Consider the following 115,343-nt stretch of genomic DNA (forward strand, 5'->3'; position numbering starts at 1 on the left):
TATTGAATGATTTAAGATAACAAACTGTAGTTATCATAGAAACCGAACATAAAAACAAGAGGAGTTGAGAGATTTTGAAATTGAAACGTAAGGCTTTGCCGATGTTGGCGGTAACCGTGCTAGCCACAGCAGCGTTATCTGCACAAGGTTTTAACAACGGCTTCAAAACACCTACGGTGGAAGCAAAATCTACCAAGAACATTTCTTGGCTCGCAGGCGATCACCATGTTCATAGTGAATGGAGTGTAGGATGGGATAATTCTACGAATCCTCCAACCGCTATCAAAGGCGGAGATGCCATTTACCCGATTACTAAAAATGCTCAAATGGCAGAGTCATACGGACTGGATTGGATGGTCTCTACTGACCACGGCGGCCCGAACCATTCGAAAGTAAATTTAGAGCAGGCATATCCCGAGGTGCTTAAAGCACGTGAAGCTGTACCCGGCCTAACTTTATTCTATGGCATGGAATTTGATACTCCGCAGGCCGATCACAGTTCATTAATCATTCCAAAAAACGATCAAGAATCACAAATCCTTTATGATATCGAAAGTAAATTTAATAAGCGCGATCCGTTTCCTACTGATCCGAGCCGGGATACAGAATCTAATATGATCGCTGCCTTAAACTACATGAAAAATTTAGCTGAGCCTCCCGTTCTTTTTGCAAACCACCCTGCCCGCTCAGCCAGCGGTGCTAGCGTTTGGGGCCAAGATACTCCGCAAGAGTTCCGCAATTGGAACGATGCAGCACCAAATGTATCCGTTGGTATGGAAGGGGCACCCGGTCATCAAGCTGGTGCGATCAATTCAGACGGTTCCATTGATCCGAATGGCAGCCGAGGCGGATATGGCAACTTCGCAACCATGGGCGGTTTTGATCAAATGAGCGCTAAAGTGGGCGGTCTTTGGGATTCCATGCTCGGAGAGGGAAGACACTGGTGGATTACGTCTACATCGGATTCCCATGTAAACTGGCGTGATGGCGGCAGTGATTTCTGGCCAGGGGAGTATTCCAAAACCTATGTGAAGGCAGAGAATACTCACGCGGATATCCTGGATGGATTAAGAAACGGCCGCGTGTTCGTAATGACGGGCGGATTAATCACTGAATTGGATGTAGATGTGAAATCTAATGATAACCGCGCGAGCATCGGTGAAACATTAGAGATCAAGAAGAGCGGTAAAAGCGATGTGACGGTTACCATTACCTTCAAAGACCCGAACGCAAATAACAGCCATGGCGATAATCCGAAAGTGAACCGCGTGGATCTTATCATGGGCGACGTAACCGGAATAGCGGAAGACCGTTCAACGGCCGTAAACCCAACTACAAAAGTTGTAGCTAGGTTCGACAAGAGCGATTGGAAGCAAAAAGGCGAGTATGTGACAATCACCTATAAATTGAAAGACGTGGACAAGGATAGCTACCTTCGAGTTCGAGGAACGAATACCAGTGAGCTTGAACCAAGCCTTGATCCTAAAGGTGAAGACCCGTGGACTGATCTTTGGTTCTATTCCAATCCGATCTTCATGAATGTGAAATAATATTAAACGCACTCTATTGGTCAAAGACGGGGAGTTCTGTTCATTCGCTCCTCGTCCTTTCATTATGATCGTACAAAAAGGATGTGTCTCAGCATTGAAGTTTACATGGTTATTCTTATTATTAGGCCTTGTTCTCGTAAACGCGTCGCCTGATGTGAGCGCACACAGCAATAACAGTGAGGGCTATTCTACGATAAATGTTCATGATCAAAGGATTAGTTATCGGCTTCAACTCGATTTTATTGAACTAAGCCATGCCATTGGTTTCGAGGTGGATGAACAGAAAATTGACAACCTTGAGGAATTAAATAAAATCATCTCTCAAAACAAGGTTCCACTCGAACAATATTTGGATACTCATTTACTCGTATACGCAGATAACCATCCCGTTGAAGGAACACTCAACCAAGCGGATGTTACATTGGTCAATGAACGGCCATTTATTGATATCATGCAATCCTACTCTGTTAGCAAAGAACCCGAAATTTTAATTGTTGATTACAACGTTTTTTTTGAAGATAGTGATCCGAGCCATGCGAACATGGCAAAGGTTCAAATGGGAGGAAAACAACAGGAGTTTATTTTCACCTACGAAGTTAGAGAGTTGAACGTTGGAGAGATGAGTTTTATAACCCAAGCGAAACAATTTCTTTCGTTAGGATTAAAACATATCTTCACGGGTTATGACCATATCTTATTCGTTATCAGTTTACTTATTGGTGCCAAAACGATTCGACATATCTTTTACCTCGTTACATCCTTTACGATTGCTCACAGCATCACGCTAGCCCTAGCAACCTTAAATATCGTTCAATTGCCTGGGGGACTGGTTGAATCTGCAATCGCGTTAAGTATTGTTTATGTCGCACTCAAAAATATCTTCCAACCCGAATCCAAACACGCTCCTTGGATTGCCTTCGCCTTTGGATTAATTCATGGCTTTGGGTTTGCTGGAATCTTGTCAGAACTAAATTTAGGCGGAAGCCATTTAGCGGTCTCACTACTGTTTTTTAACCTTGGGATTGAAGTTGGGCAGATTCTCATTGTATCTTTGGTTTTCCCGCTTTTTCTTTTCTTAAGTAAACGCTTGGTTAACATAAATAAGTGGTTTATGCCGAGTGTATCCATTGTAGTGCTACTCTTTGGATTCATATGGTTTGTTCAAAGAGCGTTCTAATCAGGCGATATCACCTTGCAGCCCACAACATTCCCCTTTGCATAAGCGTCAACACTTCCGGCAGCTTGACGATATCTGCCGTATGGCCGATTGCATTGTAAAAAACGCGTCCCTTGCCATAGTTTTTAACCCATACGACCGGCATCATGACAGGCCGCCATACTTCCGGGGAAATACATTTGTAATAAGAAGTCGCAAGCACGCAAATAGAAGGATCGATCAGCATAAAATAATGCTCGGTCGTCAGAGTGAAATCGGGCAGCTTTTTGGTTATAAAATGATTTCGATCCATGATCCTGACCGTAAAATGATAATTGGGATGTGCAGCAAAAACGCCCCCAACCATTAATTGATAGCGCTGCTCGCATGGAAAGGCATAGCCCATTCCTCCATGCAGACCAGCGACGCCCGTGCCATTAGAGACCGCATGCAAGAAGTTATCAAGCTGATTTTTTGTAATCGTCCCTTCCGTATAGTTCGGGATGATAAGGTCAAGCCGATCAATCTTTTCTTTATCGTCCATTACATCCCAGCTTGAATGCTGTTCCACCTCGAAGCCTTCGGATAGCAATAATCCCGTCAGCAGCGCCCCTACCTCCTGAGGCTGATGCGGCTCAAAGCCGCCCGAGACAATGAGCGCTTTTTTCTTTGTCATGGATAGCCCCCCTTACCTTAGCGGCAGACTTGAGCTTTGTATAATATAATCCGCCGTACGTATAGCCAGCGCTACAGTGGTTAGCGTAGGATTTGCGGTTCCGCTCGTCGGAATAACACTATTATCGGCAACAAACAAACCGGAGACTCCATGCACCTCACCATAGGGATTTGTCACAGAAACAGCGGGATCAACCCCCATCCTGCAGGTTCCCCCGTCATGAATCGCCTCGATAAGAGGCCCTTCTGTTTGATCGACCTTATTTGCATGCATAGCTGTGAACAGCTGCCTGACCCCTAGCCTCATTTGCCGGATAATGTCTCTATCCCTCTCGCTGTATGAAAAGTCCACCCGAATGTCAGGTACGCCGTACTCGTCCGTTTTCGCCCTATCCAGCGTGACCTGATTATCATAACGTGATTCCACTTCGCCAAAAGCGCCTGCAACTACTCTTAATTCCTCCTGCAGCGGTTTTACGAGATACTGTTGATAGGCGTTGAATTCCTCCGGCGGACCGCCAATCATCACTTGATAAGGACGACCCGGTTGACCTGGCAGCAAAATACCGAGTGCGCCGAGCACCTCGGGAAATTGTCTCCGGTCGAAATAACCCGTCAATCCAAGCAGGGAATGCGTAGTCAGGTAATGGCCAATGGCTTGCCCTGGTATGCCGGAGGCTAACAAAAGGCGCGGACTTTGAAATGTACTCGCCGATAAGATGACCTTTTTCGCTTTTAACGTATATGATTTCTTATCGGGTGACATTACTCTTACGCCTGCGACCTGTTTTCCTTCGGTTAAAATTTCCACAGCATTCGCATGAACCGCCAGATCATACGGCCTGCTGTTTAACGCCTCGGCAAGATGGATAATGGTGCTGAAAGCGGCATTGGAGTATAGCTGCCCGTACTTGGTTGATTCTCGGTCAACCGCAATGGGCATAGAAACGGCTTCCGGAAACCCGTATGCATGAAGACGGTCCAATAAAATAGAAGTATAGTAAGAGCCTGATTGGTAGGATGAGGAGACCCTCATTGCCCTCTCGGCGACGGAATAATAGTAAGCCAGCTCCTTAGCTGGCACAGGCCAGTCAACCGTTTCTGATGCAGGCATTCGCGGTGACACCAGCTGCCATGCGAGCGTTCTGCCTCCTAAGGCGAACAGCTCTCTAAAGAGAGTTTGATTTACGGGAGACGAGACCTGATCAAAGTATCGTTTAAAGCGCGGGAGAGAATAAGTAGAGATATTGTAAAAATGAGTGGGAAGCAGCAATCCACCCTTTTCGACCATGCCGATTTTTTTTCCGTTTAACCCCCAGCTCCGGCATAAACGGGAGAGAACTGCCCCGCCTCCCGCTCCCGAACCGACAATAAGGACATCATATTCGGTTTGTTCCATTTGCTCCAAAGGAATGAGCGGAATCCATTCATTGTTTAGTTCCGTGTCGTTCCGCTGTGAATTGTTCGTTACCATGCTCCATCCCCCTTTCAGCCTAAAACCCGCCTTCAACAAGATAATGGGCTAATAACCTAAACAAACCATATGCTTAGCGAAAAGAATATATGCTTTACTTTTCGTTTCTAAGCTCTTCCTGAATGTGAAAATCGACCGTCGCTGTTCCTCCACCCCCTCACCTCTCACGCGTATTCTAGCTAATAGATATTACTTCTTTTACACAGACTAAAATTCACAAATCCTTCCGAAGGATATAGGTAGATGTAAATGCGCAGCCAGCCAGAGGTGATCAATCTTAGGAGGGGAATGCATGAATATCATGGTAAACATTCGATATCTATGGCATGATTGCTGGTTTAATTATTACCTAAATCTATTCAACTCTTGTTTGTGTGAAAGACATAAGTCCTATCTGCTGAGAAAATCAGAATATCATCACTCTAGAAAAAGCCATCCTGTTTAAGGATGGCTTTTTCAAATTACTCGGGCTGATTTTCCCCGTCAGGATAAATTTATCTCTTGGGGCTCGATATACTCAACAAGAATCCTTATGATAAGTAATTTATTAACGATGGGATGATCGTCACGTATGCATATCAGTCTTTGTTTTCCCAATCTCCTATCTAATATGGATAATGCTCTTATGATTGGATTCGTTGATGCTAAGGCTTCATTTATGGAAAGGTTAAGATACTCTTCCACAGCATAATAAAATTCAAATTGACTATGGATACCTTGCCTTACCATTTCTTTATCTGCAATACGAGAAGCACGATAGTAGTTTTCTCTTTGTGCAGGTTCCGAATCATTCGTTGAATGGCTTTGCTTACTTAATTCTGAAGCAAGAGTATTACGTTTATATTCTCTATTTATAGTACAAAAATCATGAATCATTTCATTATCAAAAGTAATCCACGCTTTTCCTACCTGATCATGTGTCCCTCTATATCTGGTACTGTGAAATACAATCCGCCTTCTCAAGGCGCTGCATACTCTAGAATCAAGTTGTTTTTTTAATTTACTCCACTGCAAGTATTTTCACCCCACTCCAAGCCTATAGACCTTGCCATTTAATTAGAGCTAATTCATACAGCCAAATTAGTGATACTTCGTTCTTAGTTGTTCATCATCATGTCATCAAATATTTTTCTATAGTGTTGCAGCTCAAATTGATCCTCTAGCAAAGCCATTCTACTCCAAAAACTCCCCTCATCGAATTCTTCGAAATCATTAATGGAGTACTCCGCTAGATTATGAAATGCATGCGCTATTCGGAAATTCATATTAAAGTTGTCTTCACTGAAATTACCGCTGATTTTTATATCTAGGAAAGCTTGATAAATTAGCGTTCTGTAAGCTTTCTTCTTTAATTCATTCATTTGATCAACTCCTTAATCCTACTAATAGGCGCGAATGTTTATAAGTCACCAAGCATTACAGGAAGCTGCTCATCATTTTCAGCTAGCCAAGTCATTTCCTCAGCAAACCTGGCCTGAACCCTATTATGGTGTTCCATACTTGCGTTAATCCACCAAACAGACTCCAAATACCATAACATCCTTAAGGAGCTAACTATCTTTCCGGCGGGAAATTCATTTACGGTACGATAACCCTGGAGAAAAGCCGAAGCGAGTTCGGTTCGGAAGTTCCCATTATGTAATGACCAAGACAAGATAGCTCTGGCAACATCTAATTCCGGATAGTCATAATTTAACCGATCAAAGTCGAGCACGGCGGAAACCTGATCCTTGTCAAACAATAAGTTATCCACCCATAGGTCACGATGACTCCATCCCGGTATGGATTTTCCAAAAGATTCAATGTCTATCGTCTTGGATAAATTCATTTGCAGCTCGATATGGCTAATTAAATTCATGTTATTCTTACTTTTTAATTCCTCGATCACGTTGCTCCAGTGGCTGATTCTCTCTTGGCGATTTTGTGGTATAAATTGCGTGTTTCCTTCTTCGCGGAGAGAACCATCATTCAATATCCGATGCATCCTGCCTGTGACCCGGCCGAGATCATACATTTTGTCTATGTTCATGTCTTTTGGTTTCACGATTTCCCCGGTACAAAATTGCATAATAACAAACTTTTCATCCGAAAAGGTATGTAGAATAGTCCCATTTATAGCTAGCAATTGTGGACAAGGCATACCCGACTCAAACAATCTTTGCTGCTGTTCCAGCGCCCGAATCAAAACATTCTCATTCTTATATCTTTTGGAATGGTATTGCTTAAGCAATACATCACCTTGATCTGTTTCCAGCTTCCATTTTAAGTTCAGCCAGCCGAGCGAAATCGGCGCCCATGAGACGATTTTAAAACCAAATAATTGCTCTGATTTCTCTTGCAATGTTAATAATAACGGATGAATGACGGCTTGCTGGTCCATGTTTGTTCACCTAGCTTCAGATTATTTTTTAAGACAAACATTTCTGCAGGAAGCTCTCCACTATTTCAAGAGTTTCATCCGACCAGAAGGCAGGTCCGCCATGATCAGCCCCTTGTATCTGGTAAAATTCCGCATCTTTCGCGTTCTCCTTTAGGCAGTTGTATAGCAAAATGCTTTGCTCAAAAGGAACCAATCGATCCTTGTTGCCATGAATGATTAAGATGGGAGGAATGGAAACCTGTTCCGACACATAATTCATGCAAATCGTGGGCGCTGCTTTGTCCAGGTTTTCCAGTACATTTAATCCGCCGATCAACATGCCTTCCGGGCTTCCCGGCCCAATATGATCCATGGTGGAATGAGCCCTATTCATTTGACTAATGTCTGTAGGTGCATAATAATCAATAACGCCATTCACCCGGCAAGAATATTCTCCGAGCAATTCCGTATCCAGTTCCTGCTCCTGCCAAGTAAGCCCCGTCATCACGGCCGTGTGTCCTCCGGAGGAATCCCCCCATACAGCAACTTGGTCGGGATTGATTTTGTATTGGGCTGCATTTTTACGCAAAAAGCGAATCGCGGTTTTGGCGTCCTGTATCTGTGCAGGAAAAGGTGCCACCTCCGATGGCCGATATTCGGCAATGGCCACTGCGTAGCCTTTTCTAGCTATCCACGATAGCGACGCCAAATTGGCTTCCAGTGTTTGCTTTCTCCATGCTGATCCCTGAATAAAGACGATCAACGGCCATGTTTTCTCCGGTCGTTCGTGCTGAGACGGCAGTAAGAGATGCATATGCAAAGGGTATCCTTCCCGTACGCAATATTCCTGGTTGTACACCACGCTGCAATAAATAGCCTCTTCATCGAAAGATAAAATTTTCATCCCGTCCGCAGTTGCACGAGAAGCTGGGAAATCCTTATAGCCTAATTTTCGCGGTTCGATCATCATCCTGTATTTCCCCCTTGTCATGATTCATTCCCATCATAGTACCATCTATTTCTTCCATTTACTTCAATAAAAAAGATAGAAAAATAATACTTCCTCAGCCTTGTATTTCGTAGCTCACACTAATTATATGCTTAACAAAACAAACAAAAAGAGTAAGATGTTTGTACATAATTTCATATTTTCCACTCAACAGCCATGAGAAATGGCAGCCGATCCCAGTTGGGCCGGCTGCCTTTCTTTTCATATTAATAGATCATAGTTCATCAATAGTAAAACCATGTCCATCGTAATCGACATCAAAGCTCCATAGACGTACATCCCGTTAACAAAATGAAAATAATCATCACAATAATCCTCATGAAAAACTCCTTAATGTTCTCCCGGCTAGTATATAACCATTTCCTCTTACATCATTGATCCTATAGGCTTCCAGCTATTTAGTCATGTTAAACCTATAAATCCTCAAATCCAGCCACTATAAAAATAAAAGCGCTGATAGCCAAAATATGAATGATAGAGAAAACAATATGTATAGAAATGACCTTCCAATCTTTCCTCGTAAAATTTGAGCTTCCCCGCATTTTATAAATGCAAAAACTGAATAGATAAGTAACGAACAGCGATTGAATTAACCATTTTGAAACGGTGATCATTGCTGGCGTGTTATTGACATTCGGTATCAAAAACCAATGGAATGGCTCAAATACCAAGGAACTTAATAGAATAACCCATGCCATAAAATGAATCGGCAAAGCGATTACGATATTTTTCAAAATTGGAACCATCCCTCTTTCTTAAACGGTATATCATCCTAAACGTCAGAAATTAGAAAAATGTTACTTATTTTACAGCGAGCATCAAGCTGCTATCACTCTTCGTGCACCTTCGGGTAAATTAACGGGAAAAACCCCTGTTATATTTGCTGAGACGGTTTGATCGCCACAGTTAACAGGATTTTCTCCTGCTAATTCAGTTGATTATCCCTGCAAGGGGATGAAAAAGCGAAATTAAAGGGATTATTTCCAGTTAATATGGTAACTATGCCTGCTGCTGACGAATTAACAGGAGGTTTTCCCGTTAATGTGAATTTTCAGCAGCCAAGCTTCTCGGAAGAAAGCTTTTTTTTCCAGCATCCAGCAGTCCGCACGCACCTCGTCACTCTATCACTTGTTGATCAACTTTTATCTCCATAGCAGCTTTACAGACTTGTTCAGATCTTATAACAGACAATATTTCCCTCTCCTCCTACAGACGGAGTCCAAAAGCATGCTCAGGACCGTACTCTCATAAAATGGATACGGTTAAAATAACGGTAACCGAACAATTAACCGGATTCCCCTGTCTTTCGAAGCAAGGTTTGCTTCACAAAACTTAAGCTTATGCTTTCGATGCGAGTTTTGCTTCACAAAACTTAAGCTTATGCTTTCGATGCGAGTTTTGCTTCACAAAGCTTAAGCCTATGCTTTCGAAGTGAGTTTTACTTCACAAAACTTAAGCCTATGCTTTCGAAGTGAGTTTTGCTTCACAAAACTTAAGCCTATGCTTTCGATGCGAGTTTTGCTTCACAAAACTTAAGCTTATGCTTTCGAAGTGAGTTTTGCTTCACAAAACTTTGAGGAGGTTACATAATGCCCGTGTTAGAGGTGCGGAATTTAAAAAAAAGCTTCGGAGCCGTCAGCGCCGTTGCCGACATTAGCTTCACGGTAGAGGCCGGCGAGGTGTTTACGATTATCGGTCCGAACGGTGCAGGCAAGACGACTACGCTCGAGATGATCGAAGGGCTTCAGGTCCCTGACGCAGGCCAGATCGAGTTCGGCGCATTAAATTGGGCCAAAAACAGCGAGCAAATTAAAACATCCATCGGCGTCCAGCCACAATCCAGCGCTTTATTCGACCTACTCACGGTAGAAGAAAATTTAGATTTGTTCGCTACCTTTTATCCGAAATGCAAGCCAGCAGCGGAAGTCCTTGAGATGATTAATCTCACCGATCAACGAAACAAGCAGGTCAAGAAGCTCTCCGGCGGCCAAAAGCAGCGGCTCGCCATCGGACTCGCGATCATTAATGACCCAATTATTATATTCCTCGATGAACCGACCACAGGGCTGGATCCGCAGGCCAGACGAAATATTTGGGACATTGTGCTCAAGCTTAAAGCACTCGGCAAAACGACTATTTTGACGACGCATTACATGGAAGAAGCCGAGAAGCTGAGCGACCGCGTCTGTATCGTTGACCAAGGCAAGATCGTTACGCTGGACACACCGGCTGCCCTAATTGACCGTCTTACGAAGGAACGCGAGGTCAGACTCACCTTTCTCGACGGAGCGGAGGCCGCCATGGAGACTGAAAAGATTGCACAGCTCCAGCCCGCAGTCGTCAGAACGAGCCGCGAGGGCGACGCGCTCCAGCTGTGGACGACACAGCCAGAGGAAACCCTTTATGAGCTGTTCGGCTTTACAAAGGACCGCGGTTACCGCGTCGAGCAAATTTCCATTCGTGAAATGAGCCTGGAGGACGTATTTATCGCCTTCACCGGAAAGGAGTGGAGGGATTAGATGAGCAGCGCAAAGCAATTTTCCAAAATGTTCGCTGCACAAATGAAAATGATGTTTCGCGAGAAACAGGTATGGTTCTGGAATATCTTTTTCCCGATTATTTTAATGGTCTTATTCATGATTATTTTCGGGGGCGGCTCGAGTGACAGCTTTAAAGCCAAAATCGCTATTGTCGATTCGCAGCCAAATGCAGCCTCGGCGATGCTGCTGGAGCAGCTGCAGCAAATCCCGGTGCTTGAATTCACGGAAGAGCAGCCCGTTACCAAGGAAGCCGGCAATGAGCTTGTTGAAAACCAAGATATCGCCGCTCTCATCATTCTTCCCGAATCGGACAGCTCCACGACGATACAGCTAATCGTAAACAAAGCCGATGAGCAGGGCGCAACGACGCAAGTCGTCGCCGGCATATTGGATCAACTCATTCAACAGACGAATTGGAAGGTTGCCAATGCAACACCTATGTACAGCTTAACGAGAACTGCGATTTCCTCCGGCGCTGATGATTTAAGTTACGCGGACTTCCTGCTTACAGGAATGATTGGTCTGTCCGTGGCACAGGGCGGCCTGTTCGGCATGGTTGGCCTTGTTGAGATGCGCAGGAATGGCTTGATGAAGAGGCTGCGAATGACGCCGGCCAAAATGGGGCTTTACGGACTATCGGGCATGCTCGTTAAGCTCATTCTCGGAATTTTTCAAATCATTATCCTAACGTTGATCGGCGTTTTCGGCTTTGGCGCCAATCTCCATATCAACGTTCTCACTTTAGTCATTGCCTTCATTGCTGGCGGATTGGTGTTTAACGCCATGGGTTATCTCTTTTCCTCGTTCAGTAAAACCATTGAGGCCTATATGGGGTATGCCAACATTGCCAGCATGCTGATGATGTTTCTAAGCGGCGTTTTTTTCCCGCTCGAAACTTTGCCGACCTGGCTGCAGCCGGTCACGCAAATGCTTCCGCTCACCTATTTCGTCGAAGGTATGCGTGACGGCCTTATCTATAATTCCGGAGCAGCTTCAAGCACATTCTGGATAGGCATTGGCATCATGGTGCTCTGGGGCGTCGTGTCTTTCTTGGTAGGCTCGCAGGTGTATAAAACGAAAGCTGCTTCTGATGTCCAGTAAACGAATGATATCAAGCGTAAACGGCTGTCGCCGTCCTCTGTGGCAAAAGCAGTCGTTTCGCGGAGATATATAAGCCCATTTATAAGTGAAAACTTATAAATTCTTATATATGAAAAAACAGCAGGTCGATGTGCTTATCCCTATAAGCATCAGCGGCCTGCTGTTCTAGTTATAGCTTTAATTAAAATCTCTTCGCCTCTACACTTTTAATTCAGGATGCAGCAGCAGCGACTTCTCGATTTGAATCGTCGTATGCTCGATTTGAAACTCCTCTGCAATTTGCCCAATCGCTTCCTGCAGCACGATTTGGCAATCGACGGTATCCTCTACGACAAGGTGGCAGCTCAAGGAATCGAGCCCGGAGGTAATCGTCCATATATGGAGATCATGCACCGCTTTTACTCCTTGAATTTGAAGCAGCGTCGCCTCAACCTGATCAGCATCCACATTCGCTGGCGTTCCTTCCATCAGAATATGAACGGTCGATTTGATGATTCCCCATGCGCTTTTCAAAATAAGCAGCGCAACGATAACACTGATGATAGGATCCGCAATGTACCATGAAAATAATGACATCAGTATGCCGGCTATAATAGCTCCTACCGATCCGATTGCATCGCCAATGACATGGAGATATGCGCTTCGAACATTTAAATTGTCCTTCACATCCGCTTTCCTCATGAGAAACCATGCGCTTGCAAGATTGGCGAGCAGGCCAACGCCGGCTATAATCATCATAGTCCCGCTTGCTACGGCAGGCGGTTCTCCGAATCGCTTGAATGCTTCTACAATGATAAAGGCAGCAATAACAAACAGCGTAATGCCGTTCAGCAGCGCGGCCAAAATTTCAAAACGATGAAAGCCGTAGGTTCGGCTTGAAGATCTCGGGCGCACGGCAAACCACATGGCCGCCAGGCTTAACGCGAGCGCCGCAGTGTCGCTAAGCATGTGTCCGGAATCAGATAATAGCGCAAGTGAGTTAGTTACTAACCCTCCAACAAACTCTAGAACCATGATGCCCGCAGTTATGACCAATGCGATCAGCAGKCCGGCTTTATTATTAGGCGCATGCGAGTGTCCATGATGGCCATGCGAATGACCATGATGGTGTCCGTGGTGATGACCGCCGTGCGAGTGGCCACCATGGCTGTGCTTGTCATCTTTTGACACTGCTTTCTTTATGGCCTCATGCTTATGGTCATGTCCGTGGTGTTCATGGGATTGTCCTTGCTCATGAGAATGGCTGCATGACTCGCCGCCGTGATTGTGAGTTTGCCCATGCTGTTCTTTTTCCCCATTGCCAGCAGCCCGTAAGCTTGGTTCATGTTTGCCATCATGTGATTTGCTCATACCGTTTTCCCCCGCTCCGTTGCGCCAGACCTTATTAGTCTGCTTCTCAACTGTCCGTTTCATAACCGATTTCGTTTATAAAATAACATATGAACATGTGCTCATATGTATTATATGTAAAATATCCTATTGTTGCAACCCATTTTGATGCACAAAAAAAGAGGCGCATTTCTGCGCCTCACTCAGCTTTTTATCAAATAGTAGTACAACCCCAATTAATCATTCGGTTAGCTGCGCAGCGGCTCAACGGCTTCTACCAGCTTTTCCTCAAGCTCCGCTGTATAAACAGCTCGCTGCTCCCCGCTCCAGCCGAGACGATCCGCCATTGCAGCAATAACCGCTTCCTTCCACTGCTTCACGTATCCGATTCTGAAGAACAAATCGCCAGTACGGCGAATGAAGAAATCTACGGGCTTCACAGTCATTTCCGCTTCTAGAGAATAGCGCAGCTGAACCGCCAGCACTAGCGGTAGTTCAAAAGCAGCAGCCCATTCCGCCGTGCTCTGCGACATCGCGAAGAGTTGGTCGACATTTGAACCGTAGCGTCCAACAAGATAAGCCGACTCTTCCTTCGTAAATCCATATTGGGCGCCTTCGGCTGTTTTCTTCTGCACAAAAGGCTCAAAACCGTTTGATCCGCCTAAGTCTCCGCCTGACATCGGAATCGCTTTGGTTTTGCTTTTGGCAAAATGAACAGTGCTGCCTTCCTGAGCTAGCAGCTCGACGACCTTATCGACGACCGTCTCCGCCATTTTGCGATAGCCTGTCAGTTTGCCTCCTGCAATTGAAATCAAGCCGGATTCTGATACGAAGATTTCATCCCGGCGGGATATTTCCGAAGGCGACTTTCCTTCCTGCTGGATAAGGGGACGAAGACCTGCCCAGCTTGATTCCACGTCGGCTTCGACCAGCTTCAGCTCGGGAAACATAAAGTTTACTGCCTTAAGCAGATAAGTGCGATCTTCCAGCGTCATGACGGGATTAACCGCATTTCCTTTATAGTTGGTATCCGTTGTACCGAAATAAGTTTTCCCTGCGCGTGGAATTGCGAACACCATGCGGCCATCCGGCGTATCAAAGTAAACCGCTTGCCGCAAAGGAAATCTGCTTTTATCAAATACAAGATGAACGCCCTTGGTTAGGCGAAGTGTTTTCCCTTTCTTGGAGCCGTCCATTTCACGGATATCATCTACCCAAGGGCCGGTTGCATTTATAATCTTAGACGCCGTAAGCTCATATGATTTACCGCTAACGGTGTCTTTAACCAACGCGCCCGTTATTTTATTATCCTTGCCGTAACGCAGCGTCTCCACCTTCGCATAATTGACCGACAAAGCGCCTGTTTCCACTGCCTTTTTCATGACTTCAATCGTCAGCCGCGCATCATCCGTACGATATTCCACATAATAGCCGCCGCCCTTCAAGCCATCGCGCTTCAAAAGAGGCTCCTTCGACAGCGTATCAGCTGCACTCAGCATCATGCGGCGCTCTTTTCTTTTTACTCCTGCCAAAAAGTCATATACCCGCAAGCCGATCGATGTCGAGAATTTACCAAAGGTACCGCCTTTATAAAGCGGCAGCAGCATCCATTCCGGCGTCGTCACATGCGGTCCGTTCTCGTATACGATAGCCCGCTCCTTGCCGACCTCTGCCACTACGCCAATTTCCAGCTGCTTCAAATAACGCAAACCGCCGTGAACAAGCTTCGTCGAACGGCTCGAAGTCCCCGCTGCAAAATCCTGCATTTCCACCAGCGCAACCTTCATTCCACGTGCCGCGGCGTCAAGCGCGATGCCCGCTCCCGTAATACCGCCGCCTATCACTAATACATCTATCTGAGAATGCTGCATTTCCGCCAGCACTTGCTCCCGGCTTTGCGCAGCAAAGCTTGTTTTTTTCTGATTGTTCTTCATTCTTGTTTCCTCCCGGTCCTAATATTGATAGTGTTCTGCCAGATGCCGCCGGCTACTCGCGAATAACCCAAAATATAAACAAAAAAACCACTCAAACCGCTTCCGAGGCCCCCTAAAGGGGTTTGGAAGCGGTCATCGTGGTTTCTCCTGGTCTCCAACCGTTATTAACTTGGATACATTATAGCATAATTATTGCGCAAAAGCCATGGCCGCTTTGACCGCACGATGCCAGCCAGCGTATAGAGCATCACGTTTCTCTTCCTCCATCGCCGGGACAAATACTTTATCGACCTGCCTTAGCTCCGCAAGCTCCTGACGGTTTTTCCAGAATCCAACCGCAAGCCCCGCCAAATACGCAGCGCCAAGCGCAGTGGATTCATTGATAACCGGACGCTCTACCGGCACGCCGAGAAGATCACTTTGGAATTGCATGAGCAAATTATTATTCACCGCTCCGCCGTCCACTGACAGCGATTGCAGCGGCAAGCCTGATTCCTGCTCCATAACGGATAATACATCCTTGGTCTGATAAGCCAAGGATTCCAAAACCGCGCGAACAAAATGTGCCTTCGATGTTCCCCGCGTCAAACCGAAAACGGCTCCTCGGACATCGCTGTTCCAATAAGGCGTTCCTAACCCAACGAAAGCAGGAACGACGTAAACACCGTCCGCAGATTCGACCTGCTCTGCAAGCCCTTCCGTCTCAGAGGCCGATTCGATGAGCTCTAAACCGTCACGAAGCCACTGAATGGCAGCTCCGGCGACAAACACACTGCCTTCAAGCGCATACTCGAGCTTGCCGTCTACCTCCCAAGCAATCGTCGTTAGCAGTCCTTTCTCGGATACAATCGCTTTTGTGCCTGTATTCATAAGCATAAAACAGCCGGTGCCGTATGTGTTTTTCGTGCTTCCTTCTTCATATGCATTTTGGCCGAACAATGCTGCCTGCTGATCGCCAGCCGCTCCGGCTACAGGAATGCAGCAGCCAAACAGCTTCTCATCCAACTGGCCATAAATTTCTGAAGATGAACGAACTTCCGGCAGCATCGCTTTTGGAACCTGCAAAATTCGAAGCAGCTCGTCATCCCAGCAGCGCTCATGAATGTTAAACATTAGCGTTCGAGCCGCATTGGATACATCCGTTACATGCACCGCCCGGCCCGTTAGATTCCATATGAGCCAAGTATCGATCGTACCGAATAACAGCTCACCATTCTCGGCGCGCTCCCGCGATCCCTCGACCTGCTCCAGCAGCCAGTTCACCTTCGTACCTGAAAAATAAGCATCAATAAGCAGACCGGTCTTCTCATGGAAGACTTGCTCATAGCCATCTTGCTTAAGCCTGTCGCTGATGCCTGCCGTTTGACGGGATTGCCATACGATGGCATTATACACCGGCTGACCCGTTGCTTTATCCCACACAACCGTCGTTTCCCGTTGATTCGTTATTCCGATTCCTGCTATTTGGTCAGCGGTAATGCCTGTTTTAGCCATAACCTCGGCGATTACCTTCTTCGTCGATTCCCATATAAACAACGCGTCCGCCTCGACCCACCCCGGATGCGGGTAGTGGAGCGGAAGCTCCTCGCGAGCCATATTAACGATAGCACCGCTTCGATCGACGAGCAGCGCCCTCGTGCTTGTTGTCCCTTGATCAAGCGAAAGCATATAAGTTTCCATTCCTATTCCTCCTTCATCCATTCATTCTTGCTTTACTCCGCAGGCTTCCACAGCTCCTTCCGCGATGTCGTTATCGCTGAGGCACCCGCTTCAATCGCCTGCTTGACATGCTCTTGCGTTCGGATAAGGCCGCCCGCAATAATTGGGATACCGCTCCGCTGCTTAACCTCGCTTATAATATCCGGTATAACGCCCGGAAGCACCTCTATGAAATCGGGGCGATTCTTGTCCAGCACCGTGTAGCTTCGCTCTAACGCATCCGAATCGATTAGAAAGAGCCTTTGTATCGCAATAAGTCCATTCTGCTTCGTACGTCCGATCACGCTTGAGCGTGTAGAGATAATGCCTGCTGGTCGTATGGATTGGCAAAGAAATTCAGCCGCATATTCATCGTTTTTCAAGCCGTCGATCAGGTCGGCGTGCAGCAGTACCTTTTTCCCATGCTGATTTGCTAAGTCAACGATATTTTTCAGTTGTCCCAAATGCCCGCCCAGCAGCACCATATATGAAAAAGGGGAGGCAAGAACAGCCTCCACATCTTTCAGCTTATGAACCGCAGGCAGTACATTTTGTCCGTTCAGCAACAATGACAAAGCCTGCCACCTCCGCTCAAATTCGACTGCCATTCATCCTATATGACACCGCTTATTACCGATTACAGCTGCGTCGGTTTGCCGCTGCTCTCGCGCTCTTGAAGCCTCGTCGGCAATACAATCTTCTTCGCTATTTCCCGCTTCGCAGCCAATCGATCCGCCAGAAGCTCGACCGCCGTCTCGCCCATATGCTCCATATGGACCTTTACTGTCGTAAGAGGCGGCTGCAAAAATGCCGAAATCGCAATATCGTTGTAGCCCACCATTGAAATATCTTGCGGCACCCGCAGTTTCGCTTCATGGAGCGCCCTAAGCGCACCGACTGCCATCGAATCATTTTCGATAAAAAAAGCCGTTGGCAGCTTTTCTTCGGCTATCGCCTGCTTCATCAGCTTATAGCCTTCCTCGGAATATAAATGTTCGCCCGTAAAAATCAGCTCGGCATCGAACAGCCCTTCAGCGGAAAGCCGCTCCATGAATACAAGCTCGCGCTCATCGCGCACGCGTTTATTGTTCACGAAGTTATGCCCGCCTATATAGCCGATCGACGTATGTCCAAGCCCAATTAAATAATCGATGACTTCTGAAACCGACTTCCGCAAATCGATCACGACCGAGTCGAACCGGTTATCATCAGGAGACGAATCCACAAATATAATATTTTCCAGACCCTCTGGAAAACGATCCAAGTCTTCCTTCTCGAAACGGCCGATCGCGATCATGCCGTCAAACGATTCCCCAGGCCACTCTTTCCCTGCAGGTTCTCCCCGCAAAAACAATTTAACCAGATCCATTTGCCGCTGAAAGCATTCCCGCTCGATCCCAAGCCGAATAGCCAAATAATACGGATCAAGCATTTCTTCCTGGTCGGAGTACCAGTTCACAAGTCCAACCCGGTAACGATCTTTGACCGCCAAGCCATTGCGCTGGCGCAGTGTCTTGTAATTTAAATGCTGCGCAGCTTCAAATATCCGTTTGCGCGTCTCGTCCGCTACCGAAATGCCGGGATCATAATTAAGCACCCGCGATACGGTTGCGATTGAAACCTTTGCTTTTTGTGCGATATCCTTAATCGTAGCCATACTCCGTTCCTTCCTGCAGGCCGCAGCCGCGCTATGCAAGAGCCAAAGCGCAGCCTCAATGCCCTCGTTACTTTCAATATGCCAGATTTCTTGATCCATGACAATAGAACGGATGAGATAAGTAAAATTATACTGTTTTTTTACTAAAAATAAATAACATTTTGTCCCTACACTAAATGGACGACTGTTTTCCTCAAAAAAAGGCTGCCCAACAGGTAATTAACCTGAAGAGCAGCCTTTCCAAAATCTATTATTCATGCTTTAAATGCTGAAGCGTCAGTAAAAAGATTTGTTCCACATGATCGTCATCAAGCGAGTAGAAAACCGTTTTGCCGACCTTTCTCCGCTTTACGATACGCATATTCCTCAGCAGCCTCAGCTGATGGGAAACCGCTGATTGACCCATCGAGAGCACTTCGGTCAGGTCATGAACGCAGAGCTCTGATTGGACGAGTGCATGGATCATCTTCACCCGCGTTGGATCGCCCAGCGCCTTGAACAGATCTGCCAGCTGGGCAGCGGTTGTCTCCGGAATCAATTTGCTTTTTACATTCTCTATGTTTACCTCAGAGCCTGCGCATGTATCATCGCATGCCGCGGCAACTTGATTATCCATTTTTCATCCCACCAACCCTATTTGTCCTGAAGCACATTATACCATGTTTTAGAGTAAGGGGGTGAGCCTGATCCGCTGCCTGCTGCCTATGCCGTGCATGAATTCCCTACCACGCAAACTGGTAGCTGCCTGATCCAGCCGTGATTGTAAGGCCATCCGCTGCCGCATGTACCGCATTTATTCCCGCAGCTTCGCTGAGTGAGGCCCCGCTCTCGGTAACCTTGGATTCCGCCGATGTGTCCGGCAGCCGAATATTTGCCGTCGTATTCGGCGGTATGGTCACGTCCAGCGTATAGGCTCCATTCTCTGATTTGTTCCATTTAGAGCTGACGGTTCCGTAAAGAGTTTCCAAGCTTCCTTCCGCCCAGGTCAGCCCCTCGCCAGGCTGCGGTGCAATGATTATCTGTTTGTAGCCGGGAGCCTCCTCTACCGTTTGAATGCCTGCTGCCGTCCGGTACATCCAATCGCCAATGGCGCCGTACGCATAGTGGTTGAAAGAGTTCATATCCTTGCTCCAGAAGCTTCCGTCCTCCTTGATTCCGTCCCAATGCTCCCAAATGGTCGTTGCGCCCTTCGTCACCGGGTAAAGCCAGGATGGATAGGTCTGTTGAAGCAGCAGCTTATAGGCAATCTCGTTCTGGCCGTAAGCGCTGAGCACATGGTTTAAATATGGCGTGCCCACGAAGCCGGTCGTCAGATGGAAATCACTTTGCTTCAGCAGCTCGGACAGCTTCTCGACGGCCCGTTTCTCGGCAGTCTCGTCAAGCAAGCCAAACATCAGGGCAAGCACTTGAGCCGTTTGCGTCGGAACGGCGAGCCTCCCCGATGCCGTTACGAATTCCTCCCGGAATGCGGATACGATTCGGTCATATAGCTCCTGATATTCCGCCTCTGCCTCAGATTTATTCAGGATCGCGGCCGTCTTCCGAACCAGCGATACCGAGTACGCATAAAAGGCCGTCGCGATGAAATCACGATCCGTTGCGCCTATGTAATCGCCGGATTTGGCATCGAGCCCGAGCCAGTCGCCAAAGTGAAAGCCCGTATTCCACAAAAACTCGTTTTCGCCCTGTCTCCGAATATACGAAACCCATGCCGCCATACTGTCAAATTGCTGTTCCAAAATTCGTTTGTCGCCGTAACAAACATAAAGGATCCATGGACAAATAACAGCCGCGTCACCCCAAGCCGCCGAGGATTGATCCTGCTCTTTCAGCACATGTGGAATAACGAATGGAACGCCGCCATCCTCGCCTTGTTCGGACTTCAAATCGCGCAGCCACTTGGTGAAGAAAGGAGCAACGTTCGTTAAATAGGAAGCCGTCTGAATGAACATTTGTGCGTCACCAGTCCAGCCTAGCCGTTCATCGCGCTGCGGACAATCGGTCGGCACGTCAAGAAAGTTACCCTTTAAGCCCCATTTGATGTTGTGCTGAAGCTGATTGACGAGCGGCTCCGAGCATGCGAAATGCCCCGTTTCCTCCATATMCGAATGCAGAACAACGCCTGTAAAATCATCCAGATCCAACTCCTCCGGAAATCCGAGCAGCTGCACGTAACGGAAACCTTGGAAGGTAAACCGCGGTTCGAAGGATTCACGCTCTCCGCCTTTTAGTACGTAGCGAATGCTCTGCTTGGCCGCCCGCAAATTTTCGGTGTAGAAATTGCCCTCATTATCCAGAACCTCGGCGTGCAGCAGCGTTACCTCCGTTCCTGCCGTTCCCTCTACCTCAAATTGAACCCAGCCGACCATGTTTTGGCCAAAATCAAGCACCCGCTCTCCCTTCGGAGTCGTAAATAGGGCAATCGGCTTTAATCTCTCCTGCTTGCGCACGGGCTCATTTATTTGCGGCTTCAGCATATCCAGCCCATGCTCGATCACAACGGCGGGTTGCCAGCCTTCTCCGTTTTCTTCATAGGCAGCTGTGCTCCAGCCCTTCCGTTCAAGGTGCGCATCGTAGGTTTCACCGTGATAAATCTCCGACAGCTGGATCGGACCGACAGCAGCCTTCCAGCTGTCATCCGAAACGATCAGCTCCTCCGTTCCGTCGGTATACACGACCCGCAGCTGCAGCAGCAGCGCCAATTGATCGCCATACAGGCAGCGCTGATTGCCCCATGCCAAATTCCCTTTATACCATCCATTGCCAAGCCATGCGCCTATCGCATTTTCTCCTGACTCTAGCAGCGCTGTCACATCATACGTCTGCGTTTGCAAAGTATGGTTGTAGCTCGTCCAGCCGGGTGTAAAATAGCTGTCGCCCACCCGCCGTCCATTAAGCTCCAGCTCATAAAGCCCCAGTGCCGTCGCATACAGCCGCGCTTCTTTCACCGTGCCTGCAAGCTTGAAGCTCTTTCTTAGCAGCGGTGAGGGCTCGGCTTCGACAGGCAGCAGCGCAAGCGGCGCGGCAATCCATTCCGCTGACCATTCTTCCGGGCTGAGCAACCCCATCTCCCAGAAGGCCGTCTCTGACCACGGTGACTGCTCCCCCAATTGATTCCATGCCCGAACGCGGTAGTAATAGCGCTTGCATGATTCCGCTTGAAAGGCTTGCAGCTCCACAAGCACCGATTGATCAGAATCCATTCGCCCCGACTTCCAAATGACAGAAGCAAATTCCGCATCGCCGGCTATCTCGATTTCATAGGCAATCTGTCTCACCCCGCGCTCATCCGATTGCAGCTTCCAGCTCAGCCGAGGCCTTGCCACACCAATTCCAATCGGGTTTTCCTGATACTCACAGCGCAGTCCTCTCGTCTCGAACATGCTTTATTCCTCCTAAAGTTCGTTTATACTGTTGCACTTTGCTAGTTTCCCGTCCGTGCCCGCGTCATTTTTCGAGTGTTCGCCTTCCTTGCCACGTTGCTTTCCTCTATAATTATATGAAAGCAGTTTTAAATATTTACAGGTGAAAAGGACAAAAGCATGGGGTAATCCGGACATTTCCGCAAGAGGCTGAAAAATTTTCCTAGGGGAGAGCGCTGCATGAACCATCCCGTAGAAACGTACCGTGGCGAGCACTTTTTTCAGAAGAACCTGCTGCTCTACGTCAATCGCGCCGTCGAAAGCATTATGAGCCCTTATCATGATCATGATTTTCTTGAATGCGTATATATTGCTGAAGGAACGGGCTACCATCACATCGGGGATCAAGTACATAAGGTGAGCAAAGGGCAGGTTTTTTTCATTCCCATCGGTATTTCGCATGTGTTTCGACCGCTTTCCACAAACAAAAAGAGCAGCCCTTTGGGCGTATTCAACTGCGTCTTTTCTCCGCTGCTGCTGCATAAGCTTAGTCCATTCGCTTCGGATTACCGCATCGCGCAGCTTTTGAATGATATGGAGAACGGGCATTGTCCCTATTATTCCTGCATGGATAATAATGACGAATTCGAGAAGCTGTTTCGATCGATGCACCGTGAATATGAGCTTCCTCGGACCGGCTCATCGGATTACTTGCATTCCCTTCTGCTGCAGCTGCTCGTTACGCTGCAGCGCTCGATGGAGCATGACAACCCGGCACAGGTGGCGCAGCAAACGTCTTTTCATATGCTGTTGAATGAGCTGGATCAGCATTATAATCAGGAGCTGACGCTTGCTAAGCTTGCGGAGGCAAGCGGCTGGAGCGAGCGGCATCTGCAGCGGCTTTTTCTGCAGCATACGAAGCAGAGCTTCTACCGCTACCTGCAAAATTTACGCATCCAAAAAAGCCAAGAGCTGCTTCGCGGCTCTACGTTCAAAATCAGCGCCATCGCCGAGATGGTCGGCTACAGGGACATTCATTCCTTTAATGCGTTATTCAAAAGATGCACGGGCATGACGCCAAGCGTTTACCGCAAGGAAACAACGATTACCGGCAAGCTGACTAGATAGGAGGTTCTAGGCCAACATGTTTACGCTGAAAGAAAAGATTTATCTGCTTCAATTGCTCAAGCAGCAAAAACGGAAGCGGATATTCGGATTCGGCAAAAAAGACCCGTCACATGACCGGCTCGTAGAAAAGCTGGAGCAAATGGCACGCAACGAACAGGTTAACCGCGAACAACTAAAATAGACTGCAATTTCGCAACTACACATCGTCAGTCACAGGAGGATTTATGACAGGAAAGACCCATTTGGCCATTGGAGCCGCTGTTGGCGCCGCCGCTTCCGTTTATTTTCCCTTTACCTTGGAGAATGCCGCTATTTACATTGCAGTAGCGGGCTTCTCTGCTTTAAGCGCCGATCTTGACGGCCCCAGCATGCTAAGCGCCAAGCTCAGCAAAATATCCAAGCTTATTCGCGAGTTTACACTGTGGTCAGGCTTCCTGCTTGCAGGCATCATCTGCTATTATTTCTTCACTGACCGCACGCCGTCCCCCTTGTACATCGGGGTTGCCGGCGCTGTCTTCCTGCTTGGCCTGGTCGCTAAACAAGGCGTCATTCGAAATGTGCTTGCCAGCGCCGTCGGCATTATCGTCATGTATGCCGGTTATTACTATCAGATGAACTGGCTTATCGGCTTTGGGCTGTTTGCCGCTTGGGTGCCATGGCTGAAGCATCGCGGCATGACGCATACGGTATGGGCTGTCCCGATTTGGGGAGCTATCGGCTGGGGACTGGAAAACCAGCTTCAGCTCGAAGGGATCGCAATCGTTGCGATGCTCGGTTATTTATCCCATCTCGTAGCGGATACCCTTACGCCGAGCGGCGTGAAATGGCTTTATCCGTTAACGAAAAAATCGTTTAAAATCCGGCTGTAGGCGCTGCTAACAGACCAAACAGCAAATAGGCGCAAGCATGAGACCTCAGAGTCTCTGCTTGCGCCTATTTTATTGGCCTATGGCCGTTAGTTAAATGCTGAAGGCGGATACCGGTGCTTCGTCGCCTGCTCGTATCCGTACGCAAGCTTAATGAGCGTCGGCTCGCTGAAGGCGGTGCCGATAAAGGAAATGCCCTGCGGCCCCTTGGTCACATAGCCGCCCGGCGCTATGATTCCTTGCTCGGCATCGCCACCGGGTACTGTTATGACAGGATAACCCGCCCTTGCGGCAAGGTCGTCGCCGCCCTCGTTGCCGAGGAACAGAAGCGCATCCAACCGATATTTCTCCAAAGCAGCGTCAATGCCTTGCTTCCCGGCCAGCTCTTTATTTCTGCGCAGGCTTTCCATATACTCCGGCTCCGTCAGCGTTCCGCTCGTCTCCTCTGACCAGATCAAAGTGCCTTGACCGTATTTCAATGCGATTTCGGCAAACCTTTCATTGTAGGCAATCAGCTCCTGCAGCGAATGGACGGGTACCGATTCATCCAGCTTTGCCAAATAATCATTCAGGTATTTTTTGAACTCGTACCGCAGTACATGCCAGTCCCAATCAACCTGCTCGCATGGCAGCTCCACGGGATCAATGATGGCGGCGCCTGATTCCTTTAAAGCCTCGATGGCTCGCTCTATGACCGCTAACCTGTCTTCGTCTAAATCTTTATAATAAAAGCGCGGAACGCCGATCCGGGCTTGCTTCAAATAGCTGGCATCCAAGAAGGATGTGTAGTCTTGCTGCGCGTGCCTCGCTCCCGCCGCGGTTGCCTGGTCCCGCTCATCCGCCCCTGCTATCGCTCCGAGGAGAATAGCCGCGTCGGTTACCGTTCTCGCCATGGGTCCGGCTGTATCTTGGCTGTTCGTAATCGGAATGATGCCTGCTCGGCTGACTAATCCAATCGTAGGCTTAATGCCGACCAATGCTGTCTGGCATGCCGGGCTGATAATCGAGCCGGAGGTTTCCGTTCCGATTGCAGCCGCTCCCAGATTGGCGGCAACCGCGGCAGCTGACCCGGAGCTCGAACCGCCGATAAACAGCTCCCCCGGGCCATAAGGATTAAGCGTCTGCCCGCCTCTGGAGCTGTAGCCTGCCCACATCGACCCTGACATAAAGTTAGCCCACTCGGTCATATTTGTTTTTCCCAGTATTACAGCACCCTCGGCACGCAGTCTCGCAGCTACGGCAGAATCCTCGGCGGCGTTAGAGTTTGCCAGCGCCACTGAGCCTGCGCTCGTGTGCAGCCGATCCCGCGTATCGATATTATCCTTCAGCAAAATCGGAATGCCATGCAAGCTCCCCCGGCTTCCGGTCTCGCCCCGTTCCTTATCCAAAGCCTTTGCGATGTCAATCGCATCCGGGTTGATTTCCAGTAGGGACCGAAGCAGCGGATCATGTGTCCCGATCCGCTCCAGGTACAGCGTGACCAGCTCTTCCGAGCTCAGCCAGCCCTCTTCCATTGCGGCTTGCATCCTAAAAATGTCCGCTTCAATGATCCATTTTTGCTTATTTATTTTCACTTGCTTATCCCCCCCGTCCAGCCACGTTCTCTTCCCATTCTTCTATCATCCTAACCAACATGGGGAGTCCTGTCACCGTAATGAATAAGTATAGCCAAACTTTCCAAGCTGACTCTTTCGGCGCTTTGCTTGTTTATCCGTTAGTTCAATTAACGGGAAAAATTCCACAGCATCATCCAATCAAAAACAGCTTTCAAATTCGAGGCATTTTAGGCAAGAAAATAGCAGGTTTAGCACATCTCCTCCGCCTCGCATGCTACACTATTCGAAATGCACTAAAACGGAACCGATAGAGAGGAGCTTGCACGTGTACATCTACTTAAAGCTCATGAGCCAGCTGGAGGAGCTGCTCTCAAAGCAGCCTTATCGGGACGGACAAAAGCTGCCTTCAATTCGCACGCTCTCCAAGCATTTTGGCTGCAGCATAAGCACGATTGTCAAAGCATTAGAGGAGCTTGAGAAAAGGCATCTGGTCTATGCAATGCCGAAGAGCGGCTATTATGTGGTGAAAGGAAGCCAGATTGCGCCAAGCGAAGCGAATGGCGTTTTGAATTTTGCCGCTGCAGCTCCCGATCCCGCACTGTTTCCTTACTTGGACTTTCAGCACTGCATCAATAAAGCCATCGATACCTATCAAAAGGATTTATTCATGTACGGCACGGCCAAAGGAATGGATTCCCTTGTGGACATCGTGTGCAAGCAATTAGCAAGCTATCAGGTTTTCACGCCGGAGAGGAACGTGTTTATCGTATCCGGAATCCAGCAGGCGCTGTCGCTGCTTGCGGTTATGCCTTTTCCAAATGGAAAAAACAAAGTGCTGATTGAGCAGCCTGGCTACCATCTCTTTATTGAATATTTGGAAACGCGCCGCGTGCCGGTTATCGGCATTGAGCGTCATGCGGACGGGATTGATTTTGACAGGCTGGAGGAGCTATTTCGTACGGAGGATATTAAGTTTTTTTATACGATGCCGCGCTTTCACAATCCGCTTGGCTGCTCTTATTCGCGAGAGGACAAGAAGCTGCTCGCCAAGCTGGCCTCCAAATACGATGTGTATATTATTGAAGATGACTACTTGGCTGACTTTGAGCAGGACAGCAAGGCCGATCCGGTATTTGCCTACGACGGCTCGTCCCATGTCATTTACCTGAAAAGCTACTCGAAAATTATATTTCCAGGCCTGCGCATCGGTGTCGCGGTTATCCCTGACAGCCTTGCCGAACTCTTTCGATTGTTCAAAAAACAAAATGACATCGACAGCTCCATGCTCTCGCAAGCCGCGCTTGAAATCTATTTGCGCAGCGGCATGTTCGATCGTCACCGCAGCAATATTCGCGATCGCTACGCGGTAAGAGCCAAGCTTCTCGATTCGTCTCTCGTGCAGGCAGCTTCTCAAAGCAGCGGCGCTTTCTCATATGAACGCTCCAAACAGCCGATTACCCATACTCATATTGTGCTGGATCGAACGATTTCAGTCCCGCAGCTTATCAGACATTTACGCAAGGAATCGATTCTCGTTGACACCGTGGATCGTGACTACTTGTCTGATTTTCAGCGAACTAATCTATTGAAGCTAAACGTGACGAACGTGAACGAAGAGAACATAACGAGAGGAATCGAGCGGATTGGCGATTTGATGGCCCTATCCGCTCGAAAGTAACCGTTAGAACCTCTCTGACACAACCTTCGCCTGCGTGAAGAGCAGCAAGTAATCGCGTCCGCCTGCTTTCGAATCCGTACCCGACATATTAAAGCCGCCAAAGGGATGGACGCCGACTAAAGCGCCCGTGCACTTCCGATTCAAATAAAGATTACCTACATGGAACTGCTCGCGTGCCTGCTCCAAGCGGCTGCGGTTCCGCGAGATAACCGCGCCCGTTAAGCCATATTCGGTATTGTTCGCAATATCAAGCGCCGCATCGAAGTTATCGGCTTTGATAAAGGCTAAGACGGGCCCGAATATTTCCTCCTGGGAAATACGTGCGTAAGGGGCCACATCCCTGACAATCGTCGGCTCAATGAAATAACCGCTGCTGTCTCCAATTGTCCCTCCTTGCACGATAACGCCTTCGCTGCGACCAACCTCGATATATTTTAATATACTCATATAAGCTCGTTCATCAATGACAGGTCCCACATCGGTGCTCTGCTCGTTGGCCTTCCCAAGCTTAAGCTGCTTCGTTCTTTCCACAACCTTCTCAATAACCTCTTCATAGACCAGCTCATGCACGACCGCCCGCGAGCAGGCGGAGCATTTCTGGCCGGCATAACCAAAGGCGGAGGCGGTAATCGCATCCGCGGCTAGATCAAGATCCGCATCCTCATCCACGATAATCGTATCCTTGCCGCCCATCTCCGCCACGATCCGTTTGATCCATCTTTGATCCTGCTGGTTAATAGACGCCTTTTCGTTGATACGCAAACCGATCTCCCTGGAGCCCGTAAAGCAGATAAAGCGGGTTAATGGATGCTCCACCAGAAAATCACCCACCTCGCTGCCCGCTCCCGGCAGGAAGTTCACCACGCCGTCCGGCAGTCCCGCAGCCTCCAGCAGCTCGATAAACTTGGCGGCAATGACGGCGGTAGCGCTGGCTGGCTTCAGAACCACGGTATTGCCGGCAACGACTGCCGCCATCGTCATGCCCGCAAGTATGGCAAGCGGAAAGTTCCAGGGCGGGATAATGATGCCCACGCCAAGCGGAATGTAGACAAGCTCGTTATCCTCGCCTGTTAAAGGCACCAGCGGCTGGCGCTCGGCCAGTCTCTCCATTTCTCGACCGTAAAATTCCAGAAAATCAATCGCTTCAGCCGTATCTCCATCGGCCTCAGCCCAGCTTTTGCCCGCTTCGTACACAAGCCATGCAGAAAATTCATGCTTGCGCCGTCTCAGCAAGGCTGCCGCCTTGTAAAGCACTCTTGCTCTGGCGGGAGGCGTCACTTTCTTCCAATCCTCAAACGCAGCAGCAGCCGCGAGAACGGCCTTATGCGCAAAATTCGTGTCTGCTTGAGATACAATGCCCACAATCTGCTTCACATTCGAAGGGTTAATCGATTTCCGCTTTTGTATCGTTTCGATACGGTCAGGCCCAATCTTCAGCATATATTCCCGGCCGAGCTCCAGCTCTACCTTGCGCAGCGCCTCCTGGAAATCGTTGATATGGTCGGTTACATTAAAATCGGTAAAAGGTTCGTTCTGAAATGGCTCCCGCATAGGCGTATCCCTCCTATCCATTCGAATCGATTCATCCTTTACAAAATCTGCTCGCCAAGCAGCGAGCCGATCAGCTCCACCGCTAGCTTAGCCGTCTGATCATTATGGTCGAGGCTTGGGTTGACTTCTACGAACTCCGCCGAAGTTACGATATCCGACTGGAACAGGAGCTCCAGCGCAAGATGCGCCTCCCGATAGCTGAGGCCTCCCCGGACAGGCGTCCCTGTACCGGGTGCCTCAATGGGATCAAGGCTGTCGATATCGAAGCTGACATGCACGCCGTCCGTCGTTTGCTTCATCTGTCCAATGACTTTCTCCATCACCCGCGCAATGCCCAGCCGGTCGATGTCATGCATCGTATAACAAGCGATGCCTAACGAGCGAATATATGCCTTTTCTCCAGCGTCGAGCGACCTGGCGCCAACAATCGCGACATGCTCCGGCTTTATTTTGGGCAAAATCCCCCTCAAGCTCGTCAACAGCGGGATCCCTCGCCCAAGGCTGATGCCAAGCGACATGCCATGGATATTGCCGGAGGGGCTTGTGTCCTCCGTGTTCAAATCCGAATGGGCATCAAACCAAATGACGCCAAGGTTCGCATAATGCTCCGCCAGTCCCGCGACCGTCCCGATCGAGATGCTGTGATCACCGCCAAGAACGAGCGGGAATGCGCCCTCGTCTACGATGTCCGATACGCGGTCTGACAGCCTGCTGCTTATGTCATGCACTTCAGATAAATGCTTGGCATTCGCCGACTTCAGCGGCGGCAAAGGCGAGACCAGGCTGATTTCCCCGGCTAATCGGAAAGCAATATTCAGCTCCGTCAGCTTATCGGCAAGCGCTGCTGCATGCAAAATATGTGCCGGACCAAGCTCCGCTCCGGGGGTACCGGCCCCTTTTCCAAAAGGAACCGCAACGATTGCAACCTCTTGAATGGTCATAGCCGTCACTCCCCTGCCAAAGCGTTGTTATGGAAGACCTCCTGAATCCGCTCAAATGCCCAATCAATCTCATCCGTCGTTATGGTGAGCGGAGGCGCCAGCCGGATGACGAATTCATGCGTTTCCTTGCAGAGCAGACCTGCCAGCATCAGCTTCTCGCAATAGGACCTAGCAGGTACGGACAGCTCGATGGCAATGAATAGGCCGCGGCCTCTAATTTCAATGATGTCCGGATGCTGCAGCGTTGCAAGCTTAATTATGAAATAGCTCCCAAGCGTAAGCGAACGGTCCGCCAGCTCTTCCTCCTCGATAACTTGGAGTGAAGCAATGGCAACGGCGCAGCTCAGCGGATTGCCTCCAAACGTCGAGCCGTGCGAGCCTGGATCAAACACGTCCATGATGCCCGCATTCGCCGCAATCGCCGATACGGGCATGACTCCTCCGCCAAGCGCTTTGCCCATAATGTAAATATCGGGAATGATTCCCTCCCAATCGCAAGCGAATTTGCGTCCTGTGCGCCCAAAGCCCGTTTGAATCTCATCTGCCACAAGCAGCAGCTGCTGCTCCTCGCACAGCTTAGCTGCCGCTGCAAGGAATCCATTCGGCGGAATCCGTATGCCTGCCTCGCCTTGAATCGGCTCAATCAGCACCGCAGCCGTATTCGGCTGAATTGCCGTTTTTAGCGCCTCGATATCTCCATAGGGCACGATCCGAAATCCTGGCGTGAAGGGTCCGAACCCCTGCCGGTAAGCCTCGCTTGAGGAGAATGAGGTAATCGTCAGCGTCCTTCCGTGAAAATTGCCTTCAAAAACAATGATCTCCGCTTGATTTTCGGGTATATGCTTGACGCTGTAAGCCCAGCGCCTTACCGCTTTTATCGCCGTCTCGACCGCCTCAGCCCCTGTATTCATAGGAAGAATGCGTTCCTTTCCGGTATAAGCGGCAAGCTTCTCGCAGAAAACGCCCAAAGCTTCATTATGAAAGGCGCGTGACGTAAGGGTAACCTTATCCGCTTGCTCCTTTAACGCTTCAATAATGCGGGGATGACGATGTCCTTGATTCAAAGCCGAGTAAGCGCTCAGCATATCCATATAGCGCGCGCCTTCCGGATCCTGCACCCAAACACCCTCTGCACTGCTAATGACAATCGGCAGGGGATGATAATTATGGGCGCCGTATTGCTCTGCCAGTTCAATATCCTTCTGTGCCCTGTTCATCACCTGCTCCTTTCTGCAAGCCTTGCAAAAAATAGCCTTTTTTGAATTTTATGCGGTTAAGGGGTGACAAATAACAAAGGGGAGAAAGGGAGTGCCAGAAAGTAACATTTCTCTTGTGCAAAAACAAATGCTTGCTTTAATATAAAGCGGGGGGATTTTATAATATGAAAAATAAAAAAGTTTTTTTAACGATGCTAATTAGCCAGATTTTTTTCGGGCTCTTTACGTTGGTTTGGTTATTTGTTGCGTTAATGTCCGTGATGATGTTCGATAACCCCGGCACCGAAAATGTGTTTTGGCCTGTTTTACTCTTTATTGTCAATTGGCTTTATCCTGTGGCGCTCATTTTGTCCATTATCATAAGCTGGGTGCTGTACCGCTACAATAAAATGAAAACAGCGGTAACCATCGCAATGATTCCGCTGATTTGGGTGCTGGCTCTAGGCGTTCTCCTCCTCGTTGCCAACTTTAGTTAAGCCATGGTTTTTTCCAAGCTGTAACGGCTGTCTAAAAACCTATAAGCTTTTGGATTCCAAAAAACGCTTCCAGCCCTGCTCCATATTATCCTGCACCCACCGTAAGTGATTCTGATCCTCATACTGCCTGAACGGACACTCTATGCATAGAATAAGATCCAAATAAAGATCGTAGAGTGCTCTGCGGCTTTGCTGCTCCGGTGAAAGTTTCCCTATGCCGTAGCCCTCGAGAAAGGATGCAGACTGATTGAAATGGCTAAAATAGTTCTCCATCAGCGGATCGCCCCAAAGCGCCCGCTCAAAATCAATAATGCCAGAAATGGTCCCGTCCTTTATAAATACATTGCCGTCCCATAAATCCCAGTGCAGCAGCCTCGGTTCTGTGACCTCATCCAGCACGCCTATTCTAAGCGCAGTCTCGTTACGAATCGTATCGTAGTCCGCCGGCAAGCGAACCCCTTCGCTTTCACCGTCAGCGAGAACGCCGAGCAGTAATTTATGGAACGTTTCTCTCCAGGAGGAGTTCCCCTCCAGGGCTGCCGCATATAAACCGAACCGTTCCCCGCGTATCTCGTTTAATTGGCGGTTATACACGCCAAGCTGATAATCAATTTTATTTCGCTGATCTTCAGTAAGACCATCCTTCACCTTATTGTAAGGCTCGCCCTCCAGCATCTCCATAATGAAATACTCGCAATCAACAAGCGATTCGGTAGCATCATGTGCATAAACAGCAGGAACGGGCAACACGCCGGCTTCCTTCACAAGACGCAGAACGCCCACCTCCGCTTGCATAAGCCCTTGCTCGTAGCTCATCATCTTCGTATTCGAAGACGGAGCCGCTTTCACGATGACCGATTTCCCATCCTCCAGCGTTACTAGATATGCCGCGTTAGCCCAGCCATCCGTCAGCTCCTTCACAGCTGCTGCAGCTTTACCTAAATTTTTAATTGTAATCGCTGTCATTTCCTGATCCGTGAGCTTCCTCTTAATCGCGCTTTCCATGGTTATTCATCTCCCGTTATCGATCTTATTGCTGCAACGGCAAGCTATGCGAATAGAGCCGACCAGGGGCTCTATTCGCGAAGCTTTGTTCATCGTTATGTATGTCCATGCATCATGCGAGTTCCTTTATTCTTGGGGCTTCTCAAAATGCTCCTTGCAGAACGAAAGCACCATTTTCTCTTCTTCCTCTTCCAGTTCAAAATCAATGTATTTATTCGTGGAAGTCGTCAAAAACTCATATTTGGCAATCTTGGTCGTATCCCCGTCTATGACATAAATGACGCGTAGCGTGACGCCCTCTTCCTGATAAAGCTCATCATCCTCTTCCACAGCCAGATCGAGTATGAATTCATACCTCGTTCCGCTCAAAATGCCAAAAGGATCCTTCATTAATTCAGCGCTGTACTCGGTTATATTAAACATTTGATCCGCTCCTTCTTGATCTAGTATAACAAAACAAAAGCAGCCTGAAACTTGAAAACCAAGCTTCAGACTGCTGTTTTTTTATGTGATGAACGGCATCAGCCGCTCCGCTTCTTACAGGCTGCTTAACGTTTCTGTAAGAACAGGTACGATTTGCGATTTACGGGATACAACGCCCTTCAATAACGCTTTGTTATCGGACAAAGTTACGTTGTAAGCTTTCTCTACAGCCGATGCTTGCGCGCCGAGTGCAAGCGCTACGGAATCATTGTTAAGAATATCCGTAACGACAAGCAGGAACAGGTCAAGTCCTTTTGTTGCGATAATATCGTTAAGAGCCGCTTCCAGTTCTGCTTGACGGGAAATAACATCGTTTGTATCTACCGCGTTTACTTGTGCGATTTCAACTTTGTAGCTGCCCATCGAGAATTCTTTCGCATCAAGGGAGATCAGCTGTGCAATCGTTTTGTCGCTTAGGTCTGCGCCTGCTTTAAGCATGTCCAGTCCGTAGGTTTCTGCGTTAACGCCAGCAATTTCAGCAAGCTCGCGAGCAGCTGCAACGTCTTGATCCGTGCAAGTCGGCGATTTGAAGAGCAAGGAATCGGAAATGATTGCAGACAGCATAAGGCCGGCAATTTCTTTACGGATTTCTACGCCGTTTTCTTTGTACAATTTATTCAAAATTGTCGCTGTGCAGCCTACAGGCTCAGCGCGGAAGTAAAGCGGCGCGCTTGTCTCGAAATTAGCAATGCGGTGGTGGTCGATAACCTCTAGCACTTGTACTCTATCGATATCGTTCGCGCTTTGTTGGCGCTCATTATGATCAACCAAAATAACAGTATCCGTCTCGTCAGCAACGTTCTCGATCAAACGAGGTGCCGCGATTCCGAAGTAATCAAGTGCGTACTGGGTTTCACCGTTTACGTCTCCAAGACGAATCGCCTCAACGTCAGCACCTAGCTTTGTTTTCAGCTCAGCGTAAGCAATAGCTGATGTAATTGTGTCGGTATCCGGGTTTTTGTGCCCGAAAATAAGCGTTTTAGTCATTTCGAGTACTCCTTAAAGGTTATTTGTCGGATGAGCCTAACAGTCGTTAGCAGCCCGTATCCTTTTATTGATTATATACTAAAAACCATTATAACTTTAAGTGTTCCTTATTCCTATACCTTTACACCGGATTAAATTATAAAATTTGTGAATTATGATCCGCTAGACTATAAAACGCTTATTCAGCGATGTCAGCTCATCAGTCATTAAACGGATCAGCTCAGCCGAAGAGCTAACCTCATCCATAGAAACGATCTGCGCACCGGAGTTAATCGCGATTCCTTCGAAATGCTGAGCTGCCTGCCGTGAAATCCGCTCCATCTCCTCGACCGATGCCGCCACTTCCTCTGATTCGGCGGATACCTCTTCCGAGGCCGCAGACACCTCCTGCAGTTGAACGTTCACTTGCTCCAGCCCCGTCACGATCGACTGGAAAGCCGCTCCCGCATCCTTCACAAGATGAAGCCCTGACTCCACCTTCTGCGTATTCGTCTCCATATCGGAAGACAGCTGCGTGGTTTGCTCCAAAATCGCCGAGATCAGCTCGCCAATCTGAGTTGCCGAAACTTGGGATTGGGCAGCCAGCTTGCGCACCTCCTCCGCTACGACAGCAAATCCTCTGCCGTTCTCTCCCGCATGCGAAGCTTCGATAGCCGCGTTTAAGGCAAGCAAGTTCGTTTGCTTCGCAATGCCCGCCATCACATTCGTAATTTCCCCGATCTCGCCTGAACGACTCTCCAAGCGCTTCGTTGCTGCCAGCATTTGTGCAGCCGTGTAGTGGATAGACTCCATTTCCGCCATCGCATGAACGATTAACTCATTGCCGCGCTCGGTTTGCTCCATCGTCTCCTGCGCGACATCCGACACAATCGCAGCCGATTCCGTAATCCGCAGCATGCTGTGCGTCATACCTTCTACCGCTTTGGTCATATCAGCCGCTCTAATGACTTGTATGTTCGCACCGCCCGAAGCATCCTGAATGCTCGAGGCTATCAATCGGCTCGCTTCTGTTGTGCTTCGCGCATGGCTTGAGACACCCTCCGAGGTTTGGAGCAGACGCTCCGAATTGTCCCTCATGCTTCTAATGACAGTTCGTGTATTCGATACGAGCTGCTCGAAGGTTTTGGCCAGGTGTCCGATTTCATCCTTTCGGCTTGTCTTTATGGCAACGGTCATGTCGCCCTCTCTAACCCTGGCAACCTGCGAGGTTAGCTGAAGCAGCGGTCTCGTCAAATAGCTTGCCAGCAAAAAGACGAGTACGATGCCTGCTGCAATAATGGCGCTTGTCACATATAGGGCCGCCTTGCGGTTCTCATCCATTAGCGCATAGACCTTGGTTGCGTCAAAATCAGCGCCCACCACGCCAAGCAGCTCGCCAGCCTCGTTCTTTAAGGGCACATACGCGGTAATCGTTGCCCCGTATTCGGCATCGTTCGTTAATTCTCCAATTTGCGGCTTGCCTTCAGCAAAGGCTTTGACCATGCCTGGATATTCATTTTCCTCGGGATCGCCAAGCGCCGAGAAATCCTCCGGATCTACGTCCTCTGAAGCACCGTCAACGACATAATAATAAACGGGCTTGCCTTCCTTCTCGGCCTTAGCCAGCGTATATAAATATTTCAATCCGTTCATTTCTCGCAGTTCATTAAGCTGTCCTCGCAGCTTCGTGTAATATTCGGTCTCCACAGCAGCTGCGCTGAGCTCGGAATAAGCCTTCAAATCCACCAGCTTCGCCGCATTCTCGGCGACAAGCTGCGCTTGTGCACCCAATGACGTTTCAACCAACCCCGTCGACGATCGATAAATAGTCATACCGAGTATGACTCCTGCAAGCAAAATTAAAGTGGAGAAAAATAATACCATTCTCGTTAACAAGCGATTCAACTAAAATTCCCCTTCCCGATTGAAAAACAGACTTTGACACTATTTTACAAGATTCGACTGTATATGTTCTACTGCTAGTTTGTAAAAATAGTAAATTATGCTCTGTCAAAACGATAAACGGGATAAAAACTTTTATATTATGGCTCGTTCATTTCTATGAAATCAATATTGGACAACCTTAGCCTTGGCGCACCGTACATTTCCCTCTCGCTTAGCTTCTCACCCAAACTTCGCGTCTCCGTCTCAGCTTTGAACGCTGCATGCTGCTTCCCCTCAAGGTACTACAGTGCAGTTTATACAGCGTATTTTCTTTCGCAAGTCCACATTTCGAACTGCATTGTAGTTTCTGCAATAGAAACCCCATATCGGAATCCTTTTACCGTTAATACGGCTATTTCTGCTGCATTTCTGCAACGTAGAATCTCAAGCTGGTTGTCCTGAAGGATTCTAATGTACTTTCTGCAATGTTAGTCATTTGAGGCTTGTGGAATTTTCTAAGGATGATCAGGATTGGTACGAACCAGAATACGTATATTGAACAGTACGCTTCCAAGCTCTGCTGGTGCAGGTATTGGTTCTGAAGGTTAAGCCTCGGCAAACAAAAAAAGCTGTCTTGACTAGGCACAACGCCTCCCAAGACAACTTCCCTTGCAATATGTTTCTAATAGATCTGCTCAAGCTCCCATTCGCCGGCAAGCAAGCTGGCACTCGGCAGTGGCAGCTTCAAAGCCTGAATGGCTTCTTCCAAATAATCCGAATTGTATTTTATTTCATCGTTGTGAACAAACAGTCCGCCTTCCAGCCGGGCATTCTCTTGCTTTAACAACTTTAGCGTGCTGATATCCTTCTCGTACAAGGCGGAGTCCCATCTCACCTTCTTCACGACGCGAGTGATCAGGTCAGCTGGAATGCCTTTCATTTGCGCGATAATTCTAGCCGCACGGGAAGGCTCCTTGCGCAGAAGCTCATGAACGCGAAGATGTGCTTTTAGGTAGGCAATTACAACCTCCCGGTTCTCGCCTACCCAGCTCTCATCCGCTACAATACCGGTCAAATAGTCATCTTCAAGCTCTTCTTGAAACAATACCTGCCCCGTACCGTGATACTGCACCAAGCTGAGGTAAGGCTCCACCAAAACGCTGCACTCCACTTGACTATGGACGATGCCCGCCATCGTCGAACCCATATCCTGATGCATGATTTGATTAGGACTGCCTCCGACTGCGTTCAGGAGCTTCGATAAGCGATAGCCTGAGCTGGACTGGGCAACGGTGCGCATCTTGAGCTTGGATATATCGGATACCTCCCGAATGTGGATGCCTTTGCGCACGACTAACGAAATGCCATGCCCGCGGGATGACTTTCCGTCAAAGGCGAGCAATATGGATTGGAATGCGGGCAGCAGATGTGCAAGCGAGCTACTGAGCGCAATCGGATAATCTCCAAGCGAAGCGATTTGGACATGTCCTCCGATCATTCCCTTAACGAGCTCTGGTCCATTAGCGGCATCAACCCATCTCACGTCTCCGACTCGATCAGGCAAAATAAGGCCCAGCTCCTCTTCAAACCATCCGAGCTCCTTCATAATAGCAGCGGTCCATACATGCGCATAGCCGCTCTGGTACCCTACGGTTATCGTCCGGGACGGATGAAAATTCAAATGGGCGGCTGCCTCGGATACGGATACCGCCGGCTGCGGAATTCCAGAGGAATGCTGCTTGATCCATCGTTCTAATTCCGCTTTATCGATTAATATTTCTTTTCCTAATTTAGTGAAAGGCAGACATTTCTGCTTGCGCCATCTATCGAATGTAGATCGGCTTACGCCGAGCATGTCAATTGCCTCATGTATAGAGAGTAGATTTAATCGTTTCTCGATCATTGAAATCTCTCCTTCTTTGCCATTCCAAAGCCTTGATCGTCATTCATTGCCATTCATGGTCATTCGTCGTCATTTTATTGACAACTTGCTTGGATGGATCATATAGTCAATTATAGGAATTAAAACACAGTAAGTCTATAGGAATTTGAGGTTTTTATTAAAGGGAGGTTTATCCAATGAAAGTATCATTTAAAAAAACCATTCATCTCGTGTTCATCCTGCTCTTAGCTTCCGCTGTATTGCTTACCGCATGCGGCAAAGAAGAAGCTGCCCCGGCAAGCGCTGCCGGAGAAGGACAGCCAGAGGTATCCGAGCTGCGCTATCAAGGATGGACCGGCTCCGTTTCCTTTCCTGAGCTGGCTGAGGATCTAGGTTATTTAGCGCCCCTAAAGCTGAAATATATCGGAAATACCATTAGCGGTCCCCAGGATATTCAATCGGTCGTAACGGGAGATACCGACTTCGGCGGCGCTTTTAACGGGGCTATCGTTAAGCTGATCGCCGCTAAGGCCGAGATTACCTCTGTACTCGCTTATTACGGCTCAGACGAGAGCACCTGGACCGGCTATTACGCGCTGGACGACAGCCCTATCAAGACGGCTAGAGATTTAATCGGCAAAAAAGTAGGCATGAACACGCTGGGCGGACATCATGAGGCAGTCATTAAAGAATACCTGTATCGCGCTGGACTCACGCTGGACGAAATCAAACAAGTGACCCTCGTCGTCGTACCGCCGGTCTCAACCGAGCAGGCGCTGCGCGATAAGCAGATAGACATTGCTTCGCTCGGAGGAATACTGCGTGATAAAGCATTGGAGCGCGGAGGCATTCATCCCTTATTCAAGGACACCGATCTATTTGGCGTCTTCAGCGCAGGCAGCTATGTGCTTTCCAATAAATTCATTAAGAAAAATCCGAATGCAACGCGATTATTTGTTGAAGCGACAGCCAAAGCCATTGAATGGGCGCGCGTTACACCGACCGAAGAGGTCGTGGCACGATATGAGTCCATCATTAATAAGCGCGGCAGGAAAGAAGACGCTTCTTCCGTCAAATATTGGCGCAGCACAGGCGTTGCCGGCAAAGGCGGCCTAATATCCGATAAGGAATTCGATACATGGATTAATTGGTTCGAGGCGGAAGGCTCGCTTAAGAAGGGGCAAGTCAAAGCAGCGGATTTGTATACGAATGAATTCAGTCCTTACCTGAATGAAAACAAATAATCCATTCAAAGGGAGAGATTGCGCATGACAGCCAAAATTAGCATTCAGCATGTTCAGAAATCTTTTCGCATCAAAAGGAACCTAGGTCATCTTGCCGAAAATACGCAGCCGATCTCCGCTCTGCAGGACATTAATCTCGATGTGAAGCAGGGAGAATTCATGGTTATCGTCGGGCCAAGCGGCTGCGGCAAATCCACCCTGCTAGATCTGCTCGCCGGCTTAACGAAGCCAAACAGCGGACAGATCCTGCTCGATAACAAAGCCATTACCGGACCCAACTTAGACAGGGGGATCGTGTTCCAGCAGTATGCTTTATTCCCTTGGAAAACGACGCTCGAGAATGTCGAATTCGGCTTGGAAGCCAAAGGCGTTGCCCGCAAGGAACGCCGCGAAATCGCTCAGCAGCATATCTCATTGGTCGGCCTTGCCGGCTTTGAAAACCGGTATCCGAATGAGCTTTCAGGCGGTATGAAGCAGCGGGTCGCCATTGCTCGAAGCCTGGCCTACGATCCTGAGGTGCTGCTCATGGATGAACCATTCGCTGCGCTTGATGCCCAAACGCGGGAAACGCTCCAGAGTGAGCTGCTCCGCATCTGGGAAGCCACGAAAAAGACTATTATTTTCATAACGCATGGTATAGAAGAAGCCGTTTATTTGGGACAGCGGGTGGCAGTGATGACCTCGCGCCCCGGCCGAATCAAAAAAATAATAACGGTCCCCTTCGAGGCTCGCACTAGCGAAGAGGATTTACGAGCAAAGCCTGAATTCGTAAAGCTTCGCCATGAAATTTGGGATCTGCTTAAGGATGAGGTAAGCAGGGCTCAGGAGCAGGAAAAGACAAAAACCTTAAACAGCTTCTCTAACGGTAAATCTACTTTGAAAGAGGTGGCCGGCGATGGCTAACGGCAGCTTAGGAGAAACAGTTATTTTGCGTGAGAACAAAAATATGGAAGCCGTAGCGTGGTCCTTGGCTAAACTGCGGAAAGTGTTCAAATTCTCAATTGTGATCGTATCGCTGCTTGTCTTTTGGGAAATTGCCCCTCGAATCGGCCTTGTTAATGTCACGTTCTTTCCCCCGCTTACAGAAGTGCTTCAAGCGTGGTGGCAGCTGTTCATTTCCGGTGATCTCGCGGAGCATTTGACAGCCAGCTTGCTGAGATCCGGCGGCGGCTTCCTGCTTGCGATCGCCATTAGCATTCCGCTTGGCCTGGCGATTGGCTGGTGGAAGCCGGTTGCTGAATATTTGAACCCTTTGCTCGAGCTTATGCGGAATACAGCCGTCTTGGCGCTCCTTCCCGTCTTCATCCTGCTGCTGGGCCTTGGTGAAACCTCAAAAATTGCCATCGTCCTGTATGCGTGCTCCTTTCCGCTTCTGCTCAACACCGTCAGCGGCGTCAAAAACGTTGACCCGCTATTGATCRAATCTGCTCGTTCGATGGGCCTGACTTCGATTCGTTTATTTTATAAGGTCATCATCCCCGCTGCGCTGCCAACGATCTTTGTTGGTATACGCCAAGCAGGTGCCAGCTCCATCCTCGTACTCGTAGCGGCCGAGATGGTCGGCGCACAGTCCGGACTCGGCTATTTCATTCAATACGCGCAATTTAATTTTCAAATCCCGAGCATGTATGCAGGCATAATAACGATTTCCTTCATCGGAGTGGTCGTGAATTATTTGTTGGTTGCATTGGAGAAACGTTTAACAAGATGGAAACAAACCTATAGCGAATAGAAGGGTGCGATCAATATGAGTCAATCTAAGAGGCAGCTGCATTTGAATTTATTTATTATGAACGCGGGGCATCACGAGGCAGCATGGAGGCATCAAGGAACGGAGCCGCAAAACATTACAGATATTGAGTACTTCGCACGGCTGGCCAAAACGGCCGAGGACGCGAAATTCGATTCGCTGTTTCTGGCCGATGGTCTCGCTATTAACAATAATATCAAGCATGGCGCTTTTGTCGGGCTTGAGCCATTTACGCTATTGTCCGCGCTAGCCTCGGTGACCAAGCGTATCGGACTTATCGGTACCGTGTCGACCACCTATAACGAACCGTTTCATGTCGCGCGCAAATTCGCATCGCTCGATCATATCAGCAAAGGCAGGGCGGGCTGGAATATCGTGACCTCCGGCAGCTCGGTCGAAGCGAACAATTTCAACAAGGATTCCCATTTGGAGCACGGCAAGCGTTACGAACGAGCGAATGAGTTTCTGCAAGTAACGACCGGCTTATGGGACAGCTGGGAGGATGATGCGCTCATTATTGACCGTGAATCGGGAACCTTTGCCGACCATCATAAGGTTCGCAGCATCAACCATGTAGGCGAATCCTTCAAGGTTCGCGGACCGCTCAATATTCCGAGATCGCCGCAGGGCTATCCCGTACTCGTGCAGGCCGGCTCCTCCGAGGACGGCAAGGAGTTTGCCGCGCAATATGCGGAAGCGATCTTCACTGCGCAGCAAACGCTGGAGGAGGCGCAGCTTTTCTATTCCGATGTCAAAGCACGCTTGGCCAAATACGGACGCTCGCCGGAGCAGCTGCTGATCCTGCCCGGCATATGCCCGATCATCGGCAGCACCGAGTCGGAGGCTAAGGAAAAAGAACAGGAACTAAACGAGCTGACGGTCATTGATTATGGCTTAACCCAGCTGTCGAATATGCTGAACGTCGATTTATACACCTATCCGCTCGACGGCAAGCTCCCTGAGCTGCCGCGCCTCGAAGAAATAAACGGAAACAAAAGCCGTTTTCAGTTAGTCGTTGATTTGGCGACGCGCGAGGATTTGACGATTCGCCAGCTGCTTCACCGCCTTGCCGGCGGGCGCGGGCATCGCACCTTCGCGGGCACGGCTGTCCAAGTCGCTGACCAGCTCGAAGAATGGTTCGTAAACGGCGGCAGCGACGGCTTTAACGTTATGCCACCTTACCTTCCAGCGGGCCTTGAGGAGTTTGCGGAGCAGGTTATACCCGAGCTGCAGCGCCGCGGTTTGTTCCGGAAGGAATACGAAGGCCATACGCTTCGCGAGCATTTTGGGCTCGAGCGCCCTGTCAATTCTTTCTCGGCCGCGCCGACACCTGGATCGGCGGTTGCTGTAACCTCGTAAAGCTCGCAGCCATGCAGCGAGCCATGAGGACGACGCAGGATCGATCTGCCTGAGCGGGCTCACCTCACAGCAGGTCAGCCCGCTCAGTGCGATCTCGACAAATGTATGCCGAGAACGCAGCACATCTATGCCGCGAATATTATGCAGCGGTGTGAGCATGCCGCGAAGATTACGCATCAGCATCCGTATTCTACGCTACAGTGTAGTTTGTACAACAGAAATCCTGCCTCAGCGTCACTATCCAGCCTACAGTGTAGTTAGTACAACAGAATCCTCGGTTCCGCGTAGTTTGCTGGGTTATTGGCTACTTCTGATGTACTTTCTGCAACGTAGCTGCTCTAGTAAGGTTCCATGTAAGATTCCTGTTGCACTTTCTGCAGTGTAATCTATTGGCGTAGCTGCAAAATCAAATGTGTTTCATGTTCCGCAGCAAGTCGGGTGGGAGCATGAATAATACAAGTGAAGGCGGCAACATATCAAAGAAGGTGACTCATTAGGCACACGGCCTTGTTGGGACACCTTCTTTCTTATCGTTTGCACTTTAAATCCCCATCATCGCTTGATATGCAGCAATTAGATAAAAGACCAGAACTCCGAGAAAAACAACTATATACATAAAATTTAATAGAAATATGTAAAGAAATTTAGTTTTAACGATTAACTTCCGCTTATATTGCTTTATAGCCATTCCGGCTCCAAAACAGGATAATACAAAGCATACAAACAAGCCGATAATTAAACATACGATTAGCAGCTTCATGCCTGGCGTTATTTGATCCGTGACAATACGGTTAGATTGAAAAGCAAAAGTAAGGACAGTAAGCGATAAAACTCCCCAACTTGCTGTTCCAAACCAAGCTATCATTCGGTTTCTTCGCATTTATTCATTCCTTCGCAATTAGATATTCTGTATTTGCCTAGCTAATCAGCGTTAATCTGTTTGCTATTATTTAACGCTCAGTTCAAGACTACAACTTCCAGTATCATATCAGCTTGATCACCTAATCTTCTTTTGATTACAAAGTGCATAAGCGTTCCCTTCAATATCTATAAGCATACAAAAAACCTCCGCATTCTTCCATTAGAAGATGTGGAGGTCTTTTTGATTTACGATTTTAGCTATCGTCAAGCTTCTTATCCAATAAAGCTACCCCTTACGCCCTAAAACCCTTCAAAAACTGAACGGCCTTGCTAATATCGCCCTCCGGATTCGTGCCGACCTCGCGTTCAATCGTCAAATAACCGGTGTATCCGATTTCTTGCAGCGCCCTTAGGTAGGCTGGCCAGTCTACGCCGCCCTCGCCAAGCGGGACTTCGCGGAATGCGGAGCCTGATTCGGCCATTACGGCAATTTGCTCATGGTCCAGCGTAACCTCATACCCATAGTCTCCGTAAACGTCGCGCGGATCGACAGGTCCAAGCTTCACGCCATCCTTCGCATGCGTATGAACGATATAATCCTTCAATGTATAAACGCCTTGTACGGGATCATCGCCTGTCACCATGACCATATTAGCCGGGTCGAAGTTAACGGCGACCCCTTTGGTGCCAAGTCCGTCAAGGAATGATTTTAAATGCGCCGAGGTCTCCGGACCTGTCTCAATGGCAAAATAACCATTCATGTCATTCGCGAACCGGGCCAGCTCCTCGCATGCTGTATGCATCGTCTCGTACACACGGCCATTTTTGTCGCTTGGCACAATTCCGATATGCGTCGTAATAATGTTTGTTCCAAGCTCCATACCGAGCTCCATGATCCGCTTGGATTTGTCGATTTTTTCACGGTTTTGAGCAGGATCCTGAAAGCCGTGTCCACCCAAATCACCTACTAAGGCAGAAATATCGAGGCCGAGTCCGTTGATATATGATTTCCATTCTTTTCTTGCCGCTGCCGAAAGATTCGCAGGATCAAGCTCGCCATGAACCGCATACATTTGTACGCCATCCGCGCCGACCTGCTTTGCTTTTAGCAAGCCTTCCTTCACGCCAAGCTGAAAGCTATCCACAATGACGCCAATTTTATTCGTAATGATAGGCATAGTCATATCCGCATCGCTCCTCTGATTATAGTTCGTTCCATACTCGCTTTACGAAATCAAAGCCAAGTCTCGTTCCAAGACGGCAATCCTCTAAGCCTTCAAACTCAATGGAAATAAAATCATCGTAGCCGCTGTCCTTCACGAGGCCGAGCACTTGAGGGATCGCAATATCGCCGTGTCCGACGATTGCGCCGCGCAGCCAGTTGCCGCTCTTCGACTTAAACCAGCCTTCGCCGGGATTATCCGTAGCCGGACGGTAATAGAAGTCTTTGATATGGACCATGGAAGCCAGGCCGATATTATTTAAAACCGCAGCATAGGGATTTTCGTCAACGCATAGGAAGTTCCCTATATCAAGCGTCGTTTTAAAATTCGGACGGTCGACGACTTCAAGCAGAGCCTGTACGCGGTCGCTGTCCTGAATATAATATCCGTGATTTTCTACGCTTGTCGTAATGCCGTGCGGAGCTGCGTAGTCCGCAATGATTTGGCATGCTTTTGCCAGCCTAGGAAGCTCCGTGAGGAAGTTGGATATCGATAAGTTTTTCGACGATCCTACGTCATGGCGCATCTTCTTCACTCCAAGCGCCGCCGCGATATCGACTTCACGCTTCAAACGTTCAATTTCTTGCTCAAATTGCTCATCATCCAGGCCGGAAAAGTTTGCGCCTACTGCATAGTTAGACAGCTCGATGCCGCTTTCCTGCGCCTGCTTCTTAATTTCTTCGATCAGCTCCGGGTTTTCCGTTAGGTTAAAGCCTAAAGGCACAATTTCAGCATGTTCCGCACCAATCGAAGCGATAAACACGATAACATCCTGAATCGTCATTTCTCCGCGCGCAAGAGCGCCGTATAAACTATATGTACTAATTCCTAATTTCATAGACGCACTTCCGCCCCTTTCGCTGCCGACTCGTAAATGCCGACCAATATCTTCATGATTTCAACGCCGTCCTCAACTGGACTGATCGGCTGCTTGCCATTCGAAACACAGTCAATGAAATGATTGATTTCATTTTGGAAGGCTCCGATAAAATCAAAACCTTTGTTGTCCGTCTGCGGATATATGTTTAAAATCGTATCATTCTGCTCCGTAACAATGACGGTTTCCGGATCGATTTCAAAGCCGCCTTTTTCTCCGTAAAGCTTCACAGCCGTTTCATTCGATTTCGCATGAAGCGTGAAGCTGACATCTACAAGCAGCGAAGCGCCGTTCTCGAAACGGATTAATGCGTTAGCCATATCTTCAACCGTATTTTTCGCCGCATCGTAATCCGCCGCTTGATAGAAGCTCAAATTTTTCACATTCGAACGGTTGCCTAGCTTGTGGTACGTGTTGGCGCTAACAGATACCGGCTTTGGACGACCCATCATGTACCAGCAAAGATCGATGACATGAACGCCGATATCGATGAGCGGCCCGCCGCCCGAGCGTTCAATATCGGAAAACCAACCGCCGGGATTGCCCAGCCGTCTAAGCGTCGAAGCTTTGGCAAAATAAATCTCGCCGAATTCCCCGCGATCAGCCATCGCACGCAGCAACTGCGCATTCGTGTCATAACGGCGGACGAAGCCGACCTGCAGCAGCTTGCCCGATTTCTCTACCGCTTCTTGCACTTTTAGCGCATCCTCGACAGTTCGGCACAGCGGCTTCTCCACCAGCACATGCTTGCCCGCCTCTAGAGCGGCAATGCTGATCTCAGCATGCGTATTGTTCCATGTACAGATGCTGACCGCATCGATTACGGGATCTGCAAGCAGCTCGCGGTAATCCGTATATACCTTCTCTGCGCCGTATTTTTCAGCAGCGGCTTGAGCCCGCTCCTCATTCAAATCGCATACCGCGTACAGGCTGGCATTCGAATTTTTCTTATAAGAATCTAGATGAAATGATGAGATAGAGCCTGTTCCAATAACCGCGATTTGTATCGGTTTCATTGCTAATCTCTCCTTTAGTATCGTAGGTTTTGCGTGTCTATACTTTCGTATTATAATGGTTTCATCGTGCAACGCCATGCAAAGCTGTGCGGTTTGTTTGTACAATTGTGCTATTAACAAGGAGGAGGTCAACCAAATGGAGAAATTCGAGGAGCTCCGCGAGCCCATGGACATGCCCGATCCGCATTTCCCGATCAAGGTGCATCACAACGCCTTTGATGAGCAGGGCGTGGTCATTTTCCCGCATCACTTCCATGAGCATCTTGAGTTTCTGTATATCGTTACCGGGAAAGCCTCTATAGAGTGCGGTTCTACCACGATTACGGCATCCGCAGGAGATTTAATCGTCGTGAACAGCAATGAGCTTCATTACGGCACTAGCCTATCTCCGGATTTGTATTACTATGCGCTCATCGCTGACATTTCATTGCTCCATAGCCAATCCGTGGACGCCGCAGAGACCAAGTTTATTACACCGATAACGCAGAATCGGCTGCTGCTCCAAAATTATATAGGCGACGACAGCAAGGTATCCTCCTGTATGCTCACGATTGTTAATGAGCTGGAGCAGCGCGAGTTTGGCTATGAACTGGCCATCAAGTCGGAGCTGTACCGTTTGCTTACCCTTTTGCTGCGCGGCCATGTCGCTACCGTTCTCACCCAAGACGAATATGCCGAGCGCATGAAAAACATCGAGCGTTTTGCTCCTGTCTTTCAGCATATCGAACAGCATTACAAAGAGGAGCTGTCCGTCGATCGATTAGCGGGCATGGCTAATTTAAGCCGCTACCATTTCAGCCGATTGTTCAAGGAGCTGAGCGGCCATACCGTCACGGAATACATTACGATGACCCGCCTTGGAAAAGCTGATTATTTGCTGCGTCACAGTCCTTTAACCGTATCAGAGGTAGCGGCAGCGACCGGCTTCAACGATATTTATTACTTCAGCCGCACGTTCAAAAAACATAAAAAAGTTTCCCCGTCATCGATCCGGGGAAACTAATTTTTTACCAGCAGTTTCATTGAGGGTCTATGTAGAAAATATGGCTATTTTCGCCCGAAATCCGCCTTGATTTCGCCCCACTCCTCCGTGTTCCATTTCACGACCTTATTCGCATAGGTATTCATCTGAATCCATTTTACCGCCTCATCCGTCAACTCCCAGATCTTCGCGGTGGATGCGTCACGCTTTAAGGTAGATGCTACCTTCTTATTGCGCAGCCAGCTAAGCGCCGTTCTGGAATCCGTATAAACCGTCTGCTTGCTGCCTTTCTCCTTCAAATACCTGAGCGCATGCACGATGGCAATGAATTCGCCTAAATTATTTGTCCCGTTCTGAATCGGCCCGACATAAAATAAAATATCGCCCGTCTGCGTGTCCACTCCCTTGTACTCGACGGGACCCGGGTTTCCTCTCGTGCCTACGTCCACCGATATGCTGTCGTAGTCTATAGATGCCGCCTCTGCCTCAAGCATAACCGTCTGCTTGACGCTGCTACCTGCCTGCCCGCGCGGCTGTGCCGGCGCAGCATTCTTACCGCTCCCCCAGTGCCTTTGCCAACCATCCTTAAATGCCGATTCTGCCTGCTGCTTCGTTTCAAAGGATTTAAACTTTGAATCCTTCACCCCGCTGACCTGCGCTTGGCATTCTGCCCAAGTTGTGAATACTCCCGTTTTTTTGCCTACCCATACGACATAATATTTCACTTTAGCCATTCCGAAAAATACCACCTTTATTTACATAATAGACCGAGCGGATTAACGATCTGCCTTAAACATTAGATTCCAATTTATCGAGCCTCAACACTTGAGCCAAGTATAAGCAAGCGCTCCAGTTGAGTGTATAAATGCAGCTGCCATCGCGGTAGCGATACCCTTGCCCCGATGGATTTCATCATATGTATGAATGCCGATTTCATAATGCTCGCCGCTTGTGAATACGGAGAGGCAGGCGCCGACTGCTTCATTCTGCTTGAATATACAATAACCTATTCCCTTCGCTAGAAAAACCTCCAGCGTCCCCCAAAATTTCAATATTTCCCGCTCAATCATCTGGCTTGTATCCAGCTTAAGCGTGCTGCAGTCGATCGGCAGCTCAAACTGTATCTCTTATTTTAGCAGAAATAGCAGGAGTAATTCCTGTTATTGCGAATGGGTTCCTATGCTTTTCTATTCAAAAACAACAAAAGACAACCGCTGTTACGGCTGCCTAATTCTCATCGTTGATTTAATGGACTGATGCTAAACAAGTACCTTGCTGAAAATACCATTGAAGTAAGCTTGCAAATCCACCTTAATTGGCATGAAATAGATGCTGCTATTCGTTGCCTTCGTATAAGCCATAGCTTGCTTAGAGAATTCAATGTTCCATTCCAGAGTTGGCTTGAAATCCTTTGGAAATACTACCTGATTCCGCGTCTCCCAATACCGCTTAGAGGTTTCTGAGACAACGGGAGACACTCCCCAGAAGATATCCGCACACGCGAGCATCTCCGAATAAAGCTCCATGAGGCGCAGATCAAAGAAGGGCTGTGTAAAGAAACCGTCTACCCCCGCATCCAGCTTCCGCTGCACATATTCGTATTCCGAGCGAATGCTGCTCCGGTAAGGATCAATTGCCGAATAAATCTTCAAATGAGGATGCTCACGCTTCAGCTTGGCGACCAATTCGATACAAGTCGTCGGATACACCTGCTTGCTGCCGTTTTTGGGCTCATCACCCGTAACGATAAGCACTTCGGATATTTGATGCTCGTCCAAAAATTCAATTAACGAAAAAGGCTCCTCCGCGTCGAAATCCATAGACCTGATATGAGGGATACAGTCCTTATAATAGGGTTTGGACAAACTTGATGCTTCCCAGCTTCTAAGCTCAAACCTTGTCAAATCCGGTATATTGATCGTATTAATGGCAGGAAACTCTGATTTGACTAATTGAAGCTCGGCTTTTAATCCTTCTGAATCTCTAGGTACCAGCTCTAACGAAATTCTCACTGCATGTTCTCCTTGCTACATTTATAATAAGAACTCAAAATAAGCTCCAGCGCGCATTGAATGTATAATAATTCATGATATCGAATTTAAATTCAAATAGCCAATAAGGATATTAATAGCATGCTATCACTTTTACTTATATATGCTAGAGTCCACTCCCACGAAAACGGATAGATAAAAAGCCGCAGCTCCTTAGAGCGACCCGCGGCCTTTAGGTTTCATTATGATGTTTCTCTACATTACCATCATTAACCCGTAAAGTTGGTATGACCGATTCTAGCATTCACCTTGACCGAAAAGGAAGCTTTGGCATAGCTTTCTGCCCAATCTCCCTTCAGCTTGCGCCAAACATCAGGATGCCTGCGGTGAACCATCTCCCCGATGCCAAGCAGATCCACCTTATACTTTTGTGAAAATTGAATGTATCGCTCTACATCCTTAGCAATATGACTGTTTAATGCTTTCTCCCAATCGGCAATGGTATCAGGATTAATCTTAATGTCATCACATTGTATGCTTGTAAGATTTAAATCCGCGGATATTTCAATCTGAATCGCAGCATGAAGCTGCTGGTCGACATTCGGCTTTATTTTCGTCTTGTTGCTAATATTCTCGAAGGTGACCATTCGCTGCTTTCCGCAGGCAATCGCTTCAATCGAACCGCTCATATGGTTGGAGGCGCGAAAATATCCCTTCGTTTCCTGACCGCGCATGAATCCAACGAGGCGAGTTCCTTTGAACGCAAAGAGTCCCTTTGTCTGTAGCAATTGAAGCTTTTGGTCTACCTGATCCTTGACGATCTCTATGGACGGAATGCTAATATCCTTATAGTGGTTATTAATGTCTTCATATACATCTATCAAAGAGGTTTGCTGGGTGAGTGCTGTACTTTCTCCGCCCTCGGATAACCCTCTTAGTGCCTGGGAGGAAATCGATACGTTCGGCATCGATACCTTTAATGCTTCATACGCTTTTCCTTCCATGGCATAGAGCAAAGTTGTATTTCGGAATTGCCTTAAACGCCGGATATCCTCGATTTGCTTGTCAATGCCGTCCCTCGCTAAGTCCGTGCTAAAAATAATAGCCGCAGTATGCCCCCACAGCAGCGTTCGGTCTGACTTTGCCCTCATAAGCCGTGCAGCTTCAAACATACTGCTTCCCTCCGAGGTCAAATAAAACGTGTTCTCCTGCATGCCTTTTGGCTGCTGCCCACCAGTCGTTAGCTTCGCGATTTCTGCAGTGACTCTCACACCGCCGTTTTTCCCTTTGTCAATGGCAATAGAATGGACAATATGGATCTCATTTAGCTCCATGCTCCCCTTGCAGCCAGACGCAGCAAAGCAAAGCACAATTAACGAAGCAGTCAACCATCCTCTACCGCGCGTCATGACTTGCTCCGGAACCGTCTACGTTGAATGGACCGAAACATGCTGGGCCTTAGACTGTTCTTCACATGTGGGCGTCTCACGACAACATCCGTCAACTCATCAAGATGAAAAGGTGCGAGGGGCCCTAAATACGGGATGCCAAAGGAACGAAGCGAAGTAAGATACGTCAGCAGCATAATAATTCCGACCATTATTCCGACATAACCGAGCAGGGATCCCAGCAGCGTCATAACGAACTGTAAAATTCGAATCACATAATTAATGGCTGTAGGCGGCAGCGTAAAGGTGCAAATGCCGGTTAATGCCGCCACGATTACCATGATCGGAGATACGATTCCAGCCTCTACAGCCGCTTGTCCAAGTATAAGTGCACCAACTATGCTGACAGCTTGTCCGACCTGCTTAGGCATGCGTATGCCTGCTTCACGCATAATTTCAAAGGCGATCATCATCATAAAGCTCTCTACCACAGCTGGGAAAGGAACTGGCTCTCGCGCGGATGCTATACTCTGCAGCAGCGTTGTAGGGACCAATTCATGATGAAACGTAACCGTTGCCACATAAAAAGCAGGAAGCAGCATGCCGATCATCCCGCAGAATAACCGGATTAATCGCATGACAGACCCGATGTAAAAGTTCCATGCGTAATCCTCGCTGACTTGGAAGGCCTGCAGAAACACGAAGGGCAGGAGCAGCACGAAAGGCGTGCCTTGCACGAGAATGGCGATTCTTCCGTCCAGCAGCGCGCCAATTGCCCGATCAGGCCTCTCCGTAGATTCGATTAGCGGAAACAATGTCCCGCGGTTATCTGTTATCCATTCCTCTATATAATTGCTCTCCAGTATGGCTTCTGCCGGTATTTCATCGAGTCGTCGGTGAACCTCCCGCAGAATTTCCGGGTTTGTTATTCCACCGACAGAGAGAACGATTAAGTTAGTTTTGGTTAGATGTCCGACCTTTCGGAATTCGACCTTTAAGCTGGACGATGGAAAATGATAGCGAACCAACGCGAGATTATTTTGCAGAGACTCCGTAAATCCGCTTCTCGGACCTTTTACTACAGCCTCGCTCGACGGCTCTTCTACATTCCGCAGTTGGACATCCATCGTATCAATGACCAATCCGTAACCCGCATCGTCAAAAAGCAGCACCGACATGCCTGCGGCAAGCGCATCCGCAGCTTCCTCGATCGTATAGACGTTAGCATCTAATTGAAAATCAAGCAGCAGCTGCTTGTCCTGCTTGTAAAGACGCAAGAGCTTGTCCAGCTTTCGCGTATCGGTCATTCCCGCTATGTAGCATACCGTTACCGATTGGTTCTCATCGATGGATGAATGCACCATCACTAAGTCATCCGTTGATTGCATTCTTTCAAGAAGCAAGCGCTTGTTCTCGGATGCGCTTCTTGCGAGCAAGGTTTTATGATCATCCAAGGCATTCACCCGCTTTTTGTCATTTTCTCTTTAATCAGCGCCATGCACAGCAGCATTAAAGGGATCAGCAGCTGGAACAGGACGAAATACCAAGCATGGCTGTCATAGAACGCTGATAATTCAACAATTCCCCATACTTTGAACCGGGTGCATATAACAAAACCGGCAGCAAGCGGGATAATGAACATACGTGGCCGCTTCAGCCGCAGCAAATCTGTTAATCCGCGAAGCGAGGACCAGAAATATACCGTTATTTTGATAAATGAGCTCATGACCCAGACCACCACGAGCGCAGCGTCAAAACGTTCGATATTGCTAAAAATCCGGATGTTCTGAATGAGGCTTATACTCGGATAGGTAAACGTTGCCGTCGTTTGCCCGCCAAACAGCATCGTGCAGGAAAGCACCGACATCAACAATAGCAAGAGGGTAATGCCCACTGCTCCGTATGCGTAAGATGCGGTGCTCTTAGTCCGTCTAACATGCTGTATAATCATGGACACAAACATTAAATCACCGAACCAAGACGCGGAGAGCAACATGCCTTTAAGCGGTTTTAGTAAGCCATCCTCAAGCACAGGAAGCAAATATTCCGGATGGTATTGATTAACGAGAAGAACATAGATAGCAAAAAACGTAATGACCGTAATGATAAATACGAGCTCCGATACGCGTGAAAAAACCTCTAACCCGTGATAGACGGCATATGCACACATTACAACCCCGGCAATCAAGTACCATATCTGCGGAATGATAGGATTCAAGGAAATGATGAAAAATTGCGAAAACTCGCTCAGCACCCATGTTGTTGCGTCCAGGAAATAGAAAACAAACAGCATGGCTATCGCTCCTCCGAGCCAAGGCCCTAGCACATGCGTGGAAATGGTTATCATATTTTTGTCGGGGTACAGCTGACTCAGCTTTAAAAATACGAATACATTAAAAAGTCCTACCAAGCCCCCCGCCAGTACCAAATACCATGCGTTCCTTTCCGCATAAAGAGCCAATTTAGAAGGCACATATAAGCTAGAGGTTCCAATCGTGGAAATGACGATGAGACACATCATTTGAAAATTGCTGATTATGATCCGCCGTTCCATATCGAACCTCCCTTATCGATCCTTTCAGTATGCGCCGCAATTGGTAAACTATGCATGGCATAAAGCGATCGCAAAGGTGGCAGGATAAACGCGGAGGTACGAAAATGAAAACATATGTGATTTCGTTTCTTTTCTCAGCGATTTGGTTTTTCGTTGTATTTGTTTTTTTCTCTGACTATGGTTGGTATCGTAAAATAGTGATTGGAGACTGGGGATTTATGATTGTTAACGCAATTACCTTGTTTCCTATGTTAATTGCATTCGTCATTGCCGATAAGACAAGCAAACCTAAGCAAAGCTCTAAACATTGAAAACTGAACCCCGTTGCATCTTAGTGACGCTTGCATGGGTTTAATAATCAAACTAGCAATCGGTGGCTTAACTTCGTCTCCAAAACGATTTGTGCCAATTGGCTGCCGATTGATCCGAGCGGTGGCGCTGCTATATTGGATAATACAATGACGGTAAGATCCTCATGCTTGTAATGCTTCATCTCGGAGACAGATCCTCTCAAGTACTCGCTATGTCCGAATACCATCCTGTTACTACCACAAACCTCGTCTTCATATACACATAAGCCGTAGCCGTAATTCTCACTAAACGGCGTGGTCATTCGATCATAAGCTTGCTCATGAATGAGTCGCTGTGAATGCAAGGCAAGCCCCCATAGGTAAAGATCCTCAATGGTCGAGTACATGCCGCGTGCGCAAGAAGGCACAGCAATACCTTTATGTTCCGCATGGGTAAAGTTGCTGTTTGTTTCGCCTAATGTCTGATGTATCTCGGTTTGCTTTTCAGTGCCATAGCCGGAATTAATCATACCGAGCGGCTTCAGCAGAGTATGATGGATGTAGTCCTCGCAGGAGCGGCCTGATAGATGCTCGATTAGATAACCGAGCAGCAAATACCCGGAATCGCTGTAAGTGAACTTTGTTCCAGGCTCAAACAGCAGGGGCAAGCTTGCTAAGCCTGAAATCATATTCTGAGGTGTGGCATGCTGGCCAGCCAAAGACGCAGGTTCATCCATGCTGCACTCATTCGGAATCCCGGAGGTATGCGTAAGCAAATGATGTATCGTGATTTGATCACCATTAAGGCAGCCGGTAACATACTTTGAGATTGAATCATCCACGTTAAGCAGCTTCAGCTCATGCAGCTTGACGATCGCCATAGCCGTGAATTGTTTGGTAAGCGAGCCGATCCGAAACTTCGTTTGAGGCGTGTTCGGAATTCCCTTCTCGAAGCTAGCCATGCCGTATCCCTTGCTAAGCAGGATGCGCCCCTCGGATGAAACGAGTACGCAGCCGTTCAAATCACCGGATTGCGCAAGTGAAAGGCAATGCTCATCTAACCGCTGATGCAATAGTGGATTGAAAATCAAGCCTGCTGCATACATCTCATCAACTCCATCCTTATAAGTTTGTTTCGCCATTAATCTGTGTGAGCAGTCTTTCGTTTCCATTTTACCAAACATATGTTCTCATTGTAAACATTTCCTTTTCCATGTCCATTTCATCAAGCGTAAACGGCTGTCGCCGACCTTGGCGGCATAAGCTCGTTTCGCGGTGAAATATAAGCTTATTTATAAATGTGAAACTTATAAATTCTTATATTTAAAAAAAAGAACAGCCTCCGCTGTTCCTCCCCGCCTCGAAACGATTACTCCGTTGAATATGGATCGGGGTTCCTGTCACGAAGCCGACGCTTATGAAGCTCCATGACCAGCTTGCGCGCGCTTTGCGGGCTGTCCTCTCCCGTTTTGTTTTTTACCGGCGCAAACTCCTCCTGCCGCCTTGCCTTAAGCACGGTTAGCTGGCTAGCTAATGGGAAAAAGTCAAAAATAAAACGCTCAAGCTTGTATGCATTAGGCTCAGCAGGCTTGATTAACCTTCCTCTCTCATCCCAGACATTCATTTTTTTCGTGGCAACATGATACGGCAGCGCGGCGTCGGCATGCTCTTCTATGAAATCCAGCTTAAATAAATGAATCGAAATATGTCCCAGGTTATAAAATAATCGTCCGTCCTTCGTTCTTTTCGCCTTGATGTCATCCGGAATTTCGGTGTACTCCAATACTGCCGGACGACCGTTCTTCAAACAAAAAATACCGATTTTCTCTTCCGCATCCGTTTTCTCGATGACCTTCGTGGCAATCGGATTATTATGTAGAGCGGCCACGCCGATAAAAGCAGGATCGGCGACCTTGATAAGCGCATTATCCACATTGTAATAAAACAGCCATTCTAGCCCTCTTTCCTTCATGTCGGCGATTGCGCCAGAACGCTTCAGGGCTGCGAAACACTCCCCGTTGCCGCTTGGGGCGAGCTGGACCATTCCTTCTGCCGAAAGCAGCAGTTTACCATTAAGATCAAGCGCAGGCATCGTATTTTGCTGAAAGAAGAAACAATCCTTTGCCGAATAACCAAAATAGGCTGCCGAGCGAAAAAAGGCTTCCGTTGCCTCGTGGTTATCAGGGCTCGTCATGATATACCACGGAATAGCTTTACCGGCTTTCTCCGATAAATAAAGCAGCCGTTCCGCTTGAAGCTGGAATAACGACTTTCGAGATGGAAGACCGATATCGAGCGTACCTTTGGGACCATCATGGCCTAATCTGCTGCCTTGGCCTCCCGCAACGACAATAGCCCCGATTCGCCCGGCACGCAGAAGCTCCCAGCCTCGTTCGGTATACGCTGCCTGTTCCCGCTCCTCATAATCCTCCCAGTCCTCAAAGGAAATCGGTTTAATCGGTTCTTTTATGGATACCGGAAGCCGAGTGTATTTATCAATGGATTTAAATAAAGTCTCGAAATCGATTTGCGCAATTTGTGCAGCCAACTTTTCCTTTGCGGCTTGAGGCAATTGCCTCAAAACCGTGAGAACATGCTCCTGCTTATAGGCAAGCAGCGTTGCTTCCATTTTGTTTATTTTAGGCTCCAACACCCTTTCCCCCTTTTACATCACAGTACGAAAGCTTTCAATAAACTGCTGCGCCCTCTTAGGCAGATAGTGGTCCTTTAGCCAAAGGATGCCGACATCGGATTGAAAGTCCGCATCCTCGATATCAAGCATTTTGACGACGGTGCTTGGGAAAGATGACATGACCGATTTCGGAAAAACGGTCGCGCCGATCCCGCCTGCGATAAGCGACATGATAATCGCAACGCTCGAGCATTCGCATATAATATTGGGCTCGAAGCCATGATGTTTGCATTCATTCACGACCTGTTCGTGCATGCGCGTCGTTTTGTCCGTCTTGAGCGTGAGAAACGGAAACTGGGCAAGCTCTTTCATGCACAAAGCTCCTTTGCCTGAATATTTTGACCATGAGCTTGGAATTACGGCTACGAACGGATCAGATGGCAGCGGTAAAACCGAATATTGCTGCGGATGCTTTTGCGCCTCAAACGGCAGCCTCGCGACCACAAGATCAATCGCCCGCTTCTCAAGCTGATCGCCTAAGTAAAAATGATCGCCCTCCGATATTTTGAACGTGACCTGGGGATACTTTTCCCTAAATAGCTCAATGCGCTTCGGAAGCAAGGAAATGCAGGAAACCACCGATCCGATGGATAAGACGCCGTGAATCCCCTCCTCCATTCCCTTTACTTCACGGAGGGATTCGTCGAACTGTAAGAGCAAGGCTTCCGCTTTTTGCTTGAGCAGCTCTCCCGCATCGGTAAGCATAAGTCCTTTCCCGTTTCGCTCAAACAGCTTGACCTCCAGCTCCTCCTCCATCTGTTTAAGCTGACGGCTTAGGGGAGGCTGCTCCATATTTAGCAGCTTGGCAGCGCGCGTAACCTGTCCTTCTTGTGCTATAGTTAAGAAGTATTTCAGCTGACGCATGTCCAAATCGTTCACTCCGTTCACCTATACCCAAAAGGTATGGACATTCAATAAAATAGATATTTTAAATATATCGTATGAAGTGTTAGCATTCAATTATCGATCATTAAAGGGAGATGGGCCAATTGCTTCAATCATTGGAAATCGAGTTAACCAAAAACAAGAAACAACAGCCAGCAGCAGATCAGCTCGGATTCGGTAATCATTTTTCGGATCATATGTTTATTATGGATTATTCGACGGAAAAAGGCTGGCATAAGCCTCGTATCCAACCTTACCAACCGATCGTATTAGACCCCGCAGCAAAGGTTTTCCACTACGGGCAAACGATATTCGAAGGATTGAAAGCGTATAAAGCCGATGATGGCCGCATATTGCTGTTCAGACCTCAAAAAAACATACAGAGAATGAACCGCTCTAACGAACGCCTTAGTGTTCCTGAGCTTGATATCGATACCGTTATTGAAGCCTTGAAGCAGCTAATTGCCGTCGATAAGGATTGGATCCCAACAGCACCCAGCACGTCGCTGTACATCCGTCCCTTCATTATCGCCACTCAGCCGCAGCTTGGTGTAGCGCCATCTACCCATTACCAATTTATCATCATCATGTCGCCGGTAGGCGCTTATTATTCGGAAGGCGTCAACCCGGTTAAAATCTTCGTCGAATCGGAATACGTTCGTTCCGTAAAGGGCGGCGTCGGCGAAGCGAAAACTGCCGGCAATTATGCGGCAGGCCTAAAAGCCCAGGAGCTTGCTAAAGAGAAAGGGTATTCCCAGGTCCTTTGGCTTGATGGAGTACATCGCAAATATATCGAGGAAGTCGGCAGCATGAACGTCTTTTTCAAAATTAACGGCGTCGTTCATACGCCTGCGTTAAATGGCAGTATTTTGGATGGCGTTACCCGAAATTCTATCATTCAGCTGCTTCAGTATTGGAACGTTAACGTCGTAGAACGTCCGATTACAATTGAAGAGCTGTACGAGGCTAGCCGCAATGGCGAGCTCGAGGAGGCTTTTGGCACGGGGACCGCAGCCGTTATTTCACCGATTGGCGAGCTGAACTGGCAGGATGACGTGCTCGTCATTAACCAAGGCCAGACAGGCGAGCTGTCCAAGAAGCTTTATGATACGCTGACCGGCATTCAAATGGGCAAGCTGGAAGACCCGCTTGGCTGGATGGTCGAAGCCACTCCTGTTAACGTATAACTAAATTCTTATATATTCATAAAAGGGAATGCCCAAGCAGTGAGCTGCCTGGGCATTCCCTTTTTTCGCATAGACTTCCTCTACGCTTCGCCTTACTTGCCGTCCGTTCCGCCGAACGCGAAATGATAGCCGTCCGGATCCTCGATCACAAACTCCTTCCACGGTCCTCCGTCTGCATAAATAACCGGCTCCACAGAAATGACCGCTCCTTTGCTTGTAAACTCTTCATACAGAGCATCCAGCTGTGCCCAAGTATTCGTATAAACCTGCACATCAACCGCATATCCTCCGCCAACGGGAGGTTTATTAGGCTTTACATCTGCCGGATCGGCCGCTTGGAACAGCTTAAGCGCTACACCATGCAGTCCGCCTCGCTCTGCCCACCAATCCGTAACGTTAAATCCTAACACCTCGCGGTAAAAGGTTTGAGAGCTTGCTAAATCAGATACCATTAAGACGGTAAGTGAACTGAATTTTTCAGTCATGTTCTTCTGCTCCTTTGTTCGAATAGGGTGGATAATGGTATTCGCCCATTTATTGTAAATCCCTTTTTTCCAAGCGTCCGTCATGCGGCATTTCAGGTAAAAAACGGCTATAGCCAATATTTCCTTCTCTTTCCATTGTCGATTCGGATAGGATAAGGCTATACAAATAAACGTTCAAAAGGATGATGCAGGTATGCTGAACATTACTGCGGTGCATACGGTGTTCCATAAGGATGAGCTTTTTGAAGCTATGGCCGAGCTGTATGATATCGGGACACCGCAAAGGAGTCGATTCATCTCGAACGGCTTAAATGATACGTACGAGGTCAAGACAGATCGCGGAAAATTTATCTTGCGTATCTATAAGCATAAGTGGAGAACGGAATCCGATATCCGGTTCGAGCTTGAGCTGCTCGCTTATTTATCCAGCCGGGATCTGCCCGTCTCGCATCCTATTCCTAGGCGGGACGGTGAGCTGTTGACCGAGTTGAACGCACCGGAAGGCATTCGTTATGCAGCGTTGTTCACGTTCGCCGAGGGTTTGGGTAAAGTCGACGCGGAAACAAGCAAATCCTATGGTCATGCCGTTGCGCATCTTCATCATGCCATGGATCAATATCTACCTAAGCATAGCCGCTTTGAACTGGACACCCATCATCTTATTGATGAACCGCTGGAGCAGCTGCTCCCTTTTCTAAAGCATCGTCCCGGGGACAGCAAGCAAGTCATTGAAATCGCAGAAAGACTGAAAGAGCAGCTCATTACAGCCTCAAGCGGTACTTATGACTGGGGGATATGCCATGGCGATCTGCATGGATGGAATGTCTATCATTCTGATGACGGATCCCTAACCCACTTCGACTTCGACTGCTGCGGCATGGGCTGGCGCTCGTATGACCTGTCTGTCTTTCTATGGGATCGTGTGCATGGCAAGCAAGACAGCAGCAGCTTTGAGGACGAGTGCTGGGATATATTCCTCCATGCTTACATGAAGGAGCGTCCCTTGAGTGAGCAGGATCTTGCTATGATTCCATTATTTGTAGCTGTCAGGCAGCTATGGCTGATTGGTCTGCATACCGGAAGAAGCGATGTTTGGGGAGCTTGGCAGGATGACGGTTATTTTGACGGCAAGTTGAAGTTTTTAACCAATTGGGTTGATGCACATAAGCTATAGCATCGCTTGAGCAAGAGCAGCCTAAGCATCTCTGAGCCTCTTGCTCCTGCAGGCCCTTTTTTTACGATCCCCCTGTTTACATTCCAAAAAAGGTATGCTATCTTATTTCTACGCATATAGAAATAACAACTGTAGAAAAGGTGAAGCCACAATGACTGAAGATCATGCGGACGTACGAGAAGCTGTCAAAGTATATAAAGCGCTAGGCGAACCTACACGGCTCAAAATAGCTCTGCTGCTCACCGAGGAGAAAAATTTGTGCTGCTCTGATATTGGTACAAAGCTTGAATCCGTTGCAGGTTCCACGCTGTCTCATCACTTGAAGCAATTAACAGAAAGCGGATTGCTGGATCTACGCAAGGACGGTACGTATATCTACTACAGTGTGAACCGCAAAATGGCGCAAAAATACGCGCCGTACTTGTTGGAGTAATTTTTTTTGTTTACTATTTCTATATATTTAGAAATATAAAATTATTAGAGTGGAGAGAGGAGCACTATTTTATGTCTAACGCATGGAAGATTTATCTGCTTGCCATAATCAGCTTTCTAGTTGGTACTTCTGAATTTATTATTGCAGGCATATTGGATAAGGTTGCGGCGGACATTGGCGTTTCCGTGTCTGCAGCCGGCCAATTAATTACCGTTTTCTCGCTCGCTTATGCGTTTGGCACTCCTATTCTCATGGCTGTCAGCGCACGCATGGAGCGCCGCCGTCTGCTTCTCTACTCATTAGGCGTATTCGCGGTCGGCAACTTGGTTGCCGTTATCTTGCCCGGATTTGAATTTTTAATCGTATCCAGAGTCATTCTTGCGCTCAGTACCGGGGTATTCGTCGTTACCGCATTAACCGTCGCAGCGAAGCTGGCTCCTCCAGATAAACAAGGCAGCGCAATCGCTACGCTCGTTATGGGCTTTAGCACAGCGTTAATCATTGGGGTTCCTCTTGGAAGATTAGCGGCTTCGGTCTACGATTGGAAGCTAATCTTTGGGGTTATCGGTTTATTGGGACTCTTGGCGATGCTTATCATCGTGACCGCCATTCCTCAAACAGATGGCGAGGCGCCCGTCCCTCTTCGCAATCAGCTCGCATTATTGAAACAACCAAAAATCGCAATCGCATTAACGGTAACGTTCTTATGGATCGGCGGTTACTCGATCGTTTATACGTATATTTCTCCGTTTCTGCTTACGGTCACTAAGCTCAGCGAGCAAGGTGTCAGCATCGGACTATTCGCTTTCGGTATAGCAAGTCTCTTTGGCTCCAAATTCGGAGGCTTCAGCACCGACAAATGGGGTGCTCCGCGTACGTTAGTCAGCGGCATGCTGTTTCATACGATTGCCCTCGTATTACTTTCAGTTGCCGGGCAATCTCCGATTATCGTCTTCCCGCTGCTCATGCTTTGGGCTTTCACGGCATGGTCATCCGGTCCGACTCAGCAGTATCATCTCATGTCGCTTGCCCCGGAGGCATCCGGTATTATGCTTAGCTTGAACAGCTCAATCCTCCAGCTCGGCATGGCAGCCGGCGCAGGCCTTGGCGGCGTTATCGTAGAGCAAACCTCCCTCAATTCCATAAGCTGGATCGGAGCTACCGGAGTTATCCTTGCCGCCGCTACAGCCGCCACGTTTTTTGGAGTCTCGCACACCCGCTCCCGCCGCAAGGCCGTGGAGAACAGCCTCGCCAAGACGAGTGCTTAAGCTGCGCAATAATATAAATACTGCAATCCAAGCGCAAACGGCTGACGCCGGCCTTAGCGGAAATAGCTCGTTTCGCGGTGAAATATAAGCAAAAAAAGCAGGCTCCCAATGTGAAGTGACCCCTTAAAGTTAGACAAATATTTTTATGCAACCTGTTGGGCATGAGCTCGGTACTGTACCGGGCTCATGCCTTTTAATTTTGACTTGATACGTTTGTGATTGTAGTAATCAATGTATCGTTCTAGTTCTTGCTTAAAGTGATCTACACTTTCAAACTCATTAAGATAAAGAAACTCCGACTTCATAATGCCAAAAAAGTTTTCCATTACCGAGTTATCGTAACAATTTCCTTTGCGCGACATGCTTTGGGTAATTCCTTGTTTCTTCAAAGCATGTTGATACTGCTTCATCTGATAGTGCCAGCCTTGATCCGAATGCAGGAGGAGTTCATCCTCGTCAGATAAGCGTTTAAAGGCCTTATTTAGCATCTCGGAGACTAAGGAATAGGTAGGGCGAGTCCCTATTGTGTAGGTGATAATCTCGCCGTTAAAYAAGTCCAGAACAGGTGATACATACAGCTTTTCACCAAACAACTTAAATTCCGTAATATCGGTAACCCACTTCTCATTTGGCCTATCTGCTTGAAAATTACGATCCAGCACGTTAGGCGCAATTTTACCTACTGTTCCTCTGTAGGAACGATATTTCTTCATACGTACCACAGATTTCAAATCTAATTCTTTCATGATACGTTGCACTTTTTTATGATTAACTCGGTGGTCCCGATTAACTAGTTCATCACGAATACGACGATATCCATAACATCCCTGATGTTCCTCATATATGGATTGAATAAGGAGTTTCAGTTCTTCGTCTGGGTCTGGCTTCCCAAACTGTTTCATCCAGTAATAAAAGGTGCTACGTGGGACTTCAGCGAGCTTTAGCAATTCAATCACCGGGAATTTGAGCCTTAATTCATAGACTACTTGCGCTTTGTCTTGTTTGGTGATTTTTCCTTGTTTTGAACTAAGGCATTCAACTTTTTTAAATAGGCGTTTTCCATACGCAAACGTTCTAATTCAGCTTGTAGAGCTTCAACTGAGCCCTCGGCAGGTTCTTGTCTTTTGGTTCTCTTTTTATCCGTCATGGATGGTGGACGCCCCTTTGGCTTTGGTTTTAGGGCGTCGATTCCATCTGCATTAAATTGGCTGCGCCATCTGCGAATAACCCCTGGAGAAGAGATATTGAAGATGACAGCTGCTTCATTTGGAGACGTCCCATTCTCTTTCATAAAGTTGAGTACGTCTAGTTTATATGGGATGCTGTAAGCTGTATAGGATTTTTCGAAAGCTTTCTCGCCGTGGTGTTCGTATTGCTTTATCCACATTCGTAAGACCTCATGATTGATGCCTAGTGCTTTCGCAATGCTTTTCACTCCTTCATTCCCTGACAAATAACGATGAATAGCCTCTATTTTCAAATTCATATTAAACTTAGACAAAAAAACTGCACCTCCAGATTGTTAGATGGTGTCTAACAATTGGGGTGCAGTTCAAATGATGGGAGCCTGCTTTCCATTCTCGGCCAGCTTCTATTCGAAGCGAATCAAGAAGTAGTTTTTCTTCCCGCGGCGCAGCACGACAAATTTGCTGTGCAGCCTTTGCTCCGCGCTCACAATTGCCTCAACATCCGTTTGCTTTGTTCCGTTAATCGAGATCGAGCCGCTCGTAATATCTTGTTTGGCTTGGCGGCGGGACGGAGCTGCTCCGGATTCGATAAGGAGATCCATAAGCGCAATCTCGTTCCTATTCGAGATAACCGTTGTAGGCATGTCCTGCAGGGCTTCGATAAGCTCGGCTTCACTCAGCTGGTTTACATCGCCCGAGAAGAAAGCCTGCGTAATTTTTTCCGCGCTGTCCAACGCTTCTTGCCCATGAACAAGACGGGTGATCTCACGCGCAAGCTCACGCTGCGCCACGCGTTTCTCCGGATGCGCTTGAAGCTCGCCCTCCAAAGCCTCGATTTCCGAACGGGAGAGGAAGGTGAAGTATTTCAAAAATTTAATGGTATCATTATCTTCCGTATTGATCCAGAATTGATAAAATTGATACGCCGACGTTTTCGAGCGATCAAGCCAGATAGCGCCTGATTCGGATTTACCGAATTTTTTTCCGTCGCTTTTCGTAACTAGCGGCATCGTCATGCCGTACGCGTCACCGCCGCCCATTTTGCCGATCAGGTCTAGACCGGCCGTAATGTTGCCCCATTGGTCGCTGCCGCCGATTTGCAGGGAACAGCCATGCTCCTGATGAAGCTTATGGAAGTCGTATGCTTGCAAAATCATATAGCTGAACTCCGTGAAGGAAATGCCGGACGACAGTCTGGAATCCACGGAATCCTTCGCGAGCATATAGTTAACCGTAAAGTTTTTGCCGACATCGCGTAAGAAGGTGATCACATCAAGCGGTTCAATCCAATCATAGTTGCTCACAAGCTTTGCCGGATTTTCCGCAATTTCAAAATCAAGAAAGCGCGACAGCTGGCGCTTCAAGCTTTCTGTCCACTGCGCTACCGTATCTGCCGTATTCAGCGATCTCTCCGATGAGCGGCCGCTCGGATCCCCGATTAAGCCTGTTCCTCCTCCAACGAGGGCAAGCGGTATATGTCCAGCTTGTTGGAACCGGCGCAAGCATAGAATGGGAAGCAAGCTTCCGATATGAAGACTGTCCGCAGTCGGGTCAAAACCGCAGTACAGCACGACACGCTCGTTCGTAAGCTTCTTATGTAATTCCTCGCGGTTGGTAAATTGCTGCACGAGTCCCCGGTATTCCAAATCCGCCAATAAATCATCATGATTGATCAATAATGCTTCGTTTGTCATATAGCTCTCTCCTCTATGGTTTCCTACAGTTTACGTCGAATCGCTCTATTTTAAAAGAGATCTGCCGGCGGCTAAACGGTTTTATTCATGTCTCTGCGTTTACGAATCCTTTTTCGAATAAGCGTGTCGCATAAAAGCAGTGCCGCGCCTACCGCAATATCGGTAAACGTCACAAAGATTGCATTAAATGGATAACCACCCATCCTCGAAATATAATACACCGTAAACCCCAAAATCCCAAGCATGCTCATCGTAAATACCATGCTTTTTTTTAATATAAGCGCAAAACCTGCTGCAATGACGGCTAGCGCAGCGGCTGTTCCCAATATCAGGAGGTTATGATCCTTCTCGATGTTCGTCGGAAAGAGCAGCCTTTTCGGGTAAAGATATGAAAAATACCAGTCTTCGCTCGGCAACTCGTTAAAAGCGGCTTTAAACACTTTCGGGCTGGCCTGCTCCATCGGAAGATTTGAATATAGCTTGCCGCCCTCCGCGTTAAGCCGTATTTCCAGCTCTACCTGGGGCTCCCCCTCCCAAAACTCGGCGGGTGTAAGATAATAGAGGTGAGAATAAATGGTGTTGATTACGCGTTTTTCATACATCCCGCCGTCCTCTTCGTACCGCACGGCCACATTTTTCTTCTCGCCCGGTCCGAAGCTCAGCGGGATTCGCGTCCCGATGGCTTGGTCTGCCCCGTAACTTGCGATGCGAAGCTCTTTGCCGCTTAATGGTTCCGTCACTGTGCTCTTTACCGGAGCATGCCAATTCACAGGCCTGCCTTCGGGAGCAATACTTGTTTCGATCTGCTTGTCCCCATCCAATACGGTTAATACCTCTTTTGAAGGGGTTAAAAACAAAACAGTAACTTCCTTATCCGTATCGGAGTTATTGTAAAGCTGATACTGAACGTTTATTTCCGCATGGCTTTGCTTGCGGCCAGTGCTATTATTGATGCTAAAAACAACCTTCTCGCGAACTAAGCTGATATCGGAATCTTCATCCAGCTGCAGCAGGCCATGGCCGGTTGCCGGCTCAAACAAAGGACCTCCGTTAGCATTAGCTGCTGCCGGCATGAGCATAAGGATCAGAACCGCTGCTGCAATGACTCGCCGAATCCTTGAACGTAACATTCAAACCTCCTATTTTGCTTGTTTTATTTGTTCCACCGCAGCCTTGATCGTATCAATGACGACTCTCGGCTCCGACAATTGAGGAAAATGTCCGCTTTTTTCAGCGATAATATGTTTGCTGCCTCTTGATAATGAAAGCAAGTCCAATTGATTCTCCAATCGTTTCTTACGAACTTCCTCTGGCATCATACGATTTTCTTTCCCGCCTGTCACCACATATAAGGGGATATTCGGAAAACGGTCTATTTGATGAATTTGGTCCACGGTTTTTTTTACAAAATTAACTTCATTAAATTGTTTATGGGGCGACAAGGAATCAAACATGGATAACATCTTGTTCATTGTTTTTACAATCTTGCCTTGATATTGATCAAGGTTTATATCTTTCGGATGGCTTGATTCCAAAAAGACAATGCCTGCTGCTTCGTTTGGATAAAGCCTCGCATATAAATTTGCATATAATCCCCCTAATGAATGTCCAACTAGCAAGAATGGAGGCTCAAACCCTGCTATGTTTAAAGCTTCCCGCAAAGTTTCTACAATCGTTATTCCATCTTGAGCTTCTTTCGGATGTTCACTGCCCGTAACACCAAAACGGTTATACGAAAATACAGATGACGATTCCGAAATTTCCGGCAGTATTTTCATCCAGCCTTCGATCGGTCCCGAACCGCCGTTAATCAATACTATATTCGGTTTGCCGTTTCCGCTAATGTTATATTGCAGCATCCCTTTTGAAGTTACCATTTTAACTTTCTCTATTGGCAATGTACTGCACCTCACTTTTTTGATTACATCCACATTATTGATACGCCCTTAATAATCCTAGGTTACATTTACCATTTTTAATAAAATTTCTATATTAAATATTATTCATTTTGAATAACTTTAATCGATAAACTCCTTAATTTTCTGATATAATATGCGAAAAGCGTACTATTAGGAATCGGAGGCTATTATATGGCGTTTAGCACTGTACTGTACAAACTGAAAGGACTCTACAAATTCGGGAAGCCAGCTCCAAGGCTGCGCGGAAAAGTGTTCGTAAATAAAATAGGAGCCATCCAGGTTGGAAAGAATCTTTCCATCGTAGGACATCCATGGGCTGTCCAAATTACAAGCACCAAGGGGGCGAACCTGACATTCGGAGACAACGTATACGTTAATGCAGGTGTGGGGATTGCGGCTAATAAAGAAATCCTCATTGGAGATAACGTCAAGATTGGTCCAAGAACGAGTATTTTCGACAGTAATTACCATCATATTGATTCTAGCGATAAAGGTGAACTCAGCAGAAGCATAACCATCGGGAATAACGTATGGATTGGAGCGGATTGCACTATTCTACCGGGCGTCACAATCGGTGATAATTCCGTTATCGCGGCCAAGAGTACCGTGAATAAAAATGTTCCTAACAATGTATTGGCTGGCGGAAGCCCTGCAAAAGTAATCCGCGAATTGGAAATTGAAGACGGCTGGGTCAGGAAATAACTACAAAAGGAAGCCTTCCGTAACCGGCAAGCTTCCTTGACTTTGGGCCATTCCATTCCAAACCGGGAATGGGCTTAGATCTGTAAGCAAATAAAAAGAACGGCCCTGCCAGATCGTTTATCGACGCGGGTCCGTTCTTTTTAAGTTAGCTTGTTTGCTGATCAGGCGCGAGCCTGGAGCAATCGAGTATGCAAACCGTTAATTTTTTCGCCATGTATCCTTCAGCGGCACAATGCGGTTAAACACTAACTTCTTCTCCGTTGTGTGCTTTTTATCTACGCAAAAATAACCATGGCGCAAGAATTGGCATTTATCCTCGGGCTTTTGATTTTTCATATTCGGTTCAATCATACAATTCTTTAACGCGATGAATGATGCAGGATTAATGGTGCTTTCCCAGGCAAAGCCTTCATCCGTTGGCGAGACATGATCAAGCAGCAAACGATCGTACAAGTGAACATCCGCCAGTATCGCGTGATCCGCTGACACCCAATGAAGGGTCCCCTTGACCTTACGGCCGGTAAATCCCGTTCCGCTTTTGGTTTGCGGGTCGTATGTGCAGCGCAGCTCAACGATGTTCCCCGTTTCCTTATCCTTAATGACTTCCTCGCATTTGATGAAATAAGCGCCGATCAGCCGAACCTCAGCATCCGGCGATAATCGGTGGAACCCTTTGGAGGGCTGCTCCATAAAATCATCCCGTTCGATGTAAAGCGTTCGCGTAAAAGGAACTTCCCGTTTGCCGAGCGCTTCATTCTCGCTGTTGTTATCCATCGTCAGCAGCTCCGTTTTGCCTTCCGGATAATTGGTAATGACCACCTTTAGCGGATGCAGTACCGCCATGGCACCCTTGACCTTCGCTTTCAGATCCTGTCTCGCCGCATGCTCCAGCATGGCAATATCAACCGAATTCTGAGCTCTAATCATCCCGATTTCGCTAATAAAGCTCCGAATGCTCTCCGGCGTAAATCCTCTTCTTCTAAGTCCGCGGATCGTCGGCAGTCTCGGATCGTCCCAGCCATCTACGAACCCTTCCTCTACCAGCTGCCTTAAATAACGTTTACTCGTTACCACGCCTGTTATATTCAGCCTTCCAAACTCTCTTTGCTTAGGTGGCTCCGTAAACTCGAGCTCCTGCAGCACCCACTCGTACAAAGGTCGATGGTCCTTAAACTCAATGGAACATAATGAATACGTAATGCCCTCGATGGCGTCCTGAATCGGGTGGGCAAAATCATACATCGGATAAATACACCATTTATTTCCTGTGCGATAATGCTCCGAATGGATAATGCGGTAGATGACAGGATCCCTTAGGTTCATATTCGGAGCGCTCATATTAATTTTCGCCCTAAGCACCCTTGTGCCGGTTCCATATTCACCGTTCTTCATATTTTCAAACCACCGCAGATTTTCTTCAATGGATCGGCTTCGAAATGGACTGTCCTTGCCAGGCTCAGTAAGCGTCCCCCTGTACTCAGTCACTTCAGCTGGCGATAGGTCGCAGACATAAGCTTTTCCTTTCTTAATTAACGTAACAGCGGCGTTATAAATGGCATCCGAATAGTCCGAGCCATAATAAATATGGCGCCCTGGGCTGTAGCCTAGCCACTCGATATCGTCAATAATCGCGTTCACGTATTCAATATCCTCTTTTAAAGGATTCGTATCGTCAAAACGCAAATGGAAGCTCCCTTTATACTTTTGCGCGACGGTATAGTTCGTGTGAATCGCATAGGCGCTGCCGATGTGAAGGTATCCGTTCGGCTCAGGCGGAAAACGCGTGCACATTTCCCGAGTAAAGACGCCTGCTTGAATATCCTCGTTAATGATTTTGTCTAAAAAATGTTCAACGATTGGTTCTCTATCATTACTCATAGTCAAACCTCCATAGTTAGGCTAATATTCGTCCTTTAAGCTGATCACCTGCGAAAATAAAAAAAAATCCCACCCCCAAGACTTCGCGTCTTGGGGACGAAATTTTTCGCGGTACCACCCCAGATTCATTAATATGTCGCCATATTAACCTCTTCAAGTACGGCACCTATGGATGCTTATACTCTAGCTCTATAACAGGAGCTCCTGTCACAGCATCCCCTTATCCAGGTTCCGATGTGATGCTCAGAGACTTGTTTCAATAAGCTTTTCCTTGCCCCTTTTCAGCTGCCGGGGCTCTCTGTGAAGGAATCCGATTATCTACTCTTCTCGTCATCGCCTTTTTTTATATTGCATATAGGTTAACAAATACTTTCACTCACTGCAAATCATTATTTTTATAAAATACAGCGATTGATTTTGCTTGTATTTTATTCTGCATTTTCGCAAAGGTGATGAAAAAAGCTGCCTAAAGGCAGCTTCTTTTATTAACGGGGTTAATCCTTCGTAATATTATCGAATGCTTGTACATACTGTTCGTATTTGACCTGCCATATGTCTTTACGGGATTCGATAACCCTGCCATCCAGAAGCGCCTCAATGACATCCAAGCATACATCCCAACCGGCAATATCCCTTGGCGTGTGGGCCGTAACTTTCGTGAGCTTCTCCGTTAATACCAAGCGGCAGCCGCTCGGCTCAGGATATAATTCAAATCGAACACGATCCTCGCCCCATGTATATTCAAGCACCTCATACAGCTTAAGCTCCAAAATCTCCATTTCTTCAAAGGTTCCGTCCTGCATATCAAACTTAATGACTCCGCCTTCACGCAGTTCATCGACGCTAAGCTCAGAAAACCATTTCGCGAGCTTATCGTTATCCGTAAGCCATGACCATACCTTCTCGACGGAATGTTTCAAATGACGCTCGAAACGAACCTCATATCCATTTTCAACCGTTTGTATAACTGCCAGCATATTATTCCTCCCCATCAAGAAGTCTCTCCAAATCATCCAGCTTGTTCGACCAAAACTGTTGATACGGCGTCAGCCAATCCTGTATTTCCTCTAACGGTTTCGCATTAAGTCGGTACAAATGCTTCTGCGCGTCTTTTCGCACGGTTACGAGTCCTGCCTCGCGCAATATGCGCAGATGCTTCGATACGCCGGGCTGACTCAGCGCCGATATCGTTACAAGCTCCCCTACAGAGCGCTCCTGCTCACGCAAGTGATCAAGAATCGTTCTCCGATGAGGTTCGGCCAGCGCTTCAAATAGTTTATCATTTTTCATATCGTTATATTACCATCCGGTTATATTTCTGTAAAGTTATATACATTACTCTCATTCAGCCTAAATCAAATGTACTCCATCCATTTTCTCGGATCTGGTCACATGTTTCCCTAAAATAGGCATAGCCTTGCATTGAACGCTGCTTCATTATCCACTCATAGATACTTCGTTTGTGCGGATAAACAAACCGAATCCTTGGTTCTGTAAAAAATTCAATGTATGGTGGCTTAGAGAAAGCATCTCTCCAAGCAACGCATACACTCTCATGCTCCTCCAAATAAACTTCCGAATCCTTGCTGCTATTCATGTAAAGAATCCAGTTTTTACTGCATTCAAAAAAATCTATAAAATGTTCATTCTCCTCAAAATTTAAATAGGACAGTCCTTGTGGCGTAATCGAAGTAATCGTTGAATGATGCAGCTGCAAGTCTAATCATTCCTTTCTAATTCGAATAAGATCTATCCTTCTATCCTTAAAATCACATCGAAATTGTAACATATTTACCCATTTTCAGCTTTGCAAACAAAAAAGCCGCAGCCGTTAGGATTGCTCCTTTGGCTGCAGCTTTACTGCTGTCTCTTATTTATTTAGCGTTATAAAACGCTTCTAGTTCACTGACTACCGCAGCAAGCGAACCGTCTACGCGAGTCTGACGCTGTTCTTTGTTAAATAATGAAGCAATTTGTTCAGGGAATTGCTGTTCGATGCCGCAAAGCTCGATTGCTTCATTGAACTTAGCCGGATGAGCTGTTGCAAGCGATACCGTGATTTCCTTGCCATTGCTGTATTTGTCAGCTGCAGCTACGCCGCAAGCTGAATGCGGATCGAGCAGATAGCCGTTTTCCGCTTCGTATTTTTTAATAGTGCTTAAGCACTCTTGGCCTTGCACGCCATGCGCGCCGAATTCCGCTTGCACCTTGCTCAGCGCATCCCCGGAAATGACGATTTGTCCCTCCGCCTTGAACTGATCCATCAGCGTGCGAATTTGCGCTGCATCCTCGCCAAGCACATAATACAAGTAGCGTTCAAAGTTGCTTGCTACCTGAATATCCATCGACGGGCTGTACGTGCTGCGGAAATCCCCAGGCTTGTACACCCCCTCCAAGATAAAGCGCTCCAAAATATTGTTTTCGTTGGTAGCCAGAATCAGCTTGCCGACAGGAAGGCCCATACGCTTCGCCAAGTAGCCTGCGAAAATATCACCGAAGTTGCCGGTTGGCACGCTAAAGTTTACTTGCTTCGCATCCGTTTGCTTCGCGACTTGGAAGTAAGCGTAGAAATAATATACCGTCTGTGCCAAAATCCGCACGAAATTAATTGAATTAATCGCAGCCAAATGGTTGCTTGCTTTGAAGTCGAGATCCGCGAATAGATCCTTAATCATGCGCTGGCAATCGTCAAAGTTGCCGTCTACCGATAGATTCAGCACGTTATCTTCCTGAACCGTCGTCATTTGAAGCTCCTGCACTTTACTTACTTTGCCATGCGGATGCAGGATGCAAATTTTAATGCCGTCCTTGCCTTTAACGCCTTCGATTGCCGAAGCGCCCGTATCGCCGGAGGTTGCTCCGAGAATGTGGATTTTTTTGTTTTGCTTAGCCGCCACGTACGTATACAATTGACCCATAAACTGCAGGGCGATATCTTTAAACGCAAAGGTAGGACCGTGGAACAGCTCCAGCAAATAGAGATCGTCCTTCAATTTGCGCACCGGCGTTACTTCCGGATCACGGAAGTTAGAATAGCTCGCGTACACCATATCTTTAAGATCTTGCTCTGGAATTTCACCGTTTGTATAATACGAGAAAATGGCAAGCACAAGCTCTTGATAGCTAAGCTCCTGCCACTCCTTTAAGGTTTCTGCTGAAATAACCGGAATTTCATTCGGAACAAGCAGACCTCCATCATTGCCAAGGCCCATCATAAACGCATCGATAAATCCTATTTTGCCAACATTTCCTCTTGTACTGATGTACTCCATTTGTAAATAGCCTCCTACATACGTGCAATTATCGTCTTATTTCGTTATTTAAATCATATCATCGTTTTCCATAATAATCGATTCTTTTCACAACAGTATATCATTTTTATTCCTCAAAAATAAACGAAAGGCATCCTAAACCTAAGGATGCCTTTCATAATCAACCTTATTTCATAAAGCTAGCCACAATCGCCGCAATCTCGGCGCGCGTAATCTTTTCTTTTGGCCGCAGAGTGCCGTCCTCGTAGCCTTTAATGATACCAGACTCCGCCAAAGCTGAAATAGCTTCCTTCGCCCAGCTTGATACGCCCGCTTCATCCGTAAAGGCCGCCTTGTTGGCATCAGCCGGCGTTACCAGTTGTTCCTTAAGCGCTCTGTACAAAATAACGAAAGCTTCCTCTCTCGTCATCTCTTGACTCGGCTTAAAGCTTCCGTCTTGGAAGCCCGTTACGATTCCCGCTTCGGATAATCCCTTCACGTATTTGCTGTACCAGGCCGCAGATGAGATATCCTCAAAGCCGGCGTCGCCGTCTTCGGTATTCAAATCGAGCAATCTGTACATGACCGCCATGAATTCCGCTCTGCTCATCTGTTTGTCGGGCTTGAAGCTGCCATCCGGGAAGCCTCCCAAGATGCTTTGCTCCGCAAGCTTGTTGATGGAGTCGGCTGCCCAGTGCCCGGCAGTATCCGAGAAGCTCGGCTGCGGCTCCGTGCCTGGGCTTGGTGTCGGACTTGGACTTGGTGTTGGCGTTGGTGTCGGAGTCGTCTCTCCACCCGTGCCTACCTTTTTCTCCACGGTCACAGTCACAACCGCCATGAATCCGCCGTCCGCCGTCGTTGCGGTGATGACAGCACTACCTTCGCGATACCCGTTATGACGCCAGCATCGTTAACCGCAGCAACTCCCTCCTGCGAGTCGCTGCTTCCGTTCATTTTCAAATCCGTTGCGATTAAATAGAACTTATCTCCCTCGGGGGAGCGAATGATGAATGGATCGCGGACGCCTTTGTCGCCTAAGCCTGAGCTCAGGACCGGCCTGCCTTCGTTCATTTCCTGCCAGTGGAGCGGATCATTGCCCTCGCTTAATGCGAAATAGACCTGCTCGCCATTCGCGGTGCCTTCACCCGTAAAGTAACTGAACATATACCCTGCATAAGCCTCATCCTTCGGAAGCTCCTTTACGTTTGCCGCAAAAACCTTCGTTAGCGAAACGCCGTTTTTCACAACGGAAGCCGTCAGCTTCACCGTTGTGTCTCCGCTGCCATGAGCCTGCCGTTTCACCTCGCCCGTTGATGTAACGACGGAAGGCTTCTCCGAGGACCATGAAATGGTCGTACCATTCTCGCCTGCTGCAGGCAGCGTTAGATTGCCACGTACATCATTAATGTTATAAATCATTAATGCAGCTGCATCCTTCGCAACAGCTTCGCTATCATTCAGCTGCTTCAGCACCGTGAAGGCAAAGGTTCTTGTCGCTGTTGACTTCCCGTCCGTCAGGACGGCTGTCAGCACAACGGATTCATTTTGCGAGTCCGATGCAGGTCTTGTAACCTTTCCTTCAGAGTTGATCACCGTCTCGTTCGCTGATTGCCACGAAATAGTCGTACCGCTCTCACCCTTCAACGGCAATATCAGGTCAGTCTGAACGGTGTCTTTGCTTGCATTCCCGCCAAGGAAATTTGCCGCATCCAATTGGTCGGCCGCATGCTGCACGAGCAGTCCTTCCAGGCTTGCAGCTTTTAGATCCGCCTCTGCCTTCAGCTCRCTCACTTCGGAAGCAAGCAATGCGCCGTCATAGATTTGGAAATCCGCAAGCATTCCGCCAAAGTAAGGATCGCCCGCATAAAAGGATTTTCCGATAAATCCGCTTGCGCCGGATGCTTGTTTAATTTGATCGAGCGTAAACCCGCCTGCCGTGCTGGACGATACCACGGTACCGTCGATATAAAGCGTCAGCTTGCCGTCCGTTCCGGACATGACCGCAGTTATGAGCTTCCAATTGCCGGATTGCAGCGTCGGCGCTTTGGTTGATACTTCATTGCGCCAGCCATTGGTTGCGATCCCGAAGCGCGCTGTGCTGTCGGCATTATATTTAGGCGTCATGTACAAATAATGGGTATCATTTTGTCCAAGCGCAAACAGCCATTCCGCTCCGTTCTTGCCGTTCCAATTAACGAGCGCTGATACGGTTATATCCGTCAAGCCATCCAAAATGCCCTGCGGCATTTCGATGTAGGAGCTTGTGCCGCCTCCGGCGAAGCTGATCGCACCCGCCGTATCGGTCTTAAGCCACTCCGCGTTATCCGGATTCATCCACTTGCCGTCATGCTGACCTGCCTTGTCCTTTACCGTCGTGCCGTCCAAATCGCTCATATCATAATGCACGATTAACTCCGACTCGGAGGATGGCGGCGGTTCTATAACGCCTCCTGTGCTTTCTGTAATCATAATCCAGCTAATTTGCGGATCGGAGCTGGATGCGCCCGCGTTTGCCGAACGATGTACCGTCAGCTCCAGCTTCCCATTATCAACGGCTACATTGCCATAGCTCATCACATCGGTTGCTGCCGTGAAGACATAACCATTTGTCTTAACCGTACCGTTCACAATAATATCGGCGATTCGCTGCCCGTTGGAATACTGGGACCATGGATCATATAAACCGACATACACATCGTAATTTCCGTTTCCAATATCAAAGCGATACGATAAATCATCGCCGGAATTGCTCTTCAAATAACGCAGGGATGTGAAAATATCACCGCTGCTTGTTCCCGATGTCAGCGTATTATCCCCGACATAACCCCAGCTTTGGTTGTTCGCAGGATCGTATTTCTGATCGATTTTTTCTCCGTTAAGTACGTTTTCCTCACCCATCAAGGCAATGATGTCCTTATAATCGGCTGTCTCCGCACCGCCGGCATGGACGAAATAGGCGCTGCCTTCCGGAATAACGTACATCTGATGCTCCACTTTTTTGTTCGAAAGCTCTGTCAGCGTGCCGCTGACACGCACCGAGCCTGGCTTCTGGAAGGCGGCTTCGCTTACGCTCCATACAATCGGCGTATCCTTGCTCGTTCCGTCCGACAACGTCACATTCAAGGTGCTTGGGAACGCAGGCGCCGTACCGATGGTCGTGCTGGCAGGCAGTGTTGTATTCACCGTTACCTTCCCCATGCCGTCTAATACATCAAGTGACCATTCATCCTGCCAGCGGAGCGCAATCTCGTCATTTTGGCCAAACTCGATCGGCAGCCAAATGTAACGGGAATTCGCCAAATCATTCTGGTTCCAGCGATCGCCCATATAAATGAACTTCCCTGCAGCCGCATCGACCGGAATAACCTGCGTGCTCTGCGAGCCAAAGGTCGTGGAGCTGCCCGGCGCAACATCGCGCATCGCCTTCCACGGTCCCATAATATTGTCGGCAACCGTATATTTGCCCACGTTCGGAGCCCAGCCGGTCGCGCCGGATGTAATCATGTAGTATTTGCCTTGATATTTGAATAAAGCAGGCGCTTCGCGCTGGGCAAGCGGAAATACGCGAACATAATCCACGCCGTGAACCGCCTTGTATTCCGTATCGCGCTCTTCGTTGCCATCTTTGTGCCAGCCCACGACATCGGTGTAGGAATCATTGAGCTTGGAAATATAGATCGTCAGGTTTTCCTCGCTCGAATATACCAAGTATGCCGTTCCGTCATCATCCTTGAACAAGGTCATATCGCGTGCCATGCCCGGCTGATTCGGCTGACCGTCATCGGTAGCGCCTGCAGGAGCGCGGTCCATGCGATGGCTCTCCTGATAGACGAATGGCCCGAGCGGCGAATCGCTGAGCGCATAACCCGCTTCAGCCTTCGCATAATTGGCTGTAGACGTCGCGCTTGGTCCGTCCGTATGCATCCACATCACGTATTTTTTTGTCTTATCGTTATAAATAACCTTCGGACGCTCAATAATCCGGTCCGTGCCGATATCGTTCAAAATATCCGCTTGATCCGTTCTGCCTTCATACAGCTCGGAAATGAGCGGATCGTTCTCGAAATCGTCCGCGGATTCAATCGCGGTCAACGCAAGTCCCTTGTCCTCCCAATTGTACAAATCCTTCGAGACATATACCCGCACACCTCTGGCCGGTAAATAACCGTTAGTCTTATCCTCGCCGTACCAGTAATAGGTCTGCGTTTCCTCATCGTACATCATGCCTGCGCCATGCGCCTGAATGACTGCGCCGTTCGTATCCCGCCATACCGCGCCGGGCGTAAACGAACTGTACGGCTCGTTAATCGCAAGCTCCGTTATCGCCTTCTTTAAAGCAGCGATAGCCGCGATAATTTGCTCCTGCACCGCAGGCTCCGTTATCTCAGCGCTGCCGCTCGCAAGCGTCTGTTTAAGCGCTTTGCTCTCCTGAATAACACGATTCAGCTCAGCAAGGCTGTAAGGCGTATAATCCGTGTTAGCCGCTTCTGCTTCTGCAGAGGCGATTTGATTGTCTAAATCAGAGAGCGGAACGGTAATGTTCTGCCTAATGATCAAATAGCTCACCAGCGGATCATTATGGTTTGTGAGCGCGGCGGCTGCCGGCCCTTGAATGCGCACATTCAGCTGTCCGTCCGTTACGCTGATCTTCCTGTAGGTGACGACCTTCTCTGCCCCGTCACCGCCGATCGCGAAATCGCCGCCCGATACGTTGTTCCCTTCCAGCAGCAGATTGACGCCTCTTCCGCTCCAAGGATTGTTGAAGCCGAACGTTACGTCATATTCGCCTGTCGGAAGCTCAAAGTTGTAAGCAAGAGCCTTATCTCTCACTTGGGTTCCGTTGTAATATCTTAACGAGCCTGATTTTGTCGAGGCATCGCGTACACTTGTCGCACTTGTGGTCGTGACCAAGCCCCATGCTTTTGACGTTACCGGATCAACGCCATACACCTGCTCCGTTACAGAGCTATAGAGACCAAGCTTATCCGAGCCCTCCGCGGTAGCCGGCGTTGCGTCTCCTGCATTTACGAAATAAAGAATGTAGTCGTTATCCTTCAGCTCCTGCTCCGTAAATTCGTCTGATACGGCTCCCGCTGTCCCCTGTCCTTCGCCCGCTGCATATGCTGGCGCCAATGAGGTTAGAAAGGACGCCAGCATCGTGCAGCACAGTGCCAAAGACAACCATTTCTTCTTTTTAAACAATCGTATTCCTCCTTCAAGCTTGTTGATCGCTCACTCTGAATGCGCTTACAACTAGGATGGCAGAACGTCAACACGAATGATATCGAAGATAACCCCCCTGTTCAACTGAACAATATAAACAGCAATGAACTCCAGTCAGGCTGTCTTATTTCACTAATCTAACCACTGATAAGTTCACTAAGGTTCACTTTTTTCACCCACCTAAATTATCCCAATTCATAATATCCAGGCCATTTTACTTCAAAAAAAAGATGACACCTGCTCGCACGCTGGTGTCATTCTCACTCATTTTCTAGAATGGCTATTGCTTTAGCAATTACAAGCCGTCATCCACGACCAGCCCAAAAATCGTGGCAAACGTAATCGCCTGCGCGGGCGATATGATGCAGCGCCGCAAATCCTCAATCGTTGCACCCAGGCTGTTGAACTCGCAGCTGCTAATATCGATGCCGCCGAGCTTAGTCTGCGAAAACTGTGCTTGATCGATATTGGATTCCCTTAAGTAAAAGTTGGATAATGTCATATTGGACATATCCGCTTTGGCAAGCGAGGTTTTCTCGAATTTGACTCCCTTGGCGTTGGTGAATCGAAGTACGGCATAATCCGCGTAACATTGCTCGAACCAAACGTTGCGCAGCGTTGAGCCCGTAATATCCATGCCGAGCAGCTTACAATTATGAAAGGATACGCGGTGCAAAATCACTTCGCTCAAATCGATATTCGATAAGTCGCAATTGACGAATTGAACATCCGTAAATTCTGCTTTCCGTAAGCTCACGGCCCGGAACACGACATTTTGGAACACCGCTCTATCAATGCAAATCTTATAAGCTGATTGATTATGAATGCCGCAATCCTCAATGATCCTGTCGCTAATCTCATACTCATCCGCCCACTCGTAGTCAGGCACCGTCAATGGCGTGAGCGCATCCGGAATTTTGGGCGCATCAAGCTTTTTTTCCTTGCTGGTCATCAGCAACAACCTCCCCCTGCGGCAGCTCCTTTGCAAGCCGCTGAACCTAACCTTCATTATATACGATTACGACAGCTCATTCGACGGCATTTATTCGCTTCCTATTTTGCTTCAAAACAGGTCTCTAATGACTTATTGTCCAGCCCCATCTATAATGAAGAAATTAATGCCGCAAAAGAAAAGCTAACCTCTGCGATGCTGCAAGGCTCGTATAAGAGGATTAAGTTATACCGATGGAGGTGCGCTATGAAATATGAGATGACGCTGGAGCAGCGCGATCACATCATGGGGCAGCTGTCCGAAGAGCAACGTCATTTCATGCATCATGAGCTTGTCAGAGGCAGAAGAACGTTGTTTGCAAGGCAGCTTGCGCGAAAAAAATGCCAGTTCATCCCCGAGGATGCGCAGTTTGAGGATATTGAATCATTTATCGAGGAATGGGACTATATCGGATTTACCGACAGCGGCGAGGTCTCACCGCATACGAAATGCGAGTGCGGGCGTTCGCTGCGCTATCAGCATCAGGTGCTTCATTTACCGACGAACACAATTCGCTATTTTGGCATCGAGCACCTGCAGCTGCATACGGGTATCGATGCGAAAGCCATCGCCGATATCATGAAGGGTTTCGATGTGCTGGACGGTGAAATGCACGAAGTGCTTATCAAGTTCCGGGATGGCTGGCAGCTGGGCCAGCATCTTTTTCTGCCGCTGCCGGCTGAGCTTGACGTACCGCCTGATATCCAGGCTCAAATCGATGCAAAGCTTCCGCTGCTCGATCGGCAGCTTGCCCGTATCCGCAGAAGGCTGCATGAGCTTGATGTCGCAAGCAGAAAAAAGCGGCTGGCAGCCGCTTTAACTTACTTCGATCCATCCTCATCCGAAGACGAGGAGCCTAACGGTTCGGGGGCGGAGAACACTCCGAGCGGCTACGGCATCGAGGATAGCAGTGAACCTGCCCATGACAGCGATATGCCGAGCGCTGATCAAGGTTCCTTTAATTTTGGAGAATACGATGCTGTCCAAGGGGCATTCAGCTTCGAGGAAACGGATAACGGCCAAGCGGCCTTCGTGTTCGATCAATCAGACAACAGCCAAGGCGCTTTCGTCTTCGATGAGGAGGCAGAAAGCCAAGGCGCGTTCTTGTTCGACGAGCCATCTGCGAATCCGTCGAATCCAAATCAAGATGCGTCCGCTTTCGAGGAAGCCGGCAGGAAGCTCGGCGCCGCTGCGCGAAGAGACAGCGAGGTAAGCAGCTCGGATGCGAAGCGCTCAAGCCCCTTCTACCTGTCTCCCTCAGCTCAGCGCGTCGTTGATGATGCTATCAAATACGGCCGCATCAGCACCCTTGCCATTTCCAACTTCCTCATCGAGCAAAAGCTCATACAGGATACGCGGATGTCTACAGGCAAGCCCGGCATTTATATCGCCGTTGCCGCTTACATGGACAAGCTTGCCGCAGCGGGCCAATGCGAACTAGTGAGCAGCAACTCCGAAGATCGCGTCTATAAAAAGAACGAATAAAGCTTAACCTTTTACAGCCGAGCCGACGGTAAGCGCGTTCTCAACCTGTTCGCTGAATAGGATGTAGATCAGCACCGTCGGCAGGCTGGCAATCGTCATCGCCGCTCCCATCGCGCCCCAATCCGTCGTAAATTGCCCTTGGAAAAACAGCAAGCCAAGCGGCAGCGTCTTTAGGCTTTCTTTGGTAATAAGGATAACGGCCATCGTAAACTCATTCCATGAATTCAGAAAAATAAATATGACCATCGTAGCGAGCGCAGGCTTAATGATCGGCAGCATAATACTGAAGAACGTCCGGTAAATGCTCGCACCATCAATGCACGCCGACTCTTCCATCTCAATAGGAATGCTGCGGAAGAAGCCATAGAACACCATGGAAGCAAATGAAATATTAAAAGCAATATAAGGAATGATCAATGCCCCGTAAGTATTAGCCAAATTTAGATCCCTCACAAGAATCGCAAGCGGAATCATAATGACTTGGATCGGTATGAACATGCCCACAAGGATATACGTATGAGCGATTTTGCTAAAACGCCAGCGCAGCCTTGCCGCCGCATACGAGAACATGACCGCGAGCAGAATAGCCCCCGCTACCGTAACCGCCGCAACCAGCAAGCTGTTCATAAAATAAACCGGAACGTTATATTTCGACCATGCCTCTACATAGTTCTCAAACCGCAAATGTACAGGCGGACCGAATGGGTTCGTTACGAAAATTTCATCGTTGCTTTTCAAAGAATAAAAGATCATCCATACGAGCGGATATACCGATAAGAGCGCATACAGCCACAAAAAGATCGGCATGCTCGGGTTGTTTTTTCTAAGCTTCATCATCCAGGCCATCTTCGCCCGCCTCCTCTAGTATGATATGCGTTCTCTAGCAATCAGTCGGTTGATAATCAGCGTTGCAATGAGACATTCAATGACGAGAATGGCCGCTGCCGCGCTGCCGTAACCAAACTCTCCTACTCGGAATGCAGAACGGTACATGAGATAGGTAAGCGTATAAGTCGAGGTTCCCGGGCCGCCGCTAGTCATAATGTACATATTGGCGAAGGCGTTCAGCCCGCCCGTAATGGCGAATACCAAGCAAAATTTATACGTTTCCGCCATCATCGGAATATTGATTTTCAGAATCGCTTGCAGCTTCGTTGCGCCGTCGATGCGGGCGGCCTCCATATATTGTTCAGGAACGGACTTTACTCCCGCGAGCAGCAGGGCGAAGTGATAGCCCATGTACTGCCAGGCATTCACGAATGCAATCGCGATAATCGCCGACTTGCTGCTCGTAAGCCAATCCTGCTTGTATTCAAGCCCAAGTAATTCAAATACTTTATTAATGAGTCCATATTCGCCATTATAGATCGATAGCCATAACTGGCAAACGACTGTAATCGATAGAACCACCGGTATAAAAAAGCTGATGCGCAAAATTTTGCGGCCCTTGAACTTGGCGTCGGCAACCGCAAAAGCTAGAATGGAGCCGATTCCGATCTGGGTTATCGTAATGATAACCGCGAAGATAAGACCATTTTTAAGGGAGGTAAAGAACAAGCTGTCTTGAAACAATCTTGTATAGTTATCGAACCAAATAAAAGTGCCATCCGATAGGCCGTCCCACTCATACATACTGCGAAAAAACGTTTGGACGATCGGGTAAAATACCATCACGGTATATAAAAGGAGAGCTGGCAATATAAACAAAAGTATCGCTGTCTTGTTCCCCAGAAATTTGTTCATTTCATCACTTCCTCTGCGAGTCTGACTATCCATCCGTTTCCGCGTTTCGGCTAAAGAGAGCTAGAACCCACCCCGTTCATGCCTATGGGAGTGAGTTCCGCCTCGTTTACCCTTTATCTATTGCTTGCCTCCGCAGCTGCTACTTCGCGGCTGGAACGGCTTTGTTCACGTCCTCGATAAATTGCTCCGCGCTGTATGCGCCGGTCATCAAGCTTTGTGACGCATCCTCTAACGCTGCTTTAAACTTAGCATCCGACAGACCCCATGCGAATGAAGTCGTGCTTGTAATTTTGGCGATGTCATCGGAGAGCTGCTTCATCATCGGAGGATATTCGGTAATGATCGCTTTATCTACCTTTGTAGCTACGATCGGATTGCCGCGCTCCGTATATTTGTACTCCGCAAATTTAAGAGATAGGAAAGCGGCTACCTTAGCTGCCAAATCTTTATCCTTCGTATCCGGATTTACAGCGTAGCCGCCTGGACCGCCGCCGCCGCTGAACGCGTATTTACTTGCTTCGTAGTTTGCTGCGTCTTTGCCTGGGAAGTACGTCCAGCCTGCTTTGTCTCCCAGCTGCTTCGTCGATTCTGCAATTTCCCAATTTCCATTCAGGAACATGGCTGCTTTGCCCTGATGGAACAAGGCTGCTGCTTGATCGTAATTCAGGTTCGTTGCCCCTTTAGGCAGCATGCCTGCTTTCACAAGCTCGATAATTTTTTCAGCCGCTTCCTTGTAAGCAGGATCACTTGCGCTCGCTTGGCCTTTATCCAGCTTCAGAATACCTTGCGGCTCATTGCGGGTAACGAACATATCGAACAAAGCAACCGTCGGCCATTTCTCTTTGGCAAACAGCGACAGCGGAGTAATGCCAGCCGCATTAAATGCTTTAACCGCCGTCATCAGCTCATCGTAGGTGGTCGGCACCTTCACGCCATTTTTCTCGAACAGCTCTTTGTTGTAATAGAGGAGTACAAATTCATTGCCTGCATACGGGAACGCGTAAGTATGTCCATCGTCGGCTACCAGCGTGTTCATCGTGCTCGGGAACATTTTGTCTTTAAAGCCGAGCTCGCTAACGTAGGAATCCAGCTCGAGGATGTTGCCGGATTTTTTGAACGTTGTAATGATATCCAGCCCCGCTTGGAAAATATCCGGCAGGTTCCCCGTTGCCGCATAGGTCTTCAGCTTTTGGCCGTCATCTTGCGCCTGTACTTCCAGCTCCAGCTCGACGTTCGGCATTTCCTTCTTCAATTCCGCAACCGCATAATCATAAGGAAGCTTGGTATCGTCATCGGCATACTGCGCGTAGATCCGAAGCTTAACCGGCTTCGCTTCCTCCGTCTTCGTCTCCTCCTGCACGGCATTAGTCGCCGTCGCTTTGTTTCCTTCATTGGCCGCTTTGTTGTTCGCAGCCTCATTATTGCCTGCGGAGCCGCAGGCTGCCACGAATATCAAGCAAAGACTCATCACTGCAATTGCCAGCTTTCTCATTGTTTAGCCCCCTAAAGTTTGTTCATTGAATCGCTCTCTTCGTGCTCTTTACATTTCTGAGTATAAGCAATCCGTTCCGTCTTGATAATGAAGAAACTGCGTGCTTTTGGTAAAATCCGCAGATTTATAAGTAAAAAACTAATAAATTCTGATATCGCAATAAAGAGCCGCTATTGGCGGCTCTTTTCATACTCGCTTGGGGAGTACCCGTAAAATTTTTTGAAGCTTTTGCTAAAATACCCCGGATCATTATAGCCGACCTTCTCCGCAATGTCGGTTAGCCGCGCATGATTGCGGCCAAGCATTTCCTTCGCTTGCTGCATCCGATACTGCGTCAAATAATCGCTGACCGTAATGCCGATCTCCTTCTTGAATACCGCGCGCAGATAGCTCGCGTTAATATATACATGCGAAGCAATCTGCTCCAGCTGCAGCCCGGGATCCGCATAATTTTGCTCCATATACGTCTTCGCTGCCTTTGCGATTTTGGAGGAACGGGTATTGCGGTGCTTGCTGTTGTAGCTCACCGCTTTGCGGAAAAGCTCCTTGAGCCAGTCGAAGGTCAGTTCTGCCGATTCCAGCTTCCGAATTTCGTTATAAGGAAAAAAATGATCCCCGAAGCAATCCTCCACGGGATGGCCGGATTCCTCAAAATAGGAGAGGTTAACCGAAACGAGTCCCATACAGATGACATAAATATAATCGATCGGCAGCAGCCGCTCGCGAATCGTTTGGAAGACTTCATCCAGCTTTCGCTCAATGGGCTCCCAACTGTTTAGCCTCAGCAGCACGAGAAGCTCCTCATTCACCTCCAGCGGGTAGAAGGGCTGGTTGCCGCTGCTTGGCAGCTGCTCCCCGTAGGCAATGACCCGGTCATGCCCCAGCACATACTTGTTTTGCAGCGCCTCCAGCGCTTCGCCATAGGAGGCGGCAATCCCTTTGAAGCCGTCTTTGCTTCGCCCGACGCCGACCGTCACGGTGAATTTCAAATATTTTTTGATGAGGAAGCATAGCTTCTTATACCCCTCCAGTGAGGGCAGCTCATCCCTTTCCCCGTAATGCCGGGCAAGGCCTACAATCCGTCCCTCCGGCCCGTTAAAGATCAAATAGTCGCCGCTCTCCTCCAGCGCCTCGTTCAGCACATTCGTTACCGCGTATTTCATCAGCAGCCGGTCGCTTGCCTTGCTCCATTTCCGATCCATATGATCGATCTCGATACAAGCAGCGACATAATGGCCACTTTCCGCCTGTATGCCGAACTGCTGCAGCCGTTTGACCGTTTCTTCATCTGAAAGCGCGTATTCACGGGTAATCAGCTGACCGAGAAAGCTTTCCTTCATCAGCTCCGTATTTTCGCGCAGGGTAACCTTCTCCTCCTGCGCCTTCTGATGCTGCTGGCGCAGCTTCACCAGCGTAAGGAGCAGCTCGTCCTTGGAGAAGGGCTTCAGAATATAATCCTCAACGCCGAGCTTGAGCGCCTTTCGCGCATATTCGAATTCATTATGTCCCGTAATCAGAACAATGCTTACCTCTGGATAATGCTCTTTCAGCTTCTCTGCAAGCTGCAGCCCATCCATAAACGGCATCGTAATATCAACAAGCGCGATATCCGGCCGATCAATTGCAGCCAGTTCAAGCGCTTCTAATCCATTTTTCGCTTCCTGGTTTATGGTGAAGCCGAGTGTCTCCCAGTCCAGCACCGTTTTCAAATATTCGCGAAAAATAACTTCATCATCCACGATCATTATTTTTTGCATCGCTTCTTCTGCTCCTATTCCGCTTGATAGGGAAGCTGGGCAATCACCGTTGTGCCCAGTCCGTTCACGCTCTCGATTTGCACGCCGTATGCCTCGCCGAAGTATAGCTTGATTCGCTCGTGCACGCTGTTCAGGCCGTAGCCCACCCGCTGTTGTGAATCGCTCATTCCCCCGTTTATTGCTTGAAGCCGTTCCTCCGTAATGCCCGCGCCGTCATCCTTGACGATCAAGTAGATCCTTTGCTCCTCGCGCCTCGCCGTAATCGTCAGCCGGCCAAACGACGATTTATTTTTTAGCCCGTGATAAATCGCATTTTCCACCAGCGGCTGCACGGTCAGCTTCGGTATCATGCAATGCAAAATGCCAGGATCAATATCCATTTCGAAGTCAAACACATCGGAGTAACGTATTCGCTGAATGGACAAGTAATCCATCACGCTCCTCATTTCCTCCTCCAGCCTGATCTGATCCTTGCCTTGGCTGAGCGCCACCCGGTAGAAATCGGCTAAAGCCTTAGTGGTTCGCTGCACATCTCTAGCACGTCCCATCTCGGACAGCGTATAAATGACGTCGAGCGTATTATACAGAAAATGCGGCTTAATCTGCGCCTGCATAAGCGCCAGCTCATATTCCCGCTTCTTGCGCTGCTCCGCGCTAATGTTCACCAGGAGCTCCTTGACCCGCCCCATCATCGTGTTGAAGCCGGAGGCCAGCAAGCCGATTTCATCACCCGAGGTTACCTCGATTTGCTGATCAAGGTTCCCTTCCTTTACCCTCTTCATGTGACGGGATAAATGGACAATCGGCTTGGAGATGACATTCGACAACAGCCGTGCGACGAACAAGGCCATTACAAAGCAAACGAGACCAATCAGCAGGATAAGCTTTGTGATTTTTCTCGTGTCTTCCGTCAGCAGATCATAAGGCACCTGGGAGATCAGCTTCCAGCCGAGGCTCGGAAGCTCGCTGCTGACGAGCAGCATCTCGCCGTTCTCGGACGTTCGGACCCTTGCACTCGCCTTACTGCCTTGCATCCATTCCAGCAAAGCCGGTTCTTTGATCGGCTGCAGCACCTCGGCCGCGGTTTGCGACGAAACAATGCGTCCTGCGGCATCTGCTATAAAATAAGAGCCTTCCTTGATAGATCCAATATTTTCATACACGGCCGATAAGGCGCTCTCCCTAATATTGAGAATGAGATAGCCGAGCGGCACACCCGTATTAATGTTCACGATACGCTTGCCAAGCGTAAGGATAGGCTCTTCTTCGTTATTCACGAGAAAATTCCGTTTCTGCATCGAAAACCAAATATTCGCTCCGTTTGATTGCCGCAGACGGCTAAGCAGCTCGCTCCCAGCCGCAAGCTCCTGTTGGTTTTCCATGCTCGTGTTGTAGCCGTAAATACGATTACCTTGATCAATGAATGCAGCGGATTCCACATCAGGGAAAACGACCAACGCAAAGCTGAGCTGATTCGTAACTTTAGTGTAGAGCTGGAGCTCCGACATCCTTCCCCTTGCTCCGGCTTGATCCTCAACCAGCACCTTATTCAAATTAAGCGTAAGCATATTGGCCGCGCTTGTCGCATTCGTCAATATACCGTTGATTTGCGTGATGATGAGGGAAGAGTTATCCGATACGTTTTTTACCGTTTTCTCCACGATAGCATTGGTATAAATGTGGTTAGAGGTAAAGCCGAGCACGAATAACGGAATGATAATAAGCGGAACGTAGACAAGCGTAATCTTGTTGCGGATTAATCGGTTGCGAAACCATTCGAATCGTTTTAGCCGATTGTACACGTTCACTCGTTGTCCCCCTGAGCAGAATTTGCTTCTTTTTTACTAGTTTTACTAAATAATATACGGCGAAAGTAAGCGCTTAATCAATGGAAATAAATAAATTGCTCACGTTATTTATTACCATAATATTTTCAACTGCAACATTAACGGATTCATTTCCGTTTTTACCTTTTGAAAAATAAAAAATATGACACCGAGGAGATTAATGTGATGAAAAAAAATTATTTTGCTTTTATGCTCGTTATCGCGCTGGGATTGGTGCTGACTGCTTGCTCCGGTGCAAACTCGAATAACGATTCTAACAACAATACATCCGCTAATAAAAAGGAACAGGCCGTTACGACAAAAACGACAAAAGAAATGGTTGACGGCATGCTGGCCAAAATCGAGCAGCCGGCATTAATCGAAATGACCGGCGATATGGTTAAGCAAAAGTACTACATCGACGCTGCTCTGCTTGAACAATATACGATTATGTCACCGATGATGAACATCAAAACGAATGAAATTGCAGTTTTCAAAGTAAAGGATGCCAAGGATATCGCAGCAGTTGAAGACGGCATTAAGAAGCGTGCCGGCGACGTTCAAAAAACGTTCGAAACCTATCTGCAGGACCAATACGAAATTGCMAAAAACTATAAGCTAGTGACGAAAGGCAACTATATCTTTTTTGTCATTTCCGAAGATGCCGATAAATTTGTAAGTGAATTCGATACTTTCTTCGAGCAAAAATAACGAGTATGGTATTCAGCAGTCTACTCTTCCTATTTCTATTTCTGCCTGCTGTGCTGCTGCTTTACTTTGTATCCCCGTGGCGAATTAAAAACCTCGTTTTATTCGTAACAAGCCTCATTTTCTATGCATGGGGCGAGCCCGTGTACATTGCGATCATGCTGCTCTCCACGGTTACGGACTACAGCTTCGGACTGCTTCTAAGCAATCCGAAGCGAAGCAGCTCGCAGCGGAAATGGATTGTCGTCGCTTCCGTCATCGTAAATTTAACCCTGCTAGGTTATTTTAAATACGCTGATTTTCTCATTCAGAACGTGAACGCATTGCTGGGTACGCAAATCCCGTTAACCGAGCTGGCACTGCCAATCGGCATATCGTTTTATACATTTCAATCGATGTCTTATATCATTGACGTTTATAGAGGAACGGCAAAAGCACAACGCAATTGGCTCGATTTCGGCACCTTCGTCGCTTTGTTTCCCCAGCTGGTTGCAGGTCCTATTGTTCAATACTCGACCATTGCCGAGCAGCTGCGTCATCGTACCGTCGACATACAGCTGTTCGCAGAAGGCGTAAGACGGTTCATTATCGGCTTGGCCAAAAAAGTGCTGCTTGCCAACAATATCGGGCTGCTTTGGAATACCGTTTCAAGTACGGGCACGGACACGATGCCCGTCTTGACCGCATGGCTCGGCATTATTGCCTTTGCCTTTCAAATTTATTTTGATTTCAGCGGGTATTCGGATATGGCGATTGGCCTCGGTATGATGTTTGGCTTCCGGTTCAACGAAAACTTTAATCGGCCCTATACGGCGCAAAGCATTACCGACTTCTGGCGGCGCTGGCATATCTCGCTCAGCACTTGGTTTAGGGATTATGTATACATCCCGCTAGGAGGCAACCGGAAGGGCCCGTGGAAGCAGATTCGCAACATTATGATCGTGTGGCTGCTTACCGGCATATGGCATGGAGCAAGCTGGAATTTCCTGCTTTGGGGTTTATATTTCGGCGTCGTGCTCGTCTTGGAGAAATGGTTCGGCTTGAAGCTCTTGCAGCGAATGCCCGCATGGGTTAGGCATGTGTATGCGCTGCTTCTTATTTTAATCGGCTGGGTGTTCTTTGCCTTTGAGGATTTATCGGATATGGGCGCTTATTTTGCTGCTATGTTCGGCGCGAACCATCAGCCGTTATGGAACAACGAATCGTTATATTTGTTATACACGAATGCTATTCTCCTTGTACTACTAGTACTCGCTTCCATGCCAAGACGCAAAGAAATACGCGGCATTGGACCGGGTATTCGGCTCGGCTGGCATGCCGCCCTATTTCTCATGTCGGTCGCTTATTTAGTCGATGCAACATTTAACCCGTTCCTATATTTCCGTTTTTAACGAAAAGGGAGGCTCGCAGCTTTGAACAAGAAGACGGATCGCGCTTATGTCTGGGGCTTCGTCAGCCTATTGTTCGCTATGTCCTTATTATTTTTCATTCTGCCTGTTCAAGCATTCTCGGACATGGAGAACCGCACGCTTCAGAAAGCTCCCAAGCTTACTTGGGAAAACCTTTGGTCCAAGACCTTTTCCGATGAATCGGAAAGCTATGTGACCGATCATTTCCCCTTCCGGACAAATTGGGTTTGGACAAAATCCGTGCTTGAGCAGCTTCGGCTGCAGCAAGAAAATAACGGCATCTATAAAGGCTCAGACGGCTATTTATTCGAGAAGCTGAGCAAACCAAACTATACGGAAATCAAGGAATATGCGGCCGCAGTGAAGAAATATGCGCAAAACCATCCGGATGCGAGTATCACCTTCATGCTGGCTCCGACCTCTAGCGGCTTATATCCCGAGCGTTTGCCATGGCTGGCTGAAGCTTATCCGCAAAGGGAGGTCAACGACTTTATTGGCCAGCAGGTACAAGGCAGCATGTCCTTCATGGACGGCTTTGATTTCCTAAGTGACGCAGCCGGCGGCGACAAGCCCATCTATTACAACACGGATCACCACTGGACCACCTACGGCGCTTACCTTGCTTATGCGGCGTATGCGGGGCAAATGGGCTGGACTCCCGTTGCCGAAAAGGACTTCAATATTGAGACGGTCACCGACTCGTTTCTAGGCAGCTATCATACACGCAGCCAGTTCAGCGGTTTAAAGCCCGATTCCATTCAAGCCTACAAGGACAAAAGCGGGATTAAAACAGACATGTATATTGCTGATACGGACAAAACGGTGCCGAGCATGTATGATACGAGCTACCTGGCCAAAAAAGATAAATATTCGTATTTTCTCGGCGGCGTACACGCGCTTATGACCCTTCATAGCGAGCTTCCTTTGGACAAAATAGATCTGGATAAGCTGCTCGTCATTAAAGACTCCTACGCGCATAGCTTTCTTCCTTTCCTGACACAGCATGTGCAGGATATCCATGTCATCGACATCCGCTACTATAATGGCAGCATCAGCGATTATATGGAAGAGAACGGAATTCAAGAGGTTTTGATGCTTTTCAACACGACGACATTTATTACGGAACGTAATTTACTGAAGCTGAAGTATTAAACAGCAAAAAAGGAGCAGCCGTGCTGGCTGGCTCCTTTTTTTATCGGCGGTAATGTAAGTGCTGACTGTCCTTATTGCTGCAGCTTCAGAAAAGCGGCGAGCTCAGATCGAATCTCAGCCGGCGTATCCATATCGAGGAGCCGCTCGGTCAGTTGCTCACAGGCGCTGCGATCCAGTCTCCTAACCGTCTGCTTAATCCGGTGAATAGCCGTAGGAGACATGCTCCACTCATGCAGACCAAGTCCGGTAAGCAGCGGAGCAGCGAGCGGATCGCCGGCCATGCTGCCGCACATACCTGTCCATTTGCCATGTTTATTCGAAGCATCAATGACCGTCTTAATAAGCTGGAGGACGGCCGGATGAAAGTAATCGTACAAATACGAGACCTTCTCATTCATCCGGTCCACCGCAACCGTATACTGCACTAGATCGTTCGTGCCGATGCTAAAGAAATCGACCTCTTTGGCCAAGCGGTCCGCCATAAGCGCAGCAGAAGGAATTTCGATCATAATGCCAATTTCGATCGCTTCGCCTATGCTCGCTCCCTCGCTAATTAACTGCTCCCGAGCCTCATCGTACAAGGCCTTGGCTTGGCGCCACTCTTCCATGCCCGAAATCATCGGAAACATGATCTTTACGTTGCCATACGCTCCGGCCCGAATAATGGCCCGCAGCTGCGTGAGAAACAGCCGCTTCTGATCCAGGCAAAGCCGGATCGCGCGATAGCCGAGAAAGGGATTCATCTCTTCGGGCAGCTGAAGGTACGGCAGCTCCTTATCTCCTCCGATATCCAACGTACGGATAACGACCGGGCGTCCTTGCATGGCTTCCGCCGCTTGCCTGTAAGCCTCGAATTGAATCTGCTCAGAAGGCATCTGGGAGGTGCTCATGAACAAAAATTCCGTCCGGTACAAGCCGATAGCCTCTGCGCCCTTCTCCAGCAACCCCGCTGCTTCCTGAGGGGTTCCGATATTCGCGGCAATCTCGAAGGTGAAGCCGTCCTTCGTTACGGCAGCAAGCTCACCGTAAGCCTTTAAACATTCCTGCTCCAGCCGTTCAGCAGCACGCGCAGCCGCGAATGCTTCCTTCGTGGACTCTGCCGGATACAGAACACATTCGCCGGTCGAGCCATCGATGATCATTTCCTCGCCATGCCGGATTTTCTCGATCGCCTCGCCTAATCCGAGTACGGCAGCAATCCCCAGCGAGTTCGCGAGAATCGCGGTATGAGACGTCTTGCCTCCGATGCGGGTTACGAAACCAAGCACATATTGTTTATCCAATTGAACCGTATCCGAAGGTGTCAGGTCGTCGGCCACAATGATGACCTCGCTCGTTATATCGGACAGCCGTGCGCCTTGATGCCCTACAAGCTGCGTCATCAGCCGGGTACCGACATCTCGGATGTCAGCCGCCCTCTCACGCATGTATTCGTTAGCCATGGCTTCGAATAACCCGGCGACCTGGTTCACAATGCGTTTGACCGCAGCCTCAGCCGACCATTGTTCGGTTTGGATGAGCTTCTGCATGGGCGGGTAGAACGCCGGATCGCTCAAGAAGCTAATCTGCCCTTTCAATATCGCGGCCTTTTCTTCGCCAAGTGTCTGCTTAGCGCGTTCAATGAGTGGGGTGAGCTCCAAAACACATTGCGCTTTGGCCTGCTCCAAGCGAGCCAGCTCTAGGTCTGGCTGCTCGGACTTGCTCTCCTTAATGTCTTCTAGCTTTAACGGGTTATAGATAAAAACTCTGCCTATCCGAATGCCCTCAGATACGCCTAGTCCTGTCAGTCGCTGCTCAATTGTTTTTGTATTCATTATGCGCTCCTCCTTGCTGCGGCTTCGTGCAAGCCAATCATTATTCTTCGCCGAATCCGCTTTCCACCAGCTCAGAAAGCTCTGCGACCGCTTCCGTTTCATCCGGTCCTTCGGCTTGAATCGTAATAACAGCGCCTTTTTCCAAACCTAGCGTCATGAGGTTAAGAATACTTTTGGCATCGGCTACCGTAGTGGTGCCTTCCGGCATAATCAGAACCGTCGATTGAAATTGTGTTGCCTTCTCAGTAAATAGCTGTGCGGGACGGATATGAAAGCCGGCTGTGTTTTGAATGACTACTTTTTGTGCGTACATGCGGTTATGCCTCCCTTCTGTTATATCGTTGCAAGCAAGCTTTTTAGCTGATCCGAATGTTCGACGGCCATCAACTTCTCGCGGAATTCGGAATCAATGAGCTTACGGGACAATGCAATCAATATTTTCAAATGCTCATTGCCTTCGGCAGCTTCCGGTACGGCAATCATAAATACAACTTTAACCGGTTCTCCGTCAAGCGATTGCCATTCCGTAGGCGTCGATAGCTTAGCGAATGCAATGCCTGCCGTCGCGACACCGCTTGATTTGCCATGCGGAATCGCTACGCTAAATCCGATGCCTGTCGAGCCCGTGCTCTCGCGTGCGAGCACGGCGTTCATGTACGCTTCTTTATCCGATACGGAACCGGATGCGGCAAGACCGTCAATCATAGCAGCTATGATGCTGTTTTTATCCGTCGATGTAAGTGGGATAAATATAGCTTTTTCGTCCAAAAGTGAGTTAATGTTCATGGTGTATTCCTCCTGAATAGTTATAGATAATAGGGGGAGAAATCCCCCCCTATACAATGATTTGTTTTACCCTATGCTTGCGCGCGCTGCTCAACCGGCTTTTTAAGAATGCTCAGCATGACCGCTGTGACTACCGTTCCAATGATGATCGCGAGCGCATATAGTCCCAGATGGCTAACCGCATTCGGAATCGGGAGAACGAAGATACCGCCATGCGGTGCGCGCAGCGTTGCGCTGAAAGCCATCGACAACGCGCCGGTAACTGCCGAACCTACCACAATAGAAGGAATGACGCGGAAAGGATCGCCGGCAGCGAACGGAATTGCGCCCTCCGTAATGAACGAAATACCGAGTACGGAGGCAGCCTTGCCCGCATCCTTCTCTTCTTTTGTGAATTTATTTTTGGCTAGCAGCGTTGCGAGCCAGAGACCAAGCGGAGGCGTCATGCCTGCTGCCATAACCGCTGCCATCGGACCGAAGACATCACTTGCAAGCAAACCTACCGCAAACGTATATGCGGCTTTGTTCACCGGTCCGCCCATATCGAACGCCATCATCGCGCCAAGCAGTAGGCCAAGCAATACGGCATTGGTCGTTCCAAGCCCAGTAAGCCAAGCCGTAAGACCATCCATAATCGCTTTAACCGGTTCGCCGATTACATAAATCATCATAAGGCCCGTGAATCCCGACGCAAGAAGCGGAATGAGCAGGATCGGCTTCAAACCTTCCAGGTTGCGCGGAAGCTTTATGTTTTTCTTCAGGAAAAGCGAAGTGTAGCCTGCCAAGAAACCCGCAAGAATACCGCCGAGAAAACCAGCCCCGATGGTCGATGCCAGCATGCCTCCGATGAGACCCGGTGCGAGACCTGGCTTCTCCGCAATAGAGAAGGAGATAAAGCCTGCAAGAACGGGAACCATTAGGGCAAACGCCGACCCGCCCCCGATGTTCATTAGCGCAGCTGCGAATGTGCCTTCTACCTTGAATGCTTCGATTCCGAATATAAACGATAAGGCAATAAGCAGGCCGCCGGCTACAACAAGGGGAAGCATGTGCGATACGCCTGTCATTAGATGCTTATAAGGTCCGCTGCGTGCTGAGCTGCGCTCAGACTTCGACTGTTCTACCTGGTTCGCATAGCCGCCCGGAGCGGACGCTTGTTTGGCTAATGCTTCTTCCAGCAGCCCTGCCGGGTTTTTGATCGCTTGGGCGACTGCCACTTTTACGACCGGCTTGCCTGCAAACCTAGATTCCAGCACATCCGTATCGGCAGCGACGATAATCGCATGCGCTTCCGCAATTTCCTGCTCGGTAAATTCGTTCTCGACGCCGACTGCGCCTCTGGTTTCCACTTTGAGCGGAATATTTTTTTCCTTAGCCGCTTTGATCAAAGATTCGGCAGCCATATACGTGTGAGCGACGCCGGTTGGGCAAGCCGTGACAGCAAGTATTTTTTTCATAGCTCGATAATCCTCCTTGGAATGGGCATATGATTCTTTAATAATAGGTGAGCGTAACCCTTTGAACCGACTGCATGACCTCTTGCAGAGTACACACCTGCGTGCCTGGCTTGGAGGCCGTAATCGTACCCGCCGCGGATGTCCATCTCGCTGTTTCTTCGATTGATTTGCCTTCTAGGAAGCTGTATACCATTGCAGCAACCATGGAATCCCCTGCACCTACCGTGCTTACAGGCACGATTGGAAACGGGCTTGCTCTAACCGCTTCCGTATGGCTGACGAGAAGAGAACCCTCTGCCCCCATGGAGACTAGAACATATTCAATGCCGCGGTCAATCAATGCTCTTGCCCCACTGATGACTTCCTCCATGCTGCCCAGCCTCTCGCCAAGCAGCGCTTCGAGCTCATGAATATTCGGCTTTATAGCGAAAGGGGATGCTTCAACACCGAGCGCAAGTGCCTCGCCGTCTGCATCAAGTATCGTTTTTATTCCTAGCGCCCGCGCACTCTCAATTAGAGATCGATAATAATCGGAAGGCGTACCGGGAGGTAGACTGCCGCCCAGAACGATAATGGACGCTTCAGCAGCCTTGGTTTTAAATAATTCCCGGAACTGCTCAAGCAGCGGAGCGTCAACCGCGAAGCCCTGCTCATTGAGCTCGGTCGTCAGCTTCGTCGATTCATCGACCATTTTCAGATTAACCCGCGTTTCTCCTGCAGCTTCGATCATTGCAGAATGGACGCCCAGCTTCTCTAACTGATCGCGGATGACCTGCCCTTGATAGCCTGCCGTGAAGCCTAGAGCATTGACATCGATACCGAATAACTTCAATACCTTTGCCACGTTAATCCCTTTTCCCCCAGCATCGGTCCGCATCTCTTTGATACGGTTTAGCCCTCCGTATTCAAACTGATCTACGGTGACAGTTTTATCCAATGCCGGATTCAAAGTAACGGTAATGACCGGGGATGCCGGCTTCATTGTACAGCACCTCCGTTACCAGCCAAGACAATTACGATTCCTTTTTCTTCGAATGTCTGCAAAACGGCCGGCGAAGCTAACGAATCCGTAATTAATGTCGTAACATCCTCGATATCCCCAAAACGGGAAAAGGAAACCTTTCCGAATTTACTGTGGTCCGCGAGCAAAATAACCTCATCTGCCGATTTAATCATTCGATTCTTTGTTGCGGCTTCAATAAGATTCGGTGTAGACAATCCGTTCTCGGCATCAAACCCGTTCGTTGCAAGAAACAGCTTATCGACATGCACGGATGCAATAGCCCGCTCCGCGAATGGCCCAACCATGGCCTGCGTCTCCGGACGAAGCATGCCTCCTGTCAGCAGAAGCTCGATGCTCTTCTCATTCGCAAGCTCCTGTGCAACCATGACCGAGTTGGTCACGACGGTCAATCGTTGGAAGTTCTTCAGCAGCTTCGCTAAATGATACGTCGTGGTACCCGAGTCCAGCATGATGGTATCGCCTTCGCGAATTCGCGACAGTGCCGCCCTTGCAATATCGAGCTTCTGCTGTTGAAAACGATCCTCCTTCTCCACGAAAGATGGCTCGCTATTGTTATTTTGCATGGCCGCTACCGCGCCGCCATGCGTACGGCGCAGCAGTTCCTGCTCCTCCAAATCACTCAGATCCCGCCTAACCGTCGATTCCGAAACTTGAAAATGATTCGAAAGCTCCTGAACGGAAGCACGGCCTTGCTGTCGGACATAATCGGCTATTTGACGCTTGCGTTCTTCTTCAAATAACATGCAGTTCTTCCTCCTTACGTAAAATATCTATTTGCAATGAGTATTAAAATTATTTACGCTTGCTTGCTTGCTCACTTGCTCACTTGCTCACTTGCTCACTTGCTCACTTGCTCACTCGCTCGTTTACTCTCATTTGTAATTGTATATGACTATTTATAAATTGTAAAGCGCTTTCTTTGTGATTGTTTATGATTGATATGCGTGGTAATGACCTCATCGTGATCGATTTCGGTACTGATTCATGCAATAACCGCTTACTAAATTTGAGAAACGAACAAAAATTGAGTAAACTATAATTAATGAAGGGGGAATATTAAAATGGCCGAATTGGCAGCAAACATGGAAATAGGAATCAGTACATTTTTGGAAACGACACCGGATCCCGTAACAGGAGCGATCATGAGTCATGCCGAGCGCCTGCGCAATGCGGTAGAAGAAATCGTATTGGCCGATCAGGTCGGTCTCGACGTTTATGGGATTGGGGAGCATCATCGCGCTGATTATGCAGGTACCTCGCCGGCAGTTGTATTAGCGGCAGCAGCGGCCATGACTAAACGTATACGGCTCACAAGCGCGGTAACGGTACTGTCCTCGGACGACCCTGTTCGTGTCTATCAAGCCTTCTCAACACTAGACGGTATTTCGAATGGACGTGCTGAAATTATGGCAGGACGAGGTTCGTTTATCGAATCCTTTCCGCTGTTTGGATACAGCCTGGATGATTATGAAGAATTGTTCGAAGAAAAGTTGGAACTGCTCCTTGCCATCCGCGAGTCGGAGAAGGTAACTTGGCGCGGCGGTCACCGTCCTGCGATCGATAATCTCGCTGTTTATCCCCGGTCCGTTCAGAGCCCGCTCCCTGTGTGGATTGCAAGCGGCGGGAATCCAGAATCGGCTGTCCGTGCGGGCACGCTGGGCCTTCCTATCGCCTTTGCCATTATTGGCGGAATGCCCGAGAGCTTTGCACCGCTTGTTGCACTCTATAAAGAAGCTGCAGCAAGAGCTGGACATGATCCGAGCAAATTATCTATTGCGATGCATTCGCATGGATTTGTCGGTGACACGACTGAGCAGGCTGCCGATTCGTTCTTCCTTCCGACGCAGGCCCAAATGAATGTCATCGGGCGCGAGCGCGGCTGGAGACAAAATTACAACCGCGACGCATACGATGCCGCACGCAGTCTTCGCGGTGCCCTTTATGTCGGCGATCCGGAATACGTCGCCGAGAAGATTCTCCTGCTGCGCAAAAATTTAGGAGTTACCCGTTTCTTCCTTCATGTCAATGTAGGAACCATGCCGCATCGCGAGGTTTTGCATGCGATCGAGCTTCTCGGTACAAAGGTTGCGCCTATCGTACGCAAAGAGCTTGCGCGAAACGAATCCAAATCATAAACAAGGTAGCTCCGAACAACAACCTATGGCTACAAAAAAGAAGTGTGCAGGCCTTTAAACGGCCTGTACACTTCTTTTTTGTAGCACTTCTTTTGAATAAGGTAAATCCCCCTATGCGCGCAACATCCTATATAAAAAGCACTTCGGAGTATAACCTAACAAGCAACCGAGCAATGGCTTGCTGAGAAGGCTTATTCAATCGATTCAAACAGATGGTGGATAACATCTCTCTTCAACGATTTCCAAACGCCTTCTTTCAGGTTTAATTTAGGGCTGCAGTGAAGGAAAACAAGCTCACTTTGGAGGAGTCGAATAAACTAACGGTAAAATACGGCGCTATATCCGTGGGAAATTGAATTTGAATCAATTTAGCGGTAAAAACCGGCGTTATTTCAGGTTAAGAGCTTGCTCCTGCACGTAAACGGGAGAAATAACGCCTAAAATTACCGTTATTTGTTTAAATTCTCCGTAACGGGAGTGATTAACGCCATATTTTGCCGTTAAGTTTATTTAATTGTCTTTTAGAAGCTATGGGGGTAGGAACGAGTATGGGGTTTGGAACTGAAGGAGCGACAGCGTTCGCCTTGGTCTCCCTATTTCTACCGCAAGCAGCGGTATATTCGAAAAAATAGGGGACTATAGTGACCGGAAGTCCACACCCTCTCTGCAGTTGCGGTAAGCGTTCAGCTAATAAAGCAGTTGAAATCAAATCGCAATCTCCATCTTAAGAGTTGGATGATGCTGATAATTAATGAGCTTAAAATCATCTATGGTAAAGTCATCGATGTTCGTTATTTCCGGGTTTATCCATAGCTGCGGAGCGGAATAGGACTCCCGTGCAATCTGTTCTTTCAACGAATCGATATGCCGTTCGTAAATATGCGCGTCATTGATGTTAAATGTTAACGTGCCTAACTGATAACCCGTTATTTGCGAAATCATACGCTGCAGCACGTAATATTGAAAAACATTAAAAGGATTGCCTAATCCGATATCGTTCGATCTGGCGCTGACGATCAAATGAAGCCTTCCTTGCTTCACCAGCCACTGATTATTCCATACGCATGGATATAATTCCATTTGGTCAAGCTCGTCAACATCCCATAGCGAAATAACATGCCTTCTGGACGCAGCATTATTTTTAAGCTGATCGATTAAGTTGTGGACTTGATTTGTAATCTTCCCCTCAATCATGATAGGTTTCCCCAGCTGGTACCCATATGCCTTACCGATATGATTATGCTTATTAGTCCATTCTTTCCATATGGCCACTTTGTTTTGATCCAAGTAGGAGCAATCACTCGTTCTCTTCACATAAAACCATAGCAGCTCATGTATCGCAGATTTCCATGGGACCCTTTTGGTCGTTAAGATCGGAACCTCCGTATTGTCGTAAGTTACTTGCTTGCAAATGACGCTTTTCGTGTATGCGGGTGCGCCGTCAGCCCAGACCGTTCTAACGTCTTGATCCTTATCCCATACCCCGTGTTCAAGAATATCTATAACTAAATTTTTATAAATCTCATCCGCTGATGACATCATTTTCTCTCCTAACCTTTTCTAGTATAAGCTTCATCCACTGCAATTTAATTATTTCTGTCTCAGATAAGAAAATACATTTATCCATAAGATGCATCCCAGCAGAATCTGAATTCCGCTTTCTTCAATATTTCTCCCCGACCCGCTCAGTAACAGTCCTGAAAAAAAGCCAAGCACGATACTAATCAAAACCTCCAGCAACCTGGATTTCATCATCGAATCCCCACTCCTTTTAAAACCAACATACTTAAAAGACGGCATTCCATGCGTTTAGTTGCGTTCTTTCGAATGCAATTCAATACCTTATATTACTTTCAAGTAACTATATCACTCTAAAGTGCGTACTTTTTATTCCTCGCCGCAGGATGCACAATGTTGTTGAGACCACAACCGATGAGGAGAGAATAACTTATGAAAATACAAGAAGCGCTGCCGCGCAAAACGGCTCTTGTCGTTGGTGCCAACGGAGTGATTGGAAGGAATTTAATCGAGTATCTGGAACAGCTTCCCGATTGGGATATTATCGGCGTGTCGCGTCGAGGCGGGGATTCAAGCAGCAGCGGCCGAACTAGATATGTTTCTGTCGACCTGCTAAATGAAAGAGATACACGCGAGAAACTGGGCACTCTGACAGAAGTCACCCATATCTTCTACGCTGCCTATCAAGATCGCCCTACTTGGGCCGAACTGGTTCCCCCAAACCTCGCTATGCTAGTCAACGTCGTCAATGCAATCGAGCCAATCTCTTCAGACCTTCAGCATATCAGCCTAATGCAGGGCTATAAAGTCTATGGCGCGCACCTTGGTCCGTTCAAAACTCCCGCCCGTGAAACGGATGCTTATCATATGCCGCCTGAGTTTAATGTCGACCAACAGCAGTTCCTCGAACAGCGGCAGCCCGGAAGCAGCTGGACCTGGTCCGCGCTCCGCCCTTCCGTCGTATGCGGGTTCGCATTGGGCAATCCCATGAACCTAGCCATGGTTATCGCCATTTATGCTTCCATTTCGAAGGAGCTTGGACTGCCGCTTCGTTTTCCCGGAAAGCCAGGTGCCTATAACAGCCTGCTTGAGATGACTGACGCCGGATTGCTGGCTAAAGCTACCGTCTGGGCAGCCACGGATGAACGCTGCGCCAACCAAGCGTTCAACATTACGAATGGAGACCTGTTCCGATGGAATGAACTTTGGCCTAAGATCGCCGCTAGCTTTGGTCTTGAGACGGCACCCCCGCTGCAGATGTCTCTAGATGTAGTCATGGCAGATAAAGATGAGCTGTGGAAAACCATGGTGAAGAAGCATGGCTTAGTGAACAACGCCTATAAAGACGTTTCCTCATGGGGGTTTGGGGACTTTGTATTTTCCTGGGATTACGATTTTTTTGCAGACGGCACGAAGGCTCGCCGTTTCGGCTTTCATGAATTTATGGATACAGAAGCGATGTTTCTGAATATCTTTGAGGATTTGCGACAGCGCAAGGTCATCCCATGACAAGTGGCTGCGTAAAAGAAAACCGGTCTCTGGCATCCAGTGACCGGTTTCTATTTCGTTGCTAATTAATTATCGTCCAAACGAGAAGCCCCGGCCAAGATCTTTACCTTATCGCCGTAAGCAAGCTCGACATGCCTATCTCCCCATCTGCACATAAGATGGAGAATCTCTTTTAGGCTCCAGCCGTACTCTGTCAACTCATACTCGACCTTGGGCGGCACCTGATTGTATGAAATCCGGGTTACTATGCCATCCTCTTCTAGCTCCCGCAGCTGCTGGGTAAGCACTTTTTGGGTTACCGAAGGTAACAGGCTCATCAACTCGCCGTTGCGTTTCTTGCCGAACGTCAGATGGAATAGGATCACCTGCTTCCACTTGCCTCCGATGACCTCAAGCGTTACTTCCACAGCCGTATTGTACGTCTTCCCCGGCTCCAGCATAGGTTCACATCGCCTCCCTGCCTTAACGATATCGCCTAATGCTTACAGGCGCAAGACTCGGGTATAAAAGATTTCCCAAATAAATGGAATAGCCTTTCACTCTGGACTAAATCGAACGGTAGCGGAAAGGATTGTGCCCGATGCCCTTTCCAGACGGCATCGCTCCCGGAACGCCGTCGGCCTCGAGCAGCGGACGGATGATCAGCTTCGAAGGCCACACATCGCTTTCGAACAACGAATGAAGCAGAGCGCTGCGATCAGTCTCCGGAATATCAATGCGCTGAACGGCTTCCCTGAGCTCTTTCTCCGTTATGTCCCAAAGCCGCTTCTCCGGTATAGCGTAAGCTTCCGACAAGGATTCCATAATCGATGCCAAATTGACTTGCGTACCGAGAGACTGGACATAGAAAATCAACTTCTCAATCGTTTCGTTGTACAGACTGTTTGAATAACCCGGCCTTATATGATAGCGGGGATCCTCGATCCCGTGTTTATCCAGATAGGGTTGATGCAAGCGCACAGAATCGTGATCCCTGAACAGCATGCCTGCGGCTTCGCCGTCCTTCAGCACGAGGCAGCAATTTTGACCGTGGATTTCCGGTACGACGCCGACCTTGAACAGTCTCATCGTAATGTCGTAGAACATAGCCGCCACGTCAGCGTAAAAGCGAATGGCCTCCTCTTGCGATGGCCGTCCCCCCCTGATCTCACTTAGAAAATGACCGCTGTTCAGCGTAACGCCCAAGGAAGACATCGGAATGATTTTATACCCCTCATCCAAGATCTCTGACGGATAAATTCTCACTTGAGCCGCCAGATGGCGTGGATGATCATCGAATAGCCCCATCGTTCGCGGCATGTATCCCCACCAACGCTTCTCTTCGCACAGGAAGACGCGATTGGCAAGTGTCTCATCGCAAGCAACCGCTTGGCGCAGCAGTCTCTCGCCAACAAGCCCGTTCAGCAATTTCACGACCGGTAGGTACCGGGCGGCCCCTAATGATTTAACGCTAATGGGCAGCTTCAGCATCTTAGTTGATTCACGGGTCGAAGCAAATGAACGCAGCGACGAAGTCGCCAAGAACTCGCCTGCCTGCGTCTCCAAAAGAATAACGGTTCCTTCCTCGATCTCCTTCCGGAAATCCGGCAAGATCCGATTGTTCAACTGCCACGGATGAACGGGGATCAGCGTGTATGCCTCCTTCGAGAGGCCTTTTTGCGCCAGCTCTTCCTCAATGCTCGCTTTTGAACGATCGTCCAGCACCTCGAGACAGTCGAATCCGTCTCCCTCGCATCCTCTTGACACCGAATCGTTCGCGATGGCCACCCAATAAAGCTTGGTCTTGTTCCCGAACTCTGCCATATACTCCCGATAGTCCTGCTCCTCAAACCCGGTCTTTGCCTTAGACAACGGATGGAACGGCCGATCTCGCAAAGAGGAGAGCCTCTCTCCCTTCACGAACCATTCATAAGCAGAGTGAGGCGCGAATGCTAATTGATCGGACGCTTGCTCCAGGCTCAGGCCGAGCTGCCGGATCGCGACGTCCAGCCCTTCTAAGAAATCCGCCACTCCCGGATGCGAATAAGCCTCCTCGGATAACGAATAGCGCAGGACGAGATTACAGATTTCCACAGGTGAGTCGACTACTGCCCAAAATTCTCCTTCCTTCTTGAGGATAGGAGAATCGGCTGCCCACTGAACTCCCTGCCTATAGCTAGGTTCAACGAGAAAGCAGATTTCGCCCACGTAGACGGAAGCTTCACGAATGCCCGGGTAATGTTTTTGCACGTCGTCCGGCGCTTCCAAAAGCTTCCCTGTCGTTATTTCATTAACTAAGAAAAAACGTTCCGCCAAAAAAGCATCCATAAGCTCTTTCCGAATTCGGCTTTCTGCGGCAGCCTTGCTTCGGGTTTGCGACAATACGTAATCCATCCTCATGCTTCCCCCTGTTCCGTAAGATAATAAAATTTCGGATGCGGATGACCTAAGAAGTCATGGTGGGAGATCGTCCAGCAATAAGCGCCCGACTTCTCAAAAATTAGAATGTCTCCCGCACGCAGCCTTCTAAGATCGGCATCGGTATGCAGCCGATCCTTCGGGGTGCATAATTCTCCTACAATCGTGACTTTGCTGCCTTCGACCTCCGGCCGTGGAAATGGATATGCCCATTCGTCAATCGGGACAACGCGGAACGGATGATTATGCCCCCATGAAGCCGGCAACCGGTTATGGTGAGTACCGCCACGGATGACGGCGAAAGATTGCTCTTGCGACCGCTTGATATCAATGACTTCGGCTATGTAATAGCCATGATCGGCCACGATGAATCTTCCCGGCTCGAAAAATAATTCCGTATTCTCCAGGGAACGGAATTCCTCGCTCTGCGCGAGCAAAGAAGTGAAACGAGACCAATCGAAACCCGGCTCTCCGTCATAGGTCACGCCGAACCCTCCGCCCGCGTTAATAACCGAGACGTCCAATTCATATCGAAGCTTCCATTCTTTGACCTTCTGAAGGTAGAGACGAACCATATCCGCATGCAGGTCCGCTTGCAGATTGTTCGAGAGGGAATGGAAGTGGAAGCCGCAGATACGCACATGCGTATTATTACTCTCCTTCAAAATCGAAATCGCCTCTTCGATCAATATCTCATCCAGCCCGAACGGGCTCGGACGGCCGCCCATTGCGATCTTCGTTTGCGGCAATGTGTTCGTTCTCAAGTTGATCCGAAGCAAGATTTGTGTAGGATGGTTCCATTCCTTTGCTAGCCAGATGATTTTTCGCAGCTCCAGCAGACTTTCCACGTGGAAATAAGTCACGTGATTTCGAATCGCTTTTTCCAGCTCGTCGTCTTTCTTCCCCGGTCCACCGAATAGAATCGGTACGCTTTCGGATACTTCCCTTATTTTCAACATCTCGCCGATCGATGCCACTTCGAATCCCTTCACCAGCGGAAGCAGCGCCTCGATGATCCGCTTATCCGGATTGGCTTTAATTGCATAGAATAAGCCGGTGCGCGCAGGCATCAACCGCAGCATCTCCCGGACATGCCTTTGAATGCTTCCCAAATCGTAGACATACGCGCAGATCGGCTCTCGGCTTCTTTCCTGCCACTCAGGGATCAATTCCTTGACTCGTTCGTTCATTTCCTCCCCTCCATTGCGCTTCGATAGTCGTTCCGTTTATTCAAATATGCCCGGAAAGCCGTATTTCGGTCATCACCCAGCACGAATATATTTACTCCTCTTTCAGCCCACTGGAGATGGCCCTCCACGTTTCTAGACACGGTCGCATAAGGTACGCTGCATAGCTGAGCTGCCTCCCGCACTCTCTGGAGATACCGCTGCACCTCCGGATGCTCAGTATCCCAAGGAACGGACAGCGACTGCGACAAATCCGCCGCCCCTTCCAAGACGAAGCCGACACGGGACGCCGACAAGATCTCCCCGCTGCGGTTCACACCCTCGACGCTTTCGATCATCGGGATGATAAGAATTTCTTCGTTCGCTTCCGCTATATAGTCGGTTAACGAATATTTCGCAAAAGCGCCCGGCCTGCCGCTGTTTAAGCTCCTTGTTCCTATCGGATGATAATAGGCATAACTAATGGCCTCTTCGATTTCTTCCCTGCTCTCCACGTGGGGAATGACGATGCCTTGCGCGCCGCAGTCCAGCACTTTCAAAATTTCGTTCCGGTCTACACGTGATATTCTCACAAGCGGGGTAATTTCCAATAGTTCCGCAGCACGAACCAACTCTTCGACCGTCTCCATATTCGTCGACGCATGCTCGAAATCGATGATGACAAAATCGTATTCCGCATGGCCGATCATCTCGACGATGATCGGATGCGGAATGGAGACGAACAGTCCAAAGACCGGCTCATTCCTGCGGATTTTCTCTTTTAGCCTGTTTTTTCTCATCCCAAGACACCCATTGCCCGCCGTAAAGGATTTTGCGCTTTACGGAAATACAATTCGCCATCTCCGTATATCCGCCGTTTCGTCATCTCTTCGATGAGGCCGTCTTCGGAGAACAGGTCGAACATCTCGAACCGTTCCTTGTACTCCGGATAACCTTTCTGGTAATCGTCGATCGTTTCCACGCACTTTCGCCAGAAATCCGATTCGCTCAAACCGAATTTTTCAAGCGTCAAACAAATCTCCGTCATGCAGATGAAAAAGAAGGCGTCGTACGTATAATCTCTTACTTCCGAGACCGACTCCGTCTGGAGGAACGAATATCGGTTAAATTTCCGATGCGTTTCTGGCTCGGGATGCAGCTCCGGCGCCCATTCGGGATGCAAGAGCTTGCCTCGAACGTACCGCACGCTGTCGTGCAGGTCTTTCACAATAATTCTTGTCGGCAGCTCATCTTCAAGAACGAGAATAATGTTCTGCGCATGTGATTCCAGCGCGATGCCATGAACGTACAGCAGATGAATAATCGGAAGCGTCACCGTCCGGATCAACGCGTCGCTCCACTTCTCGATACCATGCCGCTCGATCGCAGCCTGGATGAACGACTCTCCGTTTTTTTGCACGAGAGACACCGCGTTCAAGGGCCAAGCTGTTTCCTGCGGTTCCAGGTAGGTCGATACGTTCTCCCGATAGATCGCGCCTAGCGTACCGTAAGCCGAGCCGTATGCAATCGGCGACAGCTCCGCGTAACGGAACGAAACGCCCATCACTTCCCTCAAAACTTGGAACCTCAACCTAGTTAGCAGCGCATCGTTCCGAATGATTTTTTGCAGCCAGTCGCTGATCTTCGGTGCGTTTTGGGTCGTATGATGTGCAAGAATGCGGCTCGTCGACGTATTAGTGATGCTGAGCGCCAGCTTTATATATGTGGCATCCTCATTGTCGCGACGAGAGAGCGTGCGGATCGATTGCTGTGCCCGATACGGAACTTGAGTCCCGCCCAGCATCACGATGTCCTTATCCGCCAACTGTTGAACAAAGAGAGAGGGAATTCGATGCTCCGCCTGCCAGGGATGAACGGGAATGAATACGTAGTTCTTGGCATCGCGGCCGTTCTTTATCAGTATTTCATTGAAAGTACGCCTGTCTTCGTCCGTAAGATGATTCAAATAGATCTCATCGTCCGACGCCTCATCCGAGACGCTGACGTCCGCGAGCCGTTCATGAACCGCGACCCATTGCAAGGAAACCTCTTGATTGAATTCGGGCCCGTAAGCATAGTTATCCGCGAGCGAAAACCCGATTCTCGATTTGTAGCTCGGATGGTACGGATGTCCGTCCGCCATATGGCTTTCCAACGCTTCATAGTGCCGGTCTTCCTCTGGAACTCCCTCCTGCTGGATCGTCTTGAATTGATGATCCTTCGCCATCGTCTCCAACAACTCGCTGATAAACTGCGCGACATGCGTCCCGTCCAAGCTGTTCCCTACGACTTCCTCGAGAAATTGATAAAGGTCGAGGCAAGGCTCGCCTTCTCTGCGGATCGAATATTTGACGAGCTTCACTCTGCCGAACGACTCTTTGTCATCGGCCTCGCACGAATACCGAACCGTCGCTCCCTCGGCCGTTTTCCCCGTAAAAAACCGCTCTCTTCCTTTTCCCGATACATCGACGATTCCCTCGAAGAGGAAGGCCTCCATCGTTTGGCGCATGATTCTCTCCATGACTTCGTTCAAGGAGGTTAGCTTCTCTTCGTTAGACAAGCAGCTTGTTCGTTCCATTCGCTTCACTCCCTATTTTTCTCATCGCATTGTCGACGGGCGCGTAAGACGGCGTCTCGCTGTTTCCCGCTAAACAGCTGACCAAGTTTTTCTTCGCGTAGAACGCACTTACTGTCAGTAAATGAAGCACATACTCGTTCTCCGCGACCTCGTATTCCTTCGCGAGCATGTCCCGTACGATTGCCCAGAAATGCTCTTCCTCTGCCTCGATGTCTCTGGCTATCGCATGAATCAAAGAACCGAGATGGTTCACGACGAAGTAGTAGTCCGTGCGCGCCCAGCATTGTTCTTTCTCATAGAAAAGAGGGCCCGCCCCATCCTCAGCAGCCGCGCCCTTCTCCCGATTCACGCTAACCCCTTCCAAATCCCTGATTATAAACATGTGAGGCATACCGTTCTTGATCGTAAGCAAGGTGTTCTGCAGATGCGCTTCGAAATGAATGCCGTGCTCCTCCGCAGCGCGAACGATCGGCAGCAGGGAGATTTCCAGGTAGCGGCGGAACCAATGTACGATGGGTATCCTCCGGTCGATCAACGAGAACAATCGGCACGGTTCCCCCTGAACGGGAGCTTCAATAAGGCTCGACAATACGAATGTCGACGCGACATCGAATTCGATTGGACGATAAGCGATCGTCAATAATTTCGTGACATCCTCATCCTCGAAACGGCATCCGCACACGCCTTCCTCATAAGCGATTCGGGCAGCCTCCTCATTTCCGAAGCAATTCCTTCGCAGCAAATAGTTAGCAGCATCCAGCGTTCTCCGCATCTGCTCCCGGCTATTGTTTCTTTTCAGATTGGTAATTTGAATGTTTAAGGGCAGCTTGATATTACAGGCCATATCGGGCATAAATACGGTTCTTACCGAAGAAGTCGGATATGCCATTGGACCGCAGTTCCCGAGCAGGATCATTTTCTCTTGCTGAATATAGTCCTTAACGGCCTGGATATTCTGCACATATTCATACTGCCAAGGGTGAACCGGCAGCACGTGATATTCGTCTCTCTTCTCCCTAAGAATCCCCCTCGCTTGCCTTTCGACGCTCTCGTGCAGCTCCGCCCGCTTGCTTCCCGATACCCATTCCTCCCAATAAACATCTTTCCTCACTGCCATATAGCACAGCTGATAAGAAGCGCGAAGCTCCGGGCTGAACCTAATCGCTTCCTCTTCTGTGAACCCGAGCGTATTTTTCGGAAACGGATGGAACGGATGCCCATAGAGCAAGGATTGCTCAGAGGACAAATAGTCGCTTACCGGATGACCTGCCGAACGCTCCAAGAATAAAGCAACTTTCCGGTAGCTGTTGTCGACCTTCTCCGCAAAATCAACCTCCCGCTCGCCCGTAATGAGAGGATAACGATGTTGAAGCTCTCTGACGATCCAGCGGGCTAACGAATGGTAATGGAGCTCCGTTCCGTCATTCGTCCGAAACTCGCCGTATTCATGCTCGCCGCTCGCCGAATAGTAGTGGAGCTTACCCGATATCGCTGCGCCGCTCTTCGGAAAAGAAACCGCGTAGGTTTTTTCTCCGGGGTTCATTTTAATACCGCTCAGCTGTTCTTTTCCGAGCTCCCGGATATAACAATTCAACAATGTCTTGCATGTATGAGCATTGGCTTGTTCCCGGCTCCTCGTCCTTTCGTTAGTCACCATATCCGACAACCGCACCTGCCTTCTTCCTATTTATTAATACAACGAGCGGCAACGTCAGGACCATCAAGATCCCTAAAACGATGCACTCTTCTTTTAAAGTCATCCATTTCGCATGTTCGACCGTCTCTCCCGATTTTGCGAGCATTTGCCACCGGACATCGTAATAGACGGCCAGCAGCATCACCGCGAACGAGGACGCCAGACGCTGGATCGTATTGGACAAAGCCGATCCTTCGTGCAGATCTTCTTCCGGCAAGGCTTGAAGACCGATTGCTGTCATCGTCATATCGGATAATCCGTTGCCGACCCCCCTTAAAGCCATGAGGCAAATAACGATGATTAACGAAACGCCAGTCGGTACGAAAGCGAAAGATAATACCGATACCGCGACAAAACCAATGCCATAAGCGATGAATTTCAGAGATTTACCTTTATCAAGCCAATTGCCGCCCACCCAGACGAACAGGCTCGTGAATACGGCGGTCGGAATGAAAAGGGCTCCCGCCACGGAAGGCGACAGATGAAACACCTCTTGAAAGATTAACGGCATGACGAAGATTACGCCGAACATGACCGCGTCCTGTACCGTTGAAATCAGAAGCGCTGTCAAAAACAATGGGTTGCTGCGCAGCAGCCCGTAACGGATCAATGGTTCTGCTTTGGCGTTCTCTTGCCGAATGAAACGAATAAACGCCAGGATTCCGATGAAGAACAGCAAGCATGTTATCCAGCTTGGAACGGCGGGGTTCGATACGAATTGAATGCCCAGACTGAGCGCGGCAAGGCTGGCGACGATTAGCACTATGCCTTGAAGATGGACGGTTTTCCTAATGGCCGGTTGATAAGAGGGAATCTGGGCGCAGCACAGAACGAACGAGATCAGCGCGAACGGAACGTTCATCCAGAAGAGCTGCTCCAGCTTGCCGAACTCCATGACGAAGCCGCCTAACGTCGGTCCGATAGCGGGAGCGATCGTCAGCAGCATGCCCCATGCGCCGACCACCCTTCCCCGCGTTTCTTTCCCGTAATAATCGAACAGCAAGACCAGAGACAACGGGATCATTAACCCCGCCGCCACGCCGTGCATGACCCGAACCAGCAAGATGACTTGCACGTACTGGTGGAACAACCCTCCCAAAATGGAAAATACCCCGTATAGCCCTATCCCCAAAATATAAGTTCTCTTGCGGCCGAGCCGATCGACAACGAGCGAGGTGAGCGGCATCGTGATCGTCATCGCCAAAATATAAAGAATGATAATCCATCCGCCTAGCGCAGTCGAGATCCCATATGTCCGGACAAAGCTTGGCAGCAGCGTATTAAACGCGCTGTTCGTCAGCACCAATGAGAACGCCCCGATCAGGATCGCCAATAAAACGGAATGTTTTTTCAACTGTGAGACAATTAACATTTGCTTTTCGTCATCTCAATTGCTTCCAACACTGATTTCTCGAAAATGGACAACACTTCCGCCGTTTCGCGCGCCGTGATCGTGAGCGGCGGCAAAAACCGCATGACAGCCGAGCGGCGTCCTCCCACTTCGATTATCAAGCCGTTCCGAAAGCATCTTTCTTGAATCTTGGAAGCCAGCTCTCCACTCGGCGGATAGTGTCCCAGCCGATCTTTGCATTCGCCCGGATCGACGATTTCTACCCCAATCATTAAGCCTCTGCCGCGAACGTCGCCAATTTCTTCGACTTTCTCTTGCAAGCGGCGAAGGGAATCTAAGAATTGCACGCTGCGTTCACGCACATTCGCGAGCACGCCGTTTTCTTGAATATACTTTAGTGTCGCAAGCCCCGTGGCCATTCCCAGTTGATTCCCGCGGAACGTTCCCGTATGCGCGCCGGGTTTCCATTGATCCAATTCTTCTTTGTAGATCACGACCGACATCGGCAAGCTGCCTCCGATCGCTTTCGAACAGACAATGACGTCCGGAATGATGCCGGCATGCTCGAACGAGAACATGGCACCGGTTCTTCCGATCCCCGTTTGAACCTCATCCACGATTAATGGAATGCCTCTTTCCGCCGTAATGCGGCGAACTTCCCTCAGCCATTCGATAGACGCCGGAATCGCACCGCCTTCTCCCTGGACCGTTTCGATAATCATGCAGCAAGGAGCCGCTATGCCGCTTTCGCAATCATCCAACAAATTCTCGATATACTGTGCGCTGATCTGGGCCGTCATTCCTTCCCCCACCCCAAACGGGCAACGGTACTCATAAGGGAAGGGCAGAAAGTGCACATCCGGCAGCAAGCTCTGCAAATGCTGTTTCTTGCTCAAGTTGCCGCTCATGGCCATCGTCGCCTGCGTCGAACCGTGATAGCCCCCTTGAAAAGCTAGGATCGATTTGCCTCTCGTCGCGTTCTTGACCAGCTTAATGGCCGCTTCCACGCCGTCGGCGCCGGTTGGCCCGCAGAACTGTATTTTTGAAGTATTTCTTAACGGCTCAGGCAGGATGGAGAAAATTTCTTGCATGAACGCCAGCTTCAGCGGAGTAGCCAGGTCCAGCGTATGTAAAGGAATTTGTTTGTCCAGCACGTCTTTTATAGCCGCGACGACGACGTCGTGATTATGCCCTAGCGCGAGCGTACCCGCTCCCGATAAACAATCGTAATACTGCTTACCTTCCGTATCGGTCACCATTAAGCCTTTGGCTCTGTCGATGACAAGCGGAAAATGCCGCGGATACGATTGAGCATTGGACTCTTTATCGTTTTGAAGCTTTAAATACGCCTCTCCAGCATTGGTCGTAATCATCATTTAACGCTCCTTTATTCTTCGAATAGATATTGCAAATAGATTTTGACCGCGTCTGAAGATTCCCCTTGAAAAAATAGATGAGGATCGATCATATCCGGTAAGGCATTGACCTCAAGAATCCCCCCGTTCTCCGCGTCCAGCGGAAGGCTGATATTCTTGCAGCGGATATCTACGCCAGCGACGTCGACCTGCAATGCACTTGCGGCCTGGATGGCGATATCGGCGTTGATCCGGCAAATCTCTTCGGTTCGGTCCGTCACAACTTCACTGATATCATTCGCCGCAATATTTCCTTTCGCAAAAAGTTCTACCCGTTTCCCTGCCTCTAAGATGTCATGGACCGTCCAGCCCAGCTGTTGCAGATGATGGAGTACGGTTTCCGACTCGATGTCGACAGGCTGGTACGAACCGATCGTCCCGGCATCATTGCGTCTCAGTTGATCATCGTTCAGCTCTTGAATAAGCTGCCTGATCGTCGAACGGCCATCGCCTTCGATGAACGCAGGGCGATACTCCAAGACGCCGACCGCTTTGCCAGCGATGACCAATACCCGATAGTCGAAGCCTTCCACGTATCGCTGTATCATGGCGCTCTCGCTATGGAGCCGTGCCGTCCGAATGGCTTGATCCAAATCCTCTTCGTTACGGATGCCCAGCGTCACACCGATACTCCGGTTTAAGTCGAGCGGCTTGACGGTGACCAATTCATAAGTCTTCAAGAATCGTACGGCCTCTTCTCCCATTCGGGAAACGACAATATCATCAGGCACCGGCAGCCCGCTTCTTCTCAACAGCAGATTTGACACCTCTTTGTTCTTAGCCAACAAACCCGACATTAAAGTCATCTTATGCGATCTCGTCTTGTTGATAATAATGTTCTTGCCCTTGTAGGACAGCTCCAGAAAATCTTCGCATCCCGGAATCAACGGCTTGCAGGCGATCCCCAGTTCCCTCGCTTTGCTCATAATGAGTTTGTTCTGCGCGTTCTGAACCAGATATGAGTTCAAAGCCACCACTCCCCGACGACAAGCAGTCCTTGCTAATCAGCTTTTGTCGTATTTATTGATAATGATAATCAATATCATTACTTACATTATCTTAGGGTGAGTGTCTTCAATTGTCAATATCATGTATGAAAGATTAATTTTGGCATTGTAAAGGTGCATGCGGAGATAGATTACAGGAGATGTAAATACAAGTGAGGTTAGCAGCGTCTTTGAAGGGGCCATAGGTGTTAGCCTATGGCGACCCTTTCATGCTTTATCTTGGGGCACGTAGGGCAATAATCGTTCGGCTCATCCGAAGCCTGATAGTAAAAACAGCAGGTTTTCCGGATGCGAATGGGCTGATTCGAAGCCTTGGTGGCAACTTTAGGGCTATCGAATTTGGCTAGAGGATTCCTGGTTTCTCCAAAAAGGTGGGCTGGGGCTGCCGTACGCAAATAATCATAGTCGGCTTGGATTCGAGCTTTAAGCTCGGCATCGGCTCCTTCAGCGAATTTGTTCTCGTACAGCCAGTACACATAAATCGCCGTATTTTCCCATAGGACGGATTTCGAGACAGATGCCGATTTCGACACTGCGCGCCAGGCTTTGGACAAATTGTCGGCGAATACGTTGCGGATCACTTGGTCCCGCCATTCGTTCCGTCCGCCTTCCCCTGGCCTAGTAGCTTGCCATTCCGTTAGGCGTACCTTCGGCAGCCAGGCTTGCCCTTGATGAATGGATTCGATATGACAATTCTCTATGGAATAATCCAGGCTTTTGTCATACCTGCTCATCGCATATAGGCTGGATGCAATGATTAAGAAGCTGTACCTCTTGGCGAAAAGTGAGGCATTCGCGACGGTGGTCGTGGCTTCGAATATGCTCGCTACTTTGTCCAAATAATCCAGGCTTTTGTCTTTGTCGAGCAGATCGGTCGCCGGGATGGAATACCACCTGTCCGCTGACGGCTCAAGCGCCAATCGGTGATTTATTACCAGCTCATCAATTTCTTCCGGTGTATATTCGAACGGCATCGTTTTTACCTCCTTTGCTTAAATTGTCCTTCCCTTGCCATGCGGTACACACAACGGCGTTCCGTACAAAGGGTCTTGGATCACGCTTGCTTTCATGCGGAAGACGTCCTCGATCATTCCCGCGGTCACGACTTCTTCCGGCGAGCCTTCAACGTAAACCTGATGATCTTGAATAGCCACAATATGATGCGCGTAACGACAGGCTAGATTGATATCGTGAAGCACCATGACAATCGTACGCCCCTCGCTTGCGTTAAGTGAATAAAGCAAATCGAGTACTTCAATCTGGTGCGTCAGGTCTAAATACGTCGTCGGTTCGTCGAGCAGCACAATATCCGTGTCTTGCGCCAATACCATCGCAATCCACGCGCGCTGCCGCTGCCCGCCGGATAGCGAATCAACCGTTCGCTCCGCCAGCTCCATTAACCCTGTCGTCTCCAGTGCCCCGTTTACAAGCTGTTCATCTTCCTTCGACCACTGCTGCAACCAGCTCTGATACGGATATCTTCCTTGCTTGACGAGTTGAATGACGGTCAGTCCTTCCGGTGCCGTAGGACCTTGGGGCAGCAAAGCCATCCGTTTGGCGACTTCCTTGGTCGATAATGTGGCAATGCTCTCGCCCTCTAGCAGCACATTGCCCTTCTGCGGTTTGAGCAATCGGGCCATCGTACGCAGAAGTGTCGATTTACCTCAGCCATTGCTGCCGATCATCGCTGTGACTTTACCTTTGGCGATCGACAGCTGCAAATCTTGAAATATAAATTGATCACCGTAGCTTATCGACAAATCCCGAGTTTCCAAAGCGTACAAGCGGTTCATCTCCTTTATTTACCGCAAATCTTAATGCAGCCAGGAACGAATTGTCAATGATATTGATAATTATTATCAAAAAATGATTGTAAATGACTGCATTTTACACTAAAGTATTCTAGGACGTCTGAAATCCAACGAATATAGAAGCATGGGAGGAACACACTTGAAACAAGCTTTTGCTATCGCTATTGCGGCAGCGCTGTGCCTGACCACGGCCTGCAGCTCATCTCCGTCATCGAATAGATACATAGAGACAGAACAAGCGATCGAGACTAGCCTACCGGCAAGCGAACAACCGCAAAATGAACAAACGCAAAGTGAACAACCAGCCGAGGCTGAACTGCAGCAACCTGACGCGTCCGCTAGCCCCACTCCACTGGAGCCGACGCCGACAACCAAGGCTAAAGAAGTAGTAGTAGAACAACCCTCGGCGAAACCGAGTGCGCCTCCCCAAAAACAAACAAAACCCGAAAAAGCTCAAACAGCCCAGAAGAACAACGCGTCCGTATCCAAAGCAGTCACGGATTCCATCATGGATAACGGTGATGATAAAGCCGCGGCGAAGGACCCAAAATCCGAGCAATTAAAAACTTCTATCGAACAAATCCGCGGGCTTGTCAAAGACTTGAAGCAGCATGCCGAGAATAACGATACGGCGAAAATCGTGGACGTCTCTTCCCGGATCGTGCAGGATTGGGACGAAATGAAAGCGGATGTAACAGCATCTTACCCGGATATGGTCGAATTCCTTCAAGAAAAAATCAACAAGTTGAGCGCACTGCAAGCCGTCGAGACGATCGACACCAAGGCGGTAATTCAACTCGACTACGAGTTGTATCAAGCATTTCGTCAATTAGCGGACAAAGCGGGCGTTTAACTTTCCTAGGTTGTTATGGAAAATTATTCTTGACAAGCGAATGAAGCCTGCTCTATTGTTTTACGAGAATGATAATCATTATTAAAACAAATTTTGAAAGGTGGTTTCCTTTTTCTCATGATTAAGCTAAAGTTCCGCGTATTCTCCTTATTCCTCTCTCTCTTGATTGCCATCGTTTCCGTACCGCTCGTTGCTACGGCGGCCGCTACGCCGATAAAAGTCGTGCTCGACGGCAAACAAATCAGCTTTGACGTCCAGCCGCAAGTCATTAATGGCACCACGATGGTTCCTTACAGCGCGATTACTTCCAAATTCGGCGCCGTGTTAAGCTTCGATGCAAAAACGAAAAAACTGAAAGTTACTAGAAACAAAACCACCGTAGAACTAACGATCAACAGCAACAAAGCAACCGTTAACGGCCAAGCCGTGAAGCTTCCCGTAAACGTCGTTGAGAAGAACGGCCGCACTCTCGTGCCGCTCCGCTTCCTCGGCGAATCGTTCGGCTTGTGGGTAAACTGGAATGCCGGCGCACGTACGGTCAAAATCGATACGAAACGCACAATCAAACACGCTATGGGCGAAACCACCCTCACTTCGGTTCCGAAACGCGTTGTCGTCCTGTTCAACGGCATGGTAGATATCTCGTTAACGCTAGGTGTCAAACCTATTGGCGCTGTCGAATCGTGGGTTCAAGCTCCTTGGTACCACTATCTCCGGGCGGACATGGCCGGCGTCAAAAACCTCGGCAGCGAGCTTCAGCCAAACATCGAGGCGATCGTCGCTTTGAAACCTGACCTGATTATCGGAGCGAAACCTCGCCACGAGAAAATTTACGGCCAGTTATCCAAGATCGCTCCTACCTTGTACGTTGATCAACTTTTCGAGTGGAAAACAAATATGGACATCGCCTCCAAGGCGCTCAATAAAGAAGACAATGCCACTGCTTTCATGAGTGATTGGAACAAGCGGGTTGCGAACTTCAAAGCTAAAGTTGGCAGCCAGAACGCAGAGGTATCGATCGTCCGCTTCTACGACGATAACTCCGCCCGTATCTATATTTCCGGATTTGCCGGTACCATTCTGCAGGAGCTTGGCTTGAAACGTCCAAAAGCGCAGCAATCGCCGGACAAAGTGTTCGTCGACCTGGCTTCTCAGGAACAGATTCCGCTCATCGACGGTGACATTATCTTCGACATTACATCCAGCAACGGCGGCGGGGATGAATTCAAGACTCAGGCCGAATGGCAGAAGAACCCGCTCTGGAACAATCTCA

At 48.7% G+C, this 115,343-nt stretch carries 98 protein-coding genes, 1 pseudogene and 1 other annotated feature (1 of these 100 cut by a window edge); of the genes and pseudogenes, 28 read left to right on the plus strand and 71 right to left on the minus strand.

Features of this window, described 5'->3' with window-relative positions:
- Window positions 1-74: 74 nt before the first annotated feature.
- The gene (locus AC1DLI_RS12745) at window positions 75-1,550 is read left to right on the plus strand and encodes a CehA/McbA family metallohydrolase domain-containing protein (protein WP_477603063.1); all 1,476 of its coding nucleotides are present in this window, start codon (window positions 75-77) and stop codon (window positions 1,548-1,550) included.
- 94 nt (window positions 1,551-1,644) lie between these two features.
- Window positions 1,645-2,727 (plus strand): HupE/UreJ family protein, encoded by a 1,083-nt coding sequence (locus AC1DLI_RS12750; protein WP_477603065.1) that lies wholly within the window; start codon window positions 1,645-1,647, stop codon window positions 2,725-2,727.
- Window positions 2,728-2,737: 10 nt separating this feature from the next.
- Here AC1DLI_RS12750 and AC1DLI_RS12755 read toward each other — a convergent pair whose 3' ends face one another.
- The 7 genes from AC1DLI_RS12755 to AC1DLI_RS12785 form a co-directional block, all read right to left on the minus strand.
- On the minus strand, window positions 2,738-3,382 hold the full coding sequence (locus AC1DLI_RS12755) for a ThuA domain-containing protein (protein WP_477603067.1): 645 nt from the start codon (window positions 3,380-3,382) through the stop codon (window positions 2,738-2,740).
- 12 nt (window positions 3,383-3,394) lie between these two features.
- Window positions 3,395-4,855: a GMC oxidoreductase gene (locus AC1DLI_RS12760; RefSeq protein WP_477603069.1), complete on the minus strand. Its 1,461-nt coding sequence runs from the start codon at window positions 4,853-4,855 to the stop codon at window positions 3,395-3,397.
- Window positions 4,856-5,338: 483 nt separating this feature from the next.
- On the minus strand, window positions 5,339-5,869 hold the full coding sequence (locus tag AC1DLI_RS12765; protein ID WP_477603071.1) for an SF0329 family protein: 531 nt from the start codon (window positions 5,867-5,869) through the stop codon (window positions 5,339-5,341).
- Between the two features lie 83 nt (window positions 5,870-5,952).
- A complete protein-coding gene (locus AC1DLI_RS12770) occupies window positions 5,953-6,216 on the minus strand; it encodes a hypothetical protein (RefSeq protein ID WP_477603073.1) in 264 nt (87 codons plus the stop codon).
- 38 nt (window positions 6,217-6,254) lie between these two features.
- On the minus strand, window positions 6,255-7,235 hold the full coding sequence (locus AC1DLI_RS12775; RefSeq protein ID WP_477603075.1) for a phosphotransferase: 981 nt from the start codon (window positions 7,233-7,235) through the stop codon (window positions 6,255-6,257).
- 28 nt (window positions 7,236-7,263) lie between these two features.
- Entirely contained in the window at window positions 7,264-8,184 is a 921-nt protein-coding gene (locus AC1DLI_RS12780; RefSeq protein ID WP_477603077.1) for an alpha/beta hydrolase fold domain-containing protein, read from the minus strand.
- A 452-nt stretch (window positions 8,185-8,636) separates the two neighbouring features.
- A complete protein-coding gene (locus AC1DLI_RS12785) occupies window positions 8,637-8,957 on the minus strand; it encodes a hypothetical protein (RefSeq protein WP_477603079.1) in 321 nt (106 codons plus the stop codon).
- An 855-nt stretch (window positions 8,958-9,812) separates the two neighbouring features.
- On the opposite strand from AC1DLI_RS12785, the gene AC1DLI_RS12790 reads away from it, so the two are divergent.
- Entirely contained in the window at window positions 9,813-10,742 is a 930-nt protein-coding gene (locus AC1DLI_RS12790; protein ID WP_477603081.1) for an ABC transporter ATP-binding protein, read from the plus strand.
- A complete protein-coding gene (locus AC1DLI_RS12795; protein WP_477603083.1) occupies window positions 10,743-11,864 on the plus strand; it encodes an ABC transporter permease in 1,122 nt (373 codons plus the stop codon).
- Between the two features lie 198 nt (window positions 11,865-12,062).
- Here AC1DLI_RS12795 and AC1DLI_RS12800 read toward each other — a convergent pair whose 3' ends face one another.
- From AC1DLI_RS12800 to AC1DLI_RS12830, 7 genes are all read right to left on the minus strand, one after another.
- Window positions 12,063-13,214 carry a cation diffusion facilitator family transporter gene (locus AC1DLI_RS12800; RefSeq protein ID WP_477603085.1) on the minus strand — a complete coding sequence of 384 codons (1,152 nt, stop codon included), beginning with the start codon at window positions 13,212-13,214 and terminating at the stop codon, window positions 12,063-12,065.
- Between the two features lie 227 nt (window positions 13,215-13,441).
- Entirely contained in the window at window positions 13,442-15,127 is a 1,686-nt protein-coding gene (locus tag AC1DLI_RS12805) for a glycerol-3-phosphate dehydrogenase/oxidase (protein WP_477603087.1), read from the minus strand.
- Between the two features lie 189 nt (window positions 15,128-15,316).
- On the minus strand, window positions 15,317-16,807 hold the full coding sequence (glpK, locus tag AC1DLI_RS12810; RefSeq protein WP_477603089.1) for a glycerol kinase GlpK: 1,491 nt from the start codon (window positions 16,805-16,807) through the stop codon (window positions 15,317-15,319).
- A 32-nt stretch (window positions 16,808-16,839) separates the two neighbouring features.
- On the minus strand, window positions 16,840-17,394 hold the full coding sequence (locus tag AC1DLI_RS12815) for a glycerol-3-phosphate responsive antiterminator (protein ID WP_477603415.1): 555 nt from the start codon (window positions 17,392-17,394) through the stop codon (window positions 16,840-16,842).
- Between the two features lie 68 nt (window positions 17,395-17,462).
- Window positions 17,463-18,482: a LacI family DNA-binding transcriptional regulator gene (locus tag AC1DLI_RS12820; protein WP_477603091.1), complete on the minus strand. Its 1,020-nt coding sequence runs from the start codon at window positions 18,480-18,482 to the stop codon at window positions 17,463-17,465.
- 250 nt (window positions 18,483-18,732) lie between these two features.
- Entirely contained in the window at window positions 18,733-19,098 is a 366-nt protein-coding gene (locus AC1DLI_RS12825; RefSeq protein ID WP_477603093.1) for an ArsR/SmtB family transcription factor, read from the minus strand.
- 106 nt (window positions 19,099-19,204) lie between these two features.
- The gene (locus AC1DLI_RS12830; protein WP_477603095.1) at window positions 19,205-21,865 is read right to left on the minus strand and encodes a family 78 glycoside hydrolase catalytic domain; all 2,661 of its coding nucleotides are present in this window, start codon (window positions 21,863-21,865) and stop codon (window positions 19,205-19,207) included.
- A gap of 219 nt (window positions 21,866-22,084) precedes the next feature.
- Here AC1DLI_RS12830 and AC1DLI_RS12835 point away from each other — a divergent pair, with 219 nt between their 5' ends.
- Genes AC1DLI_RS12835 through AC1DLI_RS12845 form a run of 3 tightly spaced genes read left to right on the plus strand, consistent with a single transcriptional unit; the run spans window position 22,085 to window position 23,841 of the window.
- A complete protein-coding gene (locus AC1DLI_RS12835) occupies window positions 22,085-22,972 on the plus strand; it encodes an AraC family transcriptional regulator (RefSeq protein WP_477603097.1) in 888 nt (295 codons plus the stop codon).
- 16 nt (window positions 22,973-22,988) lie between these two features.
- Window positions 22,989-23,153: a hypothetical protein gene (locus AC1DLI_RS12840; RefSeq protein ID WP_477603099.1), complete on the plus strand. Its 165-nt coding sequence runs from the start codon at window positions 22,989-22,991 to the stop codon at window positions 23,151-23,153.
- Window positions 23,154-23,196: 43 nt separating this feature from the next.
- Window positions 23,197-23,841: a metal-dependent hydrolase gene (locus AC1DLI_RS12845; RefSeq protein WP_477603101.1), complete on the plus strand. Its 645-nt coding sequence runs from the start codon at window positions 23,197-23,199 to the stop codon at window positions 23,839-23,841.
- 86 nt (window positions 23,842-23,927) lie between these two features.
- On the opposite strand, the gene AC1DLI_RS12850 is transcribed toward AC1DLI_RS12845, so the two are convergent.
- Window positions 23,928-25,364, minus strand: coding sequence for an amidase family protein (locus tag AC1DLI_RS12850; protein WP_477603417.1), 1,437 nt, complete (start codon window positions 25,362-25,364; stop codon window positions 23,928-23,930).
- A gap of 376 nt (window positions 25,365-25,740) precedes the next feature.
- Between AC1DLI_RS12850 and AC1DLI_RS12855 the strand changes: the two genes are divergently transcribed.
- A complete protein-coding gene (locus AC1DLI_RS12855; protein ID WP_477603419.1) occupies window positions 25,741-27,072 on the plus strand; it encodes an aminotransferase-like domain-containing protein in 1,332 nt (443 codons plus the stop codon).
- Between the two features lie 3 nt (window positions 27,073-27,075).
- Here AC1DLI_RS12855 and pruA read toward each other — a convergent pair whose 3' ends face one another.
- From pruA to AC1DLI_RS12870, 3 genes are read right to left on the minus strand one after another with little or no spacing between them, the layout of a single operon-like run.
- Window positions 27,076-28,623: an L-glutamate gamma-semialdehyde dehydrogenase gene (gene pruA / locus AC1DLI_RS12860; protein WP_477603103.1), complete on the minus strand. Its 1,548-nt coding sequence runs from the start codon at window positions 28,621-28,623 to the stop codon at window positions 27,076-27,078.
- A 38-nt stretch (window positions 28,624-28,661) separates the two neighbouring features.
- Window positions 28,662-29,564, minus strand: a complete 903-nt coding sequence (gene rocF, locus AC1DLI_RS12865) for an arginase (protein WP_477603105.1) — start codon at window positions 29,562-29,564, stop codon at window positions 28,662-28,664.
- A 5-nt stretch (window positions 29,565-29,569) separates the two neighbouring features.
- Window positions 29,570-30,781, minus strand: a complete 1,212-nt coding sequence (locus tag AC1DLI_RS12870; protein WP_477603107.1) for an ornithine--oxo-acid transaminase — start codon at window positions 30,779-30,781, stop codon at window positions 29,570-29,572.
- 164 nt (window positions 30,782-30,945) lie between these two features.
- Between AC1DLI_RS12870 and AC1DLI_RS12875 the strand changes: the two genes are divergently transcribed.
- Complete coding sequence (locus AC1DLI_RS12875) at window positions 30,946-31,257, plus strand: hypothetical protein (RefSeq protein ID WP_477603109.1); 312 nt, start codon at window positions 30,946-30,948, stop codon at window positions 31,255-31,257.
- A 39-nt stretch (window positions 31,258-31,296) separates the two neighbouring features.
- On the opposite strand, the gene AC1DLI_RS12880 is transcribed toward AC1DLI_RS12875, so the two are convergent.
- From AC1DLI_RS12880 to AC1DLI_RS12900, 5 genes are all read right to left on the minus strand, one after another.
- A complete protein-coding gene (locus tag AC1DLI_RS12880; RefSeq protein WP_477603111.1) occupies window positions 31,297-32,262 on the minus strand; it encodes a phosphotransferase family protein in 966 nt (321 codons plus the stop codon).
- A gap of 126 nt (window positions 32,263-32,388) precedes the next feature.
- Complete coding sequence (locus tag AC1DLI_RS12885; protein ID WP_477603112.1) at window positions 32,389-32,685, minus strand: DUF6509 family protein; 297 nt, start codon at window positions 32,683-32,685, stop codon at window positions 32,389-32,391.
- Window positions 32,686-32,799: 114 nt separating this feature from the next.
- Window positions 32,800-33,732, minus strand: a complete 933-nt coding sequence (locus AC1DLI_RS12890; protein WP_477603114.1) for a manganese-dependent inorganic pyrophosphatase — start codon at window positions 33,730-33,732, stop codon at window positions 32,800-32,802.
- A gap of 162 nt (window positions 33,733-33,894) precedes the next feature.
- Window positions 33,895-35,544, minus strand: coding sequence for a methyl-accepting chemotaxis protein (locus AC1DLI_RS12895; RefSeq protein ID WP_477603116.1), 1,650 nt, complete (start codon window positions 35,542-35,544; stop codon window positions 33,895-33,897).
- 733 nt (window positions 35,545-36,277) lie between these two features.
- A complete protein-coding gene (locus tag AC1DLI_RS12900; RefSeq protein WP_477603118.1) occupies window positions 36,278-37,498 on the minus strand; it encodes a helix-turn-helix domain-containing protein in 1,221 nt (406 codons plus the stop codon).
- A 176-nt stretch (window positions 37,499-37,674) separates the two neighbouring features.
- Here AC1DLI_RS12900 and AC1DLI_RS12905 point away from each other — a divergent pair, with 176 nt between their 5' ends.
- The 4 genes from AC1DLI_RS12905 to AC1DLI_RS12920 are packed head-to-tail and all read left to right on the plus strand — an operon-like array spanning window position 37,675 to window position 41,830.
- Entirely contained in the window at window positions 37,675-38,721 is a 1,047-nt protein-coding gene (locus AC1DLI_RS12905) for an ABC transporter substrate-binding protein (protein WP_477603120.1), read from the plus strand.
- 24 nt (window positions 38,722-38,745) lie between these two features.
- Window positions 38,746-39,624, plus strand: coding sequence for an ABC transporter ATP-binding protein (locus tag AC1DLI_RS12910; RefSeq protein ID WP_477603122.1), 879 nt, complete (start codon window positions 38,746-38,748; stop codon window positions 39,622-39,624).
- Window positions 39,617-40,453, plus strand: coding sequence for an ABC transporter permease (locus AC1DLI_RS12915; protein WP_477603124.1), 837 nt, complete (start codon window positions 39,617-39,619; stop codon window positions 40,451-40,453). The genes AC1DLI_RS12910 and AC1DLI_RS12915 overlap by 8 nt, the downstream gene beginning before the upstream one ends.
- A gap of 15 nt (window positions 40,454-40,468) precedes the next feature.
- Window positions 40,469-41,830, plus strand: coding sequence for an LLM class flavin-dependent oxidoreductase (locus AC1DLI_RS12920; RefSeq protein WP_477603126.1), 1,362 nt, complete (start codon window positions 40,469-40,471; stop codon window positions 41,828-41,830).
- A 541-nt stretch (window positions 41,831-42,371) separates the two neighbouring features.
- Here the strand turns inward: AC1DLI_RS12920 and AC1DLI_RS12925 are convergent.
- The 4 genes from AC1DLI_RS12925 to AC1DLI_RS12940 form a co-directional block, all read right to left on the minus strand.
- Window positions 42,372-42,710 (minus strand): hypothetical protein, encoded by a 339-nt coding sequence (locus AC1DLI_RS12925; RefSeq protein ID WP_477603128.1) that lies wholly within the window; start codon window positions 42,708-42,710, stop codon window positions 42,372-42,374.
- Between the two features lie 274 nt (window positions 42,711-42,984).
- Complete coding sequence (locus AC1DLI_RS12930; RefSeq protein ID WP_477603130.1) at window positions 42,985-43,875, minus strand: sugar phosphate isomerase/epimerase family protein; 891 nt, start codon at window positions 43,873-43,875, stop codon at window positions 42,985-42,987.
- Window positions 43,876-43,894: 19 nt separating this feature from the next.
- On the minus strand, window positions 43,895-44,752 hold the full coding sequence (locus tag AC1DLI_RS12935) for a sugar phosphate isomerase/epimerase family protein (protein ID WP_477603132.1): 858 nt from the start codon (window positions 44,750-44,752) through the stop codon (window positions 43,895-43,897).
- Window positions 44,749-45,807, minus strand: coding sequence for a Gfo/Idh/MocA family protein (locus tag AC1DLI_RS12940; RefSeq protein WP_477603134.1), 1,059 nt, complete (start codon window positions 45,805-45,807; stop codon window positions 44,749-44,751). Before AC1DLI_RS12940 ends, AC1DLI_RS12935 begins: the two co-directional genes overlap by 4 nt.
- A 136-nt stretch (window positions 45,808-45,943) precedes the next feature.
- Between AC1DLI_RS12940 and AC1DLI_RS12945 the strand changes: the two genes are divergently transcribed.
- A complete protein-coding gene (locus AC1DLI_RS12945) occupies window positions 45,944-46,810 on the plus strand; it encodes a cupin domain-containing protein (RefSeq protein WP_477603136.1) in 867 nt (288 codons plus the stop codon).
- A 44-nt stretch (window positions 46,811-46,854) separates the two neighbouring features.
- On the opposite strand, the gene rnhA is transcribed toward AC1DLI_RS12945, so the two are convergent.
- The 6 genes from rnhA to AC1DLI_RS12975 all read right to left on the minus strand — a co-directional run bounded on the left by rnhA (window position 46,855) and on the right by AC1DLI_RS12975 (window position 52,722).
- Entirely contained in the window at window positions 46,855-47,523 is a 669-nt protein-coding gene (gene rnhA, locus AC1DLI_RS12950) for a ribonuclease H (RefSeq protein WP_477603138.1), read from the minus strand.
- A gap of 84 nt (window positions 47,524-47,607) precedes the next feature.
- Window positions 47,608-47,913 (minus strand): GNAT family N-acetyltransferase, encoded by a 306-nt coding sequence (locus AC1DLI_RS12955; RefSeq protein ID WP_477603421.1) that lies wholly within the window; start codon window positions 47,911-47,913, stop codon window positions 47,608-47,610.
- Between the two features lie 135 nt (window positions 47,914-48,048).
- A complete protein-coding gene (locus AC1DLI_RS12960) occupies window positions 48,049-48,801 on the minus strand; it encodes a methylenetetrahydrofolate reductase (RefSeq protein ID WP_477603140.1) in 753 nt (250 codons plus the stop codon).
- Window positions 48,802-49,049: 248 nt separating this feature from the next.
- The gene (locus tag AC1DLI_RS12965; protein WP_477603142.1) at window positions 49,050-50,189 is read right to left on the minus strand and encodes a Ger(x)C family spore germination protein; all 1,140 of its coding nucleotides are present in this window, start codon (window positions 50,187-50,189) and stop codon (window positions 49,050-49,052) included.
- The gene (locus tag AC1DLI_RS12970) at window positions 50,186-51,622 is read right to left on the minus strand and encodes a spore germination protein (RefSeq protein WP_477603144.1); all 1,437 of its coding nucleotides are present in this window, start codon (window positions 51,620-51,622) and stop codon (window positions 50,186-50,188) included. Before AC1DLI_RS12970 ends, AC1DLI_RS12965 begins: the two co-directional genes overlap by 4 nt.
- A gap of 5 nt (window positions 51,623-51,627) precedes the next feature.
- Entirely contained in the window at window positions 51,628-52,722 is a 1,095-nt protein-coding gene (locus AC1DLI_RS12975; RefSeq protein ID WP_477603146.1) for a GerAB/ArcD/ProY family transporter, read from the minus strand.
- Window positions 52,723-52,826: 104 nt separating this feature from the next.
- Here AC1DLI_RS12975 and AC1DLI_RS12980 point away from each other — a divergent pair, with 104 nt between their 5' ends.
- Window positions 52,827-53,033, plus strand: a complete 207-nt coding sequence (locus AC1DLI_RS12980) for a hypothetical protein (protein ID WP_477603148.1) — start codon at window positions 52,827-52,829, stop codon at window positions 53,031-53,033.
- Window positions 53,034-53,080: 47 nt separating this feature from the next.
- Here AC1DLI_RS12980 and AC1DLI_RS12985 read toward each other — a convergent pair whose 3' ends face one another.
- From AC1DLI_RS12985 to AC1DLI_RS12995, 3 genes are all read right to left on the minus strand, one after another.
- Window positions 53,081-54,118, minus strand: a complete 1,038-nt coding sequence (locus AC1DLI_RS12985; RefSeq protein WP_477603150.1) for a serine hydrolase domain-containing protein — start codon at window positions 54,116-54,118, stop codon at window positions 53,081-53,083.
- A gap of 263 nt (window positions 54,119-54,381) precedes the next feature.
- Complete coding sequence (locus tag AC1DLI_RS12990) at window positions 54,382-55,662, minus strand: UDPGP type 1 family protein (protein WP_477603152.1); 1,281 nt, start codon at window positions 55,660-55,662, stop codon at window positions 54,382-54,384.
- Between the two features lie 15 nt (window positions 55,663-55,677).
- Window positions 55,678-56,574: a LysR family transcriptional regulator gene (locus tag AC1DLI_RS12995; protein ID WP_477603423.1), complete on the minus strand. Its 897-nt coding sequence runs from the start codon at window positions 56,572-56,574 to the stop codon at window positions 55,678-55,680.
- 119 nt (window positions 56,575-56,693) lie between these two features.
- Here AC1DLI_RS12995 and AC1DLI_RS13000 point away from each other — a divergent pair, with 119 nt between their 5' ends.
- Window positions 56,694-57,776: a branched-chain amino acid aminotransferase gene (locus tag AC1DLI_RS13000; RefSeq protein WP_477603154.1), complete on the plus strand. Its 1,083-nt coding sequence runs from the start codon at window positions 56,694-56,696 to the stop codon at window positions 57,774-57,776.
- Between the two features lie 92 nt (window positions 57,777-57,868).
- Here AC1DLI_RS13000 and AC1DLI_RS13005 read toward each other — a convergent pair whose 3' ends face one another.
- Window positions 57,869-58,378: a VOC family protein gene (locus AC1DLI_RS13005; protein WP_477603156.1), complete on the minus strand. Its 510-nt coding sequence runs from the start codon at window positions 58,376-58,378 to the stop codon at window positions 57,869-57,871.
- A gap of 76 nt (window positions 58,379-58,454) precedes the next feature.
- On the opposite strand from AC1DLI_RS13005, the gene AC1DLI_RS13010 reads away from it, so the two are divergent.
- From AC1DLI_RS13010 to AC1DLI_RS13020, 3 genes are all read left to right on the plus strand, one after another.
- Window positions 58,455-59,435, plus strand: coding sequence for a homoserine kinase (locus tag AC1DLI_RS13010; RefSeq protein ID WP_477603158.1), 981 nt, complete (start codon window positions 58,455-58,457; stop codon window positions 59,433-59,435).
- Between the two features lie 151 nt (window positions 59,436-59,586).
- Entirely contained in the window at window positions 59,587-59,868 is a 282-nt protein-coding gene (locus AC1DLI_RS13015; protein ID WP_477603160.1) for an ArsR/SmtB family transcription factor, read from the plus strand.
- A 71-nt stretch (window positions 59,869-59,939) separates the two neighbouring features.
- Window positions 59,940-61,136, plus strand: coding sequence for an MFS transporter (locus tag AC1DLI_RS13020; protein ID WP_477603162.1), 1,197 nt, complete (start codon window positions 59,940-59,942; stop codon window positions 61,134-61,136).
- 143 nt (window positions 61,137-61,279) lie between these two features.
- Here AC1DLI_RS13020 and AC1DLI_RS13025 read toward each other — a convergent pair.
- The 4 genes from AC1DLI_RS13025 to AC1DLI_RS13040 all read right to left on the minus strand — a co-directional run bounded on the left by AC1DLI_RS13025 (window position 61,280) and on the right by AC1DLI_RS13040 (window position 65,894).
- A protein-coding gene (locus AC1DLI_RS13025; protein WP_477603164.1) for an IS3 family transposase occupies window positions 61,280-62,637 on the minus strand; the annotation gives its coding sequence in 2 pieces (ribosomal slippage) (window positions 61,280-62,184 and window positions 62,184-62,637; 1,359 coding nt in all).
- 90 nt (window positions 62,638-62,727) lie between these two features.
- Window positions 62,728-64,017: a tyrosine--tRNA ligase gene (gene tyrS, locus AC1DLI_RS13030; protein ID WP_477603166.1), complete on the minus strand. Its 1,290-nt coding sequence runs from the start codon at window positions 64,015-64,017 to the stop codon at window positions 62,728-62,730.
- Between the two features lie 71 nt (window positions 64,018-64,088).
- Window positions 64,089-65,147 carry a hypothetical protein gene (locus AC1DLI_RS13035; RefSeq protein ID WP_477603168.1) on the minus strand — a complete coding sequence of 353 codons (1,059 nt, stop codon included), beginning with the start codon at window positions 65,145-65,147 and terminating at the stop codon, window positions 64,089-64,091.
- 9 nt (window positions 65,148-65,156) lie between these two features.
- Window positions 65,157-65,894 carry an alpha/beta fold hydrolase gene (locus AC1DLI_RS13040; protein ID WP_477603170.1) on the minus strand — a complete coding sequence of 246 codons (738 nt, stop codon included), beginning with the start codon at window positions 65,892-65,894 and terminating at the stop codon, window positions 65,157-65,159.
- A gap of 213 nt (window positions 65,895-66,107) precedes the next feature.
- On the opposite strand from AC1DLI_RS13040, the gene AC1DLI_RS13045 reads away from it, so the two are divergent.
- Window positions 66,108-66,638 carry an acyltransferase gene (locus AC1DLI_RS13045; RefSeq protein ID WP_477603172.1) on the plus strand — a complete coding sequence of 177 codons (531 nt, stop codon included), beginning with the start codon at window positions 66,108-66,110 and terminating at the stop codon, window positions 66,636-66,638.
- Between the two features lie 198 nt (window positions 66,639-66,836).
- On the opposite strand, the gene AC1DLI_RS13050 is transcribed toward AC1DLI_RS13045, so the two are convergent.
- From AC1DLI_RS13050 to AC1DLI_RS13080, 7 genes are all read right to left on the minus strand, one after another.
- Window positions 66,837-68,516: a glutamine--tRNA ligase/YqeY domain fusion protein gene (locus tag AC1DLI_RS13050; RefSeq protein ID WP_477603174.1), complete on the minus strand. Its 1,680-nt coding sequence runs from the start codon at window positions 68,514-68,516 to the stop codon at window positions 66,837-66,839.
- A gap of 89 nt (window positions 68,517-68,605) precedes the next feature.
- Window positions 68,606-68,859 (minus strand) — a binding site (T-box leader).
- Window positions 68,860-69,010: 151 nt separating this feature from the next.
- On the minus strand, window positions 69,011-69,493 hold the full coding sequence (locus AC1DLI_RS13055; RefSeq protein WP_477603176.1) for an SRPBCC family protein: 483 nt from the start codon (window positions 69,491-69,493) through the stop codon (window positions 69,011-69,013).
- Between the two features lies 1 nt (window position 69,494).
- Window positions 69,495-69,806, minus strand: coding sequence for an ArsR/SmtB family transcription factor (locus tag AC1DLI_RS13060; protein WP_477603178.1), 312 nt, complete (start codon window positions 69,804-69,806; stop codon window positions 69,495-69,497).
- A gap of 584 nt (window positions 69,807-70,390) precedes the next feature.
- Window positions 70,391-71,788: a threonine synthase gene (thrC, locus tag AC1DLI_RS13065; RefSeq protein WP_477603180.1), complete on the minus strand. Its 1,398-nt coding sequence runs from the start codon at window positions 71,786-71,788 to the stop codon at window positions 70,391-70,393.
- A 166-nt stretch (window positions 71,789-71,954) separates the two neighbouring features.
- Window positions 71,955-72,605, minus strand: coding sequence for an S-layer homology domain-containing protein (locus AC1DLI_RS13070; protein ID WP_477603182.1), 651 nt, complete (start codon window positions 72,603-72,605; stop codon window positions 71,955-71,957).
- Complete coding sequence (locus AC1DLI_RS13075) at window positions 72,593-76,969, minus strand: immunoglobulin-like domain-containing protein (RefSeq protein WP_477603184.1); 4,377 nt, start codon at window positions 76,967-76,969, stop codon at window positions 72,593-72,595. The genes AC1DLI_RS13070 and AC1DLI_RS13075 overlap by 13 nt, the downstream gene beginning before the upstream one ends.
- Before the next feature lie 316 nt (window positions 76,970-77,285).
- On the minus strand, window positions 77,286-77,942 hold the full coding sequence (locus AC1DLI_RS13080; RefSeq protein ID WP_477603186.1) for a pentapeptide repeat-containing protein: 657 nt from the start codon (window positions 77,940-77,942) through the stop codon (window positions 77,286-77,288).
- Between the two features lie 246 nt (window positions 77,943-78,188).
- On the opposite strand from AC1DLI_RS13080, the gene AC1DLI_RS13085 reads away from it, so the two are divergent.
- Window positions 78,189-79,466 carry a hypothetical protein gene (locus tag AC1DLI_RS13085; protein WP_477603188.1) on the plus strand — a complete coding sequence of 426 codons (1,278 nt, stop codon included), beginning with the start codon at window positions 78,189-78,191 and terminating at the stop codon, window positions 79,464-79,466.
- Between the two features lie 3 nt (window positions 79,467-79,469).
- Here the strand turns inward: AC1DLI_RS13085 and AC1DLI_RS13090 are convergent, their stop codons facing one another.
- The 5 genes from AC1DLI_RS13090 to AC1DLI_RS13110 form a co-directional block, all read right to left on the minus strand.
- Window positions 79,470-80,312: a carbohydrate ABC transporter permease gene (locus AC1DLI_RS13090; RefSeq protein WP_477603190.1), complete on the minus strand. Its 843-nt coding sequence runs from the start codon at window positions 80,310-80,312 to the stop codon at window positions 79,470-79,472.
- Window positions 80,313-80,327: 15 nt separating this feature from the next.
- Window positions 80,328-81,209: a carbohydrate ABC transporter permease gene (locus tag AC1DLI_RS13095; RefSeq protein WP_477603192.1), complete on the minus strand. Its 882-nt coding sequence runs from the start codon at window positions 81,207-81,209 to the stop codon at window positions 80,328-80,330.
- Between the two features lie 139 nt (window positions 81,210-81,348).
- Entirely contained in the window at window positions 81,349-82,701 is a 1,353-nt protein-coding gene (locus tag AC1DLI_RS13100; RefSeq protein WP_477603194.1) for an ABC transporter substrate-binding protein, read from the minus strand.
- 170 nt (window positions 82,702-82,871) lie between these two features.
- Entirely contained in the window at window positions 82,872-84,458 is a 1,587-nt protein-coding gene (locus AC1DLI_RS13105; RefSeq protein WP_477603196.1) for a response regulator, read from the minus strand.
- Window positions 84,459-84,472: 14 nt separating this feature from the next.
- Window positions 84,473-86,266 (minus strand): sensor histidine kinase, encoded by a 1,794-nt coding sequence (locus AC1DLI_RS13110; protein ID WP_477603198.1) that lies wholly within the window; start codon window positions 86,264-86,266, stop codon window positions 84,473-84,475.
- 204 nt (window positions 86,267-86,470) lie between these two features.
- Here AC1DLI_RS13110 and AC1DLI_RS13115 point away from each other — a divergent pair, with 204 nt between their 5' ends.
- The 3 genes from AC1DLI_RS13115 to AC1DLI_RS13125 are packed head-to-tail and all read left to right on the plus strand — an operon-like array spanning window position 86,471 to window position 89,553.
- Window positions 86,471-86,995: a DUF4358 domain-containing protein gene (locus AC1DLI_RS13115; RefSeq protein ID WP_477603200.1), complete on the plus strand. Its 525-nt coding sequence runs from the start codon at window positions 86,471-86,473 to the stop codon at window positions 86,993-86,995.
- Between the two features lie 5 nt (window positions 86,996-87,000).
- Window positions 87,001-88,383, plus strand: coding sequence for an MBOAT family O-acyltransferase (locus AC1DLI_RS13120; RefSeq protein ID WP_477603202.1), 1,383 nt, complete (start codon window positions 87,001-87,003; stop codon window positions 88,381-88,383).
- A gap of 21 nt (window positions 88,384-88,404) precedes the next feature.
- The gene (locus tag AC1DLI_RS13125; RefSeq protein ID WP_477603204.1) at window positions 88,405-89,553 is read left to right on the plus strand and encodes a DHHW family protein; all 1,149 of its coding nucleotides are present in this window, start codon (window positions 88,405-88,407) and stop codon (window positions 89,551-89,553) included.
- A 71-nt stretch (window positions 89,554-89,624) separates the two neighbouring features.
- On the opposite strand, the gene ptsP is transcribed toward AC1DLI_RS13125, so the two are convergent.
- The 6 genes from ptsP to AC1DLI_RS13155 form a co-directional block, all read right to left on the minus strand.
- Window positions 89,625-91,367: a phosphoenolpyruvate--protein phosphotransferase gene (gene ptsP / locus AC1DLI_RS13130; protein ID WP_477603206.1), complete on the minus strand. Its 1,743-nt coding sequence runs from the start codon at window positions 91,365-91,367 to the stop codon at window positions 89,625-89,627.
- 40 nt (window positions 91,368-91,407) lie between these two features.
- Window positions 91,408-91,680 (minus strand): HPr family phosphocarrier protein, encoded by a 273-nt coding sequence (locus tag AC1DLI_RS13135; protein ID WP_477603207.1) that lies wholly within the window; start codon window positions 91,678-91,680, stop codon window positions 91,408-91,410.
- Between the two features lie 20 nt (window positions 91,681-91,700).
- Window positions 91,701-92,153, minus strand: a complete 453-nt coding sequence (locus tag AC1DLI_RS13140; RefSeq protein ID WP_477603208.1) for a PTS sugar transporter subunit IIA — start codon at window positions 92,151-92,153, stop codon at window positions 91,701-91,703.
- A 71-nt stretch (window positions 92,154-92,224) separates the two neighbouring features.
- Window positions 92,225-93,610 carry a PTS fructose transporter subunit IIC gene (locus tag AC1DLI_RS13145; RefSeq protein ID WP_477603210.1) on the minus strand — a complete coding sequence of 462 codons (1,386 nt, stop codon included), beginning with the start codon at window positions 93,608-93,610 and terminating at the stop codon, window positions 92,225-92,227.
- 37 nt (window positions 93,611-93,647) lie between these two features.
- Complete coding sequence (gene pfkB, locus AC1DLI_RS13150; RefSeq protein WP_477603212.1) at window positions 93,648-94,592, minus strand: 1-phosphofructokinase; 945 nt, start codon at window positions 94,590-94,592, stop codon at window positions 93,648-93,650.
- Entirely contained in the window at window positions 94,589-95,377 is a 789-nt protein-coding gene (locus AC1DLI_RS13155; protein ID WP_477603214.1) for a DeoR/GlpR family DNA-binding transcription regulator, read from the minus strand. Before AC1DLI_RS13155 ends, pfkB begins: the two co-directional genes overlap by 4 nt.
- 318 nt (window positions 95,378-95,695) lie before the next feature.
- Here AC1DLI_RS13155 and AC1DLI_RS13160 point away from each other — a divergent pair, with 318 nt between their 5' ends.
- Entirely contained in the window at window positions 95,696-96,769 is a 1,074-nt protein-coding gene (locus AC1DLI_RS13160) for an LLM class flavin-dependent oxidoreductase (RefSeq protein ID WP_477603216.1), read from the plus strand.
- A 705-nt stretch (window positions 96,770-97,474) separates the two neighbouring features.
- Here AC1DLI_RS13160 and thyA read toward each other — a convergent pair.
- Window positions 97,475-98,308 (minus strand): thymidylate synthase, encoded by an 834-nt coding sequence (gene thyA / locus AC1DLI_RS13165; protein ID WP_477603218.1) that lies wholly within the window; start codon window positions 98,306-98,308, stop codon window positions 97,475-97,477.
- A gap of 411 nt (window positions 98,309-98,719) precedes the next feature.
- Between thyA and AC1DLI_RS13170 the strand changes: the two genes are divergently transcribed.
- Window positions 98,720-99,796: an SDR family oxidoreductase gene (locus AC1DLI_RS13170; protein ID WP_477603220.1), complete on the plus strand. Its 1,077-nt coding sequence runs from the start codon at window positions 98,720-98,722 to the stop codon at window positions 99,794-99,796.
- A gap of 65 nt (window positions 99,797-99,861) precedes the next feature.
- On the opposite strand, the gene AC1DLI_RS13175 is transcribed toward AC1DLI_RS13170, so the two are convergent.
- The 11 genes and pseudogenes from AC1DLI_RS13175 to AC1DLI_RS13225 all read right to left on the minus strand — a co-directional run bounded on the left by AC1DLI_RS13175 (window position 99,862) and on the right by AC1DLI_RS13225 (window position 113,190).
- Entirely contained in the window at window positions 99,862-100,236 is a 375-nt protein-coding gene (locus tag AC1DLI_RS13175) for a winged helix-turn-helix transcriptional regulator (protein WP_477603222.1), read from the minus strand.
- A gap of 106 nt (window positions 100,237-100,342) precedes the next feature.
- Entirely contained in the window at window positions 100,343-102,169 is a 1,827-nt protein-coding gene (locus tag AC1DLI_RS13180; RefSeq protein ID WP_477603224.1) for an IucA/IucC family protein, read from the minus strand.
- Window positions 102,170-102,171: 2 nt separating this feature from the next.
- A complete protein-coding gene (locus AC1DLI_RS13185; RefSeq protein WP_477603226.1) occupies window positions 102,172-103,383 on the minus strand; it encodes a type III PLP-dependent enzyme in 1,212 nt (403 codons plus the stop codon).
- Window positions 103,380-104,159 carry an HpcH/HpaI aldolase family protein gene (locus AC1DLI_RS13190; protein WP_477603228.1) on the minus strand — a complete coding sequence of 260 codons (780 nt, stop codon included), beginning with the start codon at window positions 104,157-104,159 and terminating at the stop codon, window positions 103,380-103,382. The genes AC1DLI_RS13185 and AC1DLI_RS13190 overlap by 4 nt, the downstream gene beginning before the upstream one ends.
- A complete protein-coding gene (locus AC1DLI_RS13195; protein WP_477603230.1) occupies window positions 104,156-105,937 on the minus strand; it encodes an IucA/IucC family protein in 1,782 nt (593 codons plus the stop codon). The genes AC1DLI_RS13190 and AC1DLI_RS13195 overlap by 4 nt, the downstream gene beginning before the upstream one ends.
- Window positions 105,912-107,609 carry an IucA/IucC family protein gene (locus AC1DLI_RS13200; protein WP_477603232.1) on the minus strand — a complete coding sequence of 566 codons (1,698 nt, stop codon included), beginning with the start codon at window positions 107,607-107,609 and terminating at the stop codon, window positions 105,912-105,914. Before AC1DLI_RS13200 ends, AC1DLI_RS13195 begins: the two co-directional genes overlap by 26 nt.
- Complete coding sequence (locus AC1DLI_RS13205) at window positions 107,584-109,005, minus strand: MFS transporter (RefSeq protein ID WP_477603234.1); 1,422 nt, start codon at window positions 109,003-109,005, stop codon at window positions 107,584-107,586. Before AC1DLI_RS13205 ends, AC1DLI_RS13200 begins: the two co-directional genes overlap by 26 nt.
- Complete coding sequence (locus AC1DLI_RS13210; protein WP_477603236.1) at window positions 108,999-110,357, minus strand: diaminobutyrate--2-oxoglutarate transaminase; 1,359 nt, start codon at window positions 110,355-110,357, stop codon at window positions 108,999-109,001. Before AC1DLI_RS13210 ends, AC1DLI_RS13205 begins: the two co-directional genes overlap by 7 nt.
- A gap of 14 nt (window positions 110,358-110,371) precedes the next feature.
- Complete coding sequence (locus tag AC1DLI_RS13215) at window positions 110,372-111,367, minus strand: ATP-grasp domain-containing protein (RefSeq protein ID WP_477603238.1); 996 nt, start codon at window positions 111,365-111,367, stop codon at window positions 110,372-110,374.
- Between the two features lie 227 nt (window positions 111,368-111,594).
- Window positions 111,595-112,380 (minus strand): IucA/IucC family C-terminal-domain containing protein, encoded by a 786-nt coding sequence (locus AC1DLI_RS13220; RefSeq protein WP_477603240.1) that lies wholly within the window; start codon window positions 112,378-112,380, stop codon window positions 111,595-111,597.
- A gap of 18 nt (window positions 112,381-112,398) precedes the next feature.
- A pseudogene (locus tag AC1DLI_RS13225) lies at window positions 112,399-113,190 on the minus strand (ABC transporter ATP-binding protein).
- 166 nt (window positions 113,191-113,356) lie between these two features.
- On the opposite strand from AC1DLI_RS13225, the gene AC1DLI_RS13230 reads away from it, so the two are divergent.
- Both AC1DLI_RS13230 and AC1DLI_RS13235 read left to right on the plus strand, forming a co-directional pair.
- Window positions 113,357-114,070 carry a hypothetical protein gene (locus AC1DLI_RS13230; protein WP_477603242.1) on the plus strand — a complete coding sequence of 238 codons (714 nt, stop codon included), beginning with the start codon at window positions 113,357-113,359 and terminating at the stop codon, window positions 114,068-114,070.
- A 117-nt stretch (window positions 114,071-114,187) separates the two neighbouring features.
- On the plus strand, window positions 114,188-115,343 hold the 5' portion of the coding sequence (locus AC1DLI_RS13235; protein WP_477603244.1) for a stalk domain-containing protein. Its footprint extends 116 nt past the window's final position; only the first 1,156 of its 1,272 coding nucleotides appear in the window; its start codon is at window positions 114,188-114,190; its stop codon lies off the right edge, out of view.

The organism is Paenibacillus sp. 01T443 (assembly GCF_056398325.1).

Excerpts from the sequence above, each read along its gene's own strand:
- AC1DLI_RS12755 (WP_477603067.1), bottom strand. The coding sequence starts at position 3,382 with ATGACAAAGAAAAAAGCGCTCATTGTCTCGGGCGGCTTTGAGCCGCAT.
- AC1DLI_RS12760 (WP_477603069.1), bottom strand. The coding sequence starts at position 4,855 with ATGGTAACGAACAATTCACAGCGGAACGACACGGAACTAAACAATGAA.
- AC1DLI_RS12770 (WP_477603073.1), bottom strand. The coding sequence starts at position 6,216 with ATGAATGAATTAAAGAAGAAAGCTTACAGAACGCTAATTTATCAAGCT.
- AC1DLI_RS12775 (WP_477603075.1), bottom strand. The coding sequence starts at position 7,235 with ATGGACCAGCAAGCCGTCATTCATCCGTTATTATTAACATTGCAAGAG.
- AC1DLI_RS12780 (WP_477603077.1), bottom strand. The coding sequence starts at position 8,184 with ATGATGATCGAACCGCGAAAATTAGGCTATAAGGATTTCCCAGCTTCT.
- AC1DLI_RS12790 (WP_477603081.1), top strand. The coding sequence starts at position 9,813 with ATGCCCGTGTTAGAGGTGCGGAATTTAAAAAAAAGCTTCGGAGCCGTC.
- AC1DLI_RS12795 (WP_477603083.1), top strand. The coding sequence starts at position 10,743 with ATGAGCAGCGCAAAGCAATTTTCCAAAATGTTCGCTGCACAAATGAAA.
- AC1DLI_RS12805 (WP_477603087.1), bottom strand. The coding sequence starts at position 15,127 with ATGAAGAACAATCAGAAAAAAACAAGCTTTGCTGCGCAAAGCCGGGAG.
- glpK (WP_477603089.1), bottom strand. The coding sequence starts at position 16,807 with ATGGAAACTTATATGCTTTCGCTTGATCAAGGGACAACAAGCACGAGG.
- AC1DLI_RS12820 (WP_477603091.1), bottom strand. The coding sequence starts at position 18,482 with ATGGCTACGATTAAGGATATCGCACAAAAAGCAAAGGTTTCAATCGCA.
- AC1DLI_RS12825 (WP_477603093.1), bottom strand. The coding sequence starts at position 19,098 with ATGGATAATCAAGTTGCCGCGGCATGCGATGATACATGCGCAGGCTCT.
- AC1DLI_RS12835 (WP_477603097.1), top strand. The coding sequence starts at position 22,085 with ATGAACCATCCCGTAGAAACGTACCGTGGCGAGCACTTTTTTCAGAAG.
- AC1DLI_RS12840 (WP_477603099.1), top strand. The coding sequence starts at position 22,989 with ATGTTTACGCTGAAAGAAAAGATTTATCTGCTTCAATTGCTCAAGCAG.
- AC1DLI_RS12845 (WP_477603101.1), top strand. The coding sequence starts at position 23,197 with ATGACAGGAAAGACCCATTTGGCCATTGGAGCCGCTGTTGGCGCCGCC.
- AC1DLI_RS12850 (WP_477603417.1), bottom strand. The coding sequence starts at position 25,364 with ATGCAAGCCGCAATGGAAGAGGGCTGGCTGAGCTCGGAAGAGCTGGTC.
- AC1DLI_RS12855 (WP_477603419.1), top strand. The coding sequence starts at position 25,741 with ATGAGCCAGCTGGAGGAGCTGCTCTCAAAGCAGCCTTATCGGGACGGA.
- pruA (WP_477603103.1), bottom strand. The coding sequence starts at position 28,623 with ATGCGGGAGCCATTTCAGAACGAACCTTTTACCGATTTTAATGTAACC.
- rocF (WP_477603105.1), bottom strand. The coding sequence starts at position 29,564 with ATGACCATTCAAGAGGTTGCAATCGTTGCGGTTCCTTTTGGAAAAGGG.
- AC1DLI_RS12870 (WP_477603107.1), bottom strand. The coding sequence starts at position 30,781 with ATGAACAGGGCACAGAAGGATATTGAACTGGCAGAGCAATACGGCGCC.
- AC1DLI_RS12875 (WP_477603109.1), top strand. The coding sequence starts at position 30,946 with ATGAAAAATAAAAAAGTTTTTTTAACGATGCTAATTAGCCAGATTTTT.
- AC1DLI_RS12880 (WP_477603111.1), bottom strand. The coding sequence starts at position 32,262 with ATGGAAAGCGCGATTAAGAGGAAGCTCACGGATCAGGAAATGACAGCG.
- AC1DLI_RS12885 (WP_477603112.1), bottom strand. The coding sequence starts at position 32,685 with ATGTTTAATATAACCGAGTACAGCGCTGAATTAATGAAGGATCCTTTT.
- AC1DLI_RS12890 (WP_477603114.1), bottom strand. The coding sequence starts at position 33,732 with ATGACTAAAACGCTTATTTTCGGGCACAAAAACCCGGATACCGACACA.
- AC1DLI_RS12895 (WP_477603116.1), bottom strand. The coding sequence starts at position 35,544 with ATGACTATTTATCGATCGTCGACGGGGTTGGTTGAAACGTCATTGGGT.
- AC1DLI_RS12900 (WP_477603118.1), bottom strand. The coding sequence starts at position 37,498 with ATGATCGAGAAACGATTAAATCTACTCTCTATACATGAGGCAATTGAC.
- AC1DLI_RS12905 (WP_477603120.1), top strand. The coding sequence starts at position 37,675 with ATGAAAGTATCATTTAAAAAAACCATTCATCTCGTGTTCATCCTGCTC.
- AC1DLI_RS12910 (WP_477603122.1), top strand. The coding sequence starts at position 38,746 with ATGACAGCCAAAATTAGCATTCAGCATGTTCAGAAATCTTTTCGCATC.
- AC1DLI_RS12920 (WP_477603126.1), top strand. The coding sequence starts at position 40,469 with ATGAGTCAATCTAAGAGGCAGCTGCATTTGAATTTATTTATTATGAAC.
- AC1DLI_RS12925 (WP_477603128.1), bottom strand. The coding sequence starts at position 42,710 with ATGCGAAGAAACCGAATGATAGCTTGGTTTGGAACAGCAAGTTGGGGA.
- AC1DLI_RS12930 (WP_477603130.1), bottom strand. The coding sequence starts at position 43,875 with ATGACTATGCCTATCATTACGAATAAAATTGGCGTCATTGTGGATAGC.
- AC1DLI_RS12935 (WP_477603132.1), bottom strand. The coding sequence starts at position 44,752 with ATGAAATTAGGAATTAGTACATATAGTTTATACGGCGCTCTTGCGCGC.
- AC1DLI_RS12940 (WP_477603134.1), bottom strand. The coding sequence starts at position 45,807 with ATGAAACCGATACAAATCGCGGTTATTGGAACAGGCTCTATCTCATCA.
- AC1DLI_RS12945 (WP_477603136.1), top strand. The coding sequence starts at position 45,944 with ATGGAGAAATTCGAGGAGCTCCGCGAGCCCATGGACATGCCCGATCCG.
- rnhA (WP_477603138.1), bottom strand. The coding sequence starts at position 47,523 with ATGGCTAAAGTGAAATATTATGTCGTATGGGTAGGCAAAAAAACGGGA.
- AC1DLI_RS12965 (WP_477603142.1), bottom strand. The coding sequence starts at position 50,189 with ATGACGCGCGGTAGAGGATGGTTGACTGCTTCGTTAATTGTGCTTTGC.
- AC1DLI_RS12975 (WP_477603146.1), bottom strand. The coding sequence starts at position 52,722 with ATGGAACGGCGGATCATAATCAGCAATTTTCAAATGATGTGTCTCATC.
- AC1DLI_RS12980 (WP_477603148.1), top strand. The coding sequence starts at position 52,827 with ATGAAAACATATGTGATTTCGTTTCTTTTCTCAGCGATTTGGTTTTTC.
- AC1DLI_RS12985 (WP_477603150.1), bottom strand. The coding sequence starts at position 54,118 with ATGTATGCAGCAGGCTTGATTTTCAATCCACTATTGCATCAGCGGTTA.
- AC1DLI_RS13010 (WP_477603158.1), top strand. The coding sequence starts at position 58,455 with ATGCTGAACATTACTGCGGTGCATACGGTGTTCCATAAGGATGAGCTT.
- AC1DLI_RS13015 (WP_477603160.1), top strand. The coding sequence starts at position 59,587 with ATGACTGAAGATCATGCGGACGTACGAGAAGCTGTCAAAGTATATAAA.
- AC1DLI_RS13020 (WP_477603162.1), top strand. The coding sequence starts at position 59,940 with ATGTCTAACGCATGGAAGATTTATCTGCTTGCCATAATCAGCTTTCTA.
- tyrS (WP_477603166.1), bottom strand. The coding sequence starts at position 64,017 with ATGACAAACGAAGCATTATTGATCAATCATGATGATTTATTGGCGGAT.
- AC1DLI_RS13035 (WP_477603168.1), bottom strand. The coding sequence starts at position 65,147 with ATGTTACGTTCAAGGATTCGGCGAGTCATTGCAGCAGCGGTTCTGATC.
- AC1DLI_RS13040 (WP_477603170.1), bottom strand. The coding sequence starts at position 65,894 with ATGGTAACTTCAAAAGGGATGCTGCAATATAACATTAGCGGAAACGGC.
- AC1DLI_RS13045 (WP_477603172.1), top strand. The coding sequence starts at position 66,108 with ATGGCGTTTAGCACTGTACTGTACAAACTGAAAGGACTCTACAAATTC.
- AC1DLI_RS13050 (WP_477603174.1), bottom strand. The coding sequence starts at position 68,516 with ATGAGTAATGATAGAGAACCAATCGTTGAACATTTTTTAGACAAAATC.
- AC1DLI_RS13055 (WP_477603176.1), bottom strand. The coding sequence starts at position 69,493 with ATGCTGGCAGTTATACAAACGGTTGAAAATGGATATGAGGTTCGTTTC.
- AC1DLI_RS13060 (WP_477603178.1), bottom strand. The coding sequence starts at position 69,806 with ATGAAAAATGATAAACTATTTGAAGCGCTGGCCGAACCTCATCGGAGA.
- thrC (WP_477603180.1), bottom strand. The coding sequence starts at position 71,788 with ATGGAGTACATCAGTACAAGAGGAAATGTTGGCAAAATAGGATTTATC.
- AC1DLI_RS13070 (WP_477603182.1), bottom strand. The coding sequence starts at position 72,605 with ATGGCGGTTGTGACTGTGACCGTGGAGAAAAAGGTAGGCACGGGTGGA.
- AC1DLI_RS13080 (WP_477603186.1), bottom strand. The coding sequence starts at position 77,942 with ATGACCAGCAAGGAAAAAAAGCTTGATGCGCCCAAAATTCCGGATGCG.
- AC1DLI_RS13085 (WP_477603188.1), top strand. The coding sequence starts at position 78,189 with ATGAAATATGAGATGACGCTGGAGCAGCGCGATCACATCATGGGGCAG.
- AC1DLI_RS13090 (WP_477603190.1), bottom strand. The coding sequence starts at position 80,312 with ATGGCCTGGATGATGAAGCTTAGAAAAAACAACCCGAGCATGCCGATC.
- AC1DLI_RS13095 (WP_477603192.1), bottom strand. The coding sequence starts at position 81,209 with ATGAACAAATTTCTGGGGAACAAGACAGCGATACTTTTGTTTATATTG.
- AC1DLI_RS13100 (WP_477603194.1), bottom strand. The coding sequence starts at position 82,701 with ATGAGAAAGCTGGCAATTGCAGTGATGAGTCTTTGCTTGATATTCGTG.
- AC1DLI_RS13105 (WP_477603196.1), bottom strand. The coding sequence starts at position 84,458 with ATGCAAAAAATAATGATCGTGGATGATGAAGTTATTTTTCGCGAATAT.
- AC1DLI_RS13120 (WP_477603202.1), top strand. The coding sequence starts at position 87,001 with ATGGTATTCAGCAGTCTACTCTTCCTATTTCTATTTCTGCCTGCTGTG.
- ptsP (WP_477603206.1), bottom strand. The coding sequence starts at position 91,367 with ATGAATACAAAAACAATTGAGCAGCGACTGACAGGACTAGGCGTATCT.
- AC1DLI_RS13135 (WP_477603207.1), bottom strand. The coding sequence starts at position 91,680 with ATGTACGCACAAAAAGTAGTCATTCAAAACACAGCCGGCTTTCATATC.
- AC1DLI_RS13140 (WP_477603208.1), bottom strand. The coding sequence starts at position 92,153 with ATGAACATTAACTCACTTTTGGACGAAAAAGCTATATTTATCCCACTT.
- AC1DLI_RS13145 (WP_477603210.1), bottom strand. The coding sequence starts at position 93,610 with ATGAAAAAAATACTTGCTGTCACGGCTTGCCCAACCGGCGTCGCTCAC.
- pfkB (WP_477603212.1), bottom strand. The coding sequence starts at position 94,592 with ATGAAGCCGGCATCCCCGGTCATTACCGTTACTTTGAATCCGGCATTG.
- AC1DLI_RS13155 (WP_477603214.1), bottom strand. The coding sequence starts at position 95,377 with ATGTTATTTGAAGAAGAACGCAAGCGTCAAATAGCCGATTATGTCCGA.
- AC1DLI_RS13160 (WP_477603216.1), top strand. The coding sequence starts at position 95,696 with ATGGCCGAATTGGCAGCAAACATGGAAATAGGAATCAGTACATTTTTG.
- thyA (WP_477603218.1), bottom strand. The coding sequence starts at position 98,308 with ATGTCATCAGCGGATGAGATTTATAAAAATTTAGTTATAGATATTCTT.
- AC1DLI_RS13170 (WP_477603220.1), top strand. The coding sequence starts at position 98,720 with ATGAAAATACAAGAAGCGCTGCCGCGCAAAACGGCTCTTGTCGTTGGT.
- AC1DLI_RS13175 (WP_477603222.1), bottom strand. The coding sequence starts at position 100,236 with ATGCTGGAGCCGGGGAAGACGTACAATACGGCTGTGGAAGTAACGCTT.
- AC1DLI_RS13180 (WP_477603224.1), bottom strand. The coding sequence starts at position 102,169 with ATGGATTACGTATTGTCGCAAACCCGAAGCAAGGCTGCCGCAGAAAGC.
- AC1DLI_RS13185 (WP_477603226.1), bottom strand. The coding sequence starts at position 103,383 with ATGAACGAACGAGTCAAGGAATTGATCCCTGAGTGGCAGGAAAGAAGC.
- AC1DLI_RS13190 (WP_477603228.1), bottom strand. The coding sequence starts at position 104,159 with ATGAGAAAAAACAGGCTAAAAGAGAAAATCCGCAGGAATGAGCCGGTC.
- AC1DLI_RS13195 (WP_477603230.1), bottom strand. The coding sequence starts at position 105,937 with ATGGAACGAACAAGCTGCTTGTCTAACGAAGAGAAGCTAACCTCCTTG.
- AC1DLI_RS13205 (WP_477603234.1), bottom strand. The coding sequence starts at position 109,005 with ATGTTAATTGTCTCACAGTTGAAAAAACATTCCGTTTTATTGGCGATC.
- AC1DLI_RS13210 (WP_477603236.1), bottom strand. The coding sequence starts at position 110,357 with ATGATTACGACCAATGCTGGAGAGGCGTATTTAAAGCTTCAAAACGAT.
- AC1DLI_RS13220 (WP_477603240.1), bottom strand. The coding sequence starts at position 112,380 with ATGCCGTTCGAATATACACCGGAAGAAATTGATGAGCTGGTAATAAAT.